The following is a 110860-nucleotide window of genomic DNA, read 5'->3' as shown; positions in this document are numbered from 1 at the left end:
TGCCGTGCACCGCGCTTTCGAGCGCCTCGCGGTTCATCGCGAACAGCGTGAGCACCCGCGTCAGCTGGTCGCAGTCCCACAGCCCCTCGAACCAGGCTTCGCCCAGACCGATGTCGCCGCGCGCAATCACCCGCTCGAACACGCTCCAGTCCTTCACCCGCATCTCGACCGGTTCACCCTGGTGACCGAAGGACAGCATTTCGCCATTGGGCAGCGTCATCAGCAGCCAGCCGTGCTCGATGCGTTCCAGCAGCCGGCACACATGGCGGACGGCGGACGGCAGCACGCTGCGGCGTTCGAGGGCGATCAATGCGTCGGGCTGATTCATCGGGTCAGTTCCTGTACCGGAGGTTGCGGTTTGCGGAAGAAAGGCACGCGGGCGCGCCAGAGGTGGAAGGCCTGGACGTGGATGCGCGCCATCACCGCCAGCGTCATCAGCGGGTGGGCGCACAACGCGCGCAGCGCAGCGGCACGGCTCATCGCCGCAGCCCGGCCGGACAGCCGGGTGCGCAGGCGGCGACCGCCGTCGTCGTGGTAATCGATGGCCACCGCGTGCAGATCGCCGCGGCGGTCGAAACGGAAGCGGTAGTGACCGCTGACCGGAAAGAAGGGCGATACGTGAAACACCTTGCGGGTCTGCATCCACTCGCCGCCGGTGATCGGCCTGCCGTCCGGATGCGCGACCAGATAGTCGTGACGTTCGCCGAAGGTGTTGTTCACCTCGCACAGAACCGCGCGCAGCGCGCCGGCGCGGTCGTGGCAGAACCAGAAGCTGACCGGGTTGAACACGTAGCCGAACAGCCGCGGCATGGTCTGCAACACCACTTCTCCATCGGCACAGCCGAGGCCTTCACGCGCCAGCAGCGCACGTATCCACTGCAGCGGATGCGATCCGTCGCGGGCGCCGTGGTCGCGGTAGTGAAAGGACAGCGGCGCCCAGCGGTTCAGCGCCAGCATGGGCACCGGCTGCTGCTCAAGCCGGCTCAGCGCGATGCGCAGGAAGAACAGCCGGTAGGCGAAACGCGTGCGCACCGGCGTGGCACGCGCGTGCATCACCGCGCCGCGGCACAGGCTGACCGCCGGCTCGCTCACGCGCTCACCGCCTCGCTGCTGCGCAGCCACGGAATGTCGGCACCGAGGTGACGCGCAACCCGCACCGCCGACGACAGACCGTCCTCGTGGAAACCGTAGCCAGTCCAGGCACCGCAGAACCACAGCCGGTCGCGGCCCTGGATTTCCGGCAGTCGCTGCTGGGCGTCGATGGCCGGGCCATCGAACACCGGATGCGCATATTCGATGCGGGTGATCACCTTGGCCGGATCCGGCTCGACGAAGGGATTCAGCGACACCACCACCGGCTGCTGGAAGGGCAGCGGCTGCAGCCGGTTCATCAGGTAGGACACGCTGACCGGCCGGTCGTCCGGCGCCCCCTCGCCCGCCATGTAGTTCCACGACGACCACACCCGTCGGTTGCGCGGCAGCAGCGCGGTATCGGTATGCAGCACCGCCAGATTGGTCTGATAGCCGATGGCGCCCAGCAGCCGGCGTTCGGCCGCGCTGGCCTGATCGCCGAGCAGCTGCAGCGCCTGGTCGGAATGACAGGCGAGCACCACCTGGTCGTAGCGCTCGCGCAGGCCGCCGGCGTCGACCAGCACGCCGTCGGACACGCGGTGCAGCGCCTTGACCGCGGTGGCGCGCCGCACGTCACCCAGCTGCGAGGCGATGCGCTTCACGTACTCGCGTGAACCGCCGCGCACAGTCAGCCACTGCGGCCGGTCATTCACCCGCAGCAGACCATGGTTGTGGCAGAAACGGGCAAAGGTGGCCAGCGGGTAGGCCAGCATGGTGCGGGTCGGACAGGACCAGATGGCGGCCGCCATGGGCAGCAGATACCAGTCACGGAACGCGTCGCCGTAGCGGTGGCGCTGCAGGAAATCGCCCAGCGAAATGTGCTCTGCCGTGCCGTCCACCGCCTTCTGCGTGACTTCGGAATTGAAGCGCAGGATGTCCTGCAGCATGCCCCAGAAGCGCGGACGCGCCAGATTGGACGGTTGCGCGAACACGGTGGCGAGGCTGGAGCCGGCCCATTCGAGATCCGGCTGCCTAAGGCTGACCGCGAAAGACATTTCGCTGTCGGCAATCGGTACACCCAGCTGGGCGAACAGTCCGCACAGATGCGGATAGGTGGCCCGGTTGAACACGATGAAGCCGGTATCGACCGGATGGCTCACGCCATCGAGCGTTACGTCCAGCGTGTTCGAATGACCGCCGAGACGGCCCTCCTGCTCATAGAGTGTCACTTCGTGGCTTCGTGACAGCAGCCAGGCTGCGGACAACCCGGATATTCCGGCGCCGACGACGGCAATCTTCATTTTCTACCTCCGATGTCGGTCACTACCCGGAAACGGCGTATCCGGATGCAGCGGACCGCCCTATTTCGCGAGCGCCGCCTCGATCTCGCGCACCAGCACGTCCGAGTCAGGCGCGACATTGCTGGGGAAGGCCGACACGCTGCGGCCATCCCGGCCGATCAGGTATTTGTGAAAATTCCAGGCAGGTGCCGAGCCGGTCGCCTTGATCAGGTCGCTGTAGAAGGGCTCGCGTGGCTCGCTCCGGACGGCGGTCTTGGCGAACATCGGGAACTTGACGCCATAGGTCATGCTGCAGAACTCGGCGATGTCCTTATTGCTGCCCGGCTCCTGGTTGCCGAAATCGTTGGACGGAAAGCCGAGCACGGTCAGGCCGCGCGCGCCGTAGGTTTCCTGCAGTTTTTCCAGCGCCGCGTACTGTTTCGTGTAGCCGCACCGGCTTGCGGTATTCACCACCAGCAGCACGCGGCCGGAGAATTCGCACAGCGATCGGGGCTTGCCGTCGAGCAGGCCGGGAAGGCTGCGGTCCAGCAGCGTCGGGCAGTTGCCGGCCGCGTGGGCAGTCAGAGAGGTCATCAGCGTCACCAGGGCGGTCAGCAGGAAAAGATCAGCGCGTCGCACGGCTCACCTCGCAGCAAAGTGCCGCAGGTTCCACACCGGCCGGGGCGGACGGCGGGCTGATGCCGGTGGCTGCGCGGTGCAGACGGATCAGTTCGTCATTGCCGCCGACACGCGTGTCGCCAGGGCGCGCATCCACGCCCGGCGCACCGGCGCGCTGCCGGTCGGCGGGCTCGGCGTCCGAAGGCATGACCGCATGGAGGGCCGGGGCCAGCACGCAAGCCAGCAGGCCGAGGACGGAACGGGCACAGTGTTTTCTCATGATTGCCTCCCTTTTTGTCCTGGACAAAACAGGACTCAAGTCGTAATCTAGGACTCATGCGCGATCGTGTCAACGATTTGTCCAGGACAAAATGAATACCACTGCTTCGAGCCCGGCGCTGTCGACCATCGGTGCCGTGGAACGCGAAACCGGTCTGCTGAAAGACACGCTGAGGGTGTGGGAAAGGCGCTATGGCTTTCCCGCGCCGATACGCGATGAGGCCGGCGAGCGGCTCTATCCGCGTGACCAGGTCGATCGACTGCGCCTGATCTGCCGGCTGATGGATCAGGGCTGGCGGCCAGGCAAGCTGCTGGCGCTGCCGGCCGACGAACTTGACGCACTGATCGCCGCCGACCGCACGCGCCGGGCCCCGACGCTGCTGTCCGGAGAGCTGGTCGCCGCGCTGCGCGCGCACGATGTCGAGGCGCTGCGCCGCGGCTTCCAGGCCGCACTGCTGGAAAAGGGGCTGAAAGGCCTGATCACCGACCTGATCGCGCCACTGAACGTGGACATCGGCGAAGCCTGGCTGCGCGGCGAACTGGGCGTGCCGGACGAACATTTCTACACCGAGCAGCTGCAGACCTTCCTGCGCGGCGCCCTGGCCAGCTATCCGCGCCCGGGCAGGCCGCCGCGGGTGCTGCTGACCACCTTGCCGGAAGAAGAACACGGACTCGGCCTGCTGATGGCCGAAGTCATGCTGTCCGCCGAAGGCGCGCACTGCTGCTCGCTCGGTCCGCGCATGCCGGTGACCGACATCGTGCGGGCTGCGCAGACCGCATCCGCCGACGTGGTGGCGCTGTCCTTCAGCGCCGCCTTTCCGGCCCGTCAGGCACTGGACGGGCTGCGCACGCTGCGCGCCACGCTGCCGCCCTCCATCGAGCTGTGGGTGGGCGGCGCCGGCGCACCGGCGCGCTTGCGCGAAGAGCCGGGCATACGGCTGATGCGAGACATCGGCGAACTGCCGGACACCGTGTCCGACTGGCGCAGCCGCCACTGAGCCGGCACAAAGCCGCTTTTCCGTCGATCAACTGACACAGCCGCATGCTTGAATGAGTGCTCCGGGGCCGACCGGCGCGCTGTCATCGGCCTGTCTTTCGCTCGCGTACAATGTTTTTTTCTCAAGGAGCCGCTTCATGCTCTATCCCGAACTGTTCAAATCCCTGGAGTCGGCACGCTGGGACATGGCCAAGGACGTGCCATGGGACAGTTTCGACGCATCGCTGCTGTCCGACGAACAGGCGATGACGGTGAAGATGAACGCCATCACCGAATGGTCGGCGCTGCCGGCCACCGAAATGTTCCTGCGCGACAACCGTGACGACTCCGACTTCTCGGCCTTCATGTCGATCTGGTTCTACGAGGAACAGAAGCACTCGCTGGTGCTGATCGAATACCTGCGTCGCTTCCGCCCCGACCTGGCGCCGACCGAAGCCGAGCTGCACGAGGTGCGCTTCGAGTTCGACCCGGCGCCGGCGCTGGAAACGCTGATGCTGCACTTCTGCGGCGAGGTGCGCCTGACCCAGTGGTACCGCCGTGCGTCCGACTGGCATACCGAACCGGTGATCAAGCACATCTACGATCTGCTGTCGCGCGACGAGGCCCGCCACGGCGGCGCCTATCTGAAGTACATGAAGCGGGCGATCGACCAGGCCGGCGACGCCGCACGCGCCGCGTTCTCGAAGATCGGCATGCTGATGGCCGCCAGCGGCCGTGCCGGCAAACCGATGCATCCGACCAATCTGCACGTGAGCAAGGCGCATTTTCCGCGCGACACGGTGCAGTCGCGCCTGCCCGACCCCGAATGGCTGGAGCGCTGGCTGGACGAACAGATCCGCTTCGACAAGGACTGCGAGGCCCGCGTGATCGGCGGCATCCTGCGCAATCTGAGCTCGCTGTTCGGCGAAAGCTTCAAGACCGTGGGCGACCTGAACCGCTTCCGCAAGCAGTACGCCGGCGCCGCCTGATGCGCGGCGGCCTGCCGGCTTTCGAAGCCAAGATCTGCCCGCCGGATGAAATCGTGGCGCGTCGCGCGGCGCTGCCCGGCCCGGTGGTGTTCACCAACGGCTGTTTCGACATCGTGCATCGCGGCCACGTAACCTGCCTCGCGCAGGCGCGGGCGCTGGGCGGCGCGCTCATCGTCGCGCTGAACACCGACGCGTCGGTGCACCGCCAGGGCAAGGGCGACGACCGGCCGGTCAATGCGCTGGAAGACCGCGCCGCGGTGATCGCCGCGCTGGAATCGGTCAGTCTGGTCACCTGGTTCGACGCCGACACGCCGCTCGACCTCATCAACGCCTGCACGCCGGACGTGCTGGTCAAGGGTGGTGACTGGCCGGTGGAGCGCATCGTCGGCGCGACCGAGGTGCTGGCGCGCGGCGGGCGGGTCGAATCCATCGCCTTCGAGCACGAACGGTCGACCACCGCGCTGCTCCGCAAGATACGCAGCCTGTAACCGCTGTGGCGCGCCTCATCGGCTCATAACCCGGCGGTCCGGGCGCCCCGGCTCGGGCAGCGCTTATCATGCAGCCGGACTTCACGCTGCCCGCTTCGCCATGAACCGCATCTCCATCGCATTAACCACCCGCGCGCTGTTCGGTCTGTTCGCGCTGTCGGCCGCCACCGCCTTCGCCGCCCCCGGCGAACACCCGGACATCGATCTGCGGGTGAAAGCCTGTACCGGCTGCCATGGCGCGGAAGGCCGCGCAGCGGCCGACGGCTACTACCCGCGCATCGCCGGCAAGCCGGCCGGCTATCTGTACAACCAGCTGGTGAACTTCCGCGACGGCCGCCGCCAGTACCCGCTGATGAGCGGGCTGCTGCAGACGCTGACCGACGATTACCTGCAGGAAATCGCCCGTCATTTCTCCGCGCTCGACCTGCCCTACCCGCCGCCTGCCCGCAGCACGCAGAAGCCCGCGGTGCTGGCGCACGGCGAACGGCTGGTACGCGACGGCGACCCGGCGCGCGACATTCCGGCCTGTGCCAGCTGCCACGGCAGCGCACTGACCGGCGTCGCGCCGGCCCTGCCCGGCCTGCTCGGCCTGCCGCACGACTATCTGGCCGCCCAGCTTGCCGGCTGGAAGAGCGGCATACGCCATGCACATGCACCGGACTGCATGGCTGAAGTAGCGCGGAAGCTGAACGCTGAAGACATCCAGTCGGTGGCCCACTGGCTGTCGTCACAACCGGTCAGCCTGGGCGGCAAGCCTGCCGCCGCGCTGGAAAAGCCGCTGCCGATACGCTGCGGTGGCGTGACGGAGGCCGCGCGATGAAACGTCTCGCCCTGTCTGTTCTCGTCGTCACCGCGCTGGCCACGACCGCTGTGTATGTCGCACTGAAGCCGGCGTCGGATACCTCACCCGCCTCGCCGTCCACGGATGAACCGACCGCCCTGGTCGCGCGCGGTGAATATCTGGCGCGGGCCGGCAACTGCCTCGCCTGCCACACCGCGCCCGGCGGCACACCCGGCGCCGGTGGCCGCGCGATGGACACGCCTTTCGGCACCCTCTACACCAGCAATCTCACGTCCGACGCGAAAACCGGCCTCGGCCAGTGGTCGGCGGACGATTTCTGGAACGCGCTGCACGACGGTCGCGGCCGCGACGGCCGGCTGCTCTACCCGGCTTTCCCCTACACGAACTACACCCGCGTCACCCGTGCCGACGCCGACGCACTGTTCGCCTGGCTGCAGACCCTGCCTGCGGTCGACCAGCCGAACCGGACGCACGCGCTGCGCTTCCCCTACGACACCCAGGCGGCGCTGCTGGCCTGGCGCACGCTGTATTTCAAGCCGGGTGTGTTCCAGCCGGATGCCGGCAAGCCCGCCGAATGGAACCGCGGCGCCTATCTGGTGCAGGGTCTGGGCCACTGCAGCGCCTGCCACGCGCCGCGCAATGCGCTGGGCGCCAGCACCGACCCGGACGCGCTGGCCGGCGGCCTGATGCCGGGCCAGAACTGGTACGCGCCGTCGCTCGCCTCGCCGCATGAAGCATCGGTCGCCGACTGGCCACAGGCCGAAGTGGTGGCGCTGCTGCGTGACGGCGTGACGCCGCACGCGACCGCTGCCGGCCCGATGGCCGAGGTGGTGTTCGGCAGCACCCAGCATCTGTCGGCCGCCGACCTGGACGCGATGGCGGTCTATCTGAAAGCGCTGCCGCAGACCCGGCCGGTGAAGAGCGACTTCGCCGGCGTGCAGGACGAACTGCGGCGCGAACGCGGCGCGCAGCTGTACGCCGACCAGTGCGCCGACTGCCACGGCGAGCGCGGCGAAGGCCGGCCCGGCGTGTGGCCGGCTCTGGCCGGCAACCGCGCGGTTTCGATGGACCCGCCGGCCAATGCCATCCGCACCGTGCTGGGCGGCGGCTACGCGCCGGCCACCCGCGGCAATCCGCGCCCCTACGGCATGCCGCCGTTCGCCGCCTCGTTGAGCGATGACGACATCGCGATGGTGGTGTCGCACATCCGCGGCAGCTGGGGCAATAGCGCGTCGCCGGTCAGTTCGGTCGACGTGCAGCGGCTGCGCGGCAACCTGCGCTGAGCCGTTAAGGCCCGGGCCAGCCGGGCGCTGACAGGCAACAGAAGGGCGGCTACGCCGCTTTGCGCGTCGCTCTTCTGCCTCAGCCTGCCGACTTCTGCGTCGGCAGGCATTTTCGCACTCGACGCTATCCGGCCGAGGACAGTTCTCGCGAGCGGCGCGGCTGCGACAGGAGCGGCCGCCTTCGGCCAACAGGGCATCGTTTGAGGACTGCGTCTGCGTAAGGCCGGATGTGTCCTCCGCAGTGTGTCGCCCAGGCAACCGAGCGCATGAAAGAGCCGGCCGCGCGATCGCGGTCAGTCCGCCGCGCGAGGCCGGCTACCCGATCACCACGCGGATGTCATCCTCCGTCTGCACCGGCAGTGGCTGTCAACACCTGCGGGAAACCGTCCCGTAGCGAATCGTCACACCTACGCCTCCCCGCACTCGTGCTGCGCGCGTTCGCCGACGCACGCGCGCACCCGCCCGCGCACCACGAAGGAATACGCCCCCTGTGGTCCGTCGCCCGCATGCGGCTGCCGATGTTGCAACGCCACGGAAGTTTCCGACAGTCGACCGTCCGCGCAGAACGGCGTGTGGCCGAGCTCCGACCCCTGAAAATCGGGAAAACATCCCTGTTTCCGCACCGGCCTTCCGGGTCAAATCTGTCGGGCATTCGGCAGGGTGGGTGTAGGAATTTTTCCTACATCCATGCAGGGCATGCAGCGCCGCATGGATTGTCCCTCACCCGATTGCTTCACCCATCAAATACACGGAGGTCTCATGAAAAAGACTGTCATCGCCGCGTCGCTGGCCCTGATGGCGATCACCGGCAGCGCGCAGGCAGGCGATTTCTTCTCGCTGCCGACCAACCTGAGCACGCTCACCCCGGGCAATGGCGGCCTGATCAACGGCGCCACCAACCCCGCAGCGGATCGCCTCCATCTTGACATCGAGTCAAAGAAATACCTTGCCGGATATGACGATGACCGCGAGTGGAGTGCAGATCCGGAGCTGAGGGGCTCGGGTAATGTGATCGCCGAGAAGATTGCCTACAAGGCAGTCAGCGGCGGCATCACCACCGGAATCGGAACGCTGACGCTGCTGGACTGGCGTGTCACCACCGGCGTGCCGCTGCTGCCTGACGAACCGCAGGCGACCATCTACGACTTCGTCTATCGCGACAGCCGTGACAACGCGCTGGTGTTCGGCACCCGCTACCTGAACCTGGTCGATAACAATCAGGAGGTGAATTTCCTCTACCGGTACGGCTTTACCGGCTACTCGACCGCGGCCGCCTGGACCTTCCTGACCGACAGCGATCTGCGCCAGTATCAGGCCGGCGCGACATCGTCGACGTCCACCTCGAATCTGGGCCTGCCTTATGACCCGGACGCCGTGCGGCAGCGCGGCGACTTCAGCGTATCCGAGGAGAACCCCTGGAGCGGCCTGTTCCTGGTCAAGACCAATGCCACCGCCTACACGCTGGGCAACAAGGCGATCGGTTACTTCCAGGCCGGTGAAGAAGGTCAGTCGCCGGCCGGCGGCTTCATCGGCGGTTTCGTGCCGACCCCACCGGTGCCCGAACCTGAAACCTATGCGCTGATGCTGGCCGGGCTCGGCCTGATCGGCCTGGCCGCACGCCGTCGCGCACAGCGCGGCTGAAACCTTCCCGGCGCGCGGGCCCGCCTCCCCCTCAGGCCCGCACACTCAAAACGATCAGAGGAGTCATCACAATGAAAAAAACGCTCATCGCCGCCGTACTGGCCAGCCTGTCCTTCGGCACCGCGCATGCGGCCTCGGTCACCCTGACCTTCGACTACATGGCCACGAACCTGCTGGGCAGCTTCGCATCGGCCTCCGGCGGCAGCGCCGTCACGGTCGGCACGCTGACGCTGACCGACCTGTCGGACCTCAACCTGGGCGACGGCGAGACCGGTGTGCGTTCGACGCTGACGCTGAACGGCCTGAACCAGTTCTCGTCCGGCACCGGTTCCATCTTCATTTCGTCCTACGAACTGAACTTCCCCGGTACCAGCATCGCCGGTCCCGGTGAGTCCGAACTGTCGTCGGCTACCAACGGCGTGAACTGGCGCTATGTCAGCGGTCTGAACGTGAACACCGCGCGTGGCGGCGGCCCGATCGAATTCGCGGAGAACGGTGCGACCAACGGCTGGGGTGCGGTGACCGGCGATCCGGCCTTCGAACAGGAAATCAACTACGTGGCTGGCGCCTTCGTGAATGGCACCACCTCGACGATCGACTTCCTGAATGGCGAAAGCGGTTACAACGGCTTCTCGGTTGCATCCTTCCTGGCCAACCCGGTCAAGAACACCAATGGCGCACTGCCGGATGCCTACGCGTGGATCCGCATCCGCTCCACCGGCGGTGGCATCGCCACCGGCAACAACGGCAACTGGTGGGAGCCGGCGGTGAGCAATGCCGCAGGCGGCCGCCTCGACGTGCTGGCGCTGGCTCCGGTGCCGGAGCCCGAAACCTACGCCATGATGCTGGCCGGTCTGGGCATGATCGGCCTGTCGGCTCGCCGCCGCATGCGCGGTCAGCGGTAAGACGGGTGCCGGCCTCATGGCCGGCAGCCAGAAAGCAGACGGCCCGGAGCGATCCGGGCCGTCTGCTTTCCAGGGTGCGTTTGGGGTGCGTTGAACGCCTGCTCAGGCCGCCTTTTTCACCTGCTTCTGGTACAGGAATTCCAGCAGCGCGGCGCGGCAGTCGACGAAGTCCCGGTCGTGCGCCAGCGCCAGACGGTCGCGCGGACGGGCGAGATTCACCGGCAGGATTTCGCCTATGGTGGCGGCCGGGCCGTTGGTCATCATGACGATGCGGTCGGACAGCAGCACCGCCTCATCCACGTCATGAGTCACCATCACCACGGTGGCGCCGGTCTTCTCCATCACGCCATTCAGCTCGTCCTGCAGGCTGGCCCGGGTGAGTGCGTCGAGCGCGCCGAAGGGCTCGTCCATCAGCAGTATCTTGGGTTCCATCGCGAAGGCGCGGGCGATGCCGACCCGCTGCTTCATGCCGCCGGAGATTTCGTGCGGATACTTCTGCAGCGCGTGGCTCATGTGCACCATTTCGAGCGCGGCCTCGGCGCGCGCCTTCAGCTTGCCCTTGCCTTCCTTCTTGCCGAACACCCGCTCGACCGCCAGCAGCACGTTCTCGAAACAGGTGAGCCAGGGCAGCAGCGAGTGGTTCTGGAACACCACGGCGCGCTCCGGCCCGGGGCCGGCGATTTCCCGACCGTCACAGATGAGACTGCCGGCGGTCGGCAGCGTGAGGCCGGCGATCAGGTTCAGCAGCGTGGATTTGCCACAGCCGGAATGGCCGATCAGGCTGACGAATTCGCCTTCGGCAATGTTCAGGTCGATGTTGCGCAGCGCGATGAACTTGCCCTTCTTGGTATCGAAGCTCATGCCGGCGTCTTCGACCTTGACGATGGTCTTCTTGCTCATGGTGATCTCCTGTCGGGCCGGCCGGGCCGGCCCGTGATGAAGGTGGACTCAGCTGTTGCCGTACGAGAAGCGGCGGGCCAGCAGCAGCAGCGCCTGTTCGAGCAGCAGGCCGACGATGCCGATGATGAAGATGGCGATGATGATGTGCTCCACCTTCAGGTTGTTCCACTCGTCCCACACCCAGAAGCCGATGCCCACGCCGCCAGTCAGCATTTCCGCGGCCACGATCACCAGCCAGGCGGTGCCGATGGACAGCCGGATGCCGGTGAGCATGTAGGGCAGCACCGAGGGGAACAGGATCTTGGTGACGATCTTCCACTCGTCGAGGTCGAGCACGCGGGCCACGTTCATGTAGTCCTGCGGCACGCGCTGCACGCCGACCGCGGTATTGATGATCATCGGCCAGATCGAGCAGATGAAGATGGTCCAGGTCGCCGCCGGGTCCGCCTGCTTGAACACCAGCAGACCGATCGGCAGCCAGGCCAGCGGACTGACCGGGCGCAGCAGCGAAATGACCGGGTCGAACATCGCGTTCATGAAGGCGAAGCGGCCGATGATGAAGCCGAGCGGAATGCCCACCAGCGCCGCGAAGCCGAAGCCGATACCGACGCGCTGCAGCGATGACAGCACGTTCCAGCCGATGCCCATGTCGTTGGGTCCGTTGTTGTAGAACGGGTCGGCGAACAGCACCTTGGCCGCGTCCCACACCGCAAGCGGACCGGGAATGCTGCCGCCCTTGGCGGCCAGCAGCGCCCACACCGCGATCAGCAGCGCGATGCCGGCAACCGGCGGAAACACCGCCTTGAACACCGCCAGCAGGATTTCTGACAGCGGCGTGCGCGGCTCGCTGGGGCGGGCGGGCGCAACGGCCGGTCCGGCTTCATTGGCGGCCTGAACCTGAGCCACCGGCGGTGACGACGGCATGGACACGATCTTGTCCGAACTGATGCTTGCTGCACTCATGGAGAACTCCTTTCCCGCGAAGGCCGGGCATGGACCCGACCTTCGCCCGCCCCGCGACGCGCGGCCCCGGGGTGGTCAGTAAGAGACGACCGGTGCGGGCGCTGCCCGCACCGTCCGCATCAGGCGTGGATCTTGAAACCGGCGGCGTACTTCTTCGGATCCTTGCCGTCCCACACCACGCCGTCGATCAGCTTGTGGCTGCGCATGTCGCTCTTGGGCAGCGCCACGCCGGCAGCGGTCGCAGCCTGACGGTAGATGTCGGTACGGTTGATCGCCTTGGCCACGGCCAGGTAATCCGGATCGTCCTTGAGCAGGCCCCAGCGTTTGTGCTGGGTCAGGAACCACATGCCGTCGGACAGGTAGGGGAAGTTCACCGCGCCGTCGTTGAAGAATTTCATCGCGTTCTTGTCGTCCCAGCTCTTGCCGAGGCCGTTCTGGTAGCGGCCCAGCATGCGCTCCAGGATGACGTCCATATCGGTATTTACGTAGGACTTGGAGGCGACGGTTTCCGCGGTCTTGCGGCGGTTGGCGAGCGAGGCGTCGATCCAGCGGCCGGCTTCGAGGATGGCCGAAGTCATCGCCCGTGCGGTGTTCGGATACTTGCTTACCCACTCGGCGGTGGTGCCGAGGATCTTTTCCGGGTGATCGACCCAGATGTCCTGGGTGGTGACCGCGGTGAAGCCGATCTTGTCGATGATGGCGCGGTTGTTCCACGGCTCGCCGACGCAGTAGCCGTCCATATTGCCGACGCGCATATTGGCCACCATCTGCGGCGGCGGCACGGTGATCACCTTCACGTCCTTCATCGGGTTGATGCCGTTGGCCGCGAGCCAGTAGTACAGCCACATGGCGTGGGTGCCGGTCGGGAAGGTCTGGGCGAAGGTGTATTCGCCCGGCTTGGCGGCGATCAGCTTCTGCAGGCTGGCCCCGTCGGTCACGCCCTGATCCTTCAGCTTGTTGGCGAGCGTGATGGCCTGGCCGTTGTTGTTCAGCGTCATCAGGTTGGCCATGTCCTTCTTCGGCCCGCCGATGCCCATGTGCACGCCATAGACCAGGCCGTACAGCACGTGCGCGGCGTCCAGTTCGCCATTCACCAGCTTGTCGCGCACCGCCGCCCACGACGCTTCCTTCGACGGAATGATCTTGATGCCGTACTTCTCGTCGAACTTCTCGACCGCCGCCATCACCACGCTGGAACAGTCGGTCAGCGGGATGAAGCCGATGCGCACTTCCTTCTTCTCGGGTGCGTCGGAACCGGCGGCCCAGGCCGCCGAACGTACGCCGGGGGGCACCATGCTCATCAGCGAAGCTCCCACACCAAGTGCGGCGCCCTGCTTGAGAAAGCTGCGGCGGGTTGCACTGGTGTCAATGACGCTGTCTGCCTGCTTCGGATGCTCAGCCATTGTGTTCTCCGTAGGTTCATGATCGATTCCAGAATGAAAAAAGGGTGTGCATCCACGGCAGAGAAGCCGGTTGGATGGACACCCTTGTCCCTTGAGGAGGCTTCCCGCCTCGCTGGCCGCAACGTCGTTGTTACGCCTTGTCACTCCAATAGCAGGGCCTGTGCCAGCGTCGGACAAAAGATGAAAAAACGTTACCTTTCATGCACTTGAAAACAAACCCGGAAAACCACTCCGGTTTCCTGCGCGTGAGGGCGCGCACTTGTGCGGTGCAAGAAGCGTCGGGCTCCGCACCATGACGAAACGATCGGCATCACGGCGTGATGCTGTCGGGGGAACGGGCGTGCGCACGGCCGCGCAGCCGTCACGATGAGCGGCGCCGCGGAATGCGGACAAGCAGGCAGGCAGACGGGGAATGGCCGGCGCGCGAACAGCAGCGCGGGCGCGACTAGCCGAGCAGGCGTGCGGTAGCGATGAAGTCTTCGGACACCGCGGATATGGTCTTGCCACGCTCCATCGCGAGCTTGCGCAGCGTGTGGTAGGCGGCGTCCTCATCGATGCCGCGCAGCTTCATCAGGATGCCCTTGGCGCGATCGATGGCGATGCGGTCATTGAGCTTCTGTCGCGCCTCGTCGCGCGAGCGGCGCAGTTCCTGGTGTTCCTCGAAGCGGGCCAGCGCGACATCGATCACCGGCTTGATGCGCTTGGGTTCCAGCCCATCGACCACATAGGCCGACACGCCGGCCTTCATCGCGCGGCGTATGGTCTTGCTGTCGGAATCGTTGGCGAACACCACCACCGGACGTGGCATCTCACGGTCCATCGCCGCCATGTTCTCCAGCGTGTCGCGCGAGGGCGAGTCGGTCTGGATCAGGATGACGTCCGGCTTGATTTCCTCGACCTTCATGTGCAGGTCGTAGGCGCTCGACAGCACCGCCGCCACCTGATAACCGGCGCAGGCGAGCCCGGCGCAGATTTCGGCGGCGCGTTTGCGTGATTCGTCGACCACCAGCACATTGAGGACAGCCATATCGGCACGGACGGAGAGGACTTCGGTCCGGGTACGATGCAATCACCGTGCCAATGCTGTCTGTCCGACCCACCCGGCGCCCGGACCGCGCGGATCCGGGCGCCAGGCGCGCTGTTCATTCGAGATCGATCATCATCAGCGACACGTCGTCATGCGCCAGAGCACCGTCCAGATGCACGGTCAGCGCGTCACGCACCGAATCGTGGCGCCGCGACGGGGCTGCGTCACGCAGCGTCGCCTCCAGCCGCTGGCTGCCGAAAGCTTCGCCCAAACGATTGTGCGCCTCCAGCAGACCGTCTGAGCACAGCACCAGCTGGTCGCCTGGCGTCCAGCCGAAACGCTGCGGCGGCACGTTGGCGGCGTCGTCCACATCGATGCCCAGCGGCAGGTTCATCGACCCGAAGCGGGCGTTCACCAGTCCGCTGCGGTCCAGCAGCAGCACTTCCGGCGTGCCGCCCACCCACACCTCGCCTTCGCTGCCCTCGATACGCACGATGGTGGCGGCAACGAAACGGCCGACCGGCAACGTCGTGCTCAGGTGGCGGTTGATTTCACTGGCCATCAGGCCGAGCGACAGGTTCTTCTTGGCCATGCCGAAAAACACCTGCAGCACCGGCAGCACGCTGATCGCGGCTGCCAGACCGTGGCCGGTGGCGTCGGCCAGCAGCGCGTAGAGCGCGCCGGACGGCGAATGCGACACCGCGACGATGTCGCCGGAGAACTGCGCGGTCGGCGTGACCGAATAGCGCACCCGGCGATCGTTCACCGCCTTGCCCTGCACCTGGCGCTCGATCACGTGGCGCGCGAACTCGATTTCCTCCTCCTGCTCGGCGCGGTAGTTGGCCATGCTCGCGTGCATCGTGAGCTGGCGACCGCAGTTGGCGAGCTTGGCGGTCAGGATGGCGAAATTGATCGGCTTGGTCAGGTAGTCGTCCGCCCCGGCCTGCAGGCCGGCAATCATGTCGGTGTCGTCGGAACGCGCGGACAGCAGCAGGATGGGCAGGAAGGTGTCGGCCGCCAGGCGACGCAGCTGGCGGGTGGCTTCCAGACCGTCCATGCCGGGCATCACCACGTCCATCAACACCACGTCGGGCCGGTAGGTGCGGTAGGCCTGCACCGCACCGGCGCCATCGGACGCCTCGATGCAGCGATGACCGAGCCGGCGCACCAGCGTGCTCACCGTAGCCCGGCCGATCAGCGTGTCGTCCACCACCAGCACCGTCATCTGGCGCGGTGCGACCTGTGCCGGCGACGGTTCGGCGCCGGCGTGCATGACTGCCTGCATGCTCATTTCACCTCCACCGTCGCGGTAACCACATTGCCGCAGCCCTGATATTCCAGAGACCGGAAACACAGCTGGCGCGCCATCGCGATGCCACGACCATTCGGATCGAAAGCACGGCTGGGGTCGAAATCGAGGTAGCGGACGAATTCGAAGCCCTCGCCTTCGTCGCTCACCGTGTAGCGCACACTGCCGGCCGTACGCTCGACCCGCAGGCGGGCGCGGCGATCGGCATAGGCGGGCAGGCCAAGGCGGCGTTCCACCTCTTCCTGCCAGCGATCCTCCATCCGCAGGCGGGATTTTTCGGCATAGCTGATGGCCAGGTTGCCGTGTTCCACCGCATTGATCAGCAGTTCGCTCAGGCCCATCACGATGTTTTCCGGCTCGGGCGCGGTGAGCGAAGCCAGCGCGGCCAGCTGGCCGGCCTGTTCCAGCGTGGCGAATTCGAATTCCGCCAGTTGCAGCGAACCCATGGCGCGGCGCATGCCGTCAACCTGGATCTGGATTTCGCGGTTGCGGCGCGCTTCTTCCAGCGCCGTCTTGACGATGGCCAGCAGCGCGTCCGGTTCGTAGGGCTTGGTGAGGTAGTAGCGCGCGCCGGCCGCCAGACCTTCGCGTACCTGGTCCGGCGTGGCTGCGGCAGTCTGCATGATGACCGGCAGACCGCTCAGGCGCGGCGTGCGACGCACCCGGCGCAGCAGCTCCATGCCATCCAGACGCGGCATCATGCGGTCGAGCACCAGCAGATCGAATTCGCGCCCGGAATCTTCCAGACACTCCCAGGCTTCGATGCCGTCCCGCGCCATGGTCAGATCGTAGCCATGGCCGTCCAGATATTCGCCGATGATTTCCAGATTGAAAGGTTCGTCATCGACAACCAGTATCCGGGCCGGTGCTGACAGGCTCACCATGAAATCACGCTCCGCTGAGAGGGACGTGGAAGCCTGAGAAAGTTTCGGCTCCCGCACGTCGAACACACTAACGGCAGCCGACAGGCCGCCTTGAGCGCACTCAGTCGTCGAAGGCCGCCCGCGCGACTTCGGCCATCACCGCCTGCACCCGTGCATCCTCACCGACCGCCACCGCCAGATCGATGCGCAGCGACGGATGGGCGGCGCGCACCGCGTCGATCTGCGCCGGCAGGTCGCGCCGCACATGGCCGCTCTGGGCGATGAACATCGGCAGCACCGCAATGCGGCTGACGCCGTCGGCCACCAGCCGCGCGCAGGCCTGTTCCAGCGTCGGTTCGAGGAATTCAAGAAAGGCCAGTTCGACCCGCGGCGCGCCGGCACCGCCCGCCACCCGTGCCGCCACCTCGCGCAGCGGGCGCGCCCATTCCGGATCGCGTGATCCGTGACCGAACAGCACCAGACCGTGACTCACCACGTGTTCTCCTTTGCGCCGCAGCAGGACCGCAAGCACCATCGCATATAAAATCGGGGCCATTCCTTGACGGATGCCCCACCCATGCAGGTAATGATCGTCGAAGACCAGCCCCTCGTGGTCGAAGGGCTGCGCAGCGTACTGGCCGAGGTCGACACCGAACCCGACATCCGCTGCGCGCTGCTCGCCTCGCGCGCGCTCACCCTGTTGCGCACCGGCTGGCGGCCCGATCTGGTGATGCTGGACCTCAATCTGCCGGACGCCGAAGGCACCACGCTGCTGGTGCAACTGCGCAGCGAATTCCCGGACGTGCCGGTGGTGGTCATTTCAGCCCAGGACGACCGCCAGACCATCACCGAGTCGATCGACCACGGTGCGATGGGTTTCATCTCGAAAAGTTCGACCACCGCAGTGCTGGTGAGCGCGCTGCAGCTGGTGCTCAAGGGCGGCATCTATGTGCCTCAGCAGGTGCTGGACAACGCCGCCCACCCGCATCCGCCGCGCCCGTCCATCCAGGACCTGGCCGACATCGGCCTCACGCCGCGCCAGATCCAGGTGCTGCAGCTGATGATCGAAGGCCTGCCGAACAAGCTCATCTGCCGCGAACTGGGCATTTCGGACGGTACCGCGAAAACCCATATCTCGACCATCCTGCGGCTGCTCAATGTACGCAACCGCACGCAGGCGGTGTTCGCGCTGTCGCAGATGGGCATACGGCTGCCGCGGCGCGCCGGCAAGGACTGAATCAGTCCTCGTCGGCCGCGTCCAGCAGGCTGCCGATCACCGCGTCGAGCACCACTGGCCGCACCGGCTTGGCCACCAGCGGAATGCCGTGCGCCTCCAGTTCGATCTCCAGTTCGCGGGTGGCGGCCAGACCGGTCATGATCAGCGCCGGAATGTGTTCGCCGAATTCGCGCCGCAGCGACAGCACCGCACGCAGCCCGTCGCTGTCAGGGCCCAGCTGGTAGTCGCTGATGATGAAGGCCGGTGCGCCGGCCTGGCGCAGCTGGCGCAGCACGAATCCGGCCGAGGTGCCGGCGATCACATCCACCCCGAGCGAATGCAGCAGCTGCTGCAGCGACTGCAGCAGCGCGGCGTCGTCGTCGATCAGCGCCACCCGCTGCCGGCTCAGCCGGCGCAGACCGGACAGTTCGTCCTCCGGCGGGGCTGAAGCGAGCGCCGGCGCCCGTGGCACCTGCACGCTGAAGGTGGAACCGCGCGCCGGGCGCGAACGTACGCTCACCGTATGGTCAAGCAGCGCGCACAGCCGACGCACGATGGCCAGCCCCAGCCCCATGCCTCGACCACCGCTGCCCGGATCGATGCCGGGCAGCCGGACGAATTCGTCGAACACGTCGTCCAGCCGTTCTGCCGGAATGCCCTGACCGCTGTCGCGCACCTCGATGCGCACGCTGACATCCGACACCCGGCGCGCCCCGATCAGCACCCGGCCGTGCAGGGTGTAGCGCAATGCGTTGGACACCAGATTGGCCAGCACCCGCTCCAGCAGCAGCGGATCAGAGCGGCACCACAGCCGGGTCGGATGCAGCACGAAAACCAGCCCCTTTTCAGCCGCCTGCGCCTCGAAGGTGTGGCGCAGGCTGTCGAACACCCGCTCGAGCGGAAATTCGGTCTGCCGCGGCTGGGTGGCACCGGATTCCAGCCGGGCGACATCGAGCAGCACGTCGCGCATGTTCTCCAGCTTCATCGACGAACGTTCGAGCCGCACCAGCAGCGCGCTGCTCTCGGCATCGCGCAGGCGGAGCTTGAGCGTGCGGATGTCCAGGCCCATCGCCATCAAAGGCTGGCTCAGATCATGCAGCAACGCATCGACGAACTGGGTCTTGGCGCGGCTGGCCTGTTCGGCCACTTCCTTCTGCGTCTGCAGCTGGGCGGTGGCGTCCTGCACCCGGCGCTCCAGCTCGGCCCGGGTGCCGCCCAGCGTCACCGCCATCCGGTTGATGCCGTCTTCCAGCACCTGCAGGATGCCGCGCGCACCGGTGCGGGCACGCGCCGAGAAATCGCCCTGTTCAATGCGCCGCACCGTGTCGGCCAGCGAACGCACCGGCGCGGTCACACCGTCCGACAGCGCGCGCGCCAGCAGGCCGGCCAGCACCAGCCCGCCCAGCGTGATCAGCGCGGCGCTCCACATCAGTTCGCGCTGCGCCTGCCGGCTGCCGGCCCGCGATACCTGCAGCACCACCGCGCCCAGCCGGCTGACGCCGGGCAGCTCCGCGCTGCCGTCGTCGAACATCGGATCCGGCTTCGCCTGTTCGCTGAACACCGGCGCCGCGAACAGGTGGTGCGCGTCCGAACTTTCCAGCCGCACCGGCGCCCCCAGCCCGGCAAACGATTCGGGGGCCGGCAGCCGCACCACACCAGCCCGCACCAGTACTTGCCCGTCACGGTCGAACAGCACCACGCCATCGACGTCGCGCTCGCGCAGCGCAGCGTCGGCCAGGGTCTGCAGGATGTCGGAATTGCCCGCGAACAGGCCGTACTCGGAGGCCGGTGCAAGGCTGGCGGTGAGCAGCAGCGCGCGATCGACCAGGGCGCGGTCGATGTCGGCGATACGGGTGGAAGTGAAATGAACCGCCAGGGCAAGCGCGATCAGCACCGACGGCAACAGCGCCGCCAGCAGCACGCGACTGCGGAATCCGAGTCGATTGAACCCGAACCGACCCTGCACTCCGCCCCCTTCCGGTAGACCGCCTGTTTATCCGGCGATCATCATAAGGGATAGACGGACGCGCTTCAGAACCAGCTCGAGCGCAGCGTCAGCAGGGTCTGGCGGGCGACCTTGTTGAACGGCACCCGTCGCGCCTGGTCGTCGTTGAAAGTTTCGTAGCCCGGCCCGATGTCGGTGACCGACAACGCCGCCTCCCACAGCATGTCGCCGCTGCGGAATTTCCTGGCCACCCGCGCATCCAGCGTCTGGTAGCTGTCGACCGGCTTGCTGCCGTTCAGGAAGTTGGCGGAATTGACCCCGTACAGCGTGGCCGATACCGACCAGTCACGCGGCAACTGTTCCATCCAGGTCAGCGACCAGGTGGAGGACGGCGCGGTACCGGCGTAGCAGGTCTGGCCCGGATCGCACACCGGATTGGCGCTGATGCGCGGCAACGCGTGCGACCACCAGATTTCACGCCCCTCGCCACGCCAGCGGTACTGGTACTCGAACCCCCGGATGGTGGCGCCCGGCCCTTCAAAGTAGGAGCGACCGGCATTGCGGAAAGCGGGATCGACGAAGCGTGTTTCGGTGATCAGATGATCGAAGCGCTCGTGGAAATAGCGCACTTCGAGCGACGAGGCGCCGAAGCGGCCGACATAGCCGATTTCGGTCGAATCCAGCTGTTCCGGATCGAGATCCGGCTGTCCGACATAGGTACGCTGCACGCGCCCCTGGTAACGGGCGGGCAGGAAGGGGATCAGTTCGCGGTAGATGAAACGCGAATCACCGTAGGCCTCGATCAGCGATGGCTGGCGGAAGGCGCGGCTGACGCCCGCCTTCAGCGCATGATCCGGCGTCAGATGCAGTGTGGCGAACAGGCGCGGCGAGGACTGGTGGCCATAGCCCTCGAAGCGCTCGATCATATTGCCGGCGTTCAGCGTAAGCAGGCTGTTCGGTCGCCATTCGACGTTGGCCGATACCCGCAGCAGCTTCTGCGATTCGCTGCCGGTGAAATAGAACATGCGGGCCGACTGCAGCCTGTCCTCGCGGTGTTCGGCGCCCCAGGCCACCCGCCAGCCGGCCGCCGGCGAGAACTGGTGCTGGAAATCGAAGTTCTCGCGCGTAGCGGTGCGGTTGTAGTCAATCGGCAGGCGCAACGGGCCGAGGACGCCGAACCACTCTTCCTGGCCCTTGTCCTGGTTCTGGTAGTAGCCGACGGACCATTCGTTGTCGACCGAAATGCTGCGCCGGAAGCGCAGATGCACGAACCAGTTGTCGGTGCGTACATCGCGGAAGCCATTGCTGTTGTCGCGGTTGCCGGCCACGCCCAGCGGATAGCCGACACCACGCGAACCCGAACTCTGGCCGGCCATCAGGCTGATTTCGTCCGACGCATTGAGCGTCAGATCGGCGCGCAGCGTGGAGGCATTCAGCCGCGCATCGTCGTAGCGATGCTCGAAGCCCTCGTCGCCCAGGGTGCGCGCATTGATGGCGATGCTGAGCGGGCCGAAGCTGCGACGCAGCCGCGCCGAGGCATCGGCCACATCGCGGCTGCCACGGGTCACCGAGGCAATGGCCGACGGGCCGTCTAGCGCACTGCGGGTAACGATGTTGACCACGCCGGCCACCGCATTCGAGCCATAGGTCGCCGCATTGGAACCTCGCACGACCTCGATCCGCTCGATTTCGTCCATCGTCAGCGGCAGCGCATCCCAATCCACGTAGCCGTACAGATAGGGCGAATAGACCGAGCGCCCGTCGATCAGCACCTGCATGCGATTGGGGTTGAGCGTGCCGAGGCCATGGTAGAACAGCGCCGGCGAATGGCCGGTGTCGCTCATGATGTTCATGCCCGGTACCAGGCGCAGCAGCTGGGGCAGCCGGCGGTAACCCAGACGTTCGATGTCTTCGCGGGTAAACAGCGTGACCGCGCCCGGCGCATCGTCGATGCGCTGCGGCATGCGGGTCATCGACAGCACCACCGGCAGCGTGTCGTCGAGGAAAGGACTTTCCGGCTCTTCACTGGCCTGCGCTGCGGACGATGCGGTCAACGCAAACAGCAGGCTGGAAACCAGGCGGCGGGGTGGAGAACGGCGTTTCGGTGTTACGGGCATGTGCAGCGTCGGCGAAAGATCGTCGGGGCGCGACCGCACGGGCCGGACCGGAATGACATGATTATCCCGGTAAATCGCGCTTACAAAAAGGGCCTGACCGGCCTCACGGCCGGGCCACCGTCAGCCAACGACCAGCAGATGCACCCGGAATGGTCCGTGGGCACCCAGCACGATCACCTGTTCGATGTCTGCGGTGCGCGACGGGCCTGACACGAAATTGACCGCGCGCGGCCAGCCTCCGGCCCCACCGCTGCCCCACTCCTGGCGCGCGTCCGCCCAGGCCGCTTCCATGTCGGCCACGATGTGGCCGGACGGCACCACCGCGATATGGGTTTCCGGTAGCAGGCTGTTGACCGGCGGCATGTCGACACCGGAGCGCAGCATCAGCGTGCCGGTTTCGGCGATCGCGCGGAAACAGCCGGTCACGCCCACCCTGTCGTCGCCGTCAGCCGCCCCCGCGCGCGCCTGCAGACCGGCGGCCGACCAGTCGAGATGGGCCAGCGGCGGTGCCACCACCAGACCGGTCGGCAGCGACTGCCCGGCCAGCCAGCGCGCACAGTGCGCGGGCACGTCAGCTTCGGTCACGCAGCGATCGACCGTGGACAGCATCGCCCGCGCGCGCTCGATGAAACGCTCGATCAGTGCGTCGGCCGATGCCCGTGGCCCGCACTGGCGCGCCGCAATCACCGCCTCGACCCGCGCCTGCGCCTCGGCGCGCGTAGCCTCGGTACGGCCGAGCTGACGGCGCAGCCGGCCGAGAATGTCGTCGCGCGTGCCGCTCACCTTGCGCCTCCCCGGCTCTTCGCCCGCTGGCGTTCAGCGTGGAGTTCGCGGAAGGTTTTGGCTGCCGGTGCCGGAAAATCGCGCTGCGCCGTCCAGCCGGGTGCCAGCCCCATGACCTGGATGCGATCCCGGCCGTCGGCCAGCCAGCGCAGATAGCGCACGCCGATGCGGCTGGCCAGCGCATACAGCTTCGGCCGGCCGGCCACCCAGGCCCAGGCGCGCAGCGCCAGTCGCTCCGACCACGGCCGCAGCCCGCGTTCGACCTGCTTTTCGCGCAGCCGGCGCATCAGTTCCGGCAACGGTATCGATACCGGACAGACCACGCCGCACTGGTTGCACAGCGTGGCGGCGTGCGGCAGATCCTTCGCCTTTTCCAGCCCCTGGTACAGCGGCGTGAGCACCGAACCCATCGGCCCCGGATACACCCAGCCATAGGCATGCCCGCCCACGGTCTGATACACCGGGCAGTGGTTCATGCAGGCGCCGCAGCGTATGCAGCGCAGCATGTCCTCGAACTCGCTGCCGAGCAGATCGGCGCGGCCGCCATCGACCAGCACGAAATACATGTGATCGGGGCCATCCGGATCACCGGCGTGCTTCGGCCCGGTCAGCATGGACACGTAGTTGGTGAGCGCCTGCCCGGTGGCCGAGCGCGGCAGGATGCGCAGCAGCGTGGACAGGTCTTCCAGCGTCGGAATCACCTTCTCGATACCGGTCAGCGCGACATGCACCCGCGGCAGCGTGGTGCACAGCCGGCCATTGCCCTCGTTGGTGACGATGGCCACCGAGCCGGTTTCGGCGATCAGGAAATTGCCACCGGACAGGCCCATGTCCGCAGCGAGGAATTCCGGCCGCAGCACCGCGCGCGCCTCGTGGGTCAGCGCCTCGATATCGGTCTTGGGCGGCGTGCCGTGCACCCGCGCGAACAGTTCGGACACCTGCTCCTTCGACTTGTGAATCACCGGCATGATGATGTGCGACGGTGGCTCGTTATCGTTGATCTGCAGGATGTATTCGCCGAGATCGGTCTCCACCGGCCGCACGCCGGCGGCTTCCAGCGCGGCATTCAGCCCGGCTTCTTCCGACACCATGGACTTGGACTTCACCACGGTGCGTACGCCGTGGCGCTTCGCGATATCCGCGATCAGCTCGCAGGCGTGCTCGCCGTCGCGCGCCCACAGCACGGTGGCGCCGCGCTCGGTCGCTTTCGCTTCGAAGCGCTCCAGCCACACGTCGAGATCGCGCAGCACGCTGCGGCGTATTTCGGTGGCGCGCTGGCGCACCGCGTCGAAATCGGAAAAGGCGGCGACCGCCGCCGCGCGCGAGGCGGCATTGCGGCCACGGGTACGCTTCAGGTTGCGCTGCAGTTCGTCGTCGTCCAGGCGCTCACGCACCCGTTCGACGAAATGCATGGAGCGGATGTCCATGTCAGCCGCCCTCGCCGTCCGGCCCGGCCAGCAACTCGGCGATGTGGATCACCTCGGTCAGTTCGTCGCCGCTGCGCCGCAGCCGGCCTTCGATATTCATCATGCAGCCGAGGTCGCCCAGCGCCACCGCATAGGCACCGGAGCCGCGTATGGATTCGCACTTGCGCTGCACGATGGCGCCGGAAATGTCCGGGTACTTGACCGAGAACAGGCCACCGAAGCCGCAGCACTCCTCGCAGTCGCGCATCTCGATCCGGCGCACGCCGGGCATGCTGTCCAGCAGCGCGCGCGGCTGCGCCTTCACGCCCAGTTCGCGCAGGCCGGAACAGCAGTCGTGATAGGTGACCGAGCCACTGAAGGTACCGGACACCGTGCTCACGCCGGCCACATCGGTCAGGAACTGGGTCAGTTCGAAGGTTTTCGCGGCCAGTGCCTCGGCCCGGGCGCGCCACGCCGGCTCATCGGCGAACAGGTCGGCGTAATGCACTTTCACCGTGCCGGCGCAGGAGCCGGACGGTGCCACCACATGAGGAAAGGACTCGAATTCGGCGATCAGCTTGCGCGCCAGCGCGCGCGCCGCCTCGCTGTCGCCCGAGTTGTAGCCGGGCTGGCCGCAGCAGGTCTGGCTGTCCGGCACCACCACGGTGTAGCCGGCGGATTCAAGCAGCCGGATCGCGGCGAACGCGATCGACGGCCGCATCAGGTCGACCAGGCAGGTGACGAAAAGTCCGACTTCTCCCCGACTGCCCGGCGCGACCCCGGACACGATGTCAGCCCTGACGGGGGCCGTGCTGGGCGAGCTGTTCGACCCAGCGGCGGATGCGGTTGGCGTCGCCGATGCGGGTGAGCTTGCCCCAGGAATCCAGCAGCACGATGACCACCGGCTTCTGGTTCATCCAGGCCTGCATCACCAGGCATTTGCCCGCCTCGTTCGTGAAACCGGTCTTCTGCAGACCGATTTCCCACTCCGAACTGGACACCAGCGCATTGGTGTTGTTGAAACGCATCATGCGGCCATTCACCGCGAAGAAGCCGTCGCGGGTGGTCGAGAACTCGCGGATCAACGGGTAGCGTGACGAAGCGGCGACCATCTTGGCCAGATCGCGTGCCGACGACACGTTGTGCGGATTCAGACCGGTGCTGTCGAAGAAACGGGTATCGATCAGGCCCAGATCCTGCGCCTTGCGGTTCATCGCGGCGAGGAAGGCCGGACGGCCGCCCGGGTAATGACGCGACAGCGCCGAGGCGGCGCGGTTTTCCGACGACATCAGCGCCAGGTGCAGCATTTCCTCGCGGGTGAGGCGGGTGCCGACCGACAGGCGCGAACGGGTGCCCTTGAGCTGGTCGACATCCTCATCGCTCACGTCCAGCACTTCGTCCAGCGCGGGCTTGCTGTCCAGCGACACCATGGCGGTCATCAGCTTGGTGATCGAGGCGATCGGCACCACGGCGTCGGAATTGCGCTCGAACAGCACTTCGCCCGAGCTCTGGTCCTGCACCAGCACCGCGGTGGATTTGACGTTGGGCAGGCCGAGCGCGTCGATGTCGCTGACCGAGATTTCACGCGGAGCGGCGACTGCGGCGACGGACTTGCGGGAGGTTTTCTTGATGCTGGCCTGCTGAACGCGGGCCTGGGAGGTGTTCTTCTTGGCGACCTTGGCGGTTTTCTTGCCGGCCTTGGTCTGGGAGGCGGTGGTCTTGGCAGTGGCGGCTTCGACCGTCGGGGCGACGGTGAGGCCGAGCGCCAGCGCTGTGCAGCTGACCATCAGGACCTTCAGGAACATGCGTTTGACCCCTGCTGGCGTATAGATCGAGGTCGGAGTTTACCTTCTGACATCAATTTATCAAACGAAAATAAGAGCCTGGAAAGCATTCTTAGCCTGGGTTCACGATCGTGACGCAGTCGCCACCGGTCCACTTTCCACGCCCAGGAAGGCACACACATCGTCGGCACGCGCCATGGTGTCGCGATAACCGAGGTCGATCAGCGCCCGGGTGAAAGGCTTCTCGAACAGCAGGTAACTGGCCAGTCCGCCGCCCGCACGCCGGGTACCGCCGATGCCGCCCAGCAGCGTACGCACCCCGATAGGCAATGCATCGACATGCCGGGCAGCGATATCGTCCAGCCGTTCCGACGGCGCGATGACCAGGGTTTCGATCGGCCGCAGCGGCAGACCCATCTGTTCCATCACCTGCGGCGGCACCCGTCCCAGAATGTCGTTCACCCGCTGCAGCTGCTCGATGTCGATCATGAGCTGGTCGAGGAAGATGCTGGCCAGCGCGTGGCCGGCCACCTGGGCCAGCGAGGGGTAACCATCGCCGCGGCGGCGGGTGTCGTGTTCGCTCATGCGCCCCACGCCGACGATGAAAATGCGCTCGGCGCCCAGATGCACCGCCGGACTCATCGGTGCAAGCTGGCGCATCGAACCGTCGCCGAAGTACTCGCGGTTGAGCTTGACCGCCGGAAAGATGAAGGGCAGCGCGCTGCTGGCCAGCAGGTGTTCGACCTTGAGCGGGGTACGTGTGGAGGCACGCTGCATGCGCTTCCACGGCTCCATCCCCTCCCCGCCCTCGAAGAAAGCCACGCTGTCGCCAGAGGTGTAGCCGGAAGCGGTGATCGACAGTGCGTACAGCGCACCGCGCCGTATCGCGCGGTCTATGCGTGAGAAGTCGAGCTTGTCAGACAGCAGTTCGCGCAGCGGCGTGTTGTCGAGCAGTGATTTCGGATAGCGCTCAACCGCCCAGCCCAGCATCAGCGCCATCAGCCAGCGGGCGCCGGTCTTGCCGATGCCCCAGGGATCGGCGCGATACACCTGGCCGGCCTCGAAATTGCGCCAGATGTGCAGCAGGTTATCGACCGCGTCGCCGAAGTCCTCGCTGTAGACGCCCAGCGCGGCCGCGTTGATCGCACCGGCCGAGGTGCCGCACAGGATGGGAAAGGGATTGATGCGCGGGTCAGGCAGCAGTTCGCGCACCGCGGCCAGCACGCCGACCTGATAGGCGGCGCGCGCGCCGCCCCCCGACAACACCAGCGCTGTCCTGCCTCGCTGCACGCCGCGCCCTCCCCTGTGCGGGCAGCCAAATGGCTGCCCGGAAGCGCACTGCGGTGCCCGGGGTCAGCGGTTGTGGCTGGCCTCGACCACGGTCAGTGCGGTCATGTTCACGATGCGCCTCACCGTCGCCGTCGGCGTCAGGATGTGCACCGGCTGTTTCGCGCCGAGCAGGATGGGGCCGATGGTCATGCCCTCGCCCGCGGCGGTTTTCAGCAGATTGTAGGAAATGTTGGCCGCATCCAGCGTCGGAAAGATGAGCAGATTGGCTTCATCCTTCAGACGCGAGTTCGGGAAGATGCGGTTGCGGATGTCGGTATCCAGCGCCGCATCGCCGTGCATTTCGCCTTCGACCTCGAGATCCGGGTGCCCGGCGTGCAGCATGCCCAGCGCACGCCGCATCTTTTCCGCGGTGGCGGTGTTCTCGGAGCCGAAATTGGAGTGCGACAGCAGCGCGATCTTCGGCTGGATGCCGAAACGGCGTGCTTCCTCGGCGGCCAGCACGGTCATTTCGACCAGCTGTTCCGCGGTCGGGTCGTAATTGACGTAGGTATCGCACAGCATGACGGTACGACCCGGCAGGTTCAGCAGATTCATCGCGTAGAAATTGCTGAGACCGTCCTTCAGGCCGAGCACGTTGCGCACGAAATGCAGGTGGCGCGCAAAGTTGCCGAAGGTGCCGCAGATCAGGCCGTCGGCGTAGCCCAGACGCACCAGCAGCGCACCGATCAGCGTGGTGCGGCGGCGCGCTTCCATCTTCGCGTAGTCGACCGAAATGCCCTTGCGCTCGGTCAGTGCGTGGTAGGTGGTCCACAGCTCCTTGTAGCGCGGATCGTTCTCCGGCGTCACCAGTTCGAAATCGATGTCCTGGCGCAGGCGCAGGCCCAGCTTCTCAATGCGGCCCAGCACCACTTCGCGGCGGCCGACCAGTATCGGACGGGCCAGACCTTCGTCGACCACGTTGCGCACCGCGCTCAGCACGCGCTCATCCTCGCCTTCGGCATAGATGATGCGCTTCGGATTGCGCTTGGCTTCGGCGAACACCGGCTTCATCACCAGACCGGAAATCCAGACCAGATTGTTCAGCTGCTGGTGGTAGGCCTCGAAGTCCTCGATCGGACGCGTGGCGACACCCGAATCCATGGCCGCCTTCGCCACCGCCGGCGCGATCTTGGTGATCAGGCGCGGATCGAAGGGTTTGGGAATCAGATACTCCGGGCCGAAGGACATCGGCTGCTCGCCATAGGCGGCGCGCACGATTTCGCTCTGTTCGACCTGGGCCAGTTCGGCGATGGCACGCACCGACGCGAGCTTCATCTCTTCAGTGATCGTGGTCGCGCCAACATCGAGCGCACCGCGGAAGATGAAGGGGAAGCACAGCACGTTGTTGACCTGGTTCGGATAGTCCGAACGGCCGGTCGCGATCACCGCGTCGTCGCGCACCGCCTTCACCTCGTCCGGCATGATTTCCGGATTCGGGTTGGCCAGCGCCAGAATGAGCGGACGCGGCGCCATCTGCTTCACCATGTCCTGCTTCAGCACGCCGCCGGCCGACAGGCCGAGGAACACGTCGGCATCGCCGATCACGTCAGCCAGCTTGCGGGCATCCGTGACCTTGGCGTAGCGCGCCTTGAGCGGATCCATCTCCTCGACCCGGCCCTGGTACACCACGCCCTTGATGTCGGTCACCCAGATGTTCTCGATCGGCATGCCGAGCAGCACCAGCAGATCCAGACAGGCGAGCGCAGCGGCACCGGCACCCGACGTGACCAGCTTCACCTGCTTGATGTCCTTGCCGACCGCCTTCAGACCATTGAGCACCGCGGCACCGACCACGATGGCGGTGCCGTGCTGGTCGTCGTGGAAGACCGGAATCTTCATCCGCTCGCGCAGCTTGCGCTCGATGTAGAAACACTCGGGCGCCTTGATGTCCTCGAGGTTGATGCCACCGAAGGTGGGCTCCATCGCCGCGATGATGTCGACCAGCTTGTCCGGGTCGCGCTCGTCCAGTTCGATGTCGAACACATCGATGTTCGCGAACTTCTTGAACAGCACGCCCTTGCCTTCCATGACCGGCTTGGCGGCCAGCGGTCCGATCGGACCAAGGCCGAGCACCGCGGTGCCGTTGGTGACGACACCGATCAGGTTGCCGCGGGCGGTCATCTGGCTGACCTGGAGCGGATCGGCCACGATTTCCTCGCACGCGGCGGCAACGCCGGGCGAGTAGGCCAGGGAGAGGTCCTGCTGGTTGGTCAGGGCCTTGGTGGGAACGACGGAAATCTTGCCCGGGGTGGGCTTGCGGTGGTAATCGAGTGCAGCGTTGCGAAAGTGCTCGTCCATATGAACAGCAACTCCTCCGGTCGAGTGGCATCACCCTGCACCCGATGCCGCGCCTGATGGGCGAGGCATGATGCAGTGCGAAAACCGGAGATTTTAGCCGTTTGGCGCGTCGAACGGGCTGTGGTTAACCGTCGGACACGCGAGTTCCGCATCCGGCCAGGCGCCGGAAGGCCTTCAGAACGCGACGGAAGCGGTCTGGGTGCGCGGTCCGAACACCGCGGCGAGGCGACGGTATTCGGCCATCACCTTGTTGGAATAGATCTGGTCCGGATCCTCGATCGAGCCGACATAGCGCTGCAGACCGCCTTCGACCGAACCGGTGGCGCGGATGTATTCGCGCAGCACCTGGGCGCCGACGAAAATGCTGGTCGTGGGATCCAGCAGCGTCGCTTCAGGGCCGAACTGCGCCAGCTTTTCCGGATGGTATTTCGGAATGACCTGGGTCAGACCCTGCGCGCCCCAGGCACTCTCGGCGGTCGGGTTGAAGGCGGACTCGACCGAAATCAGCGCGACCATCAGCAGCGGATCGATCTTGTAGCGATTGGCCGCTGCATAGATGTCGGTGACGTACTGCTCGACCGCGACTTTGGCCACGCGATGGCGGCGCGACACGTGATCGGCCACGTTCTTCTGCAGCGAACTCAGCGTCGTGGCCGTTGAAGCGGACACCGGTTGCACTTCGTCGGCGCCGTCGGCTGCTGGCGTGCTGACCGCACCCAGCAGAGAGAACTCCGGCAGCGAGGGCAGCATGCGCGGCGTCAGGCCGGCTTCGGCCACACGCAACACCACGAAGGCGCTGACCATGAGGCCGACAGCGAGCAGACCACCGTGCGCAAAATGCAGCACGACGGCCGCGGCGCCCTTCAGGACGGACAGGAACTTGTTCATTCAGCACTCCTTTCGCGCGCTCCATCCCGCCGCGTGAGCGACGTGAAGTTACGCCTGAGGAACCCGTGCTACGGGTTGTTGCCGTGCCTCGCAACCGTGGCGAGACGTACGGAAAAAGCTTGAATCGCGGTGTTCGCAGATCGCCGCGTGGCGACTGGAACGGATTGAACATCAGGACAACGCTCGGTCATCCGGATCATGCGAGGACTTCAGGTGGCGACGCGTTCAGCAGCGTCGGCCGGAGGGGCGATCAAGCAACGACGCGCGCATCTTCCTGATTTGCAAGGAACAGGTCAAGTAAAGCTTCGTAACAGAGCGTCGTCATGAGGTCGCTAAGAACGAGCCAGGCGTAAAAAAAGCGGCATGGGAACAACGGGCCCCATGCCGCTTTCGATGACGCGGAGTGCGCGATCAGGACGGGCGCGAGCCGGTCGGGAACGGCCATGCAGCAGCCGGATTCAGCGACGACTTGATGCCCGGCGTAGCGGCGGTCGACGGCGTGGCAGCAGCCGGTGCGGCCGGTGCTTCGGCAGCCTTGGTCGCAGCCGGTGCAGCAGCTTCCGCCGCCTTCGCGACAGCCTTGGTTGCAGCAGGTGCAGCGACCTTCTTGGCAGCAGCCTTGGCCGGCGCAGCCTTCTTCGCTGCGGGCTTCGCAGCCGGCTTGGCAGCGGCCTTCGCCGGTGCAGCTTTCGCCGGTGCAGCCTTCTTCGCGGCAGGTTTCGCGGCCGGCTTGGCGGCAGCGGCCTTCGCCGGAGCGGCCTTCTTCGCGGCAGGCTTTGCAGCCGGCTTGGCAGCAGCCTTCGCCGGTGCAGCCTTCTTCGCCGCCGGCTTGGCGGCAGCGGCCTTCGCCGGAGCGGCCTTCTTCGCGGCAGGCTTCGCAGCCGGCTTGGCAGCGGCCTTCGCCGGCGCAGCCTTCTTTGCCGCCGGCTTGGCAGCGGCCTTCGCCGGTGCAGCCTTCTTCGCCGCCGGCTTCGCAGCAGCCTTCGCCGGTGCAGCCTTCTTCGCCACCGGCTTCGCAGCAGCCTTTGCCGGTGCAGCCTTCTTCGCCGCCGGCTTCGCAGCAACCTTCGCCGGTGCAGCCTTCTTCGCCGCCGGCTTCGCAGCAGCCTTCGCCGGCGCAGCAGCCTTCTTCGCCGCCGGCTTGGCAGCAGCGGCCTTGGCCGGTGCAGCCTTCTTCACGTCAGCTTTCTTTGCAGCAGGTTTTGCCGGGGCACTCGCCTTCTTCGCCCCCTTCTTCGCTTCAGCTTCAGCCATGACTTCTCTCCTCACGGATAACAGGATTGGACAGCACCTCAGCCCCTCCGGTGGCGGAAGGTCTGTTCGAGACGACGCACGACGTGCGCCCGGTCAGGAACACCTCACGACGCGAGGGCCTGACCTGCAGCCACTCACGCCTCCGGGTCAACGACCCGAACGGCACACGGGCAACGCTCGCTGCCCGGATGCCGGATCCATACGCGTGAACCATCGGTGGATGGTTACGACTCACAACCGAACTAATGAAGACTCACCCGCGCCACGCCGTGACATCCGTCTCTGAGGAACACACGTCGACCACAGGACGCATGCAGCGTCGATCGAGCGCGCGGGTGCGGGAAAGGCAGACACATCGCCGCGCGGGAAAGGGCCGCAGGCGATGCGAGAAAGTCGACAAGGGTGATGCCTGAACGCGTATCGACCGTCGCCATGTCGGATGCGCGGGCGCGCAGCAGGCGATGCGGGAGCGTTTTTTCAGGGGAAAGAATTTCCGAGGCGCCGTGAAAACCGGCTGCAGATGTGCGGCTTGAAGAGGGCGTCGCAACGGACTGATTCATGGGCCGAAAGTATTGCACAACCATGAGCCGTTAAAGCAACAAACCACACAAAAGTCCAGATTTATTTCGCGTCCGCGCGCGCTTCGCATCATTCGTCGCGAATGAAAATTTCCACACGCGTTTTTATGCGCGCCCCGCAAAGCCTTTCAGGCAAAGGCTTTGCGGGGCACACAAAAAAATCCGCGCGAAGAAGGAGGCTGTCCGGACAGATCGGACGCGGTGTTGCGGAGACGCACACAACGATGCAGCGAAACCTCACCCGTAGTGTGTGACAGGCCTGTCGGCTACTAGATGCAGTGTGTGCTGCAGCGCACCGCGTGCGACCGCTAACCCCACATCGCACGCATGCGCGCAGCGATGTCGATACGTGCGTCGGCAACCGACATCGGCTTCACGTCGTCGGCATCGACACGCGGCCAGCTGCGCTGCTCGAACTGCACGAGCAGACGGTTGGGAATGAAGCGCGTGCGACCGGCGTAGACGTGGCGGTCACCGACCGGCGACTGCGCGGTGAGATGGAAACGCTGCGGCACCAGCAGTTCGAGCTGGTCCTTGGCACGGGTCATCGCGACATAGAGCAGCCGTCGTTCCTCGTCGATCTCTGCCTGACTGCCGGTCGACATTTCCGACGGTATGCCGCCGTCGACCACGTTGAGCACCGACACCGCGGGCCACTCGCGCCCCTTGGCCGAGTGAATGGTGGACAGGATGAGATAGTCCTCATCGAGCAGCGGCTTGCCCGGCGCATCGCTGGTCACTTCCGGCGGGTCCAGCGTCAGTTCGCTGAGGAAGCGCTCGCGGCTCGGATAGGTGGCGGCCAGCAGCGCGAGCTGGCGCACGTCGGCCGCACGCACCAGCGCGTCCTCGTACAGCCTGTCCATCTGCGTTTCGTACCACTGCATCAGCGCTTCACCGCTGCCCGGCCAGGCCCCGTTCGAAGCACCCGCGGCCTCGATCAACGACGCGAACGCCACCCAGGCGGTGCGCACGCCTTCGGCCACCGGCTGCTCGGCCAGCAGTGCCACACCCGGTGGCGCCGCATCAAGGTTGTCGAGAATGCGCGCCGCACCTTTCGGGCCGATGCCGGCCAGCAGCTGGATGGCACGGAAGCCGGACACGCGGTCGCGCAGGTTCTGCGCCCAGCGCAACAGCGACAGCACATCCTTCACGTGCGCCGCCTCCAGGAATTTCAGGCCACCGTACTTCACGAACGGAATGTTCCGCCGGGTCAGTTCCACTTCCAGCCGGATGCTGTGGCTGGCGGTGCGGAACAGCACCGCCTGGCTTTTCAGCTTGAGCCCGGACTCGCGGCGCTCGAGCACCTGTTCGACCACGAAGGCCGCCTGATCGGCTTCGTCGCGCACGCTCACCAGCAGCGGCTTCTGGCCACCGGTGCGGGCACTCCACAGCCGCTTGTCGAAGCCCTCGCCCGCTTCCGCGATCACCGCGTTGGCGGCTTCGAGCAGCGGCGGAATGGAGCGGTAGTTCTGTTCCAGCGTGATGCGTCGCGCCGGTGGGTCGAACTGCATCGGAAAGTCGAGAATGTTGCGCACGGTGGCGCCGCGGAAGCTGTAGATCGATTGCGCGTCGTCGCCGACCACGGTCAGTCCGCGACCGTCCGGCTTGATCGCCCGCAGGATGGACGCCTGCAGACGGTTGGTGTCCTGGTACTCGTCGACCAGCACGTGACGGAAGCGGGCCGACAGTTCGCCGGCGATCAGCGGCTCGCTCACCATCTGCGACCAGTACAGCAGCAGATCGTCGTAATCGAGCACCTGCTGCGCCTGCTTGGCCTCGACATAGCCGCGGAACAGCGCCTTCAGCTCGGCTTCCCATTCGGCGCACCAAGGAAAGGTGGTGCGCAGCACTTCGTCCAGCGGGCTGCAGGTATTCACCACCGCCGAGTAGATGGAGAGGCAGGTGCCCTTCAGCGGAAAGCGCTTCGCCTTCGTCGACAGGCCCTGTTCGTGCCGCACCAGATTCAGCAGGTCGGCCGAATCCTCGCGGTCGTGGATGGTGAAGGCCGGATCCAGACCGATGCTGCCGGCGTAGTCGCGCAGCAGGCGCGCACCGACACCGTGGAAGGTGCCGGACCACGGTATGCCGGCGGCGGCGATCGGCGCCAGACGCGGGGAGGCCGCGGCGACGATGCGCTGCACCCGGCGCGTCATCTCTTCGGCCGCACGGCGTGAAAAGGTCAGCAGCAGCAGCGCGTCCGGCGCCACGCCCTGCATCAGCAGATGCGCCACCCGGTGCGCCAGCGTGCTGGTCTTGCCGGTGCCGGCACCAGCGATCACCAGCAGCGGGCCGTCGCTGTCACCGGGCGCGGCGCCGGCCAGCACGGCCGCGCGCTGCGCGTCGTTCAGGGTGGACAGGTAGTCAGGCTGATCGGCTGGAGTGGGCACGGCACGCTGCTTTCGTTCATGGACTGTATGGCCATACAGTATCGCAGAGCGCAGCCCCGCGCACCTTGTCGGCGGATGCTCACAGCGCCCCTGCGCGCACGCCGACAGGACGACGGACGCGCATCGACGACACTGGACTCATCGCCTTACACCGGTCGCATGGAGATCCGCATCATGAAAAGAACCTTCGTCACCCTGACCGTCGCAGCCTTCGTCGCCACCGGCTGCGCCAATATGAGCGAAACACAGCAGCGCACCGCCATCGGTACCGGCGCCGGCGCGGTGGCCGGCGCCGCACTGGGCAGCGCGGTCGGCAAGAGCGGCGGCGCCACCCGTGGCGGCGCTCTGCTCGGCGCCGCGGTCGGCGGCATCGGCACCTACATCTGGTCGCAGCGCATGGAAGAACAGAAGCGTGCGATGGAACAGGCCACCGCCGGCACCGGCGTCGGCGTCGTGAAGACGGCCGACAACCAGCTCAAGCTGGACATTCCGAGCGACGTGTCCTTCGACGTGGGTCGCGCCGACATCCGGCCCGAACTGCGTCCGGTGCTCGACCGCTTCGCACAGACGCTGAACGCCAACCCGGCCACTTCGGTGCGCATCGTCGGCCACACCGACAACACCGGCAGCGACGCGGTGAACGATCCGCTGTCGGTCAATCGCGCCGCCAGCACCCGGGCCTATCTGGTGAATCGCGGCGTCGCGGCGAATCGCGTCGCGATCGATGGCCGCGGCGCGCACGAACCGGTGGCCAGCAATGCCAACGAAAGCGGCCGGGCACAGAACCGCCGCGTAGAGATCTACGTGGCCGAACCGGGCGCAAACGGCTGAGCCGCGACCCTGCCCGTCGCTGCGCGATGACGCCCGCCCCCCTCACACGTCGCCGTCTGATCCGGCTGCTTGCCGGCGCGCCCCTGCTGTTGGCCGGCTGCGCCGGCCTGCAGCGGAGCGATCCGGTGCAGGTGCGGGTGGCCGGGCTGGAACCGCTGCCCGGCGAAGGGCTGGAAATGCGCTTTCTGCTGAAGCTGCGGGTGCAGAACCCGAACGACTTCGCACTCGACTACGACGGCCTCGCACTGCAGATCGACCTGAAGGACCGGGACTTCGCCAGCGGCGTGAGCGATGTGCGCGGCAGCGTGCCACCCTTCGGCGAAGCGGTGATCAGCCTGCCGATCAGCGTGTCGCCGCTGTCGGCGGTCCGCCAGCTGCTGGAACTGGACGGTGCCGACCTCGAGCGCCTGCCCTACAGCCTGCGCGGCAAGCTCGGCGGTGGCCCGCTCGGCGCGCAACGCTTCAGCGCCCACGGCACGCTGTCGCTGCCAACAGTGCGCAGCGGCGGCTGACCGGATCAGCGCGAAGCGGCCGGCATGGCCTGATGAAAGGTGATCAGATTGCCGTCGCCATCGAGCACCGCGAATTCGCGGCTGCCCCAGGCGGTGTCGTGCAGCGGCGCATTCGGATGGACGATGCCCGCCGCCTGACAGCGCAGGTACAGCGTGTCGATGCCCCCGACTGCCACCCGGCAGCCGGTGGCTTCGGCAATCCGCCGGTCATCGCAGGCCCAGAAATGCAGGTGGATGTCGCCCAGCGCAACGATGCCATACACCCCCTGCTCGACGTGCACCGCCACCGCGCCCAGCCGCTCGACGTAGAAGGCGACCGTGCGGCCGATGTCCAGCGACGCCAGCACCGGGGTCGCGGCGATGAAGCGGATGTCGCCCGCCCCGCCCGTACGTTCCGTCATGTCAGTCTCGTTCAGCGTTCAAGCACGTAGGAACCCGGCGCCGGCGCCAGTTCCGGAAAGTCCGCGGTCGCCGCCGGGCGCGCCTTCACCAGGCTGCCGGCACGCGGCTTGAGCCAGTCCATCCAGTCGCTCCACCAGCTGCCGGGCGTGGCCGCGTTCGCAGCATGCCAGTGCGCGGCCTGGTCGCCCGCCTCCACCGGCGCTGCGCGGAAGCTGCGCTTGGGCGGATCAACCGGCGGATTGACGATGCCCAGGATGTGACCCGAACTGCTCAGCACGAAGCGGCGCTCACCGGACACATGGCGGTGGATGCGAAAGGTTTCGCGCCAGGGCGCGATGTGATCGTCCTCGGCCGCCACCGCATACAGCGGCTGCACGATGCGCCGCAGATCGAGCGGCTCGCCGGCGACGGTCAGCGCGTCCGGCTGCACCAGCCTGTTGTGCAGATAGAGCTCGCGCAGATACCAGCCGTGCATGGCCTGCGGCATGCGGGTCGAATCCATGTTCCAGTACAGCACGTCGAACGGCGGCGGCGTTTCGCCGTACAGCCAGCCATTCACCACGTAGTGCCAGATCAGGCTGTTGGCGCGCAGCAGGCGGAAGGACGTCGCCATTTCCTTGCCCTCGAGACACCCCTTGCGCGCCATCGCCTCGCACAGCGACTGCACGCTCGCCTCGTCGATGAACACCTCGATTTCGCCGGGCGAACGGAAATCGACCAGCGTGGTAAACAGCGTCCAGTCGCGCACCGGCACCGCATCCGCCGCAAAGCGCCGGTTGGCCCAGGCCATGTACATCGCCAGCGCGGTGCCGCCGATGCAGTAGCCAGCCGCATGCACCTTGTCCGCACCGGTCAGCGCGCGGGCGGTCTCGACCGCGGCATGCACGCCTTCGAGCAGGTAGTCGTCGAAGGTGACGTCACGCAGGTCGGCATCCGGGTTCTTCCAGCTGGTGATGAACACGTCCAGCCCCTGATCCAGCAGGTAGCGGATCATGCTTTTCTTCGGCGTGAGGTCGAGCACGTAGAACTTGTTGATCCACGGCGTCACGATCACCACCGGCTCGGCATGCACCCTGGGCCGGGTCGGCGCGTAGTGAATCACCTCCAGCAGGCGGTTGCGCATCACCACCGCACCGGGCGTGGTGGCCAGGTTCTCGCCCACCCTGAAGTCGTCCGGGTCGGTCATGCGCACCTCGCCGGCCTTCAGGTCCTCAAGAAAATTGCGGAAACCGCGCACCAGACTTTCGCCGCGCGTTTCCATCGCCTTGCGCAGCGCGACCGGATTGGTGAACAGCCAGTTGGTTGGTGCCACCGCGTTGAGCCAGTTGCGCCACCAGAACGCCGCGCGTTCGCGGTCCTTGTCCGACATGCCCGGCGTGTCGTACAGCATGTCCTGGGTATGGCGGGTGAAGGCGAGATACCACTCCTTCATCAGGTCGAAGGTGGGCAGTTCAGTCCAGGCCGGATCGCTGAAGCGGCTGTCGCCCTCCGCCGGAGGAATCGGATCCGGGTCAGGCAGGCCGAGCATTCTCTGCAGCGTATGCCACTGCAGACGTGCGAGATCGGACGACAGATGCGCCATGCGGCTGGCCAGTTCGGCCGGATGCGCCATCCACGCGATCTGTGCATGCAGGATGGGGGCACTGACACCGAACGGGTCGCTCACCCGCGACACGCCTTCCAGCCATTGCATGAAAACGTCGTGCGAGGCCGCGGTGCCCTTGCCGTGTGCGTCGTCCCGATGCGGGTGTCCGCCATTCATGTCCGTTCCTTTCATTCGACCGGATGGACGCCGGCGCTCACGATTCCGCCACGGTGACGAAGCGGTAGCCGATGCCTGTTTCGGTCAGCAGATGCTGCGGCCGGGCCGGGTCGGACTCCAGCTTGCGGCGCAGATGCCCCATATATATACGCAGATAGTGCGCGTGCTCCACGCTGTTCGGCCCCCACACCTCCAGCAGCAGCTGGCGCTGGGTGAGCACCTGGCCCGGATGCGCAGCCAGCGTCGCCAGCAGCCGGTATTCCACCGGCGTCAGATGCACCGGCTCGCCAGCCCGCAGCAGGCGGCGGGTCGCCAGATCGAGCGAACACGTGCCGAACTCCACGGTGGACACGCCGTTGCTGCCGGCGGTTCGGCGACGCAGCGCGGCACGGACCCGCGCCATCAGTTCGCCGACCGAAAATGGCTTCACCAGATAGTCGTCAGCACCGGCATCGAGGGCGGCGATCTTGTCGTCGTCGCCGACGCGCGCCGACAGCACGATGACCGGCAGTGCGCTCCAGCTCCTCAGGTCACGGATGAAGTCGATGCCGTCGCCATCCGGCAGACCGAGATCCAGCACCAGCAGATCCGGCTTGCGGCTGGCGGCCTCTATCAGTCCGCGCCGCAGGCCTTCGGCCTCGCTCACCTGGTGGCCTGCATCCTCCAGCGCCTGCCGGACGAAACGGCGTATCGCCGCATCGTCTTCGACGACCAGCACACGGGTAACAGATGGCGGCGGCAGGTTCATGGCGCACAGTCTGCCGCAGGAAGCGGTGGCGCGTCCGCCGGCATGTCACGGTGCGGCAGCGTCCACCGGAACACCGCACCGTGCGCCGGCGCAGCCTGGCTGTCTGCCTCGATATCGCCGCCGTGGGCGCGCACGATGGCGCGGCAGATGGCCAGCCCGAGGCCGACGCCCGGCGTGCTCGATTCCGCCTCGCCACGGGTGAAGGTACGGAACAGCCGCTCCGGGTCGCCCGGTGGCAGGCCCGGTCCGTCGTCACTGACCTCGATCGCGATCCGGTCACCGTCGCGCGCGGCACTGACCCGCAGGTGGCTGCCCTCCGGCGTGTACTTGGCCGCGTTCTCCAGCAGATTCACCAGCACCCGCTCCAGCAGTACGGCGTCGCCATGAATGAGCGGCAGGTCGGGCGGCAACCGCAGTTCGACCACGTGGCGATCCAGGGCCGGTCCGAGCGAACGGATGGCGCTGCCGGCCAGCTCTTCCAGCGACTGCCAGTCGCGGCGCAGCGCCACCGCCCCGGCCTGCAGCCGCGCCATGTCGAGCAGATTGTTCACCAGCTGCGCGGTGCGCCGGGCCTGGTCGGCGATGGCGGTCGCGTCCGCGCCGCGCGGCGAGCCGTCGCGCGCCAGCGCGGCCGACAGGTTTTCCGACAGGCCGATCAGCGCGGTCAGCGGCGTGCGCAGGTCATGCGACAGCGCCGCCAGCAGCGAATTGCGCAGCCGTTCGGATTCGATCGACAGCAGCGTGTCCTGCGCCACCGCGACGAAATGCACCCGCTCGATCGCGATCGCGACCAGCGCAGCATAGGTGTCGAGCAGCTGCCGCTGTTCCGGAATCATCAGCAGGCGCGGGCCGGACGGCTTCACCGCGATCACGCCGCGGGTGCGCATTGGTGCCTGCAGCGGCAGGTAGAGCACCGGCGCGCCGGGCAGCGTACCGGTGCCGGCCCCGGCCGCTTCGGCATGATCGAAGGCCCATTGCGCCAGCCCGGCGTCCGGCACGAAGCGATCGTTGTCCGGCGACACCGCCGCCAGCCGTCCGTCGCCATCCGCCAGCATCATCGCGGTCTGGCAGCGGAAGGCACGGGCCACCGCGCGTTCGCCGATCTCGGCCACCTGTTCCTGGGTCAGCGCGCGGCCGAGGTCGCGCGCCATTTCGAACAGACCACGCGCGCGCTGTTCGCGGTAACCGGCCACCCGTGCCTGGTAGCGCAGCGAAGCGGTGAGCTGGCCGATCACCAGACCGACCGCCATCATGACCGCGAAGGTGAGCAGGTACTGCGCGTCGCTGACCGAAAAGGTGAAGCGCGGCGATACGAAGAAGAAATCAAAGGCCAGCACGTTGAGCACTGCCGCCGCCAGCGCGGCGCGCCGGCCGTGGCGCACCGCGACCGCGACCACTGCCAGCAGGAAGAGCATGACAATGTTGGCGAGGTCGAAATAGCGCAGCAGCGGCGTGGCCACCACGGTGACCGCGGCGCTGGACGCCAGCGCCCAGACATAGCCGCGGGCCCGGCGCGCCAGTCGGTCGGCGTCGTCCGCCCCCACCTCGTCGGGCACCGGCGGGCCGGTGTCCGCGCCCGGCTGGCGGGCGATCACCATGAATTCGATTTCCGGCGCCCGCACCGCGACGCGTTCGCCGAAGCTGCGGTGACCGCGCACACGACGCCACAGCGCGCTCGCCGCGTCGGGCAGTGCGTAGCCGGTGACCACGGTGCCCAGATTGTGCTCGCGCGCATACGCCACCACCGCGTCGGCCGCGTCCTCCGCGGTCAGCGTGGCGGTCACTGCGCCCAGCGATTCGGCCAGCCGGAGCGTGGCCAGTATCGCGCGGCGGCGCGCTTCAGGCAGACGCTGCAGCGCCGGTGTTTCGACATAGACCGCATGCCAGGGCGCGCCGCCCTGGGCCGCGCGCCGTGCCGCGGCGCGCACCAGCCGCTCGGCACCCGAATCCGGTCCCACGCAGGCCAGCAGCGCATCGCTCACCTGCCACACCGCACGCCTGTCCTGCGCCACGTGTTCGAGGCGGTAGCTGCGCACATCGTCCTCGACCCGCTCGGCGGTCCGGCGCAACGCCAGTTCGCGCAGCGCCATCAGATTGCCCTTGCGGAAGAAGTGGCGCACCGCGCGCTCGGCCTGCTCGGGCAGATAGATCTTGCCCTCGCTCAGCCGGCGCAGCAGATCGTCGGTCGGCAGATCGACCAGCTCCACCTCGGACGCCGCGTCGAATACGTGGTCCGGCACCGTCTCGCGTACCCGTATGCCGGTGATGCCGCCCACCACGTCATTCAGGCTTTCGATGTGCTGCACGTTCACCGTGGTCCACACGTCGATGCCGGCATCGAGCAGCTCCTCGATGTCCTGCCAGCGCTTGGGATGACGCGAGCCCGGCGCGTTGCTGTGCGCCAGTTCGTCCACCAGCAGCAGCGCCGGCCGGCGCGCCAGCGCGGCATCGAGATCGAATTCGGGGAGCGAGCGACCGTGCAGCGTCACTGTGCGCGGCGGCAGGCATTCCAGCCCCTGCAGCAGCGCCGCGGTTTCGCTGCGGCCATGGGTTTCCGCCACGCCGACCACCAGATCGACGTTACGGGCACGCAGCCGCTGCGCCGCGTCCAGCATGGCCCAGGTTTTGCCGACGCCGGCCGAGGCGCCGAAATAGATCTTGAGCCGGCCGCGCTCCGCGCGCGCGTCAGCGGCCCGGGCCGCTGCCAGCAGCGCGTCCGGGTCGGGGCGGAGGGGCTCTTCGCTCATGCCGGCAGTCTAACCCTGGCCGCGCATGCGCGAACGGCAGGGAGCGGGCGGCCGGCCATGTCAGCGCACACCGTCCAGCGCGCGGTTCAGCAGCACCACGTTCACCCGCGGTTCGCCGATGAAGCCCAGCCAGGGCAGCCGGGCGTGGGCATCGATCAGCGCATCGACCGACCGCCGGTCGACGCCCCGGGCGCGGGCGATGCGGCCGGCCTGGTAGTGCGCCGCGGCCAGGCTGATGTCCGGGTCCAGCCCGCTGGCCGACGCGGTGACCAGATCGACCGGCACCGGCAGGGCGTTGTCCGGATCGGCGGTACGCAGCGCCGCCACGCGGGCCGCGACCGCCTCGCGCAGCGCCGGCGCGTTCGCACCCAGATTGCTGCCGCCGGAAGCGACGCCGTTGTACGGCACCGGGGCGGTGACCGAGGGCCGCGACCAGAAGCGGCCGGGATCGGAAAAGGACTGGCCGATCAGGAGCGACGCGCCCGCACCGTGCTGGGCAGGCGCCAGCGAGCCGGCCGCGGCCTCCGGCCACAGCAGCCGGGCCAGTCCGGTGACGGCCAGCGGGTAAGCGAGGCCGGTGATCAGGGTGAGCAGGACAAGCACCGAAAGCGCCGGGCGCAGCGTGCTCAGGAAGACGGACAGACGTGCATTCATTGCGGGCTCCTTTTCTCGGGCTTTTTTCAGGCCAGATGCAGCGCAGCAAGCGCCAGGTCGATCAGCTTGATGCCGGCGAAGGGCAGCAGCAGGCCGCCCAGACCGTAGAGGAGACCATTGCGCCTCAGCAGCGCGGCCGCGCCGAGCGGCCGGTAGCGCACGCCGCGCAGCGCCAGCGGAATCAGCGCGACGATGATGAGCGCGTTGAAGATGACCGCCGACAGGATGGCCGACTCACCCGATGCGAGCTGCATCACATTGAGCGTCCCGAGCTGCGGATAGGTCGTGGCGAAGGCCGCGGGCAGGATGGCGAAGTACTTGGCCACGTCGTTCGACAGGCTGAAAGTGGTCAGGGCGCCGCGTGTCATCAGCATCTGCTTGCCGATCTCGACCACCTCGATCAGCTTGGTCGGATTGCTGTCGAGATCGACCATGTTGCCGGCCTCCTTCGCCGCCTGGGTGCCGCTGTTCATCGCCACCGCGACGTCGGCCTGGGCCAGCGCCGGGGCGTCGTTGGTGCCGTCGCCAGTCATCGCCACCATGCGGCCTTCGGCCTGGTAGCGGCGGATCAGCGCGAGCTTGGCTTCCGGCGTCGCTTCGGCCAGCACGTCGTCCACACCGGCCTCGGCCGCGATGGCGGCGGCGGTGAGCCGGTTGTCGCCGGTGATCATGACGGTACGTATGCCCATGCGGCGCAGTTCGCCGAAGCGCTCGCGAATGCCGCCCTTGACGATGTCCTTCAGTTCGACCACGCCCAGCACCCGCGCGCCGTCGGCCACCACCAGCGGCGTGCTGCCGCGGCGTGCAGCGTCGTCGACAATGCGCTGCAGCTCGGGCGAGAAGCCGCCGCCCAGCGCCTCGACATGCCGGCGCACCGCCTCGGCCGCGCCCTTGCGGATCTGCCGGCCCGCCCAGTTCACGCCGCTCATGCGGGTCTGCGCGGTGAAGGGCACGAAGGTGGCGTCGTGCGACAGCAGCTGGCGCTCGCGCAGCGCGAACTGCTGCTTGGCCAGCACCACGATGCTGCGGCCTTCCGGCGTTTCGTCGGCCAGCGAAGCGAGCTGCGCGGCATCGGCCAGTTCACGCTCGCTCACGCCGGGCGCCGGCAGGAAGGCGGCGGCCTGACGGTTGCCCAGCGTGATGGTGCCGGTCTTGTCGAGCAGCAGCACGTCCACATCGCCCGCCGCCTCGACCGCCCGGCCCGAGGTGGCGATCACGTTGGCCGCCAGCATGCGGCTCATGCCGGCCACGCCGATGGCCGACAGCAGCCCGCCTATGGTGGTCGGGATCAGGCACACCAGCAGCGCCACCAGCGCGGTCACCGTGACCGCACTGCCCTGCCCGCCGGCCTCGACCGCAAACAGCGAGAACGGCAGCAGCGTGGCGGTGGCCATCAGGAAGGCCAGCGTGAGCGACACCAGCAGCAACGTAAGCGCGATCTCGTTCGGCGTACGCCGCCGGCGGGCGCCTTCCACCATGGCGATCATGCGATCGAGAAAACTGTCGCCCGGATTGACGGTGCAGCTCACGACGATGCAGTCCGACAGCACGCGGGTGCCGCCGGTGACCGACGAAAAGTCGCCCCCGGCTTCGCGGATGACCGGGGCCGATTCGCCGGTGATGGCGCTTTCGTCCACCGAGGCCGCCCCCTCGATCACCTCGCCATCACAGGGCACGAGATCGCCCGCCTCCACGCGGACCCGGTCACCGACCCGCAGCGTGGTGAGGTCCACGCTGTCCCAGCCGGTGTCGTCGCCGGCGCGCAGCTTCCTGGCATTGCCGCGGCTCTGCAGGCTGCGCAGGCTGGCCGCCTGCGCCTTGCTGCGCCCCTCAGCCAGCGCTTCGGCGAAGTTGGCGAACAGCACGGTGAACCACAGCCAGGCGGCATTGGCGCCGATGAAGCCAGCGGGCGCCTCGCCCTGCCCGGCCAGCGCCTGCAGCCACAGGACGCTGATCAGCGCAGCGCACAGCCACACCGTGAACATGACCGGATTGCGCCACTGCGCGGCCGGATTGAGCTTGATCACCGCGTCGCGGACGGCACCGCGCAGCAGCGCACGGTCAAACAGGGCGGCCGGCTGGCGCGACGTTGACGGAAATGCGTTCATGGTCGTCCTCAGCGGATCAGGTTGATGTGTTCGACCAGCGGGCCGAGCGCCAGCGCGGGCAGATAGGTGAGCGCACCGACCAGCAGCACGGTGAGCACCAGCAGCACGACGAACATCGGGCCGTGGGTGGGCAGCGCGGCGGACGCACTGTCGGTGGCTGCGCGCGTGGCCCGGATGCGGCCGGCCAGCGTGCCGGCCAGAGCCAGCACCGGCACGATGACCGCGAAGCGGCCGAGCGCCATCGCCAGCGCCAGTGCGCAGTTGTAGAAGGGCGTGTTGGCAGAGAGGCCGGCAAAGGCGCTGCCGTTGTTGTTGGCGGCCGACGAGAAGGCGTACAGCACCTCGGTGAAACCGGCGGCGCCGGCATTCAGCAGGCCCGCACGGCCGGCTTCGCTGCCCACCGCGATCGCGGTGCCCAGCAGCACCAGCAGCGGCGTGACAAGTATCGCGATGACCACCGGCTTCATTTCCGCCGGCGATATCTTCTTGCCGAGGTATTCCGGCGTGCGGCCGGTCATCAGGCCGGCCACGAACACCGCCAGCAGCGCGAACAGCAGCATGCCGTAGAGACCGGAGCCGACGCCGCCGAACACCACTTCGCCCAGCTGCATCAGCAACAGCGCGACACCGCCGGACAGCGGCATCAGCGAGGCGTGCATCGCGTTGACCGCGCCACAGGACGCGGCGGTGGTGACTGCGGCGAACAGCGCGCTGGCGGCGATGCCGAAGCGCACCTCCTTGCCTTCCATATTGCCGCCGGCCTGCAGCGCACTCGCCGCCTGATCCACGCCCAGCGCAGCGAAGTGCGGATTGCCGGCCTGCTCCTGCGTCAGGATCACCGCCACCGCGGCGACGAACAGCACGGTCATGGCCGCCAGCAGCGCCCAGCCCTGACGACGGTCGCCCACCACCCGGCCGAAGGCCATGCACAGCCCGGCCGGAATGGCGAAAATGGCCAGCATCTGCAGCACATTGGTCCACGCCGTCGGGTTCTCGAAGGGGTGGGCCGAATTGGCATTCATGAAGCCGCCGCCATTGGTGCCCAGCATCTTGATCGCCTCCTGCGACGCCACCGGCCCCATGGCCAGCGTCTGGCTGCCGACCACGCCGGCATCGGTATGCAGCGGTTCGAGCAGCGCGACCGTCAGGTCGGACGACAGGTTCTGGATCACGCCCTGTGCCGCGAACGCCAGCGCCAGCAGCACCGACAGCGGCAGCAGCAGCCACAGCGTGATGCGCACGACATCGACCCAGAAATTGCCGATGCCGGCCGCCGCGCTGCGGGCAAAGCCGCGCATCAGCGCAAACGCCACCGCGATGCCGGTCGCTGCGGACAGGAAGTTCTGCACCGTCAGCCCCAGCATCTGGGTCAGGTGGCTCATCGTGGTTTCGCCGGCATAGCTCTGCCAATTGGTATTGGTGACGAAACTCACCGCGGTGTTGAGCGCGGAATCCCAGCTTGGCGCCGCGAACTGCTGCGGGTTCAGCGGCAGCAGAGGCTGCAGCAGCTGCAGCACGTACAGCGCCAGCGCACCAGCCAGATTGAACAGCAGCAGCGCGCCGGCATAGCCGCGCCAGCCCTGCTCGGCGCCGGATACGCCGCAGGCGCGCAGCAGCCAACCTTCGATGCCGGCCAGCGGCTGCGGCGCGCGCTCGACCAGCAGGGCCAGCACACGCCCCAGCGGCACCGCGATCAGCCACACCGCCAGCACGAAGGTGGCCAGCAGCATCCACATCTGCGTGGTCATCAGAAATCCTCCGCGCGCCACAGCGCGTAAACCAGATAGAGGGCCAGCGCGACCGCCAGCGCGGCACAGACGGAATAGAGCGGATTCATGGCGACGAGTCCCCGGTCAGCAGCGGCGTCCGCACCGTGCGGACATCCATGGACCGAAGGCTAGACAGGCCGGTGCAAAGACGGCCTATAAATCGCGGACGCCGGTGTAAACACGGCGTAAACGCACCCCGGCGGCGGCAATCCCGCTGCAACCGGAGCGAGATGCGTCTGCAGCCTGCAGCGCTCATGCTGTGCGGATGACCCCGCCCTCACCCATCCATACGCTGGTACTGCTGCCCGGACTGGACGGCAGCGACCGCTTCCTGCGGCCGCTGGTCGATGCGCTGCCGGCGCACATCCGGCCGCGGGTGCTCAGCTATCCGCGCGACGGGGTGCAGAGCTACCCGAGGTTGCTGGCCGATGTCAGCGCACGGGTAAGCGATCTTGAGCGCTACTGGCTGCTCGGCAGTTCGTTCGGCGGGCCACTGGCGCTGCGGCTGGCCGCGCAGGCGCCGTCGCGCGTGTGCGGCGTGGTGCTGTCGACCAGCTTCGTGCGCATGCCGCGGCCGGAGCTGGCGAAGTGGGCGCCGTACGCGAATGCGGCGGTGATCGGCGCGCTGCGCACCGTGCGCCGGCTGCCGGTGTGGCTGGGCCGGGCGCCGTCCGATCCTTTCCGCCGCGCCAAGGCCGACACCTGGCGCTGCGTGTCGTCGCGCGAACTGGCGGCACGGGTGCGCGCGGTGATGCAGGAAGACGCCGCCGCATTGCTGGCGGCGCTTCCGGTGCCGCTGCTCTGCCTCGCAGCCGAACAGGACAGCGTGGTGCCCGCCCACAATCTGGACACGATGCGCGCGCTGCGCCCCGATCTCCGGGTGGCCCACCTGCCCGGCTCGCACATGACGCTGTTTCACCACGCCGATAGCGCAGCCCGCATCGTTGCCGGCTTCATCGACCGCTCGACCGATCGCGGACTCAGCCCCCGCTGAGCGCCTGCACGATCACCAGTTCGCCCTGCGGGTCGGCCGGCCGGCTGAGATCGTGCACCGGCTGGCCATCGACGAAGAAGCGGATGTGGCGGCGGATGCGCCCCTGTTCGTCGACCATGCGGAAGGCAATGCCCGGATACCGGCGGTCGAGCGCGGTCACCACCTCGGCCAGCGTGGTGCCGTCGGCCTCGGCCTGCGCGCTGTCGGTGTAGCTGCGCAGCGCGCCGGGAATGAGCACCTTCATGGGGCGCCGCGCTCGGCCACCTCGACCGCGTAGATATCGGGCAGGTGGCGGGCGATGCAGCACCAGTGCGCGCCCTCGTCGGTACTGGCCCACAGTTCGCCGCTGGTGGTGCCGAAATAGAGGCCGACCGAAGGCTGGCTGTCCGCGGTCATCGCCTGCCGCTTCACGGTCCACCACGCCTGTTCGGCCGGCAGGCCGGCGTCCTGCCGCTGCCAGCGCTCGCCGCCGTCGCGGGTGACGAATACCGCGGGCCGTCCGCCCGGGCTGGTGCGCGGCCACACCGAAGTGCCGTCCATCGGAAACACCCAGGCGGTGTCCGGGTCGCGCGGATGCACCACCATCGGAAAGCCGATATCGCCCACCTCGGCCGGCATGCCGGCGCCGATGTGACGCCAGCGGGTGGCGGGCCGGTCCAGCCGGAAGAGGCCGCAGTGGTTCTGCTGGTAGAGCCGGTCCGGATTGGCCGGGCAGAGGCGGATGCAGTGCGGGTCGTGAAAGGTGGCGTCGCTCACGTCGAAGCCCTCGACCACCTTCAGCCCGTCGATCAGCGGCGCGAAGCTGCGGCCGGCGTCGAAGGATTCATGCACGCCGCCACCGGACATCGCCATATACATATGCGAGGGGTCGCGCGGGTCGATCACGATGGAGTGCAGCTTGGGGCCGTCCGGCGTGCCGTCCTGCGCGGTGCCCATCCACGTGCGGTACTGCGGATCGTCGTTGATGGCAGAGCACGGCGCCCAGTTCACGCCGCCGTCTTCCGAGCGGAACAGGCCCTGCGGGCTGGTGCCGGCGTACCACACGCCCGGCTGGCTCGCATGCCCCGGCGTGAGCCAGAAGGTGTGGTCAACGCTGCGCCCCCTGCCGCCTTCGGCCTTCGCGAACGCCGGCGGCCGCATGGCTTCGGCCCAGTTCCGGCCGAAGTCGGTGGAGCGGAATATCGTGGGGCCGAGGTGACCGGTCTTGGCCGCCGCCAGCAGCGTGCGGCCGTCGCGCGGGTCGAGCACCAGATGACTGATGACATGGCCGAGGAAATGCGGGCCATCGACCTGCCAGGTCCGGCGCGCGGCATCGGCATGGTAGAGCCAGGCGCCCTTGCGGGTGGCGACCAACAGCGTGACCAGGCCAGCGGTGTCGCGGGGTGGGTTCATGACGCATCCTCCAGAGTCGGTCGGATTTCCGGCGGCCCGATCGGCCACCGGCATGTCCGGTCGACGAAGCAGCGGGCGCCGTTTCGACAGGCGGCCGCCGCGTCATGATGCACCGCCGGCCGCGGCCGGCACAGCCCCGGTCAGCGGGCCGGCGGCACGCCGGTTGCAGGGCTGGGGCTCAGTTCGGTGTTGTGGTACAGGATGTTCCTGGGGCCGTCGCACATGCGGGTGCGTATCTCGAACGCCGACATGAGCACGCAGAACAGGTCGTCGTGCCGCATCGGCGTGTCACGGTGCGGCCTGAGCTGCTCCATCGTGTAGTCGAAATGGCGGCCCAGCCACACGATGGCAGGGATGTGGGTCTGTTCGCGCGGCGCCAGCATATAGGGCGCCGAATGCAGATAGAGACCGTTCTCGCCCAGCGATTCGCCATGGTCCGACACATACAGCATGGCGGTTTCGTATTCGCCGTCGTACTGCTTCAGCAGACCGATCACCTCGGCCAGGAAGTGATCGGTGTACAGGACGGCGTTGTCGTAGGCGTTGTCGATTTCCTGCTTCGAGCAGTCGCGCAGTTCCTTGCTGCGGCACACCGGCGTGAAGCGCTCGAATTCCTTCGGGTAGCGGCGGTAGTACTCCGGCCCGTGATTGCCCATCTGGTGCAGCACGATGAGCATGTCACGCCCCTTGTGCGATTCGATGTAGCGGTCCAGCCCGTCCAGCATGCCGACGTCGCGGCACTCGTCGTCGCATACCGGATTGCGCTTGGGCGAGCGGAAATCCTCGTAGGTCATCCGGGTGGCGACGCCCTTGGAATCGGAATTGTTGTCGCGCCACAGCACATGCACGCCGTTCTCGAACAGCACGTCCAGCGCGTTCTCGGTGCGCAGCGCCTCGCCGCGGTTGAAATGCGCCTGCTTCTGCACCGAGAACATGCAGGGCACCGACTCGGCGGTGGAGGTGCCGCAGGCGGTCACGTTGCGCAGGCTCACCACGTCTTCCTGCGCCAGCCGCGGATTGGTCGGCCGGCCGTAGCCGTTGAGCGAAAAACGGTCGGCACGCGCGGTTTCGCCCACCACCAGCACCACCAGTTCCGGCCGGTGCTGCGGGCCGATGTGCTGGGCGTCCTCCGCCACCTGGCCGAGCACGCCGGTGTCGCGCTGCTCGAAGCGCTCGCCGATGTAGCGCACCAGCGAATAGCTGAAGAAGATGGGATTGGCGTACATTCGCGTGGTCTTGTGCTCGCGGATGAAAGAGGCGTAACCCGAGGTAAAGGGTGCCGCCACCGCGACCAGGCCGATCAGCAGCAGCAGCAACAGCAGCGCGCGCGCGCCCAGTTCGCGCCAGATCGAGCTTGCGCGCGGCCAGTGGCGCAGCACCCACCAGGCGGGCAGCACACCGAGCAGCACGGTGCGCCAGATCAGGCTGAAGCTGAACAGGCCGGCCACTTCCTCGCGCTGGGTGGCGACGATGTTCTCGATCATCACGGTGTCGATCACCACCGCGTACTGATCCATGAAGTAGGCGGCCTGCGACGCCACGACCAGCAGCGTCGCCAGCACCCAGCGCCCGGCACGGCCCGGCGTCAGCAGCACCAGGAAGAGCACGGTGGCCAGCGTGAAGAACAGCGTGAGCGACGACAGGAAAGGCAGGTTCGCGCCGGTCAGCGGATAGACCTCACCGAGCCGCTCGAACAGTTCGAGATTGCCGGTGGCCATGATGAACAGCCCGGCGAGCGCGGCGATGCGGCTCTGCGGTGTGAGGACGGAAAATTTGCGCACGATCGAATTGTGTCCTGCGGAGCGCTTCCAAGGATTAAGGAAGCCAATAAACCGCCGGCAGCCCGGTGAGCCGGGTGCGCAGCCGTCGTTCCGGCTGCGCATTATAAGGAGGCTCAGATCTGCGACGGGCCGTTCATTCGGTCAGCCGATCGTGGAAATCGGCCACACCACGGCGCCAGTAGGCGGCCACCCTCAGTGCCTCTTTCGGCAGTGCGCGCTCGCCGGCCAGCACATCGCGCACACGCCCCATCAACGCCGCCTCGCCAGCCGCCCAGGCGCAGGCTTCTCCGGCGTAGTCCGGCAGTGAGCGCAACGCCTCGACCAGCGCGTCCTCGCTGGCGACCCAGCGCACGTCGAGCGCGGCGTCGCTGTCGAAGGCCACGCGGTCGGCCAGGTCCGGCACCAGCAGCCGTACCACCGCACGGGTGCCGGCCGGCAGTTCTTCCAGCCGGCGGGCGATCGCCGGCAACGCCGACAGGTCACCCGCCAGCAGATGCCAGTCGTAATCCACCGGCACGATGCGCGAACCGCGCGGCCCGGCAATCGTGGCCCGCTGACCCGGCTGCGCGCGCCGTGCCCAGTCCGACGCCGGACCATCCTCGTGCAGCGCGAATTCCAGCGCCAGCGTGCCGGCCTGTGCATCGTGGCGGCGCGGCGTGTAGTCGCGCCGCACGCGTTCGCCCTGAGGCGTGTCGAAAATGAACTTGATGTGGTCGTCGAAGGACAGCGACACGAAGCCGGCCAGCGAGGCGCCGCCAAAGGTGATGCGGGCCAGATTCGGGCTGGTGCGCTCCACGCCCACCACCTCGACTTCGCGCAGCGCGACCTCGTGCCGGACCCGGCGCGGCGCGCGCGATGCGTGCAAAACAGTCATGATGTGCCTCTTCGATCATTTAGTTGATATTGTCCACAAAGATGCGGGATAAAGTTGACACTGTCAACCAACCAGACCTCGGGGCGCCGGACACCGTGCTCGAAACCATGCATGCGCTCATGCACCTCTACCGCTCGCTGCGGCACGCCGCGCTGCGTGACGACCCGGACGCGCCGACGCAGATGGAACTGCGGGCGCTGTCCTTCTTCGTCCGTCAGCCGGGTTCGACGCTGAGCGATCTGGTCGCCGCCTCCGGCCGCGACAAGGCGCAGCTGGCACGGCTGATCGCCCGGTTGAAGGACGGTGGCTTCCTGTCGGCCGAGGCCGATGGTGCCGACCGTCGCAGCGTGCGCCTCGCGGCGACCGTCCGTGGAATGGCGGTGTTCGACGCGCTGCAGCAGCAGAGCGCCCATCTGGCCGAAGTCGCGGTACGCGGGCTGGACGCCGCGCAGCAGCAGGCGCTGAGCGGGCTGCTGCAGACGGTGAAAGCGAATCTGGAAGCTGAACAGGGCACCGGCGGACGCCGCTGCGGCAGCGCCACCGACGGCCCGCGCCGGCGGCGCGGCTGAACCCGTGAACGACGCTCAGCGCCGGCGCCACTCCGACGGCGTGCAGCCCATTTCCAGCCGGAACATGTAGGAAAACGCCGAGGTGGAGGCGTAGCCGAGATCGAGCGCGATGTCGGTCACGTTGCGCCCGGCGCACAGCCATTCCACCGCCAGAAATACCCGCAGCCGGTGGCGCCAGGCGCGCAGCGTGAGACCCACCTCGCTTTCGAAGCGGCGCAGCAGCGTACGGCTGGACCAGCCCAGCGACTGCGCCCACGCGTCCGCGCTGCGGCTGTCCGCCGGTTCGGACAGCAGGGTTTCGCACAGATGGTGCAACTGCGGGCTGCGCGGCCAGGGCAGATGGAAATCCTGCACCCTGAGCCGCTGCAGCTGCGCGCGGATAAGGGCGTTCAGCGTGCCGGTGTAGTCCGCGCTCTCGGCACGCGTGCCGGCCGCCTCCAGTTCGATGATGAGGGCGCGCATCAGCGGCGACACCGACAGCACGGTGCAGGTGGCCGGCATGTCCAGCCCGGGTACGTCGGCCACATAAAGATTGCGGAAGGCAGCGCCGTGCAGCGCGCCGGTGGTGTGCGGCACGCCGGTGGGCACCCAGATCGCCTGTTCCGGCGTGATCACGTACCAGGCGTCGGCCACGGTCACCACCAGCGTGCCGTCGGTGGCATAGACGAGCTGGTTCCAGCCGTGGGTGTGCATCGGGAAGATTTCGCGCGGCGCGAGGTTCTGCGCGCGCATCACCACGTCGGCCGGCAGCGCGTCGAATTCCGGCACCTCTATCGTCGTCCATTCCTGCAGCCGGAACACCGCACCCTCCTCCCTGACAGCCCGCGCACGCGGTCGGCGCAGAGGCCGTCCGCGGCATCTGTCTGCAGCGTTGTCACTTCATCGATACCGTTGGTCAGTGTATCGAAAGACTCGCCGGTCGCTGCGCACTAGCATGGTGAGCATCCGCTTCCCGCCGCACCGCCATGTCCGTCGCCACCGCCGCCCTGCTCCACCCATACCGGGAAACGCGCGTCCGGGTCATCCTGGCCGGCATCTGCGCGCTGGTGCTGACCGTCGGCCTCGCCCGCTTCGCCTACACGCCGCTGCTGCCCATCATGCGCAGCCAGGCCGGGCTGTCGCACGTGGCCGGCGGCTGGCTGGCGACCATCAACTACGCCGGCTACATGACCGGCGCGCTGATCGCCGCCTCGGTCAGCGACCTGCGTTTCAAGTACCTGTTCTACCGCTTCGGGCTGGTGGTCGCGGTGATCAGCACCGCCGCCATGGGCCTGACCGACGACACCGTGCTGTGGGGCGTGCTGCGCTACGTGTCCGGCGTGTCCAGCACTGCCGGCCTGCTGCTCGCCTCCGGCCTGGTGCTGAACTGGCTGATCCGCAACGGTCACCGGCCGGAACTGGGCCTGCACTTCATCGGCCTCGGGCTGGGCGTAGCGGTGTCCGGCCTCGCAGTGGCGATCATGGTCGAGTGGCTGCGCTGGGACCAGCAGTGGCTGGGGCTGGGCCTGCTTGGCGCGGCGCTGTTCGTGCCGGCCTGGCGCTGGCTGCCGCCGCCGGTGCTCACCCAGGCGGACGGCAGCGCACTGCCCGCCAGCACGGTTGCGCCGCCGGCGGCCCGCTGGACCGGCCTGCTGATGGCCACCTATTTCTGCGCCGGCTTCGGCTATGTGATCAGCGCCACCTTCATCGTCGCCATTCTGGAAAAGCTGCCACTGCTGGCCGGCCGCGGCGGCTGGGTGTGGGTGCTGGTCGGCGCCGCGGCAACGCCGTCCGGCTTCCTGTGGGACCGGGTGGCGCGCGCCACCGGCCAGATACCGGCGCTGCTGATCGCCTACGCGCTGCAGACCGTGTCCATCGTGCTGCCGGTCGTCAGCAGCGATCCGGTGCTCAATCTGCTTGGCGCAGCACTGTTCGGCGGCACCTTCGTCGGCATCGTGAGCCTCACGCTGACGCTGACCGGGCGCCATTACCCGGATGCGCCGGCCAAGGCCATGGCACGCATGACCTTGAGCTATGGCGTGGCGCAGATCGCCGCACCGGCGATGGCCGGCTACATCGCGGCGGCCACCGGCAGCTACCGCGGCGCGCTGATGATGGCGGCCGCCTTCATGATCGCCGGCATGGCGCTGCTCGAACTGCTGCGGCGGACCGACACGATGCCGGACGCGCCCGCCGGGCACTGAGCATTCACCGGTTCAGTCGCCGCTGCCGAAATCACCGGCATCGATGCCGAACCACACCACGCCCGGCGTCTTTTCGACCACCACGGTGTCGCCGTCGAGCCGGTAGCCGAGCTGCAGGTGATGGCGCGGGTTGGCCAGCACCGCCGGATTGAACACCGCACAGTTCTGACCGGCCGGCCGGCGTACCGACTGGATGAGCAGGCCGGGATGCCCCTCGCGGTGGATGCGCGCGCCGACCGACTGCGGGAAGCGGTAGTCCGCCGGGTGCAGCAGATCCGGCCAGTCGGCGGTCAGCGGCCGGAAATCCAGCAGCGCCGCGTGGCAGCTCACCATGTACACCTTGCGCTCGGCCACCACCGACTCGCGCTCGAAGCCGGCGTCGGCCAGCAGGCCCATGCGCCAGTGCCAGGCGGATTCGTACACGGTGGTGTCCACCGATTCCGAGCCGTACCACACGCCGTGGCGGCCGTCGGAAAAGCGGCTGGCCTGCCAGTGCTGGAAAGGCCAGGCGATGGCGTTGAACCAGGCAGCGTCCTCGAACGGGCGGTGCAGGACCGGCGTGGGCGAGCGGTAGGGCGGCGGCTTGGCGTCGCCCTCCACCTTCTGCGCCAGCGCCCATTCGGCCGGATCGTCAGTCAGGTCGTCGAACAGATCCTGCGAACTGCGCAGCGACACGATGTTGCGGAACACGTCCTGCCGCACATCGGCCAGCGTCAGTCGCGCGAACAGATCGCCCTGCCCCGGCGCGCGGCCGGCGTCGGGACCGCTCACTGGCCGCGTGCCCGGTCGAGATAGGCGCGCACCATCAGCAGACCGGCGAAGCCCCACTCCTTCACCACCTCGACCGGTGTCAGATTGTCGAAAGCGCGGTTGCGGGTGCTCATCCAGCGGTAGGCGAGGTCGCGGTTCTGCGGAAACAGCAGGCGGAGATTCTTGTGTATGCCCAGCAGATGCCCGACCCGCTCGTACTGGTCGCGGCTGCCGCCGATCGGCTCGCCGCGCCGGTAGCGCGCCAGCGCCGCGCGGTTGCTGGCGGCGATGCCGAGCAGCGCGGCCTGGTCTTCGGTGCCCAGCTTCCAGTGATCGAGCAGGGTCATGATCATGCGTGCCAGCGCGCCGCGGTCTTCCGATGCGCTGACGGGCTTGTCGGCCAATGCGCCCATGGCGGCTCTCCTGTGGGAATCGGTTTCAGGCTTCAGCATAGCCTATTGGTTTCGATTCACACCGATTTTGTTCCGAAAGAAACAAAATATGGACACCCGGCCGCCGGGCAGCCGGCCGGGTCAGCGGGGCAGCGCCGCCGCCATCGCCTCGCCCATGCGCACCGACCGGCCGGGCAGCCAGTCGCTGCGGGCCTGCAGCACGCCTTTGGGGAACAGCATCACCACGGTGGAGCCGAGCAGGAAGCGGCCCATTTCCTCGCCGCGGGCGAGGCGGATGTCCTGATCCTCGTAACGCCACTCGCGCAACGTGCCAGTGCGCGGCGGGTTGATCAGGCCGTGCCACACGGTCTGCATGCTGCCCACCACCATGGCGCCGACCAGCGTGAGCACGAAGGGGCCGAACGCCGATTCGAACAGGCACACCACCCGCTCGTTGCGCGCGAACAGACCGGGCACGCCCGCCACGGTGGCCGGATTCACCGAATACAGGCTGCCCGGCACGTGGATCATGCGCAGCAGTCGCCCGTCGCTGGGCATGTGGATGCGGTGGTAGTCCTTCGGGCTCAGATAGATGGAAATCGCGTCGCCGCCGGCGAAGGGCGCGGCCAGTGACGCATCGCCGCCGACCAGCGCACGCGCGCTGTAGGGGTGGCCCTTCACCTGCAGGATGGTGTCGTCCTGCAACCGCACGCAGTCGATCACCGCGCCATCGACCGGGCTGACGAAAGGCGCATCGGCCAGCGGGCGCACGCCCGGACGCAGCGCGCGGGTGAAGAAATCGTTGAAACAGGCGTAGCGGGACGGATCCGGCTCGACCGCCTCGCTCATATCCACGCCGTACTTGCGGATGAAGCGCGGGATGATGCCGCGCGTCCATGCGCCACGCGAATTGGCAACGAATTCGGCGAAACGGGTCAGGCCCATCTGGGGCGTCACGTGCTGCATCAGCACGAACAGGCGATCGCGAAGATCAGGTGACGACATTGTCGGATCTCGTGTGCAGGCACGCTGTCCATTCAACGCGCAGGCCGGTAAGGAACACGGCCGCGAGGTGCGCGCGAGGCAGGTGCCCTGTTTTTTGGCCCTGCATATTAAATGTAAATGACAGCCTCGGCCGACGCACGAGCAATGGCGGGCAGGTCCGCAGGCCTGCTCTCATGCCGAACCGGCGCTGAAAGCACACGGGCCCGGCTTTCCGCGGTCAGCGCGAAAAGCCGGGCCCGTTGCGTTTTCCGGCGTCTGCAAACGCCGGAAAATCAGCTGATCAGCTGTGCTTGTAGTGCTTGCGCAGCGGCTTCACCACTTCCCACGACGACTTCAGGCCCTTCGGGAACACGACGAAATCGCCGGCCTTGATCACCACCTTCTCGCCGCCGCGCGGCGTGACGTGGATTTCGCCTTCCAGCAGGTAGGCGCTTTCGGTCATGTCGAAATCGAGCGGGAACTTCGACACTTCCTTTTCCCAGATGGACCAGCTGGCCACGCCGAGCTGCTTCAGCTTCTCTTCCGACGGATTGTGTTCGACGACGATTTGGGACATGTGAGCTCCTGGGGGATGGGTGAAACGAAAGAATCCTGCCGGCCAGCAGAGAGGAAAGTCGGGGCACGACGCAGCCGCTCCGGCCGCTGGCAGCGTTCGGGCTGCATTGTAGGCACACAGTGCAACGCCGCCGGCGCGACGGCACCGGATCGCCGCACGTGCCCGGCGCGGGCGGGCACACTGCGACGCCACGGCAACACCTTCGCGTAAGCTCGCCCGGCTACTGAACACTTTCCGGCCTCCGCATGCGCAACACCCCGCTCACGCCCCTCACAGCCCCCGCCGCCACCGTCCGCGTGCGCGGCGCGCGCGAACACAATCTGAAGGACATCGACGTCGATCTGCCGCGCGACGCGCTGGTCGCGTTTTCCGGCGTGTCCGGCTCCGGCAAGTCCTCGCTCGCCTTCGGCACGCTGTACGCCGAGGCGCAGCGGCGCTATCTCGAATCGGTGGCGCCGTATGCGCGCCGGCTGATCGATCAGGCCGGCGTGCCTGATGTGGACAGCATCGAAGGCCTGCCGCCGGCGGTGGCGCTGCAGCAGCAGCGCGGCACGCCGGGCGCGCGCTCGTCGGTGGGCAGCGTGACCACGCTGTCCAGCCTGCTGCGCCTGCTGTATTCGCGCGCCGGCCGCTATCCGGCGCGCCAGCCCATGCTGCAGGCCGAGGACTTCTCGCCGAACACGCCGCAGGGCGCCTGCCCGGACTGTCACGGGCTGGGCCGCGTGTTCGAGGTGAGCGAAGACACGCTGGTGCTCGACCCGTCGCTGACCATACGCGAGGGCGCGGTCAGCGCCTGGCCGCCGGCCTGGCACGGACAGAACCTGCGCGACATCCTGGTCAGCATGGGCATGGACATCGACACGCCCTGGGCCACGCTGCCGCGCAAGGTGCGCGACTGGATCCTGTTCACCGACGAACAGCCGGTGGTGCCGGTGTATGCCGGTCTGACGCCGGAAGAGACGCGCATCGCGCTGCGGCGGAAGATGGAGCCGAGCTACCAGGGCACCTTCACCAGCGCGCGCCGCTACGTGCTGCACACCTTCGCCAGCACGCAGAGCACGCTGATGAGAAAGCGGGTGTCGCGCTACATGCGCGCCAGCGACTGCCCGGCCTGCGACGGCAAGCGGCTCAAGCGGGAGGCGCTGGCGGTCACCTTCGCCGGGCTGGACATCGGTGCGCTGTCGCGCCAGCCGCTGTCCGAGGTGGCGCGCCTGCTGGCGTCGGCCGCCGCCGGCGCAGCGGACGCCCGGCTGTCCGAGGAAAAACGCCTGGCCGCGCAGCGGCTGGCCGGCGACGTGGTGGACCGCATCGAGGTGCTGCTGCGGCTGGGTCTGGGCTATCTGACGCTGGAACGCAGCACGCCCACGCTGTCGCCGGGCGAACTGCAGCGGCTCAGGCTGGCGACCCAGCTGCGCTCGCAGCTGTTCGGCGTGGTGTATGTGCTGGACGAACCGTCCGCCGGCCTGCACCCGGCCGATGGCGAAGCGCTGTTCGACGCCCTGCTGCAACTGAAGCAGGCCGGCAACAGCGTGTTCGTGGTCGAGCACGATCTCGACATGATCCGCCGCGCCGACTGGGTGGTCGATGTCGGCCCGGGCGCCGGCAGCGAGGGCGGACGCATCGTCTACAGCGGTCCACCCGCCGATCTGGCCGGTGTCAGCGCGTCGGCCACCGCGCGTTTCCTGGCTTCGGACGCGCCACCGCCACGCGCCCCGCGCACGCCGTCCGGCTGGCTGGCGCTGCACGACGTGAGCCGCAACAACCTGAAGCGGCTGGACGCGCGCATTCCGCTGGGCGTGCTGTGCGCGGTGACCGGCCTGTCAGGCTCCGGCAAGTCCAGCCTGATCAGCCAGGCGCTGGTCGAACTGGTGGCCGAACATCTGGGCCACGTGGTCGAGGCGGAGCCGGAGCACGACGACGGCGAACAGCCGCCGGCCGACATCGCGCCGACCGAAGGCCGGCTGGGCGAAGGCGCGGAGGCGATACGCCGGCTGGTACGCATCGACCAGAAGCCGATCGGCCGCACGCCGCGCTCCAACCTCGCCACCTACACCGGCCTGTTCGACGAGGTGCGCAAGCTGTTCGCGCAGACGCCGGCGGCGCGCAAGCGCGGCTTCGACGCCGGGCGTTTCTCGTTCAACGTGGCCAAGGGCCGCTGCCCGACCTGCGAGGGCGAAGGCTTCGTCAGCATCGAACTGCTGTTCATGCCCGGCGTGTACGCCCCTTGCGCCGACTGCCACGGCACCCGCTACAACCCGGCCACGCTGGCCGTAACCTGGCAAGGCCGCACCATCGCCGAAGTGCTGGACCTCACCGTCGATCAGGCCTGCGAGGTATTCGCCGGCGAGCCGCGGGTACTCGCCCCGCTCACGCTGCTGAGCCGGCTCGGTCTGGGCTATCTGCGGCTGGGCCAGCCGGCCACCGAACTGTCGGGCGGCGAGGCGCAGCGCATCAAGCTCGCCACCGAACTGCAACGCAGCGCGCGCGGCGGCTCGCTGTACGTGCTGGACGAGCCGACCACCGGCCTGCATCCGGCCGATGTCGAACGCCTGCTCACACAGCTCGAGGTGCTGGTGGAGGCCGGGCACAGCGTGGTGCTGGTCGAGCACGACATGCGGCTGGTCGCCCGCGCCGACTGGGTGATCGACATGGGGCCGGGCGCCGGTGCCGAGGGCGGGCGCATCGTCGCGCAGGGCACGCCGGCCGAGGTGGCGCAGGCGGCAGACAGCCGCACCGCGCCCTATCTGCGGCGCGCACTGCAGGGCAGCGGCACGGCAAAGACTGCGACGAAGCGGAAGAAGTGAAAGCGCGCCAGCCGGGCGCGCGGTACCGGCACAAACGAAACGGGGCGCCGCAGCGCCCCGTGGGTGGAATTCGGCCTGCGCCGCGTTCAGGCGTAGGTGTCGATGATGTTCTTCGAAGGCGGCGCGACCGGCGGCGGCGTCGGGATGGCCTGAAGCAGCTGGGCGGCGCTCTCCGCCTGGATGTTGAGTGCCTTCTTCAGCACCAGGGTGCCGGCAGCGTCGGCCACCCGCTGCTGCGACATCGCGGTGGCGGCACTGGCAATTGCGGAAACGTCCATGTCAAAACTCCCCTGCCGGTCATCGGCGCACAGTCCCGGATAACGGCCGGTCCGCCGGAAATCTTGAGCGCGGGCTCAGTACGGGCGGCCGTCCTTGTGACTGAACACCCAGCGCCCGTCGACCAGATCGGCCCGCAGATCGTCGTCCGGGTAGCCGGCCTGGTCGCCGCTGCTGCGGTCGCCGATTTCCAGATAGACCACCACCTCGTCGGTATCGTTGATCAGGTGATGCGCATTGCCGCTGCCGGCCGCGAAGCCGGCGCACATGCCGGGCGCAAGACGGGTCAGCCCCGCCTCGGTGTGCAGCGCCGGCCGGCCTTCCAGCACGTGGATGAATTCGTCCTGCCGGCTGTGCGCGTGGCGCAGCGCGGACACCGCGCCCGGTTCCAGGCGCGTCAGGTTCACGCCGAAGGTGCGCAGGCCGAACAGGTCGCCCAGCACGCGCTTGGTACGACCGGCCATGCGTGACGCGAAGGGCTCCGGGTAGAGCGAAGGGCGGTTGCGCGGCAGCACGTCGGCGGCGAACACGGCGATCGGGTGTGAAGTGGTCGGCATGGATGCGTCTTCGGGTGAGCCGGATGAAGGCCCCGGCTTCATGACTGCAGCGTCCAGCCGTAGGCACGTTCGACCCGCGCCACGCGCAGCGCGTAACGCGCATACCAGCGTTCGCGGCCGGTCTGCCGCGCGAGCGTGTGTTCGGCGTGTGCGCGCCAGGCGGCGATGGCCTCTTCGCTGGCCCAGTAAGACACGTTGAGGCCGAAGCCGTCCGGGTTGCGGGCGCGCTCGATGCCGAGAAAACCCGGCTGCTGCGCCGCCAGCGCCACCATGCGTTCGGCCATGTCAGCGTAGCCGTCGTCGCCCGGCGTGCGCTGGGCGGAAAAGATCACCACGTAGTAAGGCGGTTCGGGGGTATCGGCAAAACAGGTCGTACTCATGATGCGTTCCTTGTAGAAGAAATCTGGGCGCAATGGGCCTTGATCAGCGCAACCGTGCGGTCGCCGATCCGGAACTCACCGGACGCCACGCACTGGCGACGCCCGATGCGGTGGGCATGGATGCGGCCGAGCAGCCAGTCGCCCGCGCTGCTCGGGCCGAGGTAGTCGACCGACAGGCTGGCGGTAACCAGACTGGCCTGCGCCGGCAACTGGGCCGCGATGAAGCCGACCAGGAAAATGTCGGCCAGCGTGGCGATGGCGCCGCCGTGGGTGACGCCCAGCCCGTTGCAGTCCTCACAGGTGATGCGGGCGGCGAAGCGATCGCGGTGCCCGCCGGGGCCGGCGTACACGGTGCGACCGCCGAAGAAGGGGCCGCGCAGCACGACCGGCGTGTAGCCGGCCGGTGCGTCGTCGTCATGCGGGATCTGCGGCGGCATCGAGCGCGTCCTCCAGCTGGTCGTTGCCCCAGTACAGCGCATCGCCGACAAAGAAGCTGGGCGCACCGAACAGGCCGCGGCGGGTGCCCTGCTCGGTCTGTTCGCGCAGCGCCTGCTTCACCTCGGGCGACTGCGCACGGGTGATCACCGCATCCGCCGGCAGGCCGATGCCAGCCAGCAGCTCATGCATGGCGGCGGGGTCGTCGATGTCGGCGTCCTGCACGAAATTCAGTTCGAACACCCCGGTGCAGAAGCGGGCGATCCACGGTGCGTCGCTGTGGGCGAGCGCAATGCGCGCCGGCAGCAGGCTGCTGCGCGGGAACTGCGACGGCTTGCGCCAGGGCAGCGCGTGGCGTGCGCACTGCCGCTCGAGGTCGGTCCACATCCAGGCCAGCTTGGCCGGCTGCTGCAGGAAGGGCGAACCCTGCCAGCCCGCCGCCCGGAACACCGGGCCGAGCAGCAGCGGGCGCCACAGCACGCGCAGGCCGCGCGACCGGGCCAGCACGTCGATGTGGGCGGTGCTCAGATAGCTGTAGGGGCTGGCGAAGTCGAACCAGTATTCGATGGCCGCATCGTTCATCGCCGCGCCCTCAGTCGAACAGCACCAGACAGCGCGCCTCGATGCTGGCGCGCAGCGGCGCGTCAGCCGGCGCGGCCGGATCGAGAAAGGCCGCGTGCGGCGTGAAGCGCGACACCCCGCTCGCCTGCGAGTCGTACTGCTTGAACACCAGCACCTCGCGCGTCGTCATGCCCGAGAAGTAGTGCCAGCGGTGCAGCGGCGAGTGCTTCAGCACATAGATTTCCCCGCTGCGCTCCGGGTAGCGGATTTCCGCCGCCACCAGATCCTGCGCCATGACCGAGCGGGCATCGCACAGCGCCAGCGGCGCATCGAGCACCGGCTCGATCAGCGGACGCCACACATTCACCACCGCATAGCGGCAGATGCCCGCGCGCGCCGCCTCGTCGCGCAGCGCCAGTTCAAGGCGCCGCAGACCGCTCGCCTCCGAGTAGTCGTTATGCACGCGCCCGACCGCCGAAGCCTGGGTGTTCTGCCGGCCGAAGGTGAGGTGCTGTTCGCCCCGGCTGCGCCTGCGTATCTGGTGGTCGAAACACAGCGCGCGGGCGCCGCCGGTCGCATCGCAGGCGATGGTTTCGACTTCCGGGTAGTAGCGGGCGCGGACCCGGGCATCGTCATCGACGTCATCGAGCACGGTCGGCACCTCGCGCAGTTCGAAGCCGTGCCGGTCGAGCGAGAAGTGATGCGCCACCGGGCGGGCGTCGACGATGTCGACCGCGTGCGTGCGGTAGCTGCAGTTCTCCCACGGCTCGCCGTCGGGCGGCGGATACATGTAGTTGAACGGCGTGCCGGTGCTGTCATGCAGATAGTCGAGACCGCCGGTGGTGCGCGGCAGGAAGTGCTCGTCAGGGGTGTTCAATGGAAGCTCCTCGGTCGTCAGGGAACGGAAACCAGCAGAAGACGCACGACCCACGCCGTCTGCAGTGCGATCTGGACCAGCATGAACAGGAAGCGCAGCCGGATCGCCCGGCGCCGGCCCGAGCTCAGGTGCGCGACGCTCTGCCCGAAGCGGGCGGCCACCACCCACAGCGCGCTGCCGTCGGTGATGTCCGCGTGGCCGGCCAGCGCGGCGGTGGCGACCAGCACGCCGAACAGCGGCAGGTTTTCGCAGCAGTTGGCGTGCGCCCGGCACAGCCGGCCGGAGAACGGCGACACGTCATCACCGGCCGGACTGAAGGCGTCCGGGGTGCGCTGCCGGGTGATGACCAGCCAGAAACGCATGACCGCAATCGCGACCAGCAGCGACAGGGTCAGTGCGCCATAGAGCAGTGCGGCAAGCAGCGAAGGCGACATCGGACAGGCTCCCGGAACGCACCTGCCACGGCCGGTAAGCAGGGCCGCGGCCATCGGTGCAGAGGTGTCCATGCTGGGCCACGTCCGCCCCGGAATCGAGTGTCCATATCGACACCTATCGGGCTAATATGGACATCATGAAAACCGCCGTACTCATCCTGCCCGGCGTGCTGGACATCAGCCTGGGCATCACGCTGGACGTGATGAACACCGCCAATCGCCTGTGTCAGCTGGCGGCGCGCCCTGCCCTGTTCGAGGTCACGCTGACCGGCACCGGGCGGCGCCGCGAGCGCAGCGGTTCAGGGCTGGAAGTCGGCCCGCTCGAACGCATGACCGACCTGCCGACGCCCGATCTGGTGCTGCTGCCGGGCGCCAATCGCGCCACCCGCGGCGAGCTGGAGGACTGGCTGTCGACACGCGACGTGCTGAAGGCGATGGACCGCGTGGGCGGCTGGCTGGAAGGCGGCGCCGAAGTGGCCGCCTCCTGCGTCAGCACCTTCGCGCTGGCGCAGGGCGGCCTGCTGGACCGGCGCGTTGCCACCACCAGCTGGTGGCTGGCGCCGTGGTTCCGCGAACGCTTTCCGCGGGTCGATCTGGACATGGCGCGCATGGTGGTGAGCGACGGCCCGGTCAGCACCGCCGGCGCCGCGCTGGCGCAGGCCGACCTCATGCTCGCGCTGGTCGCGCGTCACGGCTCGGACGAACTGGCGCGCAACTGCGCGCGCTTCCTGATGCTGGACCACCGCGTGTCGCAGAGCCAGTACGCGATCGCCTCGCATCTGGTGCGGCAGACGCCCACGCTGCAGCGCGCCGACCGCTGGCTGCAGACCCGCCTCGGCGAACCGGTCACGCTCGCCATGCTGGCCGAAGCGCTGCACATGACGCCGCGCACGCTGAGCCGTCACTTCGCGTCAGCGGTCGGCATGTCGCCCATCCAGTACGTGCAGAAGCTGCGCGTCGAGCGTGCCACCCAGCTGCTCGAAACCGGCCACGCCTCGATCGAATCGATCGCCGCCCAGGTGGGTTACGCCGACCCGTCGATGCTGCGCAAACTGCTGCGCCGGGAGCGCGGCATCACGCCGCGCGGGGTCAGACCACGGGCACCCCGCTCGACCGCTGCAGGCGGATGAAGGCGCTCGGCCTGCCGCTCAGATGTTCTTGAAGATGCCGCCCAGAATGCCGCCGATCAGCCCGCCCAGTTCGGCGGCGTCCATCTTGCGGTAGCTTGCCCTCACCTTGGCGATGTGACGTTTCAGGTTGCCGGTTTCCCGCGCGTAGATCTGTTCGAAACGCTCGGCATTGGCGCGGAACACCGGCAGCAGATCGTCGCGCAGGCCGGACGGAAACGCAGCGACCAGACGCCGCTCGCCGATGGCACCCAGCGGGTAGATCGCGTAGGCGCCGCCTTCGACCATCTGTTCCTCGGTCTTGAAAATGCCCTGCATGTCGGAAATGTAGGCCGCCTTCTTCAGCGAGAACTCGTGGTAATCCGCCTTCTGGATGGCGAACCTCGACAGCGATTTCTCGAACGGCATGTTCAGCCCGAGCAGTTCGACCACATGGCCGAGCGGACTCTGGCTGGACACATAGCGCCGCGCCTTGAGTGTGGACAGGATCTTCGCGATGGCTGCGCCGTCCAGCGCGTAATAGCCGTTCTCGTCCGAAAACACCGAAAACCAGACACGGGAGGCGAGCTCAGTGCGGTCCGACGCCGCCAGCGCGATCTTCAGATGCCGGTACAGCGCATCGGAAAACCCCTGTTCGAGCTGCTTGATGTTGCGGAAGAACTCCTCTTCCAGCCAGGTGTAGGACGCCGCGTAGATCACAGACACGCCGTCCACCAGCGCAGGCAGACGACTCTTGATCGAAGCCGGCACTTCGATCTCGAAGGCGTTGAAGAAGCCGATGCCCGGAATGTCATGGCGACCGGACGACACCCTGGGCGCCAGCGGGTCCAGCGCGTTCAGCACGCAGATCTGCAGCGCCGGTGTACCCAGCGCCGCGGCGGCCCGCACCGTATAGAGCTTGTCGTTGAACAGGAACTCGTCGGCGCCCGCGGCACGAAAGCTCTTCTCGCCGGCAAAGTGCCGGGCGATGGAGGCGACGGCGAGGCGCTGTATCTCGTCCTCGATCGCCCGCGACTGTATGCGCAGTTCCACCAGACTGGGCGAAGGAAACCGGCTTTCCAGCCGGGTGATCGGGTCAAGCTCACTGAACATCCGCTGCTTCATGAATCCCTCGGCAAGAAAGGCCATCTGACGCTGGACACGCACACGCTGCATACGCAGCCGGCACGGTCACTCAATCAGAGCGCAACGCGCCAGCAAGCTTCAGGGCATACGCGTGCAGCGCCTCCATGCCCGGCTCCTTGCGCGGCCACGACAGCCCCACGCCGTCGTCCGCGTGTCGCGGCACCACATGCATGTGGAAGTGGAACACCGTCTGGTCTCCCTCCTTGCTAGAGGATCGCAGACGCCGGGCAACGAGAGATCGTCAAACGTAGGCAACGCGTGTTAAACGGACGATACACGAGGTCTTTGGCGACAACCTCAAGAGCGCTCAGACGCGAAAAAAATCACTTGTCACCACCCCTACGCGGGCGCTACGCTTCGGAGACGATCTGACAGACAGATCGCGTCGATATCTCTTGGGGAGTCCAAGATGTCAAAGCAGTTACCCGACATTTCGCGTGTCCGTTTCGATTTCATCGTCTATATCGGCCGTCTCACACCGCCCCATATAGGTCACATTGCCAGCATCGAGCGTGCGCTCGAACTTGCAGATAAGGTGATCGTGGTGCTTGGTTCGGCGGACCGCCCCCGTTCCATCAAGGACCCCTGGACCATCAATGAACGCAAGGTGATGATCCGGCACAGCCTGCAGAAGCAGGCCGCAGCGCGCATCGTCATCACCTCGGTCGCAGACCGGATGTATAACGACGCGCAATGGCTACTGGATGTGCAGCGCGTCGTCGCCTCGGCGATCACGGAGGCCGGGGGCGATCCGGCCTCCGCCGCGGTCGGACTGATCGGCCTGAGCAAGGACGCATCGTCCTTCTACCTCGACATGTTTCCGCAGTGGCCACGTGTCACGGTCGGTTTCGTCGACGGACTGTCGGCCACCGAAGTGCGCGATCTGTATTTCGGCCTGAGCGGCGACGAAGGCGAGGATCGCGGCCGCTGGATGAAACTTGAAGCCTCTGTGCCCGAGCCGGTCATCGCCTGGCTGCGAACGTTCCGCGATTCGGCCGATTACACGCGCTTGGCCACCGAGTGGCGGTTCATCCGGGACTACCGGGCCGCCTGGAGCGCCGCCCCCTACCCGCCCACCTTCGTCACCACCGATGCAGTGGTGGTGCATTCGGGTCACATCCTGCTCATCCGGCGCCGTGCCGCACCCGGCAAGGGTCTGTGGGCGCTGCCCGGCGGTTTTGTCGGACAAGACGAGCGCCTGCAGGAGGCGGCCATCCGCGAACTGATCGAGGAGACCGGCCTCAAGCTTCCGGAGAAGGTACTACGCGGCTCGATCGCGGCGTCGCACGTATTTGACCACCCGGACCGCAGCCTGCGAGGCCGCACCGTCACACATGCATTCCACTTCGACTTTCCGGCCGGCGAACTGCCGAGAGTCAAGGGCGGTGACGATGCGGACAAGGCGCAGTGGTTCCCGCTTGCCCAGCTCGAGAACATGCGTGCGATGCTGTACGAGGACCACTTCGACATCATCAATTTTTTCATCGGCGTCGTCTGACCGGACGCCACTCTGCCGCGGCACGAAAGACGTGCCGCACCCAGCCAACGTTTGAGGGAGTCTCAAACCATGTTCTACACCGACCGCACCCGCAGCCTGCTCGACAACCCCATCCTTGCGACGGACAGCTACAAGCTGTCGCACTGGACACAGTACCCGCCGGGCACCGATGGCATGTTCTCGTACATTGAATCGCGCGGCGGAAAATTCGACCGCGCTGTCATGTTCGGGCTGCAAATAATCCTGATGGATTTCTTCGCACGCCCGATCACCCGCGAGGACGTGGCCCTCGCGAAGGAGATCGCGAGCATGCACGGCGAACCGTTCAATGAAGCGGGCTTCCTCAGCATCGTGGATCGGTACGACGGCTACTGGCCACTGCGCATCCGCGCCCTGCCCGAGGGCAGTCTCGTGCCCGCGGGAGTTCCGATGGTGACAGTCGAGTCCACCGATCCCGAACTCGCCTGGGTGGTGTCGTTTGTCGAAACCATGCTGCTGCAGCTCTGGTATCCGGTCACCGTGGCCACGACCTCATGGGCGGTGCGTCAGATCATTGGCAACTATCTCGAAGAAACGTCGGACGACCCAGCCGGCCAGTTGCCCTTCAAGTTGCACGACTTCGGCTACCGCGGCGTATCGAGCCCACAGACCGCGGCGCGAGGTGGGCTCGCCCACCTCGTCTCTTTCAAGGGCACCGACACGCTGGCCGCGCTGCTCGCGGGTCGCGCCTACTACGGCGAAGCAATGGCCGGCTATTCCATCCCGGCAGCCGAGCACAGCACGATCACGAGTTGGGGTGTAGAGAACGAAGTCGAGGCCTACCGGAACATGATCCGCCAGTACGGCAAGCCCGGCGCCTTGTTCGCCTGCGTGTCCGACTCGACGAACATTTACGACGCGGTCGAGCACCTGTGGGGCGATGTACTCCGCCAGGAAGTGATCGATTCCGGCGCACTGCTCGTGGTGCGCCCCGACTCCGGCGATCCGGTCGAGGTGGTACTGCGCTGTGCCCACATCCTCGAACAGCGCTTCGGCACCGACACCAACAGCAAGGGCTTCAAGGTGCTGCGCAACGTCCGCCTCATTCAGGGTGATGGCATCAACGAACGGGTGATCCGGGACATTTTGGCAACGCTCAAACTCAACGGCTACAGCGCAGACAACATCGCCTTCGGCATGGGCGGAGCGTTGTTGCAGCAGGTGAACCGTGACACGCTCAAGTTCGCGATGAAGTGCTCGGCCATCCGCGTGCAAGGGCAATGGCGCGACGTATCGAAGAACCCGGTGACTGATCCGGGCAAGGCGTCCAAGCCCGGCCGGATGACGGTACTCCGCGATCTGACCTCCGGTGTGCTGAAGACCGCTCGACTGGAAGACGGCATCTGGCACGATTCGGAGAGCTTCGAGGACGCGATGATCACTGTGTGGGAAAACGGCGGGCTGAAGCAGACCTGCACATTGAACGAGGTACGAGCGCGTTTAGGTACAGTGTAAGCGATCTCCAGGGGCATGCATTCGCGCCCCTGGAGATCGGCTGCAACAGCACGATAACCAGAAGGCCGCCCCCCCCCCCAGACAGCCCTGCGCAGCACCGACAGCGTGACGCGTCCGCTCACTCAGCGCGCAACGCGCCAGCGAGCTTCAGGGCATACGCATGCAGCGCTTCCATGCCCGACTCCTTGCGCGGCCACGAAAGCCCCACGCCGTCGTCCGCGTGTCGCGGCAGCACATGCATGTGGAAGTGGAACACCGTCTGATCGCCCTCCTTGCCATTGGCCTGCAGCAGTGTCAGCCCGGGCGGATCAAAGGTGTCGCCGATCGCCGCGGCCACGCGCTGCACGGTGCGCATTACCGCGGCGCCCTCTTCCGGCGTGATGTCGAACAGCGTCGCCGCATGCCGTTTCGTCGCCACCAGTACATGGCCCGGATTGACCTGGCCGATGTCCATGAAAGCCATGGTCAGGTCGTCCTCGAACACCCGCGCAGCGGGCAGTTCGCCACGGGCGATGCGACAGAAGATGCAGACGCCGGGCGGCGAGGTATCGACGAATCTGGGCATGACGGATGAACTCCTGTTTCGGAAAGACGGAGGACCGCGGCGCGGATGCACGCACCTATGCGGCCAGGATGAGAAGGAAGATACACGAGGCGTGACAGGTACCGGCCGGCGTCCTACGGCACCGCGTACGGAACACCTACAGCCACGGCCCTGCCGCCGGACCACACTGAAGGCAGTGCGGGCGCCCTAACCGCCCGCCCCCTTCATGGAGGATGCCGCAATGATCAAGCTCGTTTCCGCTTCACTCGCTCTCGCACTCGGCTACATGTTCGTGCGCCGCACCCGCTCGCCGGCCGACCCGGTGAGCGACTGGCAGCGCTCGCACGACAGCGTCGCCACCGCCTATCCGGAAAGCCAGCAGAGCCTGCCCTGACCGGGCGACATGATCTGCCGGGAAGGGTGCGCCGGACGTCCTTCTGTCCGGCTTCGCCAGGTGCTCGCGGACAGGCTCCCGATCACGGGCCGCGCTGCGTGATCCTGCGCATTACGGGCCTCGCTGACGCATCGAAACCGGCGCAACAGCAGACCTTGCGGACGACGATGCTCTCGCTCGCAAGGCCCGGCGGTAGTCCGGCCAGCCTCGCCCGGCGGGACGCCGGGATTAAGAGGCGTCCGGACCTGGACGGCTCAGGGTGCGGCGGAGCGCGCCAGCGCCAGAAAGCCCTGCACATGTACCCTGTCCCGGTCGCCGTGGCGGAAGCCCACGTGAATGCTCTTCTCAAGGCCGGCGCCCGGCCCCAGACGGAGCGCGCGCAGGGGCAGATCGGCGCTGTCCTGGCGGAGTATCCAGTCCGGGACAACGCACACGCCGCGGCCGTTGGCCACCAGTTGCAGCATCAGCTCGGTTGTTTCGGCCGTCCGTATCCGGCGCGGCCGGCGCTGGGCGGGGATGAGGAAGCGCGTGAACACGTCCAGCCTGTCCAGCGTGACCGGGAAGGTGATCAGATCCTCGTCCGTGAAGTCGGCCGGGCTGGCCACACCGGCTTCCGCCAGCCGGTGGGTGTCCGGGACCGCCAGCACGAGCTCGTAATCGAATACCGGGACGAAGGTCGTTTCCGGCCGCTGCACCGGGTCCGGCGTGATCAGCAGATCGATCTCGTGCCCCAGCAGGGCGCCGATGCCGTCGAAGCGGAAGGCGGTACTGACGTCGAGATCCGCGCCCGGCCAGGCCTTCAGGTAGTCAGCGGCAATCCGCGTCAGCCACTTCTGGCAGGGGTAGCACTCCATGCCGACGCGCAGCGTGCCCCGCCCGCCTGCGGCGAAGTCCCGCAGCGCCCGCTCCGCCTGCTCCAGCTGTGGCAGCAGGCGTTCGGCCAACGCCAGCAGATAGCGGCCGGCTTCGGTCAGGTGCAGCTGTCGTCCCTGCTTCTGCCAGACTGCCACGCCGTGCCTTTCCTCGAACTTGCGCATGGCGTGGCTGAGGGCGGACTGGGTCAGGTTCAGACGCTCTGCGGCCGCGGTCAGGCTGCCCGAGCGGTCGACCTCCCGCAGGATGGCCAGGTGCTGTCTGTCCAGAATCGATGAATCCATTTCATGAATCAGTGAATTAAAAACATTTTAGTTCATCGATCCAGCCCTATACCCTTGCGGTTCGCACCGGCTGCACCCTGGTCGCTCGGAGGGTGAGCCGGCATTTCACACACGCCACACACGCGCCGCCCGCAGTCACGCTGCGGTGGCGCCCCCGGATAGATTCATGTCAGCTCCCGCCGCGCAGCGTCAGGTCATCACGCTCGCCCTTGCCCAGGCACTCTTTCAGACGGTGTCAGCGCTCGTCATGACGGTCGGCGGACTGGCGGGCAGCCGGATCGCGGCCAGTCCGGAATGGGCGACGTTTCCGATTGCCACGATGTTCCTGGGCACTGCAGTCGCCACCTTTCCCGCCTCGCAGTGGATGACGCGCGTGGGACGGCGCAAGGGCTTCATTCTCGGCGCGCTGCTGGGCACCGCCGGGGGACTGGTCGGCGCCCTCGGCATCGCGCTGGGCACGCTGTGGGTGCTGGCGGCCGGTACCTTTCTGGTGGGCAGCTATCAGGCCTTCGCCCAGTTCTACCGCTTCGCGGCCAGCGAAGTAGCGGATGCCGCCTGCCGGCCGAGGGCGATTTCGCTGGTGCTGGGCGGCGGCATCGTGGCCGCCTTCCTCGGGCCACTGCTCGGCAGGCTGGGCGGCCCGCTGCTGGAACCGGCCTTCGTCGGTTCATTCCTGATCGTCGCGAGCGTGTCGCTGCTCGGCGCCGGCGCCCTGCTCCCGCTGCAGATGCCAGCCGCCGCCCAGGACAGCGCCGATCGTGGGCAAGGTCGGCGGTGGGTCGACATCGTGCGCCAGCCGGCTTATCTGGTCGCGCTGTTCGGCGCGGCCACCGGGTATGGCGTGATGATTCTGGGGATGACCGCCACACCGCTCGCCATGTCCCATCACCACCACGACCTGCCCGCCACCTCCACGGTGATCCAGCTGCATGTGCTGGGCATGTTCCTGCCCTCCTTCTTCACCGGCGCGCTGATCGCCCGCCACGGCGAGCTGCGCGTCATGCTGGCCGGTGTGGCGATGCTGGCGGGCCACGTTGTGCTGGCCGCGTCCGGCACCGGCTTCACCGCCTTTGCCGGTGCGCTGACCCTGCTCGGCATCGGCTGGAATTTCCTGTACATCGGCGGAACCACGCTGCTGACCCGCACCTACCGGCCGGAAGAGAAAGGACGCGCGCAGGCGACCAACGACATGACCCTCTTTGTCGTCGGCCTTCTGTGCTCGTTCAGCGCGGGATGGGCACAGCAGGCGCTGGGCTGGCGCCTGCTCAACATGCTCCTGCTCCCCTGGCTGGGCGCAACCGCGCTGGCCCTCATCGCGTTTGCGGTCCTGCGCCGGCGGAAGGCGAGCGGCCCGGCGGGCATCGCGCAGCCGGATTCAGCCGGATGAAGACGCCGCCCGGCGGCAGAGCCGGCCGGCGCCGACGGCCATTCGCTGGCGGCTGAAACGCGGGAGCGTCTCAGACCGCCGCGCGCTGCCTGCGGCGCGCAGCGAATGCCACGCATCCGATGCCGGACAGCAGCATCAGGGCCGCGGCCGGTTCCGGCACCAGCGCCACGTTGTCCAGATAGCCGACGTCGGCCCCGGTCTGATATTCGGCACGGATCTTCAGCGAACTGATGTTCGACAGCACGGCCAGAAACTGCGCGTCGGTCGGTGTAACGCCCGAAAGACTGCCCAGCCGCCACCCGGTGGGCGACAGCGGCACCGAATACGAAGTCCAGCCGTTGTTGACCGGATTGTTCGCTGTGTCATAAACCAGCGTGAGGCCGCTGCCCGAGAGGATCACGTCCTCCGCGTCGAACTGGTTCGGCCCGCCGGGGTAGCGCTGCATCAGGTCAAAGGTGAGCTGCGAGCCGAAGGCGCCGGCGAAGTTGCCGAGGAAGACCGACGGAGCGACGAAGTAGGTGACGCCGCCGGTGGTCAGGTCGTCGATGAACACATTGCCGCCCGGATTGCCGCCGGTGGCGCTCCAGGTCAGCGGCCCCTCGATGTCACCCTGGGCGCTCCAGCCCTCGGCATCCGAGTCGAAGGTGCTGGTGACGGCCAGCGCGGGGAGCGAAGCGGCGAACAGGAATGCCGGTACGGAAATACGAAGTGTGGTGCCTTTCATTGTCGTCAGCCTCCAATGGTCAAGCAGATCCGGGAACGTATTCAACCCGCCGACATGGTGATCCTGAGGGGGTCGGGACTGCAAGGGTCATTGTCGGAGCCCACCGCGCGGTACGCTGGGCTGCGCGAACCGCGCAGGTTTCAAGCGCCGTACCCGCCCTCACGCTGATGCCGTACCGCCAGCACGATGACGACATCGCGACCGGCGTCGTAGTCATACAGCGCAACGTAACCGGTAAGGCCGCGCGAGATGACCAGCTCCCGGAGGTCGTGGTCGACCTTGCGACCGATAAGAGGATGTTCTCGCAACATCGCGAGGCCGGATTGCAGGATGGGCAGCGTCTCGGCAGCGCTTGCAGGCGCATCTGCCTGCAGCAGGAAATCGGTCAGACTTTCCGGTTCAACCAGCGCTCACTGCGCCAGCACCACACGGGTACTCACGATCCCGTCCGCTTCTCAGATCAACGACGGATCGGGCTGGCGCGCGGGTTTTCCTTCGGCGCGCGCCTTCAGGTAATCGAACACCTCGTCGGCATCCACCACCAACCCGTAACGCGCGACCTCTTCGCGCGCCCGCAGCGCGTCGGCAACGAAGGCTGTGCGAAGTTCGGCCAGTTCGGTCTGCAGTTCCAGCGCCTCAACCATGAAAGCGTGCGCGCTTTTTCCGGACTGCTGCGCCACCGCAGCGATGCGCGCTTTCAGTCCGTCCGGAAGTTTCAGCGTGGTCGTAGTAGTCATCGCGCACTCGTGAACATGAGTAACACCACGGTAGTACCAGCCAGACCTCACATCGGCCCGCTGCGCAACATGCGGCGCCTGAGTTCAGCGCCTGCTCATGATTGAGAGCATCCGATGCCTATGCACACTCGGAGCCCTTGCTGCACTGGAAAACTGGTCTTTCCCCGGTTACCCCTTCCGCAGCACATCCAGATTGGCGCACCGTGATATCAAATCAGATGCAACGAGGACATCCCATGCGAACGACCGTGACGATAGACGACGCCCTGTACGAGCGGGCGCTTGAAGTGGCCGATCCGTCCATGGACAAGGCCGACCTGCTCCGCGAAGCGATCAAGACCTATGTCAGGGTGCAGTCGGCCAGACGGCTCGCCGCGCTGGGCGCAACCCAGCCCGACATGCCAAACATCCCGCACACCCGGACTGGCGCACCCCTGTGAGCTGCATCCTTGTCGATACCTCGGTGTGGGTGGATCACTTCCGCCACGGTAACGACGCACTCATCCGGATTCTGGATCGTGACCTCGTACTGATCCACCCTCTGATCATCGGCGAACTGACCTGCGGCACCCCACCGAGCCGCACGCAAACACTGACCGACCTCGCCAGCCTGCAGCCCGCCTGTCAGGCAAGTGCAGCCGAAGTACTGGCTTTCATCGACCGCGAACACCTGTTCGGCCTCGGCTGCGGCATCGTGGACATGCACCTGCTCGCCTCCGCCCTGATTACGCAGGGCGCGAGATTATGGACACTGGCAAGCGACCGGACATGCTCGCAGAGCGGTTCGGCGCGGCGCAACGAACTGGAGCGCACGGAGTAATCGGGACGGCGAAGAACTCCATATGGAATACTCTGGGTCTATCCTCATACGACCATGATTGAGAGAAAAGGCATGCCAGCGCTATATCAACTTGCCCTGCTCGGCACCCCGACGGAAGCTCAAATTTCCGAACTTGAAGAAGTCGTCGGAAAGGCTATCGGCATGTTCGACTTGCGGTTGGGGCATGAGATTGGATGGGAGGTTTGTCCCGATGAATTCAATCCAGACCAACAGCGATCGTCTGCGGCGGCATTTTTCGGAGGTCACGAGCCTCCACTTGCGAATGTGGCACAACTGTTGAAAAGGGGCATCCCGCTGCTCCCAGTCGCTTCTGACGTTAATCGAGTCGGTGCAGAAATCCCTGCCTTGCTGCAACCGCTCAACTGCTTGGCATACACGGCTGGCGGGGCGCAACGTGTCGCAACGGCTTTACTGGAGTGTGCAGGGCTCCTCCCTCGACAGCGCCGTGTGTTCGTAAGCTATCGACGGGGCGAGGCTAGGGAAGCTGCCTTGCAGTTGTTCGATGCATTGTCTGCTCGGCTATTCGATGTATTTCTAGATACACATGGCATTCCACCTGCTGAAGATTTTCAGACCATGCTATGGCATCGGCTTTGTGACTCGGATGTCCTGCTGATGCTCGACACGCCTGGATACTTTGAAAGCCGTTGGACGAGTGCAGAATTCGGCCGCGCTCTGGCTAAAGGCATCAGCGTCTTGCGGGTGGGGTGGCCGGATACAACGCCTTCTGCGCGTACGGCGACGGCCAGTCGGGCGGAACTGCTACCCGAGGAAGTCAATCCGGCGACCGGACGAATCGCAGACGGCGCAGTGGATCGTATCTGTCTTCAATTGGAGGAAGTTCGAAGCCAGAGCCATGCGGTTCGCTCTGTTAATCTCGTGAGCAATCTGCGCAACGCTATTCAAACAATCGGCGGCCAAGTTGTTGGAGTTGGCGCCAACAGAGCTGTTTATGTCCAACTTCCGGATGGGCGGAATGTAATTGCTTATCCAACGGTCGGAGTTCCCACGTCAACTACGTTGCACGATGCGTCGACGAATTCACCAGAACAATCCGTCGCCGTTGTCTACGATCACGTAGGCCTGCATCCCAAGTGGTTGGGCCATCTCGATTGGCTGGGCCAGCATATTCACTCCGCCAGGTGGGTTAAAGCAAGCGAAGCGGGTTGGCAATTTGCGGACTGGGCGGCTTAGCCATGAGCGAAATATTCCTCTCGGCCAGCGTGCCACTTATTGGACGCGGCACTTACCACGAAACTGCCAATCCATTTCTCATCCAATGTGCGGTGAGAGAACTGTTCATAGCCGTCATTCGCCGCCACAGGATCGTATGGGGAGGGCATCCTGCGATTACCCCGATGATTTGGAGCATATGCGAAGACTTAGGCGTCGATTACTCACAGTCCGTCATCTTATATCAGAGCATGTTCTTTAAAGATGCGTTCCCTGAAGAACACAAGAATTTCCAGAATGTAGTTTTCACTGACGCTGTCCCCAACGACAGGGCGGCGAGCTTGCTTGTCATGCGTGAAAAGATGCTCTCGCGTGCGGACCTCAGCGCTGCTGTGTTTATTGGTGGAATGGATGGGGTAGAAGCCGAGCATGAGATTTTCAGGCGATTCCATCCTGCAGCCAAGGTGCTCCCGGTGTCCTCGCCAGGCGGAGCGGCTTTGAATCTAGCCAGGGAGCATGGCTATTTCACCGGTGAAGCGCTCGTTGATGTGGACTTCGCTCAGCTCTTCCATGCGCACCTGGCGGGGCACTTGGCTAGCAACCCGAGTTAATTCTTTTCTGGGCACTATCCTCTAGAACATCGATCGAGGATTTTTCATGCCACGGAAAGTCTTCTACAGCGTTCGCTATCAGAGCGACAGTTGGCGCGCCTCCGAGATACGCAATATCGGCACTGTAGATGGTAACCCGTCATTGATCGATAACACTTTGAAGAAATGAAGCGAGGCGGAGAGGGCGCGATCAAGCCCTGAATCGACGACCAACTGCGGGGGGGGGCTTGCACATTTTTTTGATTGGCGGGGAAACCAAAATTGCCCTTGGATTCAATACAAGATCGAGCAATCACGGAGCAGTAGAAAGGGGCTATTGGGGATACGTTCTCGCAAACTGCTGGACCACACCCAGTAACCATCGGTTATTGCGACGAACCCACTCAATTTATTTGCGTTGAATGACGCTAGAAAGCTATCCATCGTCACCAGTGTCTACGATCCGCCAGGGCTAGCAGTAGCGCGGTCTACACTTCTGTCAGCAACCCCTGGTCGAACTAGATCGAAGCTGCGATCGCCGCAACTAAGAAGTCAAAGTACTTCGTCAAACAACGATCCAGTACGCCTCGGGTACCCATAGAGTTCCGAGATTTGCGATTGGAATTGTGTCTGTCCACCGTAGCTGGGGTGCCTCACGCAAATCACCTGCACCGCATCCGTGATGCGATGAGCTGCAGCGGCAGCATCGTTGCCGATGGCAACGATGCGAGAAGGCTTCAGTAAAACAATAAGCTGCTGGAGCAGTTCTTCGCCGGCTCGCCTTTCTTTCGCGTTGTGCTGGCGGTTAGTAAACGGATCTCCGGATTCATGCGGATGAAGGGGAAAGACATTCCAGAGGAAGATGCGAGCATCAATGTGTTCCAGCATGCCCCATATGACCGCAGCAGTTCGCTCCGCTACAGCGCTTCCTATCGTAGGCCGTTCTGCAACTAGATCGAGATTCCAGCGCTTGGCGTGCTGGCCCATGTGGACGTCATCAGTCAGAGCTAAACCAGTACGGCGCCCTCCGCGATATCCGAGATCCCTTCCGATCCAGATGGCATCTACTGGCTCCTCGGCTGCACGACGCAACATGGCGGAGAGTGCTGCAGCGCGGCGCCGTGGTGCATCGCGCCGATCATAGACTTCACATCGATCCGAATACGGATTGAAGCAGTCTTCGAATTGCAGCGAAGCAACTGCCTCAACGAACGGATGGATCTTCATCTTGCAGACTCAAGTGACATGTACTTGATGGTGCGTTGTTCTCGGTTCCCTACGATCCAGCCGCCTTGATTTTCCTTGAGCTGTCGGAAGACAGCATACCCCTCCAAGATAGCTTTTTCCCAGAGCTTCAGCGGGCATTTCTCTACTTCATAACCACTCACAAACTCGCCGATCGTTTTGAGAATTCCGAGCGAGACTTTGTCCTGATTTTCGAAGAAATTCAGCTCTTTGGCTCTTGAAAAAATCCAAGCAGCAACCCCTTCCTCAACGACGATAGCTCGACCACTGTCCTGCTCTTCATCGAATTTCGGATTACTCTTTCGTTTGTGCCTGATCAATGCCCGCATCACCGGCGACCAGTGAAGGATCGCCGCGTAAGAAAAATGGAAAACGTCATGGAACCGGTAGCCATCGCAGTCAGCAATGTTGTCGGTCAAAGGGTCCCCAATGAATACTCCATTCCATTGAAGATAGCTTTTGCCACTACCTCGTTGGTTGACGCGGATTCTGAATTCCCTGGGCAACTGTTCCTCGGCTCCAAATTTACTATCGAAATCAAGACCAACCAGATCATCTGCCTGTGGTTCCAAGAACGCGCCGCATGCTTTACGAAGGTTGGAGCGAGCCACTTCCGAAAAAGCTAGCCCCGCCGCATGGATTGCATCCAAGTAAGCCCGTGCGAACGCGACCAATTCAGTACGCTGAGGAGTACTTCCCAATAATGCTGCGGCTGACTGCCCCAAGCGTACAAGGGTAGTATCTAGCGATGCCGGCGCAGCAATAGGCACTGCGATATAGGCCATTGCACCTTCGGTGATATCACTTGCAGCACCAACATTCTTGAAATTTCCGTGATTGGCAGCTTCCCCGAAGATCTCATCGAGAGGAATATTCAAGCGCCTGCAGATTGCAGCCAAGTACCAAAGAGTGTCGCCAAATTCTTCTTCCGCAGCTTTCCTAAAACCAGGATATGCCGTTTTGTCTCGAACATGTTTTTTAACAGTGGCCATTATTCCACCAACTTCTCCATAGAGTCCTTGGAGGACCGGATTGAAGTCGCCGGGATTGAGCACGTCAGTGGCCGCAATTTCCGCAGCGTAATCCGAAAGCAAGAGGGAGCCTTCCTTTTTCATCGATCACCTGCGAAGAGTCAGCCATTCAAAAGGGGCGCCTTGGTAGCCACTCAAGGCTAAGCTGCGTATCCAATACTCAAAATTTGAGATCAATTGCGCATCATCAAAAGTGGTAAGGCCTATTCCATTTTTGCATAGAGGGCGGCCCTCCTGATCGCACAATTTATCGGGGAACTCTGGCCCCTCACCCCCAAAATATACGAAATCGTTGCTGATCAAAACCCTGTTGACGCCCGTATCACGCGCAACGTGACCATGGTTCGGCGAGCCATCAGGGCGGGAGTGGAATGAGTCTCGCTGTTGCCAAGAAGCCCCATCCACAGCTCTGAAGTAAATGTTATCCCCGCAACTTTGCTTCCGACTGCCATTGCGGTACGGCTTCTTGGATTCAAACCGTAGGTCTTGGCCGTACTCGTCAAAAGTCATTGTCTCGGTGACCCGCATCGCATAGACCAGACGGCCACCGCGTCGGACACTTCGATCATTGCTTCCGCTGCCGACCACCCAGTCACCGACGTTAGCGCTTTTTCGGATACCGGGCTTGCAAGTCGCTAGCGTGCAATAGCTATAGAACGGATTGGGCGCAAAACCACTGTCGTACCGCACGACATAGGAGTGAATGCGTGTCATCAGCAGGGATGCCGCTTGAGTGGCACCAGGTCGCAGGCACCGCCGTCAGGTTTCTCCCACGAGTCTTTCCCGTTGATCGCGTCGATGACTGAATCACCGTTCCACCCAACCAAGGCGTCCGCGTATTCTATTAGTGCATCCGGCAGGTCGCATTCTTTCTCGCCATGCTCCCAAACCCCAACAATGCGCTTGCCATGTTTGGCCGCGTATTCGATTTCCCAGTTCACCCACTCACTGTTCTTGGTCTGGGGTGAGACATAGCAAATGAACACCCCAGCCCAATTGATGGCAGGCGCAAGAATCTGCGTCTTGATGTAGTGCTCATCAGTGGCATTGTTGAACTTTCCCTTATGGATGGAGGAATCTCGGACCTCTACCCCTTTGGGTGCTAACAAATCCTTGAGGTTTTGCAGCCCATCGTCGTCTTCATGGATATGGCTGATGAATACGTTCCGTATGTCTGCCACCCGTCACCTCCATGGTTTCGCATGTTCGAAATTCGTAACTGGGATTGCCGCAAGTGTGATCTGAGCGCCTCGCCAACTTGCCGACCACTACGCACCTTCGAGCCCTAGGTCTGCTATAAGGATCGAACACGTAGAGGATGAAGCTCAAAGCTCTGCAAACACATTTGACGTTGCGAGCCTCTCCCACAACGGCTGCGGCCGCAGATCGATTCACCGAGTCTGCTTGAGCTCGAACCGCTGCCGGACGGTCGAGAGTCGAAATTCATTGCAGACTTAATACTCAGACCTCATTGGCACATAAAAAATTCTTGGGATTGATTCCATAATGTGAAAAACGCTTGTCGTCGAGTGAGAATTAGGCATCCTGAATGGAAATTATCTATCGCTCGACGACGTAGATTCTCACTAGAGACGAGAATGTCCTTCGAGCGATCTCAATGACCTACCCACACCGGTCTCACTTCAGAAAGTCACGACATCTCATTAGAGACAAGAGCAGCACCGTTTCGTCTCAGTAGAGACGAGATTGGCCGGCGAGTGGCTAAACAGGGGGATCCTGGCACGTCACGCCGGAAGGAATCGAACCCGCGTCCGCCGCGCCTTTGACGATCATTTGGCCGGTTCTTCGCGATTATCGGGCGATTGGTATGTATGCGAAAAATAAGGAGAATTTCTACTCAATAGACGATGTTGGCCGTCTCAGTAGAGACGAGATTGGCCGGCGAGTGGCTAAACAGGGGGATCCTGGCACGTCACGCCGGAAGGAATCGAACCCGCGTCCGCCGACCCGACCAAAAGCACACCCATTTTGCACCCCTTCGAGCTGGGCAAGTACGACAAGATCCACTACGCCATTTGTCATTTTCAGAAGGCGATAGCACGAATTATCAAAAGTCGGCCGCACGGTTTTTTCTGACGGTTGACGTCACCTCAGAAAACGGAAAATAAAGCACGCTTAGGCGTAGTTCCCTTGGCTACACCGCGTCGGTACTGCGCGGTTCTTTCTTCCCTTGCAGTGAAGCAATCAGCGGGCAAGAAACATTCCCCTGCCGCAGGTGGCAGGCACACACAAGTTCGGAAAGCACCGACTCCATACGCGCCAAGTCAGTCATTTTTTCGCGCACGTCCTTGAGCTTGTGCTCGGCCAGACTACTGGCTTCCTCGCAATGGGTGCCATCCTCCAGCCGCAGCAGTTCGGCTATTTCATCCAGACTGAAGCCCAGCCGCTGGGCTGATTTCACGAACCGCACCCGCGTTACATCCGCCTCGCCATAGCGGCGGATGCTGCCGTAAGGCTTGTCCGGCTCCGGCAACAAGCCCTTGCGCTGATAGAACCGGATGGTCTCTACGTTGACCCCGGCCGCCTTGGCGAAAACGCCGATGGTCAGATTTTCCAAATTGTTTTCCATATTGCTTGACTCCGTACATGACTACGGAAGTAAGGTTACGCTATCCAATTTAAATTCGAAAGGACACGCGCATGTCTGAACCACAAAACGGGCGCGGGGCGCTCTTCGCCGGCGGGCTGGCTGCCATCCTCGCCTCGGCCTGCTGCCTGGGGCCGCTGGTTCTGGTCACCTTGGGGTTCAGCGGCGCTTGGATCGGCAACCTGACGGTATTGGAGCCGTATCGGCCGATCTTCATCGGCGCGGCGCTGGTTGCACTGTTCTTTGCCTGGCGGCGCATCGTCCGACCGACCGCAGCCTGCAAGCCGGGCGAGGTGTGCGCGATTCCGCAAGTGCGCACCACCTACAAGCTCATTTTCTGGTTCGTCGCCGTGTTGGTCTTGGTCGCGCTTGGTTTTCCCTACGTCATGCCATTTTTCTACTAATCAGGAGTTCATCATGAAAAAGCTGTTTGCCTCCCTCGCTCTCGCCGCTTTCGTTGCCCCCGTGTTCGCCGCCACTCAGACCGTCACGCTGTCCGTGCCTGGCATGACCTGCGCCTCTTGCCCGATCACTGTCAAGCACGCGCTTTCCAAGGTCGAGGGTGTGAGCAAGACCGACGTAAGTTTCGACAAGCGCCAGGCCGTCGTCACCTTCGACGATGCCAAGACCAACGTCCAGAAGTTGACCAAGGCGACCGAGGACGCGGGCTATCCGTCCAGCGCCAAACGCTGATCCGTTGAACCGAATTCGGGAGCGACACATGGGACTCATCACGCGCATCGCTGACAAAACCGGCGCGCTCGGCAGCGTCGTTTCCGCGATGGGTTGCGCGGCCTGTTTTCCTGCCATCGCCAGCTTGGGCGCGGCCATCGGACTGGGCTTCTTGAGCCAGTACGAAGGGCTATTCATTGGCATCCTGCTGCCGATGTTCGCCGGCATCGCGCTACTCGCCAATGCTATCGCTTGGCTTAATCATCGACAGTGGCGACGCACGGCGCTCGGCACGATAGGCCCGATCTTGGCGCTGGCAGCGGTGTTTTTAATGCGGGCTTATGGCTGGCAGAGCGGTGGGCTGCTCTATGTCGGCCTGGCCTTGATGGTTGGGGTGTCGGTCTGGGATTTCATCTCGCCAGCACATCGCCGCTGCGGGCCGGACAGCTGTGAATTGCCAGAACAACGTGGCTGACGGCAACAGCCGTAGCCACCACAGAAAAGGAAAAATACATGACCACCCTGAAGATCACCGGGATGACCTGCGATTCGTGCGCTGTGCACGTCAAGGATGCCTTGGAAAAAGTACCCGGCGTGCAGTCGGCGATGGTGTCCTATCCGAAGGGCACAGCGCAACTCGCCATCGAGGCGGGCACGTCACCGGATGCGCTGGCTGCGGCCGTGGCCGGACTGGGCTACAAGGCAACGCTTGCCGATGCTCCGCCGACGGACAACCGCGCCGGATTGCTCGACAAGGTGCGCGGATGGATGGGTGCCGCCGATAAGCACAGTGGCAGCGAACGCCCGTTGCAGGTCGCCGTGATCGGCAGCGGTGGAGCCGCGATGGCGGCAGCACTGAAGGCTGTCGAGCAAGGCGCGCACGTCACACTGATCGAGCGCGGCACCATCGGCGGCACCTGCGTCAACGTCGGTTGCGTGCCGTCCAAGATCATGATTCGCGCCGCTCACATCGCCCATTTACGCCGGGAAAGCCCGTTTGATGGCGGCATTGCGGCGACCATGCCTGCGATTGATCGCAGCAAACTACTAGCCCAGCAGCAGGCCCGCGTCGATGAACTCCGCCATGCCAAGTACGAAGGCATCCTGGATGGCAATCCGGCCATCACCGTTCTGCGTGGTGAAGCGCGTTTCAAGGACAACCAGAGTCTTGCCGTCCGTTTGAACGATGGCGGCGAGCGCGTGGTGGCTTTCGACCGTTGCCTGGTCGCCACGGGTGCCAGCCCAGCCGTGCCGCCGATTCCGGGCTTGAAAGAGTCACCCTACTGGACTTCGACCGAGGCCCTGGTCAGCGACACCATTCCCGAACGCCTGGCCGTGATCGGCTCGTCGGTGGTGGCGCTGGAACTGGCGCAAGCGTTTGCCCGGCTCGGCAGCCAGGTCACGATCCTGGCGCGCAGCACCTTGTTCTTCCGCGAAGACACGGCCATCGGCGAGGCCGTGACGGCCGCCTTCCGTGCCGAAGGGATCAAGGTACTGGAACACACGCAAGCCAGCCAGGTCGCGCATGTGGACGGCGAATTCGTGCTGACCACGGCGCACGGGGAATTGCGCGCCGACAAGCTGCTGATCGCTACCGGGCGGACGCCGAACACGCGCAGCCTGGCACTGGACGCGGCGGGGGTCGCCGTCAATGCGCAAGGGGCCATCGTCATCGACAAGGGCATGCGCACCAGCACGCCGCACATTTATGCCGCCGGCGACTGCACCGACCAGCCGCAATTCGTCTATGTGGCGGCAGCGGCGGGCACCCGTGCCGCGATCAACATGACAGGCGGCGACGCGGCCCTCGACCTGACCGCGATGCCGGCCGTGGTGTTCACCGATCCGCAAGTGGCAACCGTGGGCTACAGCGAAGCGGAAGCGCATCACGACGGAATCGAGACCGACAGTCGCACCTTGACCTTGGATAACGTGCCGCGTGCGCTCGCCAACTTCGACACGCGCGGCTTTATCAAGCTCGTCATCGAGGAAGGTAGCGGACGGCTCATCGGCGTGCAGGTCGTCGCCCCGGAAGCGGGCGAATTGATCCAGACGGCTGTTCTCGCCATTCGCAACCGCATGACGGTGCAGGAACTGGCCGACCAGTTGTTCCCCTACCTGACGATGGTCGAGGGGTTGAAGCTCGCGGCGCAGACCTTCAGCAAGGACGTGAAGCAGCTTTCGTGCTGTGCCGGATGAGGAAAAGGAGGTGTTCGATGAACGCCTACACGGTGTCCCGGTTGGCCTTTGATGCCGGGGTGAGTGTGCATATCGTGCGCGATTACCTGCTGCGTGGATTGCTGCGGCCAGTCGCCTGCACCACGGGTGGCTACGGCCTGTTCGATGACGCCGCCTTGCAGCGACTGTGCTTCGTGCGAGCCGCCTTCGAGGCGGGCATCGGCCTGGACGTACTTGCGCGGCTATATCGGGCGCTGGATGCTGCGGACGGCGATGAAGTGGCCGCGCAGCTTGCCGTTTTGCGCCAGTTCGTCGAGCGTCGGCGCGAAGCGTTGGCCGATCTGGAAGTGCAGTTGGCCACCATGCCGACCGAGCCGGCACAGCACGCGGAGAGTCTGCCGTGAACAGCCCCGAGAACTTGCCGTCCGAGACGCGCAAACCGATCACCGGCTACCTGTGGAGCACGCTGGCCGTGCTGACTTGCCCCTGCCACCTGCCCATCCTTGCTGCCGTGCTGGCCGGCACAACCGCCGGTGCATTCCTTGTCGAGTATTGGGTCATCACGGCGCTCGGTTTGACCGGCCTGTTCCTTCTGTCACTGGCGCGGGCGTTGCGGGCATTGAGGGAAAGATCATGAGCGCTTCCCGGCCGGATGGATGGACTACGGCGGAACTGGCCCAAGCGTTCGAGCGCGGGCAAGGCTTTCTGTTCGCAAAGCCGATGCCGGCGGCGGCATTCGCCGTCTTCGTCAGTCAATGGAGGGGTGCCACCATGAATGCAAATGATCCGACCGCCACCAGTTGCTGCGTGTGCTGAAGGAAATCCCGCTCGATGCCGCCTTCACACCGGAAGGCGCGGAGTACGTCGAGCACTTCTGCGGGCTGGAGTGTTATCAACGTTTCCAGGCGCGGGCCAGCACTGCGACCGAAACGAACGGCGAACCGAACGCTTGCGGTTCGCCGCCGTCAAATTGAGACAAACCACGCTTTCGCTACGTCGCCTCATGTCGGCATCAAATTCGGCTGAGTAGCTTCTCGCCATCTGGACGTAGCTCGCCCTTGGGTGAAATATGCCGATACAGGGTCTGTCGCGTGACGCCAAGTTCCTGGCACAGGTCGCCGACCTTGGTCTCTGGCTGCCCCATTGCCGCCATCGCCAGCCGCAGCTTGGCGGCGGTCATCTTGAACGGCCGGCCGCCTTTCCGGCCGCGTGCCCGTGCTGAGGCCAGGCCCGCCACAGTGCGCTCGGCGATCAACTCACGCTCGAACTCGGCCAGCGCGGCGAAGATACCGAAGACCAGCTTGCCGGCGGCGGTCGTGGTGTCGATGGCCGCGCCGTGCCCGGTCAGCACCTTGAGGCCGATGCCGCGTCCGGTCAGGTCATGGACGGTATTGATCAGATGGCGCAGGTCGCGCCCGAGCCGATCCAGTTTCCAAACGACCAACGTGTCGCCTAGCCGTAGTGCCTTCAGACAGCTCGCCAGACCGGGACGATCCTCGCGTTTTCCGGACGCTTGGTCTTCATAGAGATGCGCCGGATCAACACCGGCCGCGACCAGCGCATCGCGCTGCAAGTCCGTCGCTTGGGAGCCATCCGCCTTCGATACTCGCATGTAGCCAATCAGCATCTTGTACCTGTCACATATACGTTCGATTATGTGACAGTGTGCACCGGAAAGTTCGGGCCGTCAAAATTTGTCACTTAACCCGTCATTCTGTCTAAGACATGCAAAGGGTCCATCAGGCTCATAATGTGACAGAAATTCAGGGAGGATGCCTTCCTTCGCGAAGGTGGTGCGCAACCGTTCCAGGGAAGCGGGGTCGCGCCGACCAAAGGAAGCCAACGCGAACAGCGAGCGGGCCGTCTCGGGGTCGTGCCGCGCTTCAATGATCGCCTCATCAATGGCCTGGACCGCCCGTTGCCAGTGATCGACAGGTTCGGGCTTCGGCGCTCTCGCTGGCAGTCCACTGGTGAACCCGGTTTGGGGCTCGGACCAGAATAGCTTTGCCTGCTCGCCCGGCGGGCTTATATCCCTCACTTCAATCAAGTGGATCGCCGTTGCCGCCGCCTCCAGCGTCTGCAACCGTACTGCCGGGTTCAGGGTTTCATACGGTCGCCACAGACTTTGCCCTGCACGCAGCGGATGCCCGCAGCCTTCCCAGACTTGGCGGAGATACCCCGCGTAGGTGCCGCACGCCGAAAGCGGGGTGTTCAGCTCGTCGAGCAGCGTGCGTAGCAGCCGAAACCACAATCCGGCGTGGATGCGTCGGCGCGGCAGTTCCACATGGCCGGTCGTCAGTGCCTGCCAGGTACGCTGGTCCATCGCCGCAATCGCGTCGCTGGCAGTGCGCGGTTCGGCGTCGGCGTTCTCCCAGCCGAGAAACCGCCCTGGCACGCCCCAATAGGATTCCAGCCAGCAGCCATGCAGTGGGCAGCTCAGCATCAGGGGCAGCTTCCACGCGAGCAGTACGGCTTGGTTCTCCGGATCGTTCAGGCAGAGCTGACAGGCGCGGTGTATCGGTTGGGTGGGCAGCCAGGCACGCCAGCTCGTGATGGATCGCGTCTGACGGCGGAGTCTCGGCAGCAGTACCGAGAGCTGGAACGCATAGGTTTCCAATGCGGCTGGAATCTGATCATCAAGGCTGTCCAGTAGCCAAGGCACCCAGCCGGCGAAACTCATGCAGCGCAGCCGATCCAGCTCGATACCGCTCCGCTGGGAGAGCATCGCCAGCAGCGCCAGTGGTGGCGCGGTGTCCAGGTCATCAACCTGGCCGTGACCAAGATCGTGCTCCAGCAGCTCGGACACTTCCATGTGATAGCAAAGGGCCACGCGGTTGAGCCACGAAGACAGGGCTTCGCCTTCCCTGGGAGCCGGATGCAGTGGCCAGCGTGGCGCTGGCTTCACATCAGTTCCCGCTCGAATTGCCGCCGCCGCTCGCTGGGGCCGGTGTAATCGGCCATGCTGAGCGTGCGGTTGTTGATCGCTTCCTCACCGCTCTCCACGGCAGCGACGGCCGCCGCCATCAACAGGTGCGCCAGCTCGCCGATGGTGCCCTCGCTGCGCGTGAGCAGGTAGCGGGCCATATCCAGCGTGGCAATAGACGAGGGGCGCCGCAGCGGGAGCGAAGCCGCGAAGCTGGCCAGCAGTGAGCAGCAATCGTCGTTGGCTTCCCACACCGGCAGCATCATGGGCTCGAAGCGGTTTTCCAACTGGTCATCCGAGCGGATGGCCAGGTAGGCATCGCGCGTGCCCACACCGACCAGCGGGATGCGCAATTCGTTGCCGAGGAAGCGCAGCAGGTTGAGGAATTCCCGGCGGTTGACGCTGTTGCCGGCCAGGACGTTGTGCAGCTCGTCGATCACCAGCAAACGCACACCGAGCTTGCGCAGCAGTGTCAGCGCCAGTTGCTCTATTTCCGGCAGCCGTGGGCGCGGTCGCAATGGTGCTCCCATCGCCGCGAGCAGCGCGACGTAGAAGCGGATCACCGACGGCTCGGACGGCATCTGCACGACCAATACCGGGGTGTGCTCCTGGTCGGCGTCGGAGCTGGCCGGGTGGGCGCGGCGGAACTTCTCGACGATCATCGACTTGCCGTTGTTGGTTGGACCGACCAACAGCAGGTTGGGCATGCGTTGTTTGTTTGGCCACGTATACAGGGCTTCCAGCCGGTTCAACGCCTCGACTGCTCGCGGATAGCCGATCCAGCGGTCGGCGCGAAGGCGATGGATGCGCTCATCCGCCGGGAGACGGGCCAAGCCCTGGGCCGCCGGCAGCAGGTGGGACAGGTCGATGATGGGATATTCGTCCACGGCTACCACTCCTCAATCTGGTCGAACGGTTTGGCAGGTGGCTGGTTGTCCGCCTGCGGGTCTGCCATATCCGTGTCCGCTGGTGGCGTGGTTTTGACAGGTTGTTCCGTTGACTTGAGATGCTGGCGTCGATCCGCGTCGCGCCGCGCCTTGCGCGTGGCTTTCTGCGCAGTGGTCACGATTTCGCGCATCTGCCCGATCATGCGGAACAGCGCCGACTCATCCACCTGTTCGCGCCCTTGCTGCCGCAATTTCGCCAGCGCCTGCCGTTGTTCCCAGAGGGTGACAGCCGGGTGCGACAAGGTACGGTATGGAATTTCCAGATAGTGCTGCCCCTCCGGCTCCAGCACCCAAATGCGGCTGATGTCGCGTGGGTCGCGCCGGATCAGGAACGCAGGCAGGCGGTCGCGCCGAGCTATCCACGGCTTGAGCGCATCGGCGTAGTAGTGGATGTGGTCGATGACGAAGCCAGTGCGGGTCAGGGTGCGGCGGAGGACGGGCAGGAAATCGACCAGAAAAGCCGTGGTGCGAGTGATGACGGTTGGAACGCCGGTACGCGCGACAGCTTCGGCCCAGCGTGCGGCCGGCGGTTGGAGCAGGCCGTTGTGCACGGAGCCGTGATAGGTGCCAACCGCCAATGCGAGCCAGCGTTCCAGCTCGCGCAGTGTCAGGGCGGCCATCTTCTCGGAGGCGTATTCCCCGCGCTGGTCAGGGTTGGAGAAGGTCGTCCCCGGCAATTCGTCGTGGATCATTTGCATCGCCGTGCCGATGATCCGTTCCACGATGCCGCCATAGTGCGGCTGCCCGAGAGGCCGATAGTCCAACCGGATGCCATGCTGCTCGCAGCCACGGCGTAGCGCCTCGCTCTTGAATTCGGCCGCGTTGTCCAGGTAGAGCAGCGCGGGCTTGCCGCTCATCGGCCAGTCCATTTCCACGTCCAACCTTTCCAACCAAGGGCGCTTGTCGCAACCGGCGTGTGCGAGGCACAGGCCGACCGAGACGGCAGATGGCGCTTCTAACGTGACCACCATGCCAACCACGCAGCGGGTGAACACGTCGATGGCGAGGGTCAGGTACGGACGGCCAATCGGTTGCCGGTCGCGCTCGTCCACCACGATCAGGTCGATGACTGTGTGGTCGATCTGTACCTGCTCCAGCGGTGCGGAGACTGGCGGAGGAACACCGCCAACACCTTGCAGGATGCGGGACGCATCCTGGCCTTCCCGAAGTCGAGTGGTCTTGAGTGGATCAAGGCTGGCGATCCGCAACGCGACCGTGTTGCGCGCCGGCATCCGCAGCTTTTGCAGCTTGCACACCCGCGCAACTTCACGGTGGAACGCCGCCAAGCTGCGCTTCTGCTTGGTCAGGAAGCGCTTTTGCAGTAGCTCGCGGATGATTCGTTCGACCGACTCCGGCAAGCGGCCTTTACCTTTGCCACCGCTCGACTGTCCAAGAGCCAAATCAGTGACCAGCCCCGAACCTTGCCGGGCACGGCGGATCAGGACGTAGACCTGCCGCCGGGACAGACCCAGCGCCTGGGCTGCTGCGTCGGCCGCTTCATGCCCGACCGTCTCCGACTGCGCCAACGGCCCAATGATCTCCGCGCGGCAGCGAGCACGCTCCCATGCCTGTTCTGACAGGGTGGCTACGCCGCGCTCGGCAATCGGTACGGTATCGGTCGCCATGCTCGCCTCGCTTTGGTGCACACGAGTATTGAGCATAGACGAGTTTCGTGCAGAGGAGTCCTGATATCGGGCTGTCAGGAGCCGTATGCACAGCAGGCTTCATGTCTCGTTGATTGGTGCAGTCGTCTTCTGAAAATGACACCATTCGCCCCAGCGGAGAGGTGGTGCTGACGCGCCTACGAAAGCAGCGACGTCACCTACCCGGTTTTTCGCAAGATGCTGGAAAGCGGACATCCGCCAGATGACTGGGATCGGCTCCGGGCATAAGCCCAGTGATGGGCGCAGCGTGCGACAACTCGTACCCATCTTGAACTCCCGGGCCTGAGCAACCAGATCATCCAAGGCCTGATGTCGCTCAGCGTGGCTGGCGTGTTGATAGCAGCCCCTGCTGCGCAAAAGCCCCTGCTGCGCAAAAGCCCGTCCGTCGTCAGGTCGATCGCCGACGATTTCGAAGGTCATGGAATTTTGGATTTTTTGGATCTAGACCCAAATTTGGCAACTCATGCAAAGCTTGCCATGTTCTTTCTCAGGGCCTACGAACGGAGCCCGGAAAGCGAGAACTATTTCGAACTTGGCGCCCCCGAAAAACTCAGGTTACTAGCTCCTTGACCGGCATGACTACACGGCTAGTGAATCCCAAGATTGGCTGCGGAGAGGCAAGAAGACTCCCTTGTCGGATCCTTTGAACACAGCGCGTCGCACTAACCGGGCGTCAGCAGGAAGCGGCGCTGCCTTCCCAGGTAGATCCTCGCTGAAATCACGCTATCGTCGAACCCACATTGATCAACGAGCATCTGGAGTTTCCCGAGAGACCTCACCTTGTAGGTCTGCGTCAAATGCTGGAAGCGCCGGATTTCATTTGAGGTACATGCACGCCGTGCAGTAGCCAGAAGGCCGTTCCTCTCCAGGAGTCGGAGATTCTCGGGATGGATCAGGGCCATCAAGCTTTCGATCTTTCCGATCTTTTCTAAGGAAACGCTGATCAAAGCCACCCTTCCGGGATTTTTCGTCCGTGAGGCAGCAACTCCGAAATTCGCATCGTCATGACATCGAATTTCGGCTCTTTTTCAGCCCCGAATCATCGACCCGAGGCCCTTTCGGAGCTCATCGCTCCGATTTCTCGCCCTCAGGACGCACCTGTCCTGTAGGGCGCGCACAGACTTCTCTGCGACAGCACCAGATTCGCCATCGCGAACAGCACATGCAACTGCGCCGTGTTCTTCGCCAAACCCTTGTAGCGGCACTTGCGATGCCGGAACAGGTTCTTCACCACATGGAATGCGTGCTCGACCTTCGAGCGGATGCTCGCCTTGGCGTGCTCCGCCTTCTCGATGAGTTGGCGTCTCGGGTCCGTCTTGTCCAGCCTCTTGTAAGTCGAACGCCGGCGTGCGATCACGAATTCGGCCGGGCAGTCCTTCAGTTCGGGACGCTTGCCTGCACCCTGGTAACCAGCGTCGGCATGCACGTGCTTCTCCTCACCATGCAGCAGCTTGTGCGTCTGGCTCACGTCGGACGCGTTCGCCGCCGTGGCGGCAAGCGAATGAACGATGCCGGTGTGCGCATCCGTACCGATATGCGCTTTCATGCCGAAATACCACTGCTTGCCCTTCTTCGTCTGGTGCATGTCGGGGTCGCGCTCGCCCTCCTTGTTCTTCGTCGAGGGGGGCGCAGCGATCAAGGTGGCGTCGACGATCGTGCCTTCGCGCAGGATCAGCCCTTGCTGACCGAGCTGTTCGCGGATCAGCGCGAAGATGCGCACCGGCATCTCGTGACGTTCGAGCAGGCGGCGAAATTTCAGCAGCGTGGTGGCATCGGGTGCCTGACGCTCGATCAGGTCGATGCCCACGAAGCGACGCACCGCGATGCTGTCGACGATGGCATCTTCAATTCCTTCGTCCGACAGGCCCAGGCAGTTCTGGCACAGATACATGCGCAGCATCGTTTCCAGCCCGACCGGCGGACGACCGCGCTCGCCGCGGTAGTAGTGCGGCTCGATCAATGCCACCAGCTGCGACCACGGCACCAGACGATCCAGGTCGGTCAGAAACTTCTCCCGCCGCGTCGGCTTGCGACGCGCCGAGTACTCGAGATCGGCGAAGCTGGTTTGCTGTTTCATCTGGATGGTTGCGCCTATCGGGATGACCGGGGCATTCTACGGGGACGGGGTTAAATCAGTGTTTCCCTAACAGATGAGCCAGCGCGTCAGATTCTGTAAGCACGCCGAACCGTTTCCATGCGGGCTCGTGATGGAACAGTCGATTGCGAAAATCCCTTACCGTCGAAACAAGGTCATGAACGTGGGAAAGCATGACGGCTGCGTGGGAGCTGGGCCAAGAACCAGCGAAGACGGTGCCCAGTCGGCTCGGCCAGATCAAGCCATTGCCCATAAACTCGTGATCCAGCATGAATCCCCACGTCGAGAATTCCGTCTTGGCCATCACACCGTGGTGGTTTGGGGTGACATGACCAGTGACACCGTATCGGCTGCGTTGCTCGGCAACGAATTTCCGCGTGGCCTTCGCAAAATTATCCCGTACGGCTTGGACTGGATGCGGAGGGGGCGAGCCCCGGACGAAAGATCGGTACCGAAGTTTGGCACCCGACCACCAGAAGTTCCCCAGATGCGCACGCAGTGCCCGGTCGATGGCATTGCGCAGGGCGATCTCGGCAGCCCCAATGATGGGGTAGATCGCACCGCTCACATGGGCATTCCACAGGTAAACACCCACCAGTTCAATGTCGTTCGCGGGTTGGAATACGGGGTAAGCGGATTAAATGGTTGATCTTACCTTTGCATGAGAGTGAGACAGACCGGCATCTCATCGGATTATCTGGTTGATGCTTCACCTACTGCTGGTGCATGTTTCCTTCGCTAATTCCAGCAAGAACCCCACACGCCTCAACTTCCCGGTCATCGTTGCAACTCGCTCTCAGTGAAACGAGTTGATTCTCAAGCGCTTGCAGAGCGGTTATCTGCGACCGCACATGAGAGATGTGATCATCGAGCAAGGCGTTGACGGCGGTACAAGGCTGATGAGGGTCGTCCTGATAGCTCTGTAGTTCGTGAATCTCAGCCAGTGACAGGCCAAGGATTCTGCAGCGACGGATGAAGGCCAGCCCCTCACCATGCTTCTCGGTATAGACACGGTAACCGTTGTCCTGCCGATCAGGCGGCGGCAACAAGCCCTGCTGTTCATAGAAGCGGATCGTCTGTGTTTCGACCCCTACCAACTGCGCCAACTGACCAATGCGCATCAGCCTCCTCCCCAACGGATTCTTTACTCTATTGACCTTATAGTAGCTTTATAGTTTTAAATGGTACCACAACATTGTTCAAGTGGAGTCGTATCATGAGCAAATCCTGTGGTGGCGCCTGTGGCGGTGATGCAACGTCCGCAGCGGATACCGATATACAGGCCTCCTCCGAGGCGCCAGGGAGATGGGTCAGTGTTTATGCCGTGCCGAAGATGGACTGTCCATCAGAAGAACGAATGATTCGCCTAGCCCTGAACGGCTTTGAGGAGATTCGGGCGCTGTCCTTCGACTTGTCGAACCGCCGGCTGAAGGTCGTGCATGACGGCGAGGTCGAGCCCGTCACCTCGAAACTGAAGACCTTGGGGCTAGGCGCCTCGCTTCAGGAAACCGTCGCTGCAAATCCGGAGACCATCAAGGCCGCCGAGTTTTCGGCAGCTTCTGCTAAGCAAGAATCCGGGACCCTGCGCTGGTTGCTCGGCATCAATGCACTTCTGTTCGTGGTGGAAATGACTGCCGGTCTGATCGCCCAGTCCACCGGCCTGATTGGAGAATCCCTGGACAATTTTGCCGATGCGGCGGTGTACGGGCTTGCCCTTTATGCGGTTGGACATAGCGTGAAAATGCAGGTACGTGCCGCGCATCTTGCTGGTGTACTGCAACTGATCTTGGCTGTGGGCGTGCTCGTAGAGGTGGTGAGACGCTTTGTATTCGGTAGTGAGCCTGAATCGCTGGTGATGATGGCTATCGCATTCGTCGCATTGATTGCCAATACCAGTTGTCTGCTGCTCATATCCAAACATCGGGAAGGCGGGGCGCACATGAAGGCAAGCTGGATATTCTCGGCCAACGACGTGGTGATCAACCTGGGGGTCATCACCGCCGGCGCCCTGGTCGCGTGGACCGGTTCCAATTATCCGGATCTGATTATCGGCACCATCGCGGGGGGCATTGTACTTAACGGTGCCAGACGCATTTTGGCGTTGAAGGGTTAAATAATGCTCATTATTGGCAAAAAGCTCTCGCCGTATGCCCTATTGTCCATATCGGGCCTGCTGGCAGCGTCTGATCAGGCTGTAAAGTGGCTGGTGCAGCAATCAATGGCCTATGGCGAGTATGTTTCGGTGACCCCGTTCTTTAACTGGGTGCACCTATGGAACACCGGTGCCGCATTCAGTCTTTTTGCGAATGGTGGAGGCTGGCAGCGCTACTTTTTTATCGGAATCGCGGTAGTGGTCTCGATTTTTCTGATCAAGCTGATCCTTGAAAATCGTCATAAAGGAGAAGCCATCGCTTACAGTCTTATCCTCGGTGGCGCCATGGGCAACCTGATTGACCGGGTCTTTCGCGGCTATGTTGTGGATTCCTTTGATTTCTATTGGCGAGACTGGCATTGGCCGGCCTTCAACCTGGCTGATATTGCAATTGTCCTCGGTGCCTTACTTTTCGTTTCCAGCAGCTTGTTGGGTAAAAAAGCAAACACCAATGCCGAGCCGGATGGATCTGACTGACACCTACGCCTATACAACACCATGACCGAACTTCCCGACAACATCCTTCACCTGCCGCAATACCAAGTACTGGGCTGCAAATCAACCGACGACGAAATGCACTTCCAGGTGGACGTGCCCGATCCCATCGCCTGCGAGGAATGCGGCGTGCAGGGTGAGTTCGTACGGTTCTTTAGCCAACGAAGACAGCTTCCAAGTCATGCGGATGGCAGCGTCCCTGTGCTGCAGGCCAGCGATGGCCTTGCTCAGGATGGAGACGAGATCATCCAGTGATGGGCGAGACAGAAGCTCTCGGACCTGTTGAAACGCCGAATGAGCTCCGCCACGTAGCTCTGCGGAATCGAGCTCAAGATCCTTCAATGACCCGTGCCACGTCGCCGTGGCACTCGGCGCACCTGCCAACAAGCAGCAAGTTCCCGCCTTTTAGGGTGCCGGTGAAGTTGGTGATTGTCACTTCATTGCGGCATCGCCCACACCAGACGTTGGCCAACAGACGTTGACGGATATTGGCAGGGATCGACTCCCAGCGCTGGAGGGCTGGACGGGAGAAATTTGGAAGTGCCTCAATAGCCATGGTTCGTCGCCTACAGTTTTTGATCTACCGTGCCCCTGAAATGTGCAGCCAGCTAGGGAAACGCTGATCAAAGCCACCCTTCCGGGATTTTTCGTCCGTGAGGCAGCAACTCCGAAATTCGCATCGTCATGACATCGAATTTCGGCTCTTTTTCAGCCCCGAATCATCGACCCGAGGCCCTTTCGGAGCTCATCGCTCCGATTTCTCGCCCTCAGGACGCACCTGTCCTGTAGGGCGCGCACAGACTTCTCTGCGACAGCACCAGATTCGCCATCGCGAACAGCACATGCAACTGCGCCGTGTTCTTCGCCAAACCCTTGTAGCGGCACTTGCGATGCCGGAACAGGTTCTTCACCACATGGAATGCGTGCTCGACCTTCGAGCGGATGCTCGCCTTGGCGTGCTCCGCCTTCTCGATGAGTTGGCGTCTCGGGTCCGTCTTGTCCAGCCTCTTGTAAGTCGAACGCCGGCGTGCGATCACGAATTCGGCCGGGCAGTCCTTCAGTTCGGGACGCTTGCCTGCACCCTGGTAACCAGCGTCGGCATGCACGTGCTTCTCCTCACCATGCAGCAGCTTGTGCGTCTGGCTCACGTCGGACGCGTTCGCCGCCGTGGCGGCAAGCGAATGAACGATGCCGGTGTGCGCATCCGTACCGATATGCGCTTTCATGCCGAAATACCACTGCTTGCCCTTCTTCGTCTGGTGCATGTCGGGGTCGCGCTCGCCCTCCTTGTTCTTCGTCGAGGGGGGCGCAGCGATCAAGGTGGCGTCGACGATCGTGCCTTCGCGCAGGATCAGCCCTTGCTGACCGAGCTGTTCGCGGATCAGCGCGAAGATGCGCACCGGCATCTCGTGACGTTCGAGCAGGCGGCGAAATTTCAGCAGCGTGGTGGCATCGGGTGCCTGACGCTCGATCAGGTCGATGCCCACGAAGCGACGCACCGCGATGCTGTCGACGATGGCATCTTCAATTCCTTCGTCCGACAGGCCCAGGCAGTTCTGGCACAGATACATGCGCAGCATCGTTTCCAGCCCGACCGGCGGACGACCGCGCTCGCCGCGGTAGTAGTGCGGCTCGATCAATGCCACCAGCTGCGACCACGGCACCAGACGATCCAGGTCGGTCAGAAACTTCTCCCGCCGCGTCGGCTTGCGACGCGCCGAGTACTCGAGATCGGCGAAGCTGGTTTGCTGTTTCATCTGGATGGTTGCGCCTATCGGGATGACCGGGGCATTCTACGGGGACGGGGTTAAATCAGTGTTTCCCTAGTGGTGCCCAAGGACTGCCAATCAGTATCGGCGCTGACTGCCCAGGCACAACAGGCCTTCGATTCATCCTGGGACTTCTCCCTCCACAAACGGAAGAAGGGCCAAAGGATAGCGCGGCAGCAGAGCGGCGAGAGATCCGGTCGCCATCGGGGATGCCAGTCGAGCCCCCACGGTCAAACTTTCTGGAGCGCATTCTTGTTTTGCCCGAATGAGCCTCGCCCGTCGACGAAGACTTGACGCTCGACATGTGCGTAGCTATATTTGGCTCTGATATTGGAGCCAATCATGGAAGCCATTCTTGCTGAAGTCGCCGTGAGCATGTCCGAGTTCAAGAAGAACCCCGCGGCAGTGCTCAGAGAAGCAAATCACCGCCCGGTGGCGGTGCTCAATCACAACCGCCCTGCCTTCTACATGGTCGAACCACGTCTATTCGAGGCGATGATGGACGAACTTGCCGACCAAGAACTCTACCGCAAGGCGGCGAGCCGGCTGGCCGACAAGTCCCGCGCCATCGAGGTGGACATTGACGACCTCTGAGGGCGCCAAGGCGAAGCACAAGTACGGGCTTCGCTTTATGCCTGAGGCGTTGGAGGAGTGGCGAGCACTTGATGGCTCAGTCAAATCCAACCTCAAGAAGCTCCTCGAAAAGCGCTTGGACAACCCACACGTTCCAGGCGGTGAATTGCACGGTCCCTTGGCGGGCTGCTACAAGATAAAGCTCCGCCAGCAGGGAGTGCGTCTGGTCTATTCGGTTGAGGACGACCATCTGCTCGTCACGGTCGTTGCTGTGGATAAGCGCGAAGACGGGGTTGTCTATCAAGCCGCTATGGCGCGGCTATCGGAGGTTGCGCAATCCCTCGCGAAAGCGTTGCGCGACAAGCTTAAGAAGTAGGGAGATTGATGTACTGTCTTCCTACGGTGTCTGTAGGTCGACACGCCGAGCGAAGGAGGCGTCGGACAGGCGCTTTGACCCAGAGTATGGTCCGTGGCTATACCCAGCACTGTCTCCCTCACCGGGACTCGGATCTTGCAAGACGGTCTGGTTTTTGGTAGAAGAGTGTGTGGTCGTTGGCTGGCACCTCCGACCACACAGGGTTAACTTAGACCCACATCATCAGCACAACGAGAACCAGCGTTGAACTGATGTGAAGCTTGAGTCGAAGTCGTTTGAACACGAGTGAGAGCTTCACCCGCATCACCTCCTTTAGGGAGGCCAGGATTGACAGCAGCGTGACCCGATGTTTATCAGGCGCCGGGCGCCGCTCCTGTCGGCCACCCGCGAAGGAGTGTATCAAAATGAAAAAGCCCCACTCAGGGGCTTTTTCATTTTCAGGCTCTCGCACCTTTGGGCGCAGTCCAGTTAAATTTGTATGACCCCCCCCTAGTTCTACGCGACATTCGCCTTCTGCGTAGATTCTCACTAGAGACGAGAACGTCCTTCGAGCGATCTCAATGACCTACCCACACCGGTCTCGCTTCAGAAAGTCACGACATCTCATTAGAGACAAGAGCAGCACCCTTTCGTCTCAGTAGAGTCGAGATTGGCCGGCGAGTGACTAAACAGGGGGATCTTGGCGCGTCACGCAGGAAGGAATCAACCCCGCGTCCGCCGCGCCTTTGACGATCATTTGGCCGGTTCTTCGCGATTATCGGGCGATTGGTATGTATGCGAAAAATAAGGAGAATTTCTACTCAATAGACGATGTTGGCCGGTTGTTTGGCCGGTTGTTTGGCCGGCGAGTGGCTAAACAGGGGGATCCTGGCACGTCACGCCGGAAGGAATCGAACCCGCGTCCGCCGACCCGACCAAAAGCACACCCATTTTGCACCCCTTCGAGCTGGGCAAGTACGACAAGATCCACTACGCCATTCGCCCCAGCAGATAACAACAAGAACAAGCCGAGCGCCTTCTTCATGGCGATTCTCCGTACCGCAATGGAGCCAGTTTGGTCTGTGCCAACCAACAAATTTCTGACACAAAGATTACATTTCTGTCATCGAACACCTCTGTGATGAAAAGCTGCGCAGAATGCATCTAAACCTGCTTCCAAGGCAATTTTGTGAAAATCCTGATCGTCGAAGATGAGCTTAAAATCGGCACCTATGTCCAGCAAGGACTGGTGGAGGCCGGGTTTGTCGTCGATCTGGATCGTGATGGCGCGGATGGTTTGCATCACGCCCTGACCGAGGCTTATGACCTGATAGTCCTCGATGTCATGCTGCCGGGTATGACCGGCTGGCAGATACTGGAGGGCATTCGTCGAGCGGGCAAGGATGTGCCGGTATTGTTCCTGACCGCCCGTGACCACGTGGAGGACCGCGTCAAAGGACTGGAATTAGGTGCAGACGATTATCTAGTCAAACCCTTTGCCTTTTCGGAATTGCTGGCGAGGATACGCACACTGCTCCGGCGCGGTAGTCGCAGCAAGGAGGCCGAAGTCCTGCGTGCGGCGGACCTTGAGCTCGATCTCCTGCGTCGCCGGGTCAGCCGGGGCGGCAAGCGCATCGAGCTGACGGTCAAGGAGTTTGCCCTGCTCGAACTGCTGCTGCGCCGCCAGGGGGAGGTGTTGCCGCGTTCCCTGATCGCCTCTCAAGTGTGGGACATGAATTTCGACAGCGACACAAACGTCATTGATGTTGCCGTACGCCGTCTGCGAGTCAAGATTGACGATGACTTCGACGCCAAGCTGATTCACACCGTGCGCGGCATGGGTTATGTCCTGGAAACGGCGTACTGAGCCATGTCACGCCGCTCCATGACTTTTCGTCTGACACTGCTGATTTCCGTGGCAGCAACAGCCATCCTGTTGTTGCTGGGCATTCTTGTCGGCACTGCAGTCGAACGACATTTCCGTCACCACGATATGGAAATGCTGGAAGGCAAGATGACGCTGGCGACACATGCCATTGAGAATGCCGCCACGGGTGATGCAATGGCAGCCATTTCACGTCAACTGGGCGACGCCCTGGTTGGACATGCCGACATCGAGATACAGGTAAAACAAGCAGACGATACGACTATTTTTGCGAGCGAACATGCAAACTTTCCCAATCACCTGCTGGCGCGCCAGCCAGCCTCGGTCGATCTGAGTGCAGTCAGCTGGCGCACGGAAAGCGGGCGCTTGTACCTAGGCATTGCCCGTGATGTTCGTTCGCCAGCCAAGCCCGATACGGCATTTCAGGTGATGGTGGCCACCGACATTACTCATCAGGACAGCTTCATGCGGGCGTTCCGCCGAACGCTTTGGTCAGCGGTTGCCTTGGCAATGTTCCTCACGGGCGTGGCGACTTGGTACGTAGTGCGCCGCGAAATGCAGCCTTTGCAGGCGATTCGCCAGGAGGCCTCCGGCATTACTGCGCGGCGACTGGATCAACGTCTTTCTTCCGCTGCTGTGCCGGCCGAACTGGAACCGCTGGTAGACACCTTGAATGAAATGCTGGCACGCCTGGAGAGGTCTTTCCAGCGTTTGACCGAGTTTTCCTCCGATCTCGCTCATGAACTACGCACGCCGCTCAGCAACCTGCTCACGCAGACTCAGGTGACCCTTACCAAAGCGCGCAGCCCAGACGAGTACCGTGAAGTGCTGGCCTCAAATGCCGAGGAACTAGAACGTCTGTCGCGCATGGTCAGCGACATGCTATTCCTTGCCCAGGCAGATCATGCAATGGTCATTCCCACGCGGGAGCCGGTTGATCTGGCTAGCGAAACCCAGGCTGTGTTGGACTTCTATGAGGCGCTTGCCAGCGAAAAACACATTGCTTTGTCACTCGCCGGCACGAGCAGCATGAGTGGCGATCGGCTCATGCTGCGCCGCGCACTCAGCAACCTCTTGTCAAATGCCATTCGCCACACACCGGAAGGCGGAGCAATCAAGGTCGTGCTGTCCTCTGCCGAACAGGCCGTGCAGATTAGTGTAAGCAATACGGGTGACCCCATTCCCGCCGAATTGCATACCCGTTTGTTTGACCGGTTTTACCGAGTGGATGCCTCGCGCGAACGCATGGGGCAAGGTGCAGGACTTGGATTGGCGATAACCGATTCCATCGTCCGTGCCCATGGAGGGGAGATCAAGCTATGTTCGGAGGGCGACATGACTAAATTTACCCTGATATTTCCGCAGCTTGACAACGCGTTAGCCGCTTCCTAGGCTGACTTCCACTTGCCCAGCCCTCATCCTATGTTCAGGCGCCTCATCATCTGGATCATGCTGATTGCACTTCCGTTGCAAAGCTATGCAGCGGCCAGCATGCTCTATTGCGCGCCCCTGCATCATGGCATGGTCATGCAGACCATGGTGCCTGGGGATACGCAGGCGATCCTGGGTGACAATGCAGATACCGTCCTGGCCCATGCCGAGCATTGTGACATGGCGATGGCTGGCGACGATGACGACACCTCCGATCAATCGTCCCAGCCACACAAAGTGGCCGGCAAATGTAGTGCGTGCAGTGCTTGCTGCATGTGCACGATGGCTGTGTTCTGCTCCCCAGCCGACTGGCTGACCTCCTCCGGTGCCGCCATCATGGCACCCCATCCAGTCGATACCCTGACCAGTGTTTCTCTCGAAGCACTGCAACACCCTCCTCGAAGCTCCTCACGCTGACGAGTCTGCGCTTGCAGAGGTCTATGCACGCCTGAACCGCGTGTCGAAAGCCTGGCGCGTTACCCAGTAACGCCTGCATTCGCGATGTTCCCGTGGCGGCATTGCCGCTCACTCAAACGACAAGCGACGTGAGGAAATCATGTTCAAGACGATGAAGTCGGTTCATAAGCCGGCCATGGGGCTGACCTTGCTGGTCGGCGCCCTGATGCATTCCCCAACATTTGCAGAAGAAAAATCCATTCCCGCCATGGATCCGCAGGCGGCCGCCCCGAAGGCGCTCTATCAGTCGGCCTTCGACGGTTATCAGGCCTGGGATGATGCTCCCATGAAGGGCTGGCGCGAAGCCCATGACGATGTGATGGGCAGTGGCCATGCCGGGCATGCCCAGCCTGCTGCCAAAGGTGCTCCCAGTGCAGCTACCGGCAAGCCCGACCCGCATGGGGGACATTCGATGAAGCATGGAGGGCAGCACTAATGAACACGCTATTCCATTCTTCAAAGGTCCGGCTGATTGCGGCATTGCTGGCTAGTTCCGTACTGGCCGGCTGCGCAAGCTTTTCAGCCGATGGCGGCTTCAACCCCGTTGAGAAGACGACAAAGGAACGTCTTGGCAAGGACGTGAAATGGGCACGCTCCGGCGAGGATCAGAACACCATCGACAGTCGCGTGGCCGAACTCCTGAACAAGCCGCTGAGCGTGGATGATGCCGTGCAGATTGCACTGCTCAACAACAAAGGACTACAGGCTGCCTTCTACGAGCTGGGGATTTCGGAGGCTGATCTGGTGCAAGCCGGCCGTCTGCCCAATCCGCGCTTCTCCATGCTGCGTGCCCGGCTTGAAGATGAGTACAAGATCGAACAGGCCTTCACTTTCAATATCTTTTCGCTGATCACCATGCCCTTGGCCCAGAAGGTTGAGGAGCGCCGCTTCGCTCAGACTCAGCGGCAAGTGACGTCCGAAGTCCTGCGGTTAGCCGCCGATACGCGCAAGGCGTATTACACCGCTATCTCTGGCCAGCAGACAGCCGACTACATGGGGCAAGTCAAGGATGTCGCCGAAGCGGGTGCGGAACTTGGCAAGCGCATGGCTCAGGTTGGCAATTGGAGCAAGCTCACGCAGGCGCGTGAACAAGGCTTTTATGCCGATGCTGTTGCGCAAGCGGCACGTGCGCGACAAGCAGCGACCTCATCTAGAGAGCAACTCACGCGCTTGATGGGGCTTTGGGGAAAACAGCTCGACTACAAACTGCCGGAGCGCTTACCCGATCTGCCCAAAATGGCCACCGACCTGCCTGACATCGAATCGTTGGCCATGCAGCAGCGGCTTGATTTGCAGGCCATCCGCCTGGAAACCGAAGGTCTGGCTAGCAATCTGGGTCTGACTAAGGCGACGCGTTTCATCAATGTGCTGGAGTTCGGCCCTGCTCGCGTGCTGGAAGGCCACAGGTCCGACCCCTACAAGAAGGGCTATGAGATCGGCTTCGAACTGCCTATCTTCGACTGGGGTACAGCCAAGGTCACCAAGGCTGAGTCGATCTACATGCAAGCCCTCAATCGCGCTGGCGAGATGGCCGTCAATGCACGCTCAGAGGTACGCGAGAGCTACCAGTCCTATCGCACCAGCTATGACATCGCCAAGCACTACCGCGACGAGATCGTGCCGCTCAAGAAGCGCATCTCCGAAGAGAACCAGCTGCGCTACAACGGCATGCTGCTCAGTGTGTTCGACTTGCTCGCCGATGCACGCTCGCAAATTACCACGGTGAATGGCTACATCGAAGCCCTACGTGATTTCTGGCTGGCACAGGCCGATCTCGATATGGCGCTGATCGGTAAGCCCAGTCCCAGCAACGTTCCGGCATCCATGGGTGCCGTTGCAGCCAACGAAGGTGGCGGCCACTGAGTCGTCCATAACAAGGAAAATCACATGACCTCACGTAGAGACTTTTTTCTGGGTGCCGGTGCTGTCGCATTGGGCGCTGGGCTTGTCAGCAAGGCAGGCGCAGCATCGTTGCCTGAAGCCCCCACCATGAGCAAGGCCAGTACCCAAGGCCCGCTGATGCCACCCAATGGCCGCCCCTACAACCCCGTCGTCACGCTGAATGGCTGGACGCTTCCCTGGCGCATGAAGAACGGTGTCAAGGAGTTTCACTTGGTCGCCGAGCCGGTCGTGCGTGAAATTGCCCCCAGCATGAAGGCACATCTCTGGGGCTACAACGGCCAATCGCCCGGCCCGACCATTGAAGTAGTGGAAGGCGACCGTGTACGGATTTTCGTGACCAACAAGCTGCCAGAACATACCAGCATCCACTGGCACGGCCAGCGTCTGCCAAATGGGATGGACGGCGTCACCGGTCTAAACCAGCGCGGCATACCGCCTGGCAAGACCTTCATGTACGAGTTCGAGGCCAAACGACCGGGCACGTTCATGTACCACTCGCACGCAGATGAAATGGTGCAGATGGCCATGGGCCTGATGGGCTTTTGGGTAACACACCCGAAAGACCCGTCGCAATATAAGGTCGACCGCGACTTTGTCTTCCTGCTTTCCGCTTACGACATTGATCCGGGCAGCTTTACCCCCAAGGTTAATACGATGCTCGACTTCAACCTGTGGACCTTCAACAGCCGTGTCTGGCCGGGGATTGATCCGTTGGTTTGCCGCCAGGGTGACCGGGTGCGTATCCGCGTCGGCAATCTGACCATGACCAATCACCCGATCCATTTACATGGTCACGAGTTCGAGGTGACCGGTACGGATGGGGGCTGGGTTCCGCCCGCTGCGCGTTGGCCCGAAGTGACAGCGGACATCGCGGTTGGCCAGATGCGCGCCATCGAATTCGACGCTACGGACCTCGGCGATTGGGCTTTCCATTGCCACAAGTCGCACCACACCATGAACGCCATGGGCCACGACGTTCCCACCCTGGTTGGCGTGGACCACAAGGGCGTGGCCGAGAAGATCAACAAGCTTATCCCCGACTACATGGTCATGGGCGACAAGGGAGGCTCCATGGAGGGCATGGAAATGCCTCTGCCCGACAACACCCTGCCGATGATGACTGGAGAGGGGCCGTTCGGCGGCGTCGAAATGGGCGGCATGTTCACCATCGTCAAGGTGCGTAAGGATCAACCGCACGGCAACTATAAGGATCCGGGCTGGTACCGTCATCCCAAGGGCACTGTCGCTTCCGAATGGAAGGGCGGCAGTAAGCAGGATATGCCCGCCGCAAAAAACGCGCCCGATGCAAGGACTTCCATCAACCCGGGCGACACCGTCATGAAGGCCCGCAAGGGTAGCAGCAGCCACAACCATTAACTAGAAAGGAAACACCATGAAATCCCCCAAGCACTTTGTTATCAGCACTCTTGTCTCGATGGCGGCATTGACAGCAGGCAGCACCATCGCACACGCCGACGCAGGCCACAGTCATAGCGGCCATGCGGCTTCCATCGGCAAACCTGGTAAGGCAAGTCAAGTGACTCGTACGGTCAATGTCGACATGACGGACAACATGCGTTTCACTCCCGCAAAAATCGAAGTCAAGAAGGGTGAAACCATAAAGTTCCTTGTCAAGAACAGCGGCCAGGTGCGCCATGAAATGGTCCTGGGCTCTGTCGCGGAGTTGAAGGCGCATGCTGAACAGATGCGCAAGCATCCGGAGATGGAGCACGATGACCCGAACCAGGTGCAGGTCGACCCCGGCAAAACCGGGCAGTTCATCTGGAAATTCGCCAATGCAGGAACGTTTGACTTTGCCTGTCTGCAACCCGGTCACTTTGAAGCCGGTATGGCTGGCAAGGTTGCCGTCAAGTAACCCCCCCACTAAAGGAGTCTCAACATGAAACTGATTACTACCACTTTGGTTGCACTGAGCATGGCCTTGTCTTCGGTGGCCTATGCGGATGATGCCCACCACCCCGAGAAAGCAGCGGCTGCTGCGCCGGCAGCGCTATCAAGCGGCGAAATCAAGAAGATCGACAAGGAAGCTGGCAAGGTCACCATCAAGCATGGCCCCCTGGTCAATCTGGACATGGCGCCCATGACCATGGTGTTCCGTGTCAAGGAAGCCGCCATGCTGGACAAGGTCAAGGTCGGTGACAAGGTGAATTTTTCTGCCGACAAGATCAACGGTGCGCTGACCGTAACCCAAGTTGAGCTTGCGAACTGAGTAGTACCGTAGGTTGTGGCTGGGGCGGGCGCTCCAGTCACCTCAAAGGCTGAAGCCAAGAAGGGCCAAAGCCATCACTCAAGGAGTCTGTCATGAAGAAATCGGTTCTGTCGGTTCTGCTATCCGCCGCCCTCGTCGTTGCGTTTCCGGCCATGGCGATGGATCACGAAAAGTCCATGGACAAGGAAATGCCAATGAAGAAAGACATGCCAATGAAAAAGGATATGCCGATGAAGGAGTGCATGTCGATGAAAGAAGGAATGCCGATGAACGAATGTCCACATATGAAGGAGGGTATGCCAATGAAGCCGGCGGCCGGCAAGGCTTCGGAAAAATCGCCGCGGGAAGATGCTGCGTCGGCCCACGACAAGCACAACCACCCTCGTGACGGCAAATAAGCATACTGAGCGTAGCAGAATGACTCTGCAATGAGTCCATCCGTTCCGCTCGCCACCCTTTTCTGGAGGGCCGTATATGGAACAACCACATGAAAACCATGAAACGCCACCTAGTTTCTGGCGCTCCCGTTTCGCGATTGGCTATCTTGTCATCGGCGCAGTCGCGGCCTATTACCTGCTAACCGAACATCTGGCACACGTCGTCGGTGTCTTGCCCTATCTGATTCTGCTGGCCTGCCCCTTGATGCATATCTTCATGCATGGTGGACATGGGCACGGAAGCCATGGGCATCAGCATAGCCAGAACAAGAACGACAAGAATGGGAGCCCATCATGAACCACGCGACCAATGCTTACGGACTCTGGTCTCTGGTCTTGATCAATTCGGCGATTTTCATCTTTTTCGCCTTCAGCTTCTTCAAGCCACAGACTTCGCGCGACTGGCGCACCTTCGGCGCTTTCTCGGCCTTCATCGTGGCCTTGTTCGTCGAAATGTACGGTTTCCCGCTGACCATCTATCTATTGTCGGGATGGTTGCAGACCAAGTATCCGGGGCTGGACATCCTTTCCCATGAGACAGGCCATCTATGGGCAACCCTGCTCGGTGAGAAAGGCGATCCGCACTTCGGCGTCCTACATATCGCCAGCTATGTCTTTCTTGGCTACGGTTTCTATTTGCTATCGAAAGCCTGGCATGTGCTGTACCACGCGCAGCGCCGTCACAGCCTTGCCACAGCGGGGCCTTATGCCCGTATACGGCATCCGCAATATGTTGCATTTGTGCTGATCCTGCTCGGCTTTCTATTGCAATGGCCGACGCTGCTGACCTTACTTATGTTCCCCATCCTGCTGCTGATGTACGGTCGGCTGGCGGTCAAGGAAGAAGAGGAAATGCGTGCGCAGTTCGGTGATGAGTTTGATCGTTATGCCCGGAAGACCCCTCGGTTCTTTCCGCGCTGGGGGCAAAGCGAGCTCGGCCGCCATGAAAACTGAGCTTGTCATTAATTGCTGTCTCTGTCGCAGAGCAGGCCGAGTCTATGTGCTTGTTCCTCTCTGTCTATCGTCTTAAACAGTGTGCAAAGGAGTGCTATCTGGAACAGATCGAACTTGATGTAACGGGCATGACATGTGGGGGGTGTGTCTCGAGAGTCAAACAAGCCATGCTCGACGTACCCGGGGTTTACATTGCAGAAGTGGATTTGGCGAAAGGCGTGGCCCGGGCCAGCGGAGACAATGCCAGTGCCTTGCAGGCTGCGCTCATTCACGCCCTAACGAAAGCTGGCTATCCAGCGACGCCGCTTGGTTCCGCTACTGGCAGCACGCGTACTGGCGGTGGCTGTTGCGGGCATTGACTTGATGCCAAAGGTCATGGCGGATTGGGTTCTTTCTTTCATCAACAAACCGTGAAGACCTACACCGGAATCAAATCTAAATACTCGGGAGAATAAACATGGACCACCATGCTCATAAACATGCGCATCACACCAATCCGCCGCCAGAACCTAATGCCGGGGAGCTGAAAGACCCCGTCTGCGGCATGGTGGTCAAGGCAGACTCTTCCCATGTTTATCGATACGTCGATCATGATTACCGTTTCTGCAGCACCAAATGCCGCGACAAGTTCGTTGCCGACCCGGCGAAGTATGTGACGGACGCAATCCCCGCTGCACCGCAGGCTCACCCGGTACCGACCGGGACGATCTACACCTGCCCCATGCATCCGGAGATTCGCCAGGACCATCCGGGCTCTTGCCCGAAATGCGGGATGACGCTGGAGCCGGAATTACCTTCGGTAGAGGATGAAGAGGATCCTGAACTGAAAGATTTCACCCGCCGCTTCTGGTGGACGCTGCCGCTCTCCATCGTCGTCGTCATTCTGGCCATGTTCGGCCACCGCTATGGCTGGCTGGAGCCACAGACCCAATCTTGGGTCGAGCTCGTTCTCTCCCTGCCGGTCATCCTCTGGGCCGGCTGGCCTTTCTTCCATCGCGGCTGGCTGTCGGTGATGCTGCGCAGCCCAAACATGTGGACATTGATCGGTCTCGGCACCGGGGCTGCCTTTGTCTACAGCCTGGCGGCAACCTTGATCCCGGGTGCATTTCCCGAGTCGTTCTTTTCCATGGGGCGGATTGCGGTTTATTACGAAGCGGCGGACGTGATCATTTCCCTGACCTTGTTGGGACAAATGCTTGAACTCAAGGCCCGCTCACAGACTTCAGCCGCCATCAAGTCCTTGCTCGGCCTCTCGCCAAAAACTGCGCGGCGCATTGGTGCAGATGGCAGCGAGGAAGACGTGCCGCTCACCCATGTGCATGTGGGTGATCTTCTGCGAGTTCGCCCAGGCGAAAAAGTCCCGGTGGATGGTTTGGTGGTCGAAGGCAGCAGCGCAGTTGATGAGTCCATGCTGACGGGCGAGCCGCTACCGGTCAGTAAGCGTGTCGGTGACAAGGTCATCGGCGCTACCATGAACACTAACGGCGCGCTGGTCATGCGCTCGGAGCGTGTCGGCTCGGAAACCATGCTGTCGCAGATTGTGCAGATGGTGGTACAGGCACAGCGCTCGAAAGCGCCGATGCAGCGCCTTGCCGACGTGGTGGCCGGCTATTTCGTCATGGTGGTCGTCGTTATTGCATTACTGACCTTTGTCGGCTGGGGTGTATGGGGACCTGAACCGAGCTGGGTGTTCGGGCTCATCAACGCAGTGGCCGTGTTGATCATTGCCTGCCCCTGCGCGCTGGGTCTGGCTACACCAATGTCCATCATGGTGGCTACTGGCCAAGGCGCCACCCGCGGCGTACTGTTCCGTGATGCAGCCGCCATCGAAAATCTGCGCAAGGTCGACACCTTGATTGTGGACAAGACGGGCACGCTGACGGAAGGCAGGCCGCGTTTTGATCGTGTCGTTCCGGCCGCGGGCTTTGATGCCAACGAAGTTTTACGGCTCGCCGCCAGCCTGGACCAAGGCAGCGAACATCCGCTCGCCGATGCCATCGTTCAGGCGGCCCGAGAACAGGCGCTCAGTCTCGATAAGGTCGAGGACTTTGAGTCTTCCACCGGCATTGGTGTGCATGGTCGCGTGGTCGGAAAGTTGCTGGCACTTGGTAATACTGCGCTGATGGAACAGGCCGGGGTTCAAGTGGCCCCCCTAGTAGCGGATGCCGAACGCCTGCGTAGCGAAGGCGCCAGCGTGATGTATCTCGGTGTCGACGGAAAGCTGGCGGGTCTGCTGGCTGTGTCTGATCCAATCAAGTCGAGCACTGCGGAAGCGCTTGCCATGTTGCGACAAGTCGGCATTCGTCTGGTCATGGCCACCGGCGATGGCTTGACCACCGCCAAGGCCGTGGGTGCGCGATTGGGCATTGATGAAGTGCATGGCGAGGTAAAACCCGCCGACAAGCTGGTTTTGGTCGAACAACTCCAAAAAGCCGGGGCCGTGGTTGCGATGGCTGGCGATGGCATTAACGATGCGCCTGCACTGGCTAGAGCCGATGTCGGTATTGCCATGGGCACAGGTACGGATGTCGCCATGAACAGCGCACAACTCACGCTCGTCAAAGGCGATTTGCGTGGCATTGCTTTTGCCCGGGCTTTGTCGCAGGCAACGGTAGGCAACATGCGCCAGAACCTGATTTTTGCATTTCTCTATAACGCTCTCGGCATTCCGATTGCCGCCGGCCTCCTGTATCCCGTGACCGGGTGGCTATTGTCGCCCTTGATTGCAGCGCTGGCGATGAGCCTTAGCTCTGTTTCCGTGGTCGGCAATGCCTTGCGCCTGAAGTGGAGGAAATTCTGATGAAGCAAACAGATGTTGTGGAGAGAGTCTGAGATGTCGTCGTTAAAAAGCTTGCAGAGCCTGCTTTTGGGGCTGGCCATCAGCAGTACCGCCTTGGCTCAGGAGCCGCCGCTGGGGCGGAATGTCGAAAGCCTGCTGGAATATGCCAAGCCCCGGAATCCGGAATATGCGGCAATGCAGGCGGAAGCCGATGCATCATTCGAGCGCATCAACCCGGCGGGCGCGTTGCCCGACCCTCGTTTCAGAACCGAGTTGCGCGACATTACCAAAATGGGCGAACAGAACGCCACGCTGGCGCCCAGTAAGGTCGGCAGCACCCGCTATTTGCTGATGCAGGAACTACCTTGGTTTGGCAAGCGCGACCTTAAACGGGAAATCGCCGAGCTGGAGGCAGATGGTGCCAAGGGGCAGCTCATGGGAGCTTGGGCTGATATTGCCGGGCAGATCAAACTCAATTTTGCGCAGATGTATTACGCCTATCGTAATGAACAGCTGACCCGCGAAATCCTCGATCTGATGAGCCGTCTGGAGAAGGTCGCGCAAGCCCGCTACGCTGGGGGCCTTGCGGCACAGCAGGATGTGATCCGAGCTCAGGTCGAGCAGACCAACATGCGCAACGAACTGATTGCCGTTGAGGCTGAAAAAAACTATCTGCGGGCACGCCTGAATGCGCTCTTGGCCCGGCCAATCAACTCACCGATGCAGGAACCGGCTCAGCTACGCAAGCTCCCCCAGCCCGTTGCGCTTGAGCTCGCTGCGCTTGAAGACCGGGTGCGCGCCCGGAATCCCCAATTGTTCGCCGCGGAAGCCAAAATCAGGGCGGCCGAGAAGAACCGTGATCTGACCTACAAGAACCGTTACCCGGATGTCACGCTAGGGGTTTCACCCATGCAGTATCAGAACTCGGTCAAGGAATGGGAGCTGATGTTCGAGTTCAGCATTCCCCTGCAACAAGGCACGCGCCGCGCTCAGGAGCGGGAATCGGAATCCATGCTAACCGCTGCCAGAGCGCGCAAGGAGGCAACCGCCAACCAGATTCTGTCTCTGCTGGGCGAAAGCCTGGCCGGCTTGGATGCCGCTCGCCGGACCGAGACGCTACTGACGAACAGCCTCTTGCCGCAGGCCGAGCTGACCTTCAAGGCCGCGCTGGCCGGCTATGAGAACGGCAAGGTTGATTTCGCAACGCTGCTCGATGCACAGCGGCAGATACGTCAGGCACGACAAAACCAAATCAAGGCTGAGGTGGACGCGCAAGTGCGCCTAGCCGAAATTGAACGACTGTTAGGGGAAGAACTATGAATCGGGGTTCAGGATTGGCCGTTGGGGCCCTGGTTGCTGTGTTGGCGGCAGGTGGTGGATATTGGATCGGTCAGCGTGGGGCTTCTCATGACTCAGCAGGAGCGACCGTAGGAGGGGCTGAACGCAAGATTCTGTTCTACCGCAATCCAATGGGGCTGCCCGACACCTCAACAGTGCCAAAGAAAGACCCGATGGGCATGGACTACATTCCTGTCTATGAAGGGGAACAGGAAGCGGAACCCAGCAGCGCCAACCAGATCAGGATTAGTAGCGAGAAGGTCCAGAAACTTGGCGTGCGTACCGAACTCGCGCAATTGCAAACGCTCGACAAGCTTGTCCGCGCGGCCGGCCGAGTCGAACCGGATGAGCGTCGCCTTTATACGATTTCACCTAAGTTCGAGGGCTATGTCGAACGCCTGCATGTCAGCATAACCGGGCAGCCGGTTGGCAAGGGACAGCCGCTGTTCGAGGTGTACAGCCCGGAGCTGGTGTCTGCTCAGCGCGAATACGCCGTTGCGGCACAAGGCGTCGAGTCGCTCAAGGGCGCTGGTGACCAAGCCCAGGCAAGCATGCGTCAACTGGCTGATTCCAGCCTGCTGCGTTTGCGCAACTGGGATATTTCGGATGAGCAGATTAAGGCGCTGGCCAAGTCGGAGGAAGCCCGTCGGACATTGACCTTTCGCTCACCGGTTAGCGGCATCGTGATCGAGAAAAAAGCGGTGCAAGGCATGCGCTTCATGCCTGGAGAGGCGCTGTACCAAATTGCCGATCTTTCCTCGGTATGGGTGATTGCGGATGTCTTCGAGCAGGATATTGGTCTCGTCAAAACCGGT

The 110860-nt window shown here is 64.3% G+C and carries 117 protein-coding genes and 2 pseudogenes (2 of these 119 only partly in view); 52 read left to right on the top strand and 67 right to left on the bottom strand.

What is annotated here, in order from left to right; translation table 11 throughout:
* The 5 genes in view from METUNV2_RS0105900 to METUNV2_RS0105880 are tightly spaced (at most 60 nt apart) and all read right to left on the bottom strand, a layout consistent with a single transcriptional unit that may run on beyond the window.
* Positions 1-328, bottom strand: partial view of an SAM-dependent methyltransferase gene (locus METUNV2_RS0105900; RefSeq protein WP_018228563.1) — the beginning only. It extends 887 nt beyond the left edge of the window; only the first 328 of its 1215 coding nucleotides appear in the window; it begins with the start codon at positions 326-328; its stop codon lies off the left edge, out of view.
* The gene (locus METUNV2_RS0105895) at positions 325-1092 is read right to left on the bottom strand and encodes a DUF1365 domain-containing protein (RefSeq protein WP_018228562.1); all 768 of its coding nucleotides are present in this window, start codon (positions 1090-1092) and stop codon (positions 325-327) included. The genes METUNV2_RS0105900 and METUNV2_RS0105895 overlap by 4 nt, the downstream gene beginning before the upstream one ends.
* On the bottom strand, positions 1089-2372 hold the full coding sequence (locus METUNV2_RS0105890) for an NAD(P)/FAD-dependent oxidoreductase (protein ID WP_026187915.1): 1284 nt from the start codon (positions 2370-2372) through the stop codon (positions 1089-1091). The genes METUNV2_RS0105895 and METUNV2_RS0105890 overlap by 4 nt, the downstream gene beginning before the upstream one ends.
* A gap of 60 nt (positions 2373-2432) precedes the next feature.
* Complete coding sequence (locus METUNV2_RS0105885) at positions 2433-2945, bottom strand: glutathione peroxidase (RefSeq protein ID WP_232415620.1); 513 nt, start codon at positions 2943-2945, stop codon at positions 2433-2435.
* A gap of 31 nt (positions 2946-2976) precedes the next feature.
* Positions 2977-3249, bottom strand: coding sequence for a hypothetical protein (locus tag METUNV2_RS0105880; RefSeq protein WP_157281322.1), 273 nt, complete (start codon positions 3247-3249; stop codon positions 2977-2979).
* A gap of 91 nt (positions 3250-3340) precedes the next feature.
* Between METUNV2_RS0105880 and METUNV2_RS0105875 the strand changes: the two genes are divergently transcribed.
* From METUNV2_RS0105875 to METUNV2_RS0105845, 7 genes are all read left to right on the top strand, one after another.
* Entirely contained in the window at positions 3341-4246 is a 906-nt protein-coding gene (locus METUNV2_RS0105875; RefSeq protein ID WP_018228558.1) for a MerR family transcriptional regulator, read from the top strand.
* 136 nt (positions 4247-4382) lie between these two features.
* Positions 4383-5213 (top strand): ferritin, encoded by an 831-nt coding sequence (locus METUNV2_RS0105870; RefSeq protein WP_018228557.1) that lies wholly within the window; start codon positions 4383-4385, stop codon positions 5211-5213.
* A complete protein-coding gene (locus METUNV2_RS0105865) occupies positions 5213-5701 on the top strand; it encodes an adenylyltransferase/cytidyltransferase family protein (RefSeq protein ID WP_018228556.1) in 489 nt (162 codons plus the stop codon). The genes METUNV2_RS0105870 and METUNV2_RS0105865 overlap by 1 nt, the downstream gene beginning before the upstream one ends.
* A gap of 100 nt (positions 5702-5801) precedes the next feature.
* Positions 5802-6521 carry a c-type cytochrome gene (locus METUNV2_RS0105860; protein WP_018228555.1) on the top strand — a complete coding sequence of 240 codons (720 nt, stop codon included), beginning with the start codon at positions 5802-5804 and terminating at the stop codon, positions 6519-6521.
* Positions 6518-7786 (top strand): c-type cytochrome, encoded by a 1269-nt coding sequence (locus METUNV2_RS0105855; protein WP_018228554.1) that lies wholly within the window; start codon positions 6518-6520, stop codon positions 7784-7786. Before METUNV2_RS0105860 ends, METUNV2_RS0105855 begins: the two co-directional genes overlap by 4 nt.
* 759 nt (positions 7787-8545) lie before the next feature.
* On the top strand, positions 8546-9427 hold the full coding sequence (locus METUNV2_RS0105850) for an FxDxF family PEP-CTERM protein (protein WP_018228553.1): 882 nt from the start codon (positions 8546-8548) through the stop codon (positions 9425-9427).
* Positions 9428-9498: 71 nt separating this feature from the next.
* Complete coding sequence (locus METUNV2_RS0105845; protein ID WP_018228552.1) at positions 9499-10332, top strand: PEP-CTERM sorting domain-containing protein; 834 nt, start codon at positions 9499-9501, stop codon at positions 10330-10332.
* 102 nt (positions 10333-10434) lie between these two features.
* Here the strand turns inward: METUNV2_RS0105845 and METUNV2_RS0105840 are convergent, their stop codons facing one another.
* From METUNV2_RS0105840 to METUNV2_RS0105810, 7 genes are all read right to left on the bottom strand, one after another.
* Positions 10435-11232 (bottom strand): ABC transporter ATP-binding protein, encoded by a 798-nt coding sequence (locus METUNV2_RS0105840; RefSeq protein ID WP_018228551.1) that lies wholly within the window; start codon positions 11230-11232, stop codon positions 10435-10437.
* A gap of 48 nt (positions 11233-11280) precedes the next feature.
* Positions 11281-12195, bottom strand: a complete 915-nt coding sequence (gene ntrB, locus METUNV2_RS0105835) for a nitrate ABC transporter permease (protein ID WP_018228550.1) — start codon at positions 12193-12195, stop codon at positions 11281-11283.
* A 119-nt stretch (positions 12196-12314) separates the two neighbouring features.
* A complete protein-coding gene (locus METUNV2_RS0105830) occupies positions 12315-13598 on the bottom strand; it encodes a CmpA/NrtA family ABC transporter substrate-binding protein (protein ID WP_018228549.1) in 1284 nt (427 codons plus the stop codon).
* Positions 13599-14043: 445 nt separating this feature from the next.
* Entirely contained in the window at positions 14044-14625 is a 582-nt protein-coding gene (locus METUNV2_RS0105825) for an ANTAR domain-containing response regulator (RefSeq protein ID WP_018228548.1), read from the bottom strand.
* Between the two features lie 115 nt (positions 14626-14740).
* Complete coding sequence (locus tag METUNV2_RS0105820) at positions 14741-15916, bottom strand: SpoIIE family protein phosphatase (RefSeq protein WP_018228547.1); 1176 nt, start codon at positions 15914-15916, stop codon at positions 14741-14743.
* The gene (locus tag METUNV2_RS0105815; protein WP_018228546.1) at positions 15913-16818 is read right to left on the bottom strand and encodes a response regulator; all 906 of its coding nucleotides are present in this window, start codon (positions 16816-16818) and stop codon (positions 15913-15915) included. Before METUNV2_RS0105815 ends, METUNV2_RS0105820 begins: the two co-directional genes overlap by 4 nt.
* A gap of 100 nt (positions 16819-16918) precedes the next feature.
* The gene (locus METUNV2_RS0105810) at positions 16919-17290 is read right to left on the bottom strand and encodes a sirohydrochlorin chelatase (protein WP_036271298.1); all 372 of its coding nucleotides are present in this window, start codon (positions 17288-17290) and stop codon (positions 16919-16921) included.
* An 84-nt stretch (positions 17291-17374) separates the two neighbouring features.
* Here METUNV2_RS0105810 and METUNV2_RS0105805 point away from each other — a divergent pair, with 84 nt between their 5' ends.
* The gene (locus METUNV2_RS0105805) at positions 17375-18034 is read left to right on the top strand and encodes a response regulator (protein WP_018228544.1); all 660 of its coding nucleotides are present in this window, start codon (positions 17375-17377) and stop codon (positions 18032-18034) included.
* A gap of 1 nt (position 18035) precedes the next feature.
* Here the strand turns inward: METUNV2_RS0105805 and METUNV2_RS0105800 are convergent, their stop codons facing one another.
* From METUNV2_RS0105800 to METUNV2_RS0105745, 11 genes are all read right to left on the bottom strand, one after another.
* On the bottom strand, positions 18036-19934 hold the full coding sequence (locus METUNV2_RS0105800) for a hybrid sensor histidine kinase/response regulator (RefSeq protein ID WP_018228543.1): 1899 nt from the start codon (positions 19932-19934) through the stop codon (positions 18036-18038).
* A 110-nt stretch (positions 19935-20044) separates the two neighbouring features.
* Complete coding sequence (locus tag METUNV2_RS0105795; RefSeq protein WP_018228542.1) at positions 20045-22012, bottom strand: TonB-dependent receptor plug domain-containing protein; 1968 nt, start codon at positions 22010-22012, stop codon at positions 20045-20047.
* 183 nt (positions 22013-22195) lie between these two features.
* Positions 22196-22858 carry a LutC/YkgG family protein gene (locus tag METUNV2_RS0105790; RefSeq protein ID WP_018228541.1) on the bottom strand — a complete coding sequence of 221 codons (663 nt, stop codon included), beginning with the start codon at positions 22856-22858 and terminating at the stop codon, positions 22196-22198.
* Positions 22855-24285: a LutB/LldF family L-lactate oxidation iron-sulfur protein gene (locus tag METUNV2_RS0105785; RefSeq protein ID WP_018228540.1), complete on the bottom strand. Its 1431-nt coding sequence runs from the start codon at positions 24283-24285 to the stop codon at positions 22855-22857. Before METUNV2_RS0105785 ends, METUNV2_RS0105790 begins: the two co-directional genes overlap by 4 nt.
* 1 nt (position 24286) lies before the next feature.
* Positions 24287-25051: a (Fe-S)-binding protein gene (locus METUNV2_RS0105780; protein ID WP_026187912.1), complete on the bottom strand. Its 765-nt coding sequence runs from the start codon at positions 25049-25051 to the stop codon at positions 24287-24289.
* Between the two features lie 4 nt (positions 25052-25055).
* A complete protein-coding gene (pbpG, locus tag METUNV2_RS0105775; RefSeq protein ID WP_018228538.1) occupies positions 25056-26069 on the bottom strand; it encodes a D-alanyl-D-alanine endopeptidase in 1014 nt (337 codons plus the stop codon).
* Between the two features lie 102 nt (positions 26070-26171).
* Positions 26172-27311 (bottom strand): patatin-like phospholipase family protein, encoded by a 1140-nt coding sequence (locus tag METUNV2_RS18965; protein ID WP_036271175.1) that lies wholly within the window; start codon positions 27309-27311, stop codon positions 26172-26174.
* 90 nt (positions 27312-27401) lie between these two features.
* On the bottom strand, positions 27402-29675 hold the full coding sequence (locus METUNV2_RS0105765; protein ID WP_018228536.1) for an NADP-dependent malic enzyme: 2274 nt from the start codon (positions 29673-29675) through the stop codon (positions 27402-27404).
* 174 nt (positions 29676-29849) lie between these two features.
* On the bottom strand, positions 29850-30563 hold the full coding sequence (locus tag METUNV2_RS0105760) for a transglycosylase SLT domain-containing protein (RefSeq protein WP_018228535.1): 714 nt from the start codon (positions 30561-30563) through the stop codon (positions 29850-29852).
* A gap of 411 nt (positions 30564-30974) precedes the next feature.
* The gene (locus METUNV2_RS0105750) at positions 30975-31817 is read right to left on the bottom strand and encodes a hypothetical protein (protein ID WP_018228533.1); all 843 of its coding nucleotides are present in this window, start codon (positions 31815-31817) and stop codon (positions 30975-30977) included.
* 886 nt (positions 31818-32703) lie between these two features.
* Complete coding sequence (locus tag METUNV2_RS0105745) at positions 32704-34782, bottom strand: ATP-dependent helicase (RefSeq protein ID WP_018228532.1); 2079 nt, start codon at positions 34780-34782, stop codon at positions 32704-32706.
* Between the two features lie 174 nt (positions 34783-34956).
* On the opposite strand from METUNV2_RS0105745, the gene METUNV2_RS0105740 reads away from it, so the two are divergent.
* Together METUNV2_RS0105740 and METUNV2_RS0105735 are read left to right on the top strand one after the other, a co-directional pair.
* A complete protein-coding gene (locus METUNV2_RS0105740; protein WP_026187910.1) occupies positions 34957-35613 on the top strand; it encodes an OmpA family protein in 657 nt (218 codons plus the stop codon).
* Between the two features lie 26 nt (positions 35614-35639).
* Positions 35640-36125, top strand: a complete 486-nt coding sequence (locus METUNV2_RS0105735) for an LEA type 2 family protein (RefSeq protein ID WP_018228530.1) — start codon at positions 35640-35642, stop codon at positions 36123-36125.
* Between the two features lie 5 nt (positions 36126-36130).
* Here METUNV2_RS0105735 and METUNV2_RS0105730 read toward each other — a convergent pair whose 3' ends face one another.
* The 8 genes from METUNV2_RS0105730 to kdpF are packed head-to-tail and all read right to left on the bottom strand — an operon-like array spanning position 36131 to position 46383.
* Positions 36131-36526 carry a bleomycin resistance protein gene (locus tag METUNV2_RS0105730; RefSeq protein WP_018228529.1) on the bottom strand — a complete coding sequence of 132 codons (396 nt, stop codon included), beginning with the start codon at positions 36524-36526 and terminating at the stop codon, positions 36131-36133.
* An 11-nt stretch (positions 36527-36537) separates the two neighbouring features.
* A complete protein-coding gene (locus METUNV2_RS0105725) occupies positions 36538-38289 on the bottom strand; it encodes a PHA/PHB synthase family protein (RefSeq protein WP_018228528.1) in 1752 nt (583 codons plus the stop codon).
* 37 nt (positions 38290-38326) lie between these two features.
* A complete protein-coding gene (kdpE, locus tag METUNV2_RS0105720; protein ID WP_026187908.1) occupies positions 38327-39037 on the bottom strand; it encodes a two-component system response regulator KdpE in 711 nt (236 codons plus the stop codon).
* Entirely contained in the window at positions 39034-41784 is a 2751-nt protein-coding gene (kdpD, locus tag METUNV2_RS0105715; RefSeq protein ID WP_018228526.1) for a two-component system sensor histidine kinase KdpD, read from the bottom strand. The genes kdpE and kdpD overlap by 4 nt, the downstream gene beginning before the upstream one ends.
* A 60-nt stretch (positions 41785-41844) precedes the next feature.
* Positions 41845-42438, bottom strand: a complete 594-nt coding sequence (gene kdpC, locus METUNV2_RS0105710) for a potassium-transporting ATPase subunit KdpC (RefSeq protein ID WP_018228525.1) — start codon at positions 42436-42438, stop codon at positions 41845-41847.
* A 26-nt stretch (positions 42439-42464) separates the two neighbouring features.
* Positions 42465-44546, bottom strand: coding sequence for a potassium-transporting ATPase subunit KdpB (kdpB, locus tag METUNV2_RS0105705; protein WP_018228524.1), 2082 nt, complete (start codon positions 44544-44546; stop codon positions 42465-42467).
* An 8-nt stretch (positions 44547-44554) separates the two neighbouring features.
* Positions 44555-46294, bottom strand: coding sequence for a potassium-transporting ATPase subunit KdpA (kdpA, locus tag METUNV2_RS0105700; RefSeq protein ID WP_018228523.1), 1740 nt, complete (start codon positions 46292-46294; stop codon positions 44555-44557).
* Positions 46294-46383, bottom strand: coding sequence for a K(+)-transporting ATPase subunit F (gene kdpF, locus METUNV2_RS19555; RefSeq protein ID WP_018228522.1), 90 nt, complete (start codon positions 46381-46383; stop codon positions 46294-46296). Before kdpF ends, kdpA begins: the two co-directional genes overlap by 1 nt.
* 197 nt (positions 46384-46580) lie before the next feature.
* Between kdpF and METUNV2_RS0105690 the strand changes: the two genes are divergently transcribed.
* Positions 46581-47309 carry an alpha/beta fold hydrolase gene (locus METUNV2_RS0105690; protein ID WP_018228521.1) on the top strand — a complete coding sequence of 243 codons (729 nt, stop codon included), beginning with the start codon at positions 46581-46583 and terminating at the stop codon, positions 47307-47309.
* On the opposite strand, the gene METUNV2_RS0105685 is transcribed toward METUNV2_RS0105690, so the two are convergent.
* The 4 genes from METUNV2_RS0105685 to METUNV2_RS0105670 all read right to left on the bottom strand — a co-directional run bounded on the left by METUNV2_RS0105685 (position 47296) and on the right by METUNV2_RS0105670 (position 51356).
* Positions 47296-47553 carry a MoaD/ThiS family protein gene (locus METUNV2_RS0105685; protein ID WP_018228520.1) on the bottom strand — a complete coding sequence of 86 codons (258 nt, stop codon included), beginning with the start codon at positions 47551-47553 and terminating at the stop codon, positions 47296-47298. The genes METUNV2_RS0105690 and METUNV2_RS0105685 overlap by 14 nt on opposite strands.
* A complete protein-coding gene (locus tag METUNV2_RS0105680) occupies positions 47550-48701 on the bottom strand; it encodes a WD40/YVTN/BNR-like repeat-containing protein (protein WP_018228519.1) in 1152 nt (383 codons plus the stop codon). Before METUNV2_RS0105680 ends, METUNV2_RS0105685 begins: the two co-directional genes overlap by 4 nt.
* Before the next feature lie 140 nt (positions 48702-48841).
* A complete protein-coding gene (locus tag METUNV2_RS0105675; RefSeq protein WP_018228518.1) occupies positions 48842-50482 on the bottom strand; it encodes a phosphoethanolamine transferase in 1641 nt (546 codons plus the stop codon).
* 133 nt (positions 50483-50615) lie between these two features.
* A complete protein-coding gene (locus METUNV2_RS0105670) occupies positions 50616-51356 on the bottom strand; it encodes a siderophore-interacting protein (protein ID WP_026187907.1) in 741 nt (246 codons plus the stop codon).
* A gap of 95 nt (positions 51357-51451) precedes the next feature.
* On the opposite strand from METUNV2_RS0105670, the gene METUNV2_RS18960 reads away from it, so the two are divergent.
* The gene (locus tag METUNV2_RS18960; RefSeq protein ID WP_018228516.1) at positions 51452-51925 is read left to right on the top strand and encodes a MarR family winged helix-turn-helix transcriptional regulator; all 474 of its coding nucleotides are present in this window, start codon (positions 51452-51454) and stop codon (positions 51923-51925) included.
* Between the two features lie 15 nt (positions 51926-51940).
* On the opposite strand, the gene METUNV2_RS0105660 is transcribed toward METUNV2_RS18960, so the two are convergent.
* Entirely contained in the window at positions 51941-52726 is a 786-nt protein-coding gene (locus tag METUNV2_RS0105660; RefSeq protein ID WP_018228515.1) for an AraC family transcriptional regulator, read from the bottom strand.
* 164 nt (positions 52727-52890) lie between these two features.
* Here METUNV2_RS0105660 and METUNV2_RS0105655 point away from each other — a divergent pair, with 164 nt between their 5' ends.
* Positions 52891-54108, top strand: a complete 1218-nt coding sequence (locus METUNV2_RS0105655; protein ID WP_018228514.1) for a YbfB/YjiJ family MFS transporter — start codon at positions 52891-52893, stop codon at positions 54106-54108.
* A gap of 12 nt (positions 54109-54120) precedes the next feature.
* Here the strand turns inward: METUNV2_RS0105655 and METUNV2_RS0105650 are convergent, their stop codons facing one another.
* The 4 genes from METUNV2_RS0105650 to METUNV2_RS0105635 all read right to left on the bottom strand — a co-directional run bounded on the left by METUNV2_RS0105650 (position 54121) and on the right by METUNV2_RS0105635 (position 56811).
* Complete coding sequence (locus tag METUNV2_RS0105650; protein ID WP_018228513.1) at positions 54121-54879, bottom strand: RES family NAD+ phosphorylase; 759 nt, start codon at positions 54877-54879, stop codon at positions 54121-54123.
* A complete protein-coding gene (locus METUNV2_RS0105645) occupies positions 54876-55271 on the bottom strand; it encodes an MbcA/ParS/Xre antitoxin family protein (RefSeq protein WP_018228512.1) in 396 nt (131 codons plus the stop codon). Before METUNV2_RS0105645 ends, METUNV2_RS0105650 begins: the two co-directional genes overlap by 4 nt.
* A 120-nt stretch (positions 55272-55391) precedes the next feature.
* The gene (asd, locus tag METUNV2_RS0105640) at positions 55392-56255 is read right to left on the bottom strand and encodes an archaetidylserine decarboxylase (RefSeq protein ID WP_018228511.1); all 864 of its coding nucleotides are present in this window, start codon (positions 56253-56255) and stop codon (positions 55392-55394) included.
* A 280-nt stretch (positions 56256-56535) separates the two neighbouring features.
* Positions 56536-56811 (bottom strand): cupin domain-containing protein, encoded by a 276-nt coding sequence (locus METUNV2_RS0105635; protein WP_008058005.1) that lies wholly within the window; start codon positions 56809-56811, stop codon positions 56536-56538.
* 245 nt (positions 56812-57056) lie between these two features.
* Here METUNV2_RS0105635 and METUNV2_RS0105630 point away from each other — a divergent pair, with 245 nt between their 5' ends.
* Complete coding sequence (locus METUNV2_RS0105630; protein WP_018228510.1) at positions 57057-59615, top strand: excinuclease ABC subunit UvrA; 2559 nt, start codon at positions 57057-57059, stop codon at positions 59613-59615.
* Between the two features lie 86 nt (positions 59616-59701).
* On the opposite strand, the gene METUNV2_RS0105625 is transcribed toward METUNV2_RS0105630, so the two are convergent.
* From METUNV2_RS0105625 to METUNV2_RS0105595, 7 genes are all read right to left on the bottom strand, one after another.
* A complete protein-coding gene (locus METUNV2_RS0105625) occupies positions 59702-59893 on the bottom strand; it encodes a YjfB family protein (protein WP_018228509.1) in 192 nt (63 codons plus the stop codon).
* Between the two features lie 75 nt (positions 59894-59968).
* A complete protein-coding gene (locus METUNV2_RS0105620) occupies positions 59969-60448 on the bottom strand; it encodes a cupin domain-containing protein (protein ID WP_018228508.1) in 480 nt (159 codons plus the stop codon).
* A 38-nt stretch (positions 60449-60486) separates the two neighbouring features.
* On the bottom strand, positions 60487-60828 hold the full coding sequence (locus METUNV2_RS0105615; protein ID WP_018228507.1) for an antibiotic biosynthesis monooxygenase family protein: 342 nt from the start codon (positions 60826-60828) through the stop codon (positions 60487-60489).
* A complete protein-coding gene (locus METUNV2_RS0105610; protein WP_018228506.1) occupies positions 60825-61265 on the bottom strand; it encodes a PaaI family thioesterase in 441 nt (146 codons plus the stop codon). The genes METUNV2_RS0105615 and METUNV2_RS0105610 overlap by 4 nt, the downstream gene beginning before the upstream one ends.
* Positions 61243-61845 (bottom strand): 2-hydroxychromene-2-carboxylate isomerase, encoded by a 603-nt coding sequence (locus METUNV2_RS0105605; RefSeq protein WP_018228505.1) that lies wholly within the window; start codon positions 61843-61845, stop codon positions 61243-61245. Before METUNV2_RS0105605 ends, METUNV2_RS0105610 begins: the two co-directional genes overlap by 23 nt.
* Positions 61846-61855: 10 nt before the next feature.
* The gene (locus METUNV2_RS0105600) at positions 61856-62701 is read right to left on the bottom strand and encodes a CmcJ/NvfI family oxidoreductase (RefSeq protein ID WP_018228504.1); all 846 of its coding nucleotides are present in this window, start codon (positions 62699-62701) and stop codon (positions 61856-61858) included.
* Between the two features lie 17 nt (positions 62702-62718).
* Positions 62719-63135 carry an MAPEG family protein gene (locus METUNV2_RS0105595; protein WP_018228503.1) on the bottom strand — a complete coding sequence of 139 codons (417 nt, stop codon included), beginning with the start codon at positions 63133-63135 and terminating at the stop codon, positions 62719-62721.
* Between the two features lie 137 nt (positions 63136-63272).
* On the opposite strand from METUNV2_RS0105595, the gene METUNV2_RS0105590 reads away from it, so the two are divergent.
* Positions 63273-64265 (top strand): GlxA family transcriptional regulator, encoded by a 993-nt coding sequence (locus tag METUNV2_RS0105590; RefSeq protein WP_036271293.1) that lies wholly within the window; start codon positions 63273-63275, stop codon positions 64263-64265.
* An 18-nt stretch (positions 64266-64283) separates the two neighbouring features.
* On the opposite strand, the gene METUNV2_RS0105585 is transcribed toward METUNV2_RS0105590, so the two are convergent.
* Together METUNV2_RS0105585 and METUNV2_RS18955 are read right to left on the bottom strand one after the other, a co-directional pair.
* Complete coding sequence (locus METUNV2_RS0105585; RefSeq protein ID WP_018228501.1) at positions 64284-65354, bottom strand: hypothetical protein; 1071 nt, start codon at positions 65352-65354, stop codon at positions 64284-64286.
* A gap of 82 nt (positions 65355-65436) precedes the next feature.
* Positions 65437-65574, bottom strand: a complete 138-nt coding sequence (locus tag METUNV2_RS18955) for a hypothetical protein (RefSeq protein ID WP_018228500.1) — start codon at positions 65572-65574, stop codon at positions 65437-65439.
* A 222-nt stretch (positions 65575-65796) separates the two neighbouring features.
* Between METUNV2_RS18955 and METUNV2_RS0105575 the strand changes: the two genes are divergently transcribed.
* Both METUNV2_RS0105575 and METUNV2_RS0105570 read left to right on the top strand, forming a co-directional pair.
* Positions 65797-66885 (top strand): bifunctional nicotinamide-nucleotide adenylyltransferase/Nudix hydroxylase, encoded by a 1089-nt coding sequence (locus METUNV2_RS0105575; protein WP_018228499.1) that lies wholly within the window; start codon positions 65797-65799, stop codon positions 66883-66885.
* 69 nt (positions 66886-66954) lie between these two features.
* Positions 66955-68379 (top strand): nicotinate phosphoribosyltransferase, encoded by a 1425-nt coding sequence (locus METUNV2_RS0105570; protein ID WP_018228498.1) that lies wholly within the window; start codon positions 66955-66957, stop codon positions 68377-68379.
* A 118-nt stretch (positions 68380-68497) separates the two neighbouring features.
* Here the strand turns inward: METUNV2_RS0105570 and METUNV2_RS0105565 are convergent, their stop codons facing one another.
* Positions 68498-68944: an HIT family protein gene (locus METUNV2_RS0105565; protein WP_018228497.1), complete on the bottom strand. Its 447-nt coding sequence runs from the start codon at positions 68942-68944 to the stop codon at positions 68498-68500.
* 220 nt (positions 68945-69164) lie between these two features.
* Between METUNV2_RS0105565 and METUNV2_RS19990 the strand changes: the two genes are divergently transcribed.
* The gene (locus METUNV2_RS19990; protein WP_198288844.1) at positions 69165-69317 is read left to right on the top strand and encodes a hypothetical protein; all 153 of its coding nucleotides are present in this window, start codon (positions 69165-69167) and stop codon (positions 69315-69317) included.
* A 254-nt stretch (positions 69318-69571) separates the two neighbouring features.
* Here the strand turns inward: METUNV2_RS19990 and METUNV2_RS0105555 are convergent, their stop codons facing one another.
* Complete coding sequence (locus tag METUNV2_RS0105555) at positions 69572-70474, bottom strand: LysR family transcriptional regulator (RefSeq protein WP_018228495.1); 903 nt, start codon at positions 70472-70474, stop codon at positions 69572-69574.
* Between the two features lie 166 nt (positions 70475-70640).
* Between METUNV2_RS0105555 and METUNV2_RS0105550 the strand changes: the two genes are divergently transcribed.
* Positions 70641-71861, top strand: a complete 1221-nt coding sequence (locus METUNV2_RS0105550; RefSeq protein WP_018228494.1) for an MFS transporter — start codon at positions 70641-70643, stop codon at positions 71859-71861.
* 70 nt (positions 71862-71931) lie between these two features.
* Here METUNV2_RS0105550 and METUNV2_RS0105545 read toward each other — a convergent pair whose 3' ends face one another.
* The 3 genes from METUNV2_RS0105545 to METUNV2_RS0105535 all read right to left on the bottom strand — a co-directional run bounded on the left by METUNV2_RS0105545 (position 71932) and on the right by METUNV2_RS0105535 (position 73322).
* On the bottom strand, positions 71932-72669 hold the full coding sequence (locus METUNV2_RS0105545; RefSeq protein WP_232415618.1) for a laminin B domain-containing protein: 738 nt from the start codon (positions 72667-72669) through the stop codon (positions 71932-71934).
* Positions 72670-72725: 56 nt separating this feature from the next.
* Positions 72726-72974 (bottom strand): type II toxin-antitoxin system RelE/ParE family toxin, encoded by a 249-nt coding sequence (locus METUNV2_RS0105540; RefSeq protein WP_081618516.1) that lies wholly within the window; start codon positions 72972-72974, stop codon positions 72726-72728.
* Positions 72975-73040: 66 nt separating this feature from the next.
* Positions 73041-73322, bottom strand: a complete 282-nt coding sequence (locus METUNV2_RS0105535; RefSeq protein WP_018228491.1) for a CopG family ribbon-helix-helix protein — start codon at positions 73320-73322, stop codon at positions 73041-73043.
* Between the two features lie 236 nt (positions 73323-73558).
* Between METUNV2_RS0105535 and METUNV2_RS0105530 the strand changes: the two genes are divergently transcribed.
* Genes METUNV2_RS0105530 through METUNV2_RS0105510 form a run of 4 tightly spaced genes read left to right on the top strand, consistent with a single transcriptional unit; the run spans position 73559 to position 75947 of the window.
* A complete protein-coding gene (locus METUNV2_RS0105530) occupies positions 73559-73762 on the top strand; it encodes a type II toxin-antitoxin system VapB family antitoxin (protein ID WP_018228490.1) in 204 nt (67 codons plus the stop codon).
* Positions 73759-74142, top strand: a complete 384-nt coding sequence (locus METUNV2_RS18950) for a type II toxin-antitoxin system VapC family toxin (protein ID WP_157281319.1) — start codon at positions 73759-73761, stop codon at positions 74140-74142. Before METUNV2_RS0105530 ends, METUNV2_RS18950 begins: the two co-directional genes overlap by 4 nt.
* Before the next feature lie 54 nt (positions 74143-74196).
* Positions 74197-75357, top strand: a complete 1161-nt coding sequence (locus tag METUNV2_RS19550) for a toll/interleukin-1 receptor domain-containing protein (protein ID WP_232415616.1) — start codon at positions 74197-74199, stop codon at positions 75355-75357.
* A gap of 2 nt (positions 75358-75359) precedes the next feature.
* Positions 75360-75947 (top strand): SLOG domain-containing protein, encoded by a 588-nt coding sequence (locus METUNV2_RS0105510; protein ID WP_026187902.1) that lies wholly within the window; start codon positions 75360-75362, stop codon positions 75945-75947.
* 531 nt (positions 75948-76478) lie between these two features.
* Here the strand turns inward: METUNV2_RS0105510 and METUNV2_RS19540 are convergent.
* The 5 genes from METUNV2_RS19540 to merR form a co-directional block, all read right to left on the bottom strand.
* The gene (locus tag METUNV2_RS19540) at positions 76479-77153 is read right to left on the bottom strand and encodes a uracil-DNA glycosylase (RefSeq protein WP_081618514.1); all 675 of its coding nucleotides are present in this window, start codon (positions 77151-77153) and stop codon (positions 76479-76481) included.
* The gene (locus METUNV2_RS19535; protein ID WP_026187901.1) at positions 77150-78286 is read right to left on the bottom strand and encodes a nucleoside triphosphate pyrophosphohydrolase family protein; all 1137 of its coding nucleotides are present in this window, start codon (positions 78284-78286) and stop codon (positions 77150-77152) included. Before METUNV2_RS19535 ends, METUNV2_RS19540 begins: the two co-directional genes overlap by 4 nt.
* A 3-nt stretch (positions 78287-78289) precedes the next feature.
* Positions 78290-78916, bottom strand: coding sequence for a hypothetical protein (locus METUNV2_RS19530; RefSeq protein ID WP_081618513.1), 627 nt, complete (start codon positions 78914-78916; stop codon positions 78290-78292).
* Positions 78916-79383: a TIR domain-containing protein gene (locus tag METUNV2_RS0105500; RefSeq protein ID WP_018228485.1), complete on the bottom strand. Its 468-nt coding sequence runs from the start codon at positions 79381-79383 to the stop codon at positions 78916-78918. The genes METUNV2_RS19530 and METUNV2_RS0105500 overlap by 1 nt, the downstream gene beginning before the upstream one ends.
* A 974-nt stretch (positions 79384-80357) precedes the next feature.
* Positions 80358-80792 carry an Hg(II)-responsive transcriptional regulator gene (gene merR, locus METUNV2_RS0105495; protein WP_005798840.1) on the bottom strand — a complete coding sequence of 145 codons (435 nt, stop codon included), beginning with the start codon at positions 80790-80792 and terminating at the stop codon, positions 80358-80360.
* 71 nt (positions 80793-80863) lie between these two features.
* Here merR and merT point away from each other — a divergent pair, with 71 nt between their 5' ends.
* From merT to METUNV2_RS20395, 7 genes are all read left to right on the top strand, one after another.
* The gene (merT, locus tag METUNV2_RS0105490; protein WP_005798838.1) at positions 80864-81214 is read left to right on the top strand and encodes a mercuric ion transporter MerT; all 351 of its coding nucleotides are present in this window, start codon (positions 80864-80866) and stop codon (positions 81212-81214) included.
* A gap of 13 nt (positions 81215-81227) precedes the next feature.
* Positions 81228-81503: a mercury resistance system periplasmic binding protein MerP gene (gene merP / locus METUNV2_RS0105485; protein WP_018228484.1), complete on the top strand. Its 276-nt coding sequence runs from the start codon at positions 81228-81230 to the stop codon at positions 81501-81503.
* Positions 81504-81531: 28 nt separating this feature from the next.
* Complete coding sequence (gene merC, locus METUNV2_RS0105480) at positions 81532-81957, top strand: organomercurial transporter MerC (protein ID WP_018228483.1); 426 nt, start codon at positions 81532-81534, stop codon at positions 81955-81957.
* 38 nt (positions 81958-81995) lie between these two features.
* Positions 81996-83681: a mercury(II) reductase gene (gene merA, locus METUNV2_RS0105475; RefSeq protein ID WP_018228482.1), complete on the top strand. Its 1686-nt coding sequence runs from the start codon at positions 81996-81998 to the stop codon at positions 83679-83681.
* 17 nt (positions 83682-83698) lie between these two features.
* Positions 83699-84064 (top strand): mercury resistance co-regulator MerD, encoded by a 366-nt coding sequence (gene merD, locus METUNV2_RS0105470; protein WP_018228481.1) that lies wholly within the window; start codon positions 83699-83701, stop codon positions 84062-84064.
* The gene (merE, locus tag METUNV2_RS0105465) at positions 84061-84297 is read left to right on the top strand and encodes a broad-spectrum mercury transporter MerE (protein ID WP_018228480.1); all 237 of its coding nucleotides are present in this window, start codon (positions 84061-84063) and stop codon (positions 84295-84297) included. Before merD ends, merE begins: the two co-directional genes overlap by 4 nt.
* Positions 84298-84469: 172 nt before the next feature.
* Positions 84470-84634, top strand: coding sequence for a DUF3330 domain-containing protein (locus tag METUNV2_RS20395; protein ID WP_438362243.1), 165 nt, complete (start codon positions 84470-84472; stop codon positions 84632-84634).
* 38 nt (positions 84635-84672) lie between these two features.
* Here the strand turns inward: METUNV2_RS20395 and METUNV2_RS0105455 are convergent, their stop codons facing one another.
* Genes METUNV2_RS0105455 through METUNV2_RS0105440 form a run of 4 tightly spaced genes read right to left on the bottom strand, consistent with a single transcriptional unit; the run spans position 84673 to position 89155 of the window.
* The gene (locus tag METUNV2_RS0105455) at positions 84673-85287 is read right to left on the bottom strand and encodes a recombinase family protein (protein ID WP_018228479.1); all 615 of its coding nucleotides are present in this window, start codon (positions 85285-85287) and stop codon (positions 84673-84675) included.
* A gap of 60 nt (positions 85288-85347) precedes the next feature.
* Positions 85348-86565 carry a TniQ family protein gene (locus METUNV2_RS0105450; RefSeq protein WP_026187900.1) on the bottom strand — a complete coding sequence of 406 codons (1218 nt, stop codon included), beginning with the start codon at positions 86563-86565 and terminating at the stop codon, positions 85348-85350.
* Positions 86562-87470 carry a TniB family NTP-binding protein gene (locus METUNV2_RS0105445; protein WP_018228477.1) on the bottom strand — a complete coding sequence of 303 codons (909 nt, stop codon included), beginning with the start codon at positions 87468-87470 and terminating at the stop codon, positions 86562-86564. The genes METUNV2_RS0105450 and METUNV2_RS0105445 overlap by 4 nt, the downstream gene beginning before the upstream one ends.
* A gap of 2 nt (positions 87471-87472) precedes the next feature.
* A complete protein-coding gene (locus METUNV2_RS0105440; protein ID WP_011494284.1) occupies positions 87473-89155 on the bottom strand; it encodes a Mu transposase C-terminal domain-containing protein in 1683 nt (560 codons plus the stop codon).
* 183 nt (positions 89156-89338) lie between these two features.
* Here METUNV2_RS0105440 and METUNV2_RS20270 point away from each other — a divergent pair.
* Together METUNV2_RS20270 and METUNV2_RS0105435 are read left to right on the top strand one after the other, a co-directional pair.
* Positions 89339-89422, top strand: a pseudogene (locus METUNV2_RS20270) (type II toxin-antitoxin system YhaV family toxin); the annotation flags it as partial.
* 81 nt (positions 89423-89503) lie between these two features.
* Positions 89504-89764, top strand: coding sequence for a hypothetical protein (locus tag METUNV2_RS0105435; protein WP_018228476.1), 261 nt, complete (start codon positions 89504-89506; stop codon positions 89762-89764).
* 517 nt (positions 89765-90281) lie between these two features.
* Here the strand turns inward: METUNV2_RS0105435 and METUNV2_RS0105425 are convergent.
* The 3 genes from METUNV2_RS0105425 to cadR all read right to left on the bottom strand — a co-directional run bounded on the left by METUNV2_RS0105425 (position 90282) and on the right by cadR (position 92410).
* Positions 90282-91271 carry an IS5 family transposase gene (locus tag METUNV2_RS0105425; RefSeq protein WP_018227468.1) on the bottom strand — a complete coding sequence of 330 codons (990 nt, stop codon included), beginning with the start codon at positions 91269-91271 and terminating at the stop codon, positions 90282-90284.
* A 55-nt stretch (positions 91272-91326) separates the two neighbouring features.
* Positions 91327-91884, bottom strand: coding sequence for a hypothetical protein (locus tag METUNV2_RS19520; protein WP_198288843.1), 558 nt, complete (start codon positions 91882-91884; stop codon positions 91327-91329).
* A 118-nt stretch (positions 91885-92002) separates the two neighbouring features.
* A complete protein-coding gene (gene cadR / locus METUNV2_RS0105420) occupies positions 92003-92410 on the bottom strand; it encodes a Cd(II)/Pb(II)-responsive transcriptional regulator (RefSeq protein WP_018228474.1) in 408 nt (135 codons plus the stop codon).
* 95 nt (positions 92411-92505) lie between these two features.
* Between cadR and METUNV2_RS0105415 the strand changes: the two genes are divergently transcribed.
* The 3 genes and pseudogenes from METUNV2_RS0105415 to METUNV2_RS19820 form a co-directional block, all read left to right on the top strand.
* Entirely contained in the window at positions 92506-93402 is an 897-nt protein-coding gene (locus METUNV2_RS0105415; RefSeq protein ID WP_004574643.1) for a cation transporter, read from the top strand.
* A gap of 3 nt (positions 93403-93405) precedes the next feature.
* Complete coding sequence (gene lspA, locus METUNV2_RS0105410; RefSeq protein ID WP_004863699.1) at positions 93406-93918, top strand: signal peptidase II; 513 nt, start codon at positions 93406-93408, stop codon at positions 93916-93918.
* A gap of 21 nt (positions 93919-93939) precedes the next feature.
* Positions 93940-94119: pseudogene (locus METUNV2_RS19820) on the top strand (ISL3 family transposase); the annotation flags it as partial.
* A 584-nt stretch (positions 94120-94703) separates the two neighbouring features.
* On the opposite strand, the gene METUNV2_RS0105400 reads toward METUNV2_RS19820, so the two are convergent.
* Positions 94704-95693: an IS5 family transposase gene (locus METUNV2_RS0105400; protein WP_018227468.1), complete on the bottom strand. Its 990-nt coding sequence runs from the start codon at positions 95691-95693 to the stop codon at positions 94704-94706.
* 354 nt (positions 95694-96047) lie between these two features.
* On the opposite strand from METUNV2_RS0105400, the gene METUNV2_RS0105395 reads away from it, so the two are divergent.
* The 17 genes from METUNV2_RS0105395 to METUNV2_RS0105310 all read left to right on the top strand — a co-directional run.
* Positions 96048-96299, top strand: coding sequence for a type II toxin-antitoxin system Phd/YefM family antitoxin (locus METUNV2_RS0105395; RefSeq protein ID WP_018228472.1), 252 nt, complete (start codon positions 96048-96050; stop codon positions 96297-96299).
* The gene (locus tag METUNV2_RS0105390) at positions 96286-96654 is read left to right on the top strand and encodes a type II toxin-antitoxin system RelE family toxin (RefSeq protein ID WP_018228471.1); all 369 of its coding nucleotides are present in this window, start codon (positions 96286-96288) and stop codon (positions 96652-96654) included. The genes METUNV2_RS0105395 and METUNV2_RS0105390 overlap by 14 nt, the downstream gene beginning before the upstream one ends.
* Before the next feature lie 1168 nt (positions 96655-97822).
* Positions 97823-98500: a heavy metal response regulator transcription factor gene (locus METUNV2_RS0105380; RefSeq protein ID WP_018228469.1), complete on the top strand. Its 678-nt coding sequence runs from the start codon at positions 97823-97825 to the stop codon at positions 98498-98500.
* 18 nt (positions 98501-98518) lie between these two features.
* Complete coding sequence (locus tag METUNV2_RS0105375; RefSeq protein WP_018228468.1) at positions 98519-99910, top strand: heavy metal sensor histidine kinase; 1392 nt, start codon at positions 98519-98521, stop codon at positions 99908-99910.
* A 57-nt stretch (positions 99911-99967) separates the two neighbouring features.
* Positions 99968-100366 carry a hypothetical protein gene (locus METUNV2_RS0105370; protein WP_157281316.1) on the top strand — a complete coding sequence of 133 codons (399 nt, stop codon included), beginning with the start codon at positions 99968-99970 and terminating at the stop codon, positions 100364-100366.
* A gap of 139 nt (positions 100367-100505) precedes the next feature.
* Positions 100506-100841 carry a hypothetical protein gene (locus METUNV2_RS0105365; protein WP_018228466.1) on the top strand — a complete coding sequence of 112 codons (336 nt, stop codon included), beginning with the start codon at positions 100506-100508 and terminating at the stop codon, positions 100839-100841.
* Entirely contained in the window at positions 100841-102268 is a 1428-nt protein-coding gene (locus tag METUNV2_RS0105360; RefSeq protein WP_018228465.1) for a TolC family protein, read from the top strand. The genes METUNV2_RS0105365 and METUNV2_RS0105360 overlap by 1 nt, the downstream gene beginning before the upstream one ends.
* A gap of 24 nt (positions 102269-102292) precedes the next feature.
* The gene (locus METUNV2_RS0105355; protein WP_026187899.1) at positions 102293-103684 is read left to right on the top strand and encodes a multicopper oxidase family protein; all 1392 of its coding nucleotides are present in this window, start codon (positions 102293-102295) and stop codon (positions 103682-103684) included.
* Between the two features lie 16 nt (positions 103685-103700).
* The gene (locus METUNV2_RS0105350) at positions 103701-104183 is read left to right on the top strand and encodes a cupredoxin domain-containing protein (protein ID WP_018228463.1); all 483 of its coding nucleotides are present in this window, start codon (positions 103701-103703) and stop codon (positions 104181-104183) included.
* 24 nt (positions 104184-104207) lie between these two features.
* A complete protein-coding gene (locus METUNV2_RS0105345) occupies positions 104208-104537 on the top strand; it encodes a copper-binding protein (RefSeq protein ID WP_026187898.1) in 330 nt (109 codons plus the stop codon).
* A 92-nt stretch (positions 104538-104629) separates the two neighbouring features.
* Complete coding sequence (locus METUNV2_RS0105340; protein WP_018228461.1) at positions 104630-104935, top strand: hypothetical protein; 306 nt, start codon at positions 104630-104632, stop codon at positions 104933-104935.
* Positions 104936-105011: 76 nt separating this feature from the next.
* Positions 105012-105272 (top strand): DUF2933 domain-containing protein, encoded by a 261-nt coding sequence (locus METUNV2_RS19505; protein WP_081618511.1) that lies wholly within the window; start codon positions 105012-105014, stop codon positions 105270-105272.
* A complete protein-coding gene (locus tag METUNV2_RS0105330; RefSeq protein WP_018228459.1) occupies positions 105269-105928 on the top strand; it encodes a methyltransferase family protein in 660 nt (219 codons plus the stop codon). The genes METUNV2_RS19505 and METUNV2_RS0105330 overlap by 4 nt, the downstream gene beginning before the upstream one ends.
* Positions 105929-105972: 44 nt before the next feature.
* Positions 105973-106287, top strand: coding sequence for a heavy-metal-associated domain-containing protein (locus METUNV2_RS20335; protein ID WP_081618510.1), 315 nt, complete (start codon positions 105973-105975; stop codon positions 106285-106287).
* 98 nt (positions 106288-106385) lie between these two features.
* Complete coding sequence (locus METUNV2_RS0105320; protein ID WP_081618509.1) at positions 106386-108728, top strand: heavy metal translocating P-type ATPase; 2343 nt, start codon at positions 106386-106388, stop codon at positions 108726-108728.
* Between the two features lie 51 nt (positions 108729-108779).
* Positions 108780-110027 carry a TolC family protein gene (locus METUNV2_RS0105315; RefSeq protein WP_232415614.1) on the top strand — a complete coding sequence of 416 codons (1248 nt, stop codon included), beginning with the start codon at positions 108780-108782 and terminating at the stop codon, positions 110025-110027.
* Between the two features lie 191 nt (positions 110028-110218).
* On the top strand, positions 110219-110860 hold the 5' end (the start) of the coding sequence (locus METUNV2_RS0105310; RefSeq protein WP_442921800.1) for an efflux RND transporter periplasmic adaptor subunit. 762 nt of this gene lie beyond the right edge of the window; the window shows 642 of its 1404 coding nt (coding positions 1-642); its start codon is at positions 110219-110221; its stop codon lies off the right edge, out of view.

It is taken from the genome of Methyloversatilis universalis EHg5 (assembly GCF_000378945.1).
In the GTDB taxonomy this organism is placed as follows: domain Bacteria; phylum Pseudomonadota; class Gammaproteobacteria; order Burkholderiales; family Rhodocyclaceae; genus Methyloversatilis; species Methyloversatilis universalis_A.
Note: the sequence above shows the minus strand (reverse complement) of the source record. Positions and strands in the feature narration are given on the sequence as shown.

What these genes read in the sequence shown, in the direction of transcription:
- METUNV2_RS0105890 (WP_026187915.1), bottom strand. Translation starts at nt 2,372, where the DNA reads ATGAAGATTGCCGTCGTCGGCGCCGGAATATCCGGGTTGTCCGCAGCC.
- METUNV2_RS0105885 (WP_232415620.1), bottom strand. Translation starts at nt 2,945, where the DNA reads ATGACCTCTCTGACTGCCCACGCGGCCGGCAACTGCCCGACGCTGCTG.
- METUNV2_RS0105880 (WP_157281322.1), bottom strand. Translation starts at nt 3,249, where the DNA reads ATGAGAAAACACTGTGCCCGTTCCGTCCTCGGCCTGCTGGCTTGCGTG.
- METUNV2_RS0105875 (WP_018228558.1), top strand. Translation starts at nt 3,341, where the DNA reads ATGAATACCACTGCTTCGAGCCCGGCGCTGTCGACCATCGGTGCCGTG.
- METUNV2_RS0105870 (WP_018228557.1), top strand. Translation starts at nt 4,383, where the DNA reads ATGCTCTATCCCGAACTGTTCAAATCCCTGGAGTCGGCACGCTGGGAC.
- METUNV2_RS0105865 (WP_018228556.1), top strand. Translation starts at nt 5,213, where the DNA reads ATGCGCGGCGGCCTGCCGGCTTTCGAAGCCAAGATCTGCCCGCCGGAT.
- METUNV2_RS0105860 (WP_018228555.1), top strand. Translation starts at nt 5,802, where the DNA reads ATGAACCGCATCTCCATCGCATTAACCACCCGCGCGCTGTTCGGTCTG.
- METUNV2_RS0105855 (WP_018228554.1), top strand. Translation starts at nt 6,518, where the DNA reads ATGAAACGTCTCGCCCTGTCTGTTCTCGTCGTCACCGCGCTGGCCACG.
- METUNV2_RS0105850 (WP_018228553.1), top strand. Translation starts at nt 8,546, where the DNA reads ATGAAAAAGACTGTCATCGCCGCGTCGCTGGCCCTGATGGCGATCACC.
- METUNV2_RS0105845 (WP_018228552.1), top strand. Translation starts at nt 9,499, where the DNA reads ATGAAAAAAACGCTCATCGCCGCCGTACTGGCCAGCCTGTCCTTCGGC.
- METUNV2_RS0105840 (WP_018228551.1), bottom strand. Translation starts at nt 11,232, where the DNA reads ATGAGCAAGAAGACCATCGTCAAGGTCGAAGACGCCGGCATGAGCTTC.
- ntrB (WP_018228550.1), bottom strand. Translation starts at nt 12,195, where the DNA reads ATGAGTGCAGCAAGCATCAGTTCGGACAAGATCGTGTCCATGCCGTCG.
- METUNV2_RS0105830 (WP_018228549.1), bottom strand. Translation starts at nt 13,598, where the DNA reads ATGGCTGAGCATCCGAAGCAGGCAGACAGCGTCATTGACACCAGTGCA.
- METUNV2_RS0105825 (WP_018228548.1), bottom strand. Translation starts at nt 14,625, where the DNA reads ATGGCTGTCCTCAATGTGCTGGTGGTCGACGAATCACGCAAACGCGCC.
- METUNV2_RS0105820 (WP_018228547.1), bottom strand. Translation starts at nt 15,916, where the DNA reads ATGAGCATGCAGGCAGTCATGCACGCCGGCGCCGAACCGTCGCCGGCA.
- METUNV2_RS0105815 (WP_018228546.1), bottom strand. Translation starts at nt 16,818, where the DNA reads ATGGTGAGCCTGTCAGCACCGGCCCGGATACTGGTTGTCGATGACGAA.
- METUNV2_RS0105805 (WP_018228544.1), top strand. Translation starts at nt 17,375, where the DNA reads ATGCAGGTAATGATCGTCGAAGACCAGCCCCTCGTGGTCGAAGGGCTG.
- METUNV2_RS0105785 (WP_018228540.1), bottom strand. Translation starts at nt 24,285, where the DNA reads ATGGACATCCGCTCCATGCATTTCGTCGAACGGGTGCGTGAGCGCCTG.
- pbpG (WP_018228538.1), bottom strand. Translation starts at nt 26,069, where the DNA reads ATGTTCCTGAAGGTCCTGATGGTCAGCTGCACAGCGCTGGCGCTCGGC.
- METUNV2_RS0105765 (WP_018228536.1), bottom strand. Translation starts at nt 29,675, where the DNA reads ATGGACGAGCACTTTCGCAACGCTGCACTCGATTACCACCGCAAGCCC.
- METUNV2_RS0105760 (WP_018228535.1), bottom strand. Translation starts at nt 30,563, where the DNA reads ATGAACAAGTTCCTGTCCGTCCTGAAGGGCGCCGCGGCCGTCGTGCTG.
- METUNV2_RS0105750 (WP_018228533.1), bottom strand. Translation starts at nt 31,817, where the DNA reads ATGGCTGAAGCTGAAGCGAAGAAGGGGGCGAAGAAGGCGAGTGCCCCG.
- METUNV2_RS0105740 (WP_026187910.1), top strand. Translation starts at nt 34,957, where the DNA reads ATGAAAAGAACCTTCGTCACCCTGACCGTCGCAGCCTTCGTCGCCACC.
- METUNV2_RS0105735 (WP_018228530.1), top strand. Translation starts at nt 35,640, where the DNA reads ATGACGCCCGCCCCCCTCACACGTCGCCGTCTGATCCGGCTGCTTGCC.
- METUNV2_RS0105730 (WP_018228529.1), bottom strand. Translation starts at nt 36,526, where the DNA reads ATGACGGAACGTACGGGCGGGGCGGGCGACATCCGCTTCATCGCCGCG.
- METUNV2_RS0105725 (WP_018228528.1), bottom strand. Translation starts at nt 38,289, where the DNA reads ATGAATGGCGGACACCCGCATCGGGACGACGCACACGGCAAGGGCACC.
- kdpE (WP_026187908.1), bottom strand. Translation starts at nt 39,037, where the DNA reads ATGAACCTGCCGCCGCCATCTGTTACCCGTGTGCTGGTCGTCGAAGAC.
- kdpD (WP_018228526.1), bottom strand. Translation starts at nt 41,784, where the DNA reads ATGAGCGAAGAGCCCCTCCGCCCCGACCCGGACGCGCTGCTGGCAGCG.
- kdpC (WP_018228525.1), bottom strand. Translation starts at nt 42,438, where the DNA reads ATGAATGCACGTCTGTCCGTCTTCCTGAGCACGCTGCGCCCGGCGCTT.
- kdpB (WP_018228524.1), bottom strand. Translation starts at nt 44,546, where the DNA reads ATGAACGCATTTCCGTCAACGTCGCGCCAGCCGGCCGCCCTGTTTGAC.
- kdpA (WP_018228523.1), bottom strand. Translation starts at nt 46,294, where the DNA reads ATGACCACGCAGATGTGGATGCTGCTGGCCACCTTCGTGCTGGCGGTG.
- kdpF (WP_018228522.1), bottom strand. Translation starts at nt 46,383, where the DNA reads ATGAATCCGCTCTATTCCGTCTGTGCCGCGCTGGCGGTCGCGCTGGCC.
- METUNV2_RS0105690 (WP_018228521.1), top strand. Translation starts at nt 46,581, where the DNA reads ATGACCCCGCCCTCACCCATCCATACGCTGGTACTGCTGCCCGGACTG.
- METUNV2_RS0105685 (WP_018228520.1), bottom strand. Translation starts at nt 47,553, where the DNA reads ATGAAGGTGCTCATTCCCGGCGCGCTGCGCAGCTACACCGACAGCGCG.
- METUNV2_RS0105680 (WP_018228519.1), bottom strand. Translation starts at nt 48,701, where the DNA reads ATGAACCCACCCCGCGACACCGCTGGCCTGGTCACGCTGTTGGTCGCC.
- METUNV2_RS0105670 (WP_026187907.1), bottom strand. Translation starts at nt 51,356, where the DNA reads ATGACTGTTTTGCACGCATCGCGCGCGCCGCGCCGGGTCCGGCACGAG.
- METUNV2_RS0105655 (WP_018228514.1), top strand. Translation starts at nt 52,891, where the DNA reads ATGTCCGTCGCCACCGCCGCCCTGCTCCACCCATACCGGGAAACGCGC.
- METUNV2_RS0105645 (WP_018228512.1), bottom strand. Translation starts at nt 55,271, where the DNA reads ATGGGCGCATTGGCCGACAAGCCCGTCAGCGCATCGGAAGACCGCGGC.
- asd (WP_018228511.1), bottom strand. Translation starts at nt 56,255, where the DNA reads ATGTCGTCACCTGATCTTCGCGATCGCCTGTTCGTGCTGATGCAGCAC.
- METUNV2_RS0105635 (WP_008058005.1), bottom strand. Translation starts at nt 56,811, where the DNA reads ATGTCCCAAATCGTCGTCGAACACAATCCGTCGGAAGAGAAGCTGAAG.
- METUNV2_RS0105630 (WP_018228510.1), top strand. Translation starts at nt 57,057, where the DNA reads ATGCGCAACACCCCGCTCACGCCCCTCACAGCCCCCGCCGCCACCGTC.
- METUNV2_RS0105625 (WP_018228509.1), bottom strand. Translation starts at nt 59,893, where the DNA reads ATGGACGTTTCCGCAATTGCCAGTGCCGCCACCGCGATGTCGCAGCAG.
- METUNV2_RS0105620 (WP_018228508.1), bottom strand. Translation starts at nt 60,448, where the DNA reads ATGCCGACCACTTCACACCCGATCGCCGTGTTCGCCGCCGACGTGCTG.
- METUNV2_RS0105615 (WP_018228507.1), bottom strand. Translation starts at nt 60,828, where the DNA reads ATGAGTACGACCTGTTTTGCCGATACCCCCGAACCGCCTTACTACGTG.
- METUNV2_RS0105610 (WP_018228506.1), bottom strand. Translation starts at nt 61,265, where the DNA reads ATGCCGCCGCAGATCCCGCATGACGACGACGCACCGGCCGGCTACACG.
- METUNV2_RS0105605 (WP_018228505.1), bottom strand. Translation starts at nt 61,845, where the DNA reads ATGAACGATGCGGCCATCGAATACTGGTTCGACTTCGCCAGCCCCTAC.
- METUNV2_RS0105595 (WP_018228503.1), bottom strand. Translation starts at nt 63,135, where the DNA reads ATGTCGCCTTCGCTGCTTGCCGCACTGCTCTATGGCGCACTGACCCTG.
- METUNV2_RS0105590 (WP_036271293.1), top strand. Translation starts at nt 63,273, where the DNA reads ATGAAAACCGCCGTACTCATCCTGCCCGGCGTGCTGGACATCAGCCTG.
- METUNV2_RS0105585 (WP_018228501.1), bottom strand. Translation starts at nt 65,354, where the DNA reads ATGTTCAGTGAGCTTGACCCGATCACCCGGCTGGAAAGCCGGTTTCCT.
- METUNV2_RS0105575 (WP_018228499.1), top strand. Translation starts at nt 65,797, where the DNA reads ATGTCAAAGCAGTTACCCGACATTTCGCGTGTCCGTTTCGATTTCATC.
- METUNV2_RS0105570 (WP_018228498.1), top strand. Translation starts at nt 66,955, where the DNA reads ATGTTCTACACCGACCGCACCCGCAGCCTGCTCGACAACCCCATCCTT.
- METUNV2_RS0105565 (WP_018228497.1), bottom strand. Translation starts at nt 68,944, where the DNA reads ATGCCCAGATTCGTCGATACCTCGCCGCCCGGCGTCTGCATCTTCTGT.
- METUNV2_RS19990 (WP_198288844.1), top strand. Translation starts at nt 69,165, where the DNA reads ATGATCAAGCTCGTTTCCGCTTCACTCGCTCTCGCACTCGGCTACATG.
- METUNV2_RS0105555 (WP_018228495.1), bottom strand. Translation starts at nt 70,474, where the DNA reads ATGGATTCATCGATTCTGGACAGACAGCACCTGGCCATCCTGCGGGAG.
- METUNV2_RS0105550 (WP_018228494.1), top strand. Translation starts at nt 70,641, where the DNA reads ATGTCAGCTCCCGCCGCGCAGCGTCAGGTCATCACGCTCGCCCTTGCC.
- METUNV2_RS0105535 (WP_018228491.1), bottom strand. Translation starts at nt 73,322, where the DNA reads ATGACTACTACGACCACGCTGAAACTTCCGGACGGACTGAAAGCGCGC.
- METUNV2_RS0105530 (WP_018228490.1), top strand. Translation starts at nt 73,559, where the DNA reads ATGCGAACGACCGTGACGATAGACGACGCCCTGTACGAGCGGGCGCTT.
- METUNV2_RS19550 (WP_232415616.1), top strand. Translation starts at nt 74,197, where the DNA reads ATGATTGAGAGAAAAGGCATGCCAGCGCTATATCAACTTGCCCTGCTC.
- METUNV2_RS0105510 (WP_026187902.1), top strand. Translation starts at nt 75,360, where the DNA reads ATGAGCGAAATATTCCTCTCGGCCAGCGTGCCACTTATTGGACGCGGC.
- METUNV2_RS19540 (WP_081618514.1), bottom strand. Translation starts at nt 77,153, where the DNA reads ATGAAGATCCATCCGTTCGTTGAGGCAGTTGCTTCGCTGCAATTCGAA.
- METUNV2_RS19535 (WP_026187901.1), bottom strand. Translation starts at nt 78,286, where the DNA reads ATGAAAAAGGAAGGCTCCCTCTTGCTTTCGGATTACGCTGCGGAAATT.
- METUNV2_RS19530 (WP_081618513.1), bottom strand. Translation starts at nt 78,916, where the DNA reads ATGACACGCATTCACTCCTATGTCGTGCGGTACGACAGTGGTTTTGCG.
- merR (WP_005798840.1), bottom strand. Translation starts at nt 80,792, where the DNA reads ATGGAAAACAATTTGGAAAATCTGACCATCGGCGTTTTCGCCAAGGCG.
- merT (WP_005798838.1), top strand. Translation starts at nt 80,864, where the DNA reads ATGTCTGAACCACAAAACGGGCGCGGGGCGCTCTTCGCCGGCGGGCTG.
- merP (WP_018228484.1), top strand. Translation starts at nt 81,228, where the DNA reads ATGAAAAAGCTGTTTGCCTCCCTCGCTCTCGCCGCTTTCGTTGCCCCC.
- merC (WP_018228483.1), top strand. Translation starts at nt 81,532, where the DNA reads ATGGGACTCATCACGCGCATCGCTGACAAAACCGGCGCGCTCGGCAGC.
- merA (WP_018228482.1), top strand. Translation starts at nt 81,996, where the DNA reads ATGACCACCCTGAAGATCACCGGGATGACCTGCGATTCGTGCGCTGTG.
- merD (WP_018228481.1), top strand. Translation starts at nt 83,699, where the DNA reads ATGAACGCCTACACGGTGTCCCGGTTGGCCTTTGATGCCGGGGTGAGT.
- METUNV2_RS0105455 (WP_018228479.1), bottom strand. Translation starts at nt 85,287, where the DNA reads ATGCTGATTGGCTACATGCGAGTATCGAAGGCGGATGGCTCCCAAGCG.
- METUNV2_RS0105440 (WP_011494284.1), bottom strand. Translation starts at nt 89,155, where the DNA reads ATGGCGACCGATACCGTACCGATTGCCGAGCGCGGCGTAGCCACCCTG.
- METUNV2_RS0105435 (WP_018228476.1), top strand. Translation starts at nt 89,504, where the DNA reads ATGTCGCTCAGCGTGGCTGGCGTGTTGATAGCAGCCCCTGCTGCGCAA.
- METUNV2_RS0105425 (WP_018227468.1), bottom strand. Translation starts at nt 91,271, where the DNA reads ATGAAACAGCAAACCAGCTTCGCCGATCTCGAGTACTCGGCGCGTCGC.
- cadR (WP_018228474.1), bottom strand. Translation starts at nt 92,410, where the DNA reads ATGCGCATTGGTCAGTTGGCGCAGTTGGTAGGGGTCGAAACACAGACG.
- METUNV2_RS0105415 (WP_004574643.1), top strand. Translation starts at nt 92,506, where the DNA reads ATGAGCAAATCCTGTGGTGGCGCCTGTGGCGGTGATGCAACGTCCGCA.
- lspA (WP_004863699.1), top strand. Translation starts at nt 93,406, where the DNA reads ATGCTCATTATTGGCAAAAAGCTCTCGCCGTATGCCCTATTGTCCATA.
- METUNV2_RS0105400 (WP_018227468.1), bottom strand. Translation starts at nt 95,693, where the DNA reads ATGAAACAGCAAACCAGCTTCGCCGATCTCGAGTACTCGGCGCGTCGC.
- METUNV2_RS0105395 (WP_018228472.1), top strand. Translation starts at nt 96,048, where the DNA reads ATGGAAGCCATTCTTGCTGAAGTCGCCGTGAGCATGTCCGAGTTCAAG.
- METUNV2_RS0105375 (WP_018228468.1), top strand. Translation starts at nt 98,519, where the DNA reads ATGACTTTTCGTCTGACACTGCTGATTTCCGTGGCAGCAACAGCCATC.
- METUNV2_RS0105370 (WP_157281316.1), top strand. Translation starts at nt 99,968, where the DNA reads ATGCTGATTGCACTTCCGTTGCAAAGCTATGCAGCGGCCAGCATGCTC.
- METUNV2_RS0105365 (WP_018228466.1), top strand. Translation starts at nt 100,506, where the DNA reads ATGTTCAAGACGATGAAGTCGGTTCATAAGCCGGCCATGGGGCTGACC.
- METUNV2_RS0105360 (WP_018228465.1), top strand. Translation starts at nt 100,841, where the DNA reads ATGAACACGCTATTCCATTCTTCAAAGGTCCGGCTGATTGCGGCATTG.
- METUNV2_RS0105355 (WP_026187899.1), top strand. Translation starts at nt 102,293, where the DNA reads ATGACCTCACGTAGAGACTTTTTTCTGGGTGCCGGTGCTGTCGCATTG.
- METUNV2_RS0105350 (WP_018228463.1), top strand. Translation starts at nt 103,701, where the DNA reads ATGAAATCCCCCAAGCACTTTGTTATCAGCACTCTTGTCTCGATGGCG.
- METUNV2_RS0105345 (WP_026187898.1), top strand. Translation starts at nt 104,208, where the DNA reads ATGAAACTGATTACTACCACTTTGGTTGCACTGAGCATGGCCTTGTCT.
- METUNV2_RS0105340 (WP_018228461.1), top strand. Translation starts at nt 104,630, where the DNA reads ATGAAGAAATCGGTTCTGTCGGTTCTGCTATCCGCCGCCCTCGTCGTT.
- METUNV2_RS19505 (WP_081618511.1), top strand. Translation starts at nt 105,012, where the DNA reads ATGGAACAACCACATGAAAACCATGAAACGCCACCTAGTTTCTGGCGC.
- METUNV2_RS0105330 (WP_018228459.1), top strand. Translation starts at nt 105,269, where the DNA reads ATGAACCACGCGACCAATGCTTACGGACTCTGGTCTCTGGTCTTGATC.
- METUNV2_RS20335 (WP_081618510.1), top strand. Translation starts at nt 105,973, where the DNA reads ATGTGCTTGTTCCTCTCTGTCTATCGTCTTAAACAGTGTGCAAAGGAG.
- METUNV2_RS0105320 (WP_081618509.1), top strand. Translation starts at nt 106,386, where the DNA reads ATGGACCACCATGCTCATAAACATGCGCATCACACCAATCCGCCGCCA.